This window comes from Pelagibacterium lacus, assembly GCF_003345525.1.
In the GTDB taxonomy this organism is placed as follows: domain Bacteria; phylum Pseudomonadota; class Alphaproteobacteria; order Rhizobiales; family Devosiaceae; genus Pelagibacterium; species Pelagibacterium lacus.
This window is the reverse complement of record NZ_QQNH01000002.1, coordinates 1-114,926: the sequence shown is the minus strand read 5'-3', so window position 1 is coordinate 114,926 and position 114,926 is coordinate 1. Positions and strand designations below refer to the sequence as shown.

The 114,926-nt window shown below is 65.6% G+C and carries 102 protein-coding genes, 1 tRNA gene, 2 other RNA genes and 1 pseudogene (1 of these 106 running past the window's edge); 33 read left to right on the top strand and 73 right to left on the bottom strand.

What is annotated here, in order from left to right; all coding sequences use genetic code 11:
- The 7 genes from hflK to DVH29_RS02035 form a co-directional block, all read right to left on the bottom strand.
- Positions 1-215, bottom strand: the 5' portion of a protein-coding gene (gene hflK, locus DVH29_RS02065) for an FtsH protease activity modulator HflK (protein WP_114644500.1). Its footprint begins 898 nt before the window's first position; only the first 215 of its 1,113 coding nucleotides appear in the window; its start codon is at positions 213-215; its stop codon lies off the left edge, out of view.
- 106 nt (positions 216-321) lie between these two features.
- On the bottom strand, positions 322-843 hold the full coding sequence (locus tag DVH29_RS02060) for a dihydrofolate reductase (RefSeq protein ID WP_114644499.1): 522 nt from the start codon (positions 841-843) through the stop codon (positions 322-324).
- On the bottom strand, positions 840-1,322 hold the full coding sequence (locus DVH29_RS02055) for a GNAT family N-acetyltransferase (protein ID WP_114644498.1): 483 nt from the start codon (positions 1,320-1,322) through the stop codon (positions 840-842). The genes DVH29_RS02060 and DVH29_RS02055 overlap by 4 nt, the downstream gene beginning before the upstream one ends.
- A 58-nt stretch (positions 1,323-1,380) precedes the next feature.
- Entirely contained in the window at positions 1,381-2,175 is a 795-nt protein-coding gene (locus DVH29_RS02050; protein WP_114644497.1) for a thymidylate synthase, read from the bottom strand.
- A 70-nt stretch (positions 2,176-2,245) separates the two neighbouring features.
- Positions 2,246-2,599, bottom strand: a complete 354-nt coding sequence (locus DVH29_RS02045) for a hypothetical protein (protein ID WP_114644496.1) — start codon at positions 2,597-2,599, stop codon at positions 2,246-2,248.
- 4 nt (positions 2,600-2,603) lie between these two features.
- The gene (locus tag DVH29_RS02040; RefSeq protein WP_114644495.1) at positions 2,604-3,050 is read right to left on the bottom strand and encodes a hypothetical protein; all 447 of its coding nucleotides are present in this window, start codon (positions 3,048-3,050) and stop codon (positions 2,604-2,606) included.
- 47 nt (positions 3,051-3,097) lie between these two features.
- On the bottom strand, positions 3,098-5,053 hold the full coding sequence (locus DVH29_RS02035; protein WP_114644494.1) for a thiamine pyrophosphate-binding protein: 1,956 nt from the start codon (positions 5,051-5,053) through the stop codon (positions 3,098-3,100).
- Positions 5,054-5,265: 212 nt separating this feature from the next.
- On the opposite strand from DVH29_RS02035, the gene ssrA reads away from it, so the two are divergent.
- The 3 genes from ssrA (at position 5,266) to DVH29_RS02020 (ending at position 6,435) form a co-directional block, all read left to right on the top strand.
- Positions 5,266-5,618: a transfer-messenger RNA gene (ssrA, locus tag DVH29_RS02030) on the top strand.
- An 84-nt stretch (positions 5,619-5,702) separates the two neighbouring features.
- Complete coding sequence (locus tag DVH29_RS02025; RefSeq protein WP_114644493.1) at positions 5,703-6,200, top strand: SspB family protein; 498 nt, start codon at positions 5,703-5,705, stop codon at positions 6,198-6,200.
- A 25-nt stretch (positions 6,201-6,225) separates the two neighbouring features.
- Positions 6,226-6,435: a ribbon-helix-helix domain-containing protein gene (locus DVH29_RS02020; RefSeq protein WP_114644492.1), complete on the top strand. Its 210-nt coding sequence runs from the start codon at positions 6,226-6,228 to the stop codon at positions 6,433-6,435.
- Here the strand turns inward: DVH29_RS02020 and DVH29_RS02015 are convergent.
- Complete coding sequence (locus DVH29_RS02015) at positions 6,430-10,050, bottom strand: AsmA family protein (RefSeq protein WP_114644491.1); 3,621 nt, start codon at positions 10,048-10,050, stop codon at positions 6,430-6,432. The genes DVH29_RS02020 and DVH29_RS02015 overlap by 6 nt on opposite strands.
- A 159-nt stretch (positions 10,051-10,209) precedes the next feature.
- Positions 10,210-12,402, bottom strand: coding sequence for an esterase-like activity of phytase family protein (locus tag DVH29_RS02010; RefSeq protein WP_114644490.1), 2,193 nt, complete (start codon positions 12,400-12,402; stop codon positions 10,210-10,212).
- A gap of 152 nt (positions 12,403-12,554) precedes the next feature.
- On the opposite strand from DVH29_RS02010, the gene DVH29_RS02005 reads away from it, so the two are divergent.
- The gene (locus tag DVH29_RS02005; protein ID WP_114644489.1) at positions 12,555-14,879 is read left to right on the top strand and encodes an ATP-dependent helicase; all 2,325 of its coding nucleotides are present in this window, start codon (positions 12,555-12,557) and stop codon (positions 14,877-14,879) included.
- Positions 14,880-14,883: 4 nt separating this feature from the next.
- On the opposite strand, the gene mraY is transcribed toward DVH29_RS02005, so the two are convergent.
- The 9 genes from mraY to DVH29_RS01960 form a co-directional block, all read right to left on the bottom strand.
- A complete protein-coding gene (mraY, locus tag DVH29_RS02000) occupies positions 14,884-15,969 on the bottom strand; it encodes a phospho-N-acetylmuramoyl-pentapeptide-transferase (protein ID WP_114644488.1) in 1,086 nt (361 codons plus the stop codon).
- An 18-nt stretch (positions 15,970-15,987) separates the two neighbouring features.
- A complete protein-coding gene (locus DVH29_RS01995) occupies positions 15,988-17,391 on the bottom strand; it encodes a UDP-N-acetylmuramoyl-tripeptide--D-alanyl-D-alanine ligase (RefSeq protein ID WP_114644659.1) in 1,404 nt (467 codons plus the stop codon).
- 8 nt (positions 17,392-17,399) lie between these two features.
- A complete protein-coding gene (locus tag DVH29_RS01990; RefSeq protein WP_245944856.1) occupies positions 17,400-18,842 on the bottom strand; it encodes a UDP-N-acetylmuramoyl-L-alanyl-D-glutamate--2,6-diaminopimelate ligase in 1,443 nt (480 codons plus the stop codon).
- A 22-nt stretch (positions 18,843-18,864) separates the two neighbouring features.
- Positions 18,865-20,598 (bottom strand): peptidoglycan D,D-transpeptidase FtsI family protein, encoded by a 1,734-nt coding sequence (locus tag DVH29_RS01985; protein WP_114644487.1) that lies wholly within the window; start codon positions 20,596-20,598, stop codon positions 18,865-18,867.
- A complete protein-coding gene (gene ftsL / locus DVH29_RS01980) occupies positions 20,595-20,984 on the bottom strand; it encodes a cell division protein FtsL (protein ID WP_114644486.1) in 390 nt (129 codons plus the stop codon). The genes DVH29_RS01985 and ftsL overlap by 4 nt, the downstream gene beginning before the upstream one ends.
- Positions 20,981-21,976, bottom strand: coding sequence for a 16S rRNA (cytosine(1402)-N(4))-methyltransferase RsmH (rsmH, locus tag DVH29_RS01975; RefSeq protein WP_245944855.1), 996 nt, complete (start codon positions 21,974-21,976; stop codon positions 20,981-20,983). The genes ftsL and rsmH overlap by 4 nt, the downstream gene beginning before the upstream one ends.
- 141 nt (positions 21,977-22,117) lie before the next feature.
- Positions 22,118-22,497, bottom strand: an RNA gene (gene rnpB, locus DVH29_RS01970) — RNase P RNA component class A.
- Between the two features lie 34 nt (positions 22,498-22,531).
- Positions 22,532-23,266: a molecular chaperone DjiA gene (locus DVH29_RS01965; protein WP_114644657.1), complete on the bottom strand. Its 735-nt coding sequence runs from the start codon at positions 23,264-23,266 to the stop codon at positions 22,532-22,534.
- Positions 23,267-23,421: 155 nt separating this feature from the next.
- The gene (locus tag DVH29_RS01960; RefSeq protein ID WP_147275981.1) at positions 23,422-24,114 is read right to left on the bottom strand and encodes a hypothetical protein; all 693 of its coding nucleotides are present in this window, start codon (positions 24,112-24,114) and stop codon (positions 23,422-23,424) included.
- Positions 24,115-24,305: 191 nt separating this feature from the next.
- Here DVH29_RS01960 and DVH29_RS01955 point away from each other — a divergent pair, with 191 nt between their 5' ends.
- A complete protein-coding gene (locus DVH29_RS01955; RefSeq protein WP_114644483.1) occupies positions 24,306-25,079 on the top strand; it encodes an L-iditol 2-dehydrogenase in 774 nt (257 codons plus the stop codon).
- Here the strand turns inward: DVH29_RS01955 and metF are convergent.
- The 4 genes from metF to katA form a co-directional block, all read right to left on the bottom strand.
- Positions 25,076-25,978, bottom strand: coding sequence for a methylenetetrahydrofolate reductase [NAD(P)H] (metF, locus tag DVH29_RS01950; protein ID WP_114644482.1), 903 nt, complete (start codon positions 25,976-25,978; stop codon positions 25,076-25,078). The two genes, DVH29_RS01955 and metF, sit on opposite strands and share 4 nt — an antisense overlap.
- A gap of 28 nt (positions 25,979-26,006) precedes the next feature.
- Positions 26,007-26,951 (bottom strand): ArsR/SmtB family transcription factor, encoded by a 945-nt coding sequence (locus tag DVH29_RS01945; protein ID WP_114644481.1) that lies wholly within the window; start codon positions 26,949-26,951, stop codon positions 26,007-26,009.
- A 95-nt stretch (positions 26,952-27,046) separates the two neighbouring features.
- On the bottom strand, positions 27,047-28,165 hold the full coding sequence (locus DVH29_RS01940) for a DUF2336 domain-containing protein (protein ID WP_114644480.1): 1,119 nt from the start codon (positions 28,163-28,165) through the stop codon (positions 27,047-27,049).
- A gap of 171 nt (positions 28,166-28,336) precedes the next feature.
- Positions 28,337-29,818: a catalase KatA gene (gene katA, locus DVH29_RS01935; protein WP_114644479.1), complete on the bottom strand. Its 1,482-nt coding sequence runs from the start codon at positions 29,816-29,818 to the stop codon at positions 28,337-28,339.
- A gap of 119 nt (positions 29,819-29,937) precedes the next feature.
- On the opposite strand from katA, the gene DVH29_RS01930 reads away from it, so the two are divergent.
- Entirely contained in the window at positions 29,938-30,855 is a 918-nt protein-coding gene (locus DVH29_RS01930; protein WP_114644478.1) for a hydrogen peroxide-inducible genes activator, read from the top strand.
- Here DVH29_RS01930 and rarD read toward each other — a convergent pair.
- From rarD to DVH29_RS01910, 4 genes are all read right to left on the bottom strand, one after another.
- Positions 30,852-31,802 (bottom strand): EamA family transporter RarD, encoded by a 951-nt coding sequence (rarD, locus tag DVH29_RS01925; protein ID WP_114644477.1) that lies wholly within the window; start codon positions 31,800-31,802, stop codon positions 30,852-30,854. The genes DVH29_RS01930 and rarD overlap by 4 nt on opposite strands.
- Positions 31,803-31,887: 85 nt before the next feature.
- On the bottom strand, positions 31,888-32,721 hold the full coding sequence (locus DVH29_RS01920) for an alpha/beta fold hydrolase (RefSeq protein WP_114644476.1): 834 nt from the start codon (positions 32,719-32,721) through the stop codon (positions 31,888-31,890).
- A gap of 62 nt (positions 32,722-32,783) precedes the next feature.
- Positions 32,784-34,439, bottom strand: a complete 1,656-nt coding sequence (gene ettA / locus DVH29_RS01915) for an energy-dependent translational throttle protein EttA (protein ID WP_114644475.1) — start codon at positions 34,437-34,439, stop codon at positions 32,784-32,786.
- A gap of 203 nt (positions 34,440-34,642) precedes the next feature.
- Positions 34,643-35,386 (bottom strand): YoaK family protein, encoded by a 744-nt coding sequence (locus DVH29_RS01910; RefSeq protein WP_245944854.1) that lies wholly within the window; start codon positions 35,384-35,386, stop codon positions 34,643-34,645.
- Between the two features lie 200 nt (positions 35,387-35,586).
- On the opposite strand from DVH29_RS01910, the gene DVH29_RS01905 reads away from it, so the two are divergent.
- Together DVH29_RS01905 and DVH29_RS01900 are read left to right on the top strand one after the other, a co-directional pair.
- The gene (locus DVH29_RS01905) at positions 35,587-36,060 is read left to right on the top strand and encodes a DMT family transporter (RefSeq protein ID WP_114644473.1); all 474 of its coding nucleotides are present in this window, start codon (positions 35,587-35,589) and stop codon (positions 36,058-36,060) included.
- A 4-nt stretch (positions 36,061-36,064) separates the two neighbouring features.
- Positions 36,065-36,490, top strand: a complete 426-nt coding sequence (locus DVH29_RS01900) for a DMT family transporter (RefSeq protein ID WP_114644472.1) — start codon at positions 36,065-36,067, stop codon at positions 36,488-36,490.
- 38 nt (positions 36,491-36,528) lie between these two features.
- On the opposite strand, the gene DVH29_RS01895 is transcribed toward DVH29_RS01900, so the two are convergent.
- From DVH29_RS01895 to DVH29_RS01855, 9 genes are all read right to left on the bottom strand, one after another.
- Positions 36,529-37,242: a hypothetical protein gene (locus DVH29_RS01895; RefSeq protein ID WP_114644471.1), complete on the bottom strand. Its 714-nt coding sequence runs from the start codon at positions 37,240-37,242 to the stop codon at positions 36,529-36,531.
- Positions 37,243-37,392: 150 nt separating this feature from the next.
- Positions 37,393-39,396: a glycogen debranching protein GlgX gene (gene glgX / locus DVH29_RS01890; protein ID WP_114644470.1), complete on the bottom strand. Its 2,004-nt coding sequence runs from the start codon at positions 39,394-39,396 to the stop codon at positions 37,393-37,395.
- Positions 39,397-39,413: 17 nt separating this feature from the next.
- Positions 39,414-41,045 carry an alpha-D-glucose phosphate-specific phosphoglucomutase gene (locus DVH29_RS01885; protein WP_114644469.1) on the bottom strand — a complete coding sequence of 544 codons (1,632 nt, stop codon included), beginning with the start codon at positions 41,043-41,045 and terminating at the stop codon, positions 39,414-39,416.
- Positions 41,045-42,484, bottom strand: a complete 1,440-nt coding sequence (glgA, locus tag DVH29_RS01880; RefSeq protein ID WP_199562509.1) for a glycogen synthase GlgA — start codon at positions 42,482-42,484, stop codon at positions 41,045-41,047. The genes DVH29_RS01885 and glgA overlap by 1 nt, the downstream gene beginning before the upstream one ends.
- Positions 42,484-43,755, bottom strand: a complete 1,272-nt coding sequence (gene glgC / locus DVH29_RS01875; protein ID WP_114644467.1) for a glucose-1-phosphate adenylyltransferase — start codon at positions 43,753-43,755, stop codon at positions 42,484-42,486. Before glgC ends, glgA begins: the two co-directional genes overlap by 1 nt.
- A gap of 63 nt (positions 43,756-43,818) precedes the next feature.
- Positions 43,819-46,023: a 1,4-alpha-glucan branching protein GlgB gene (gene glgB, locus DVH29_RS01870; protein ID WP_114644466.1), complete on the bottom strand. Its 2,205-nt coding sequence runs from the start codon at positions 46,021-46,023 to the stop codon at positions 43,819-43,821.
- An 89-nt stretch (positions 46,024-46,112) separates the two neighbouring features.
- Positions 46,113-48,581 carry a glycogen/starch/alpha-glucan phosphorylase gene (locus DVH29_RS01865; RefSeq protein ID WP_114644465.1) on the bottom strand — a complete coding sequence of 823 codons (2,469 nt, stop codon included), beginning with the start codon at positions 48,579-48,581 and terminating at the stop codon, positions 46,113-46,115.
- Between the two features lie 286 nt (positions 48,582-48,867).
- Positions 48,868-49,803 (bottom strand): sensor histidine kinase, encoded by a 936-nt coding sequence (locus tag DVH29_RS01860; protein WP_158541526.1) that lies wholly within the window; start codon positions 49,801-49,803, stop codon positions 48,868-48,870.
- 221 nt (positions 49,804-50,024) lie between these two features.
- A complete protein-coding gene (locus DVH29_RS01855) occupies positions 50,025-50,822 on the bottom strand; it encodes a response regulator (protein WP_114644463.1) in 798 nt (265 codons plus the stop codon).
- A 179-nt stretch (positions 50,823-51,001) separates the two neighbouring features.
- On the opposite strand from DVH29_RS01855, the gene DVH29_RS01850 reads away from it, so the two are divergent.
- The 4 genes from DVH29_RS01850 to DVH29_RS01835 all read left to right on the top strand — a co-directional run bounded on the left by DVH29_RS01850 (position 51,002) and on the right by DVH29_RS01835 (position 52,609).
- Entirely contained in the window at positions 51,002-51,190 is a 189-nt protein-coding gene (locus DVH29_RS01850) for a NepR family anti-sigma factor (protein ID WP_147275980.1), read from the top strand.
- An 11-nt stretch (positions 51,191-51,201) separates the two neighbouring features.
- Complete coding sequence (locus DVH29_RS01845) at positions 51,202-51,753, top strand: sigma-70 family RNA polymerase sigma factor (RefSeq protein ID WP_114644656.1); 552 nt, start codon at positions 51,202-51,204, stop codon at positions 51,751-51,753.
- 86 nt (positions 51,754-51,839) lie between these two features.
- Complete coding sequence (locus DVH29_RS01840) at positions 51,840-52,163, top strand: ElaB/YgaM/YqjD family protein (protein ID WP_158541525.1); 324 nt, start codon at positions 51,840-51,842, stop codon at positions 52,161-52,163.
- 11 nt (positions 52,164-52,174) lie between these two features.
- Complete coding sequence (locus DVH29_RS01835) at positions 52,175-52,609, top strand: hypothetical protein (RefSeq protein ID WP_114644460.1); 435 nt, start codon at positions 52,175-52,177, stop codon at positions 52,607-52,609.
- Between the two features lie 83 nt (positions 52,610-52,692).
- Here the strand turns inward: DVH29_RS01835 and DVH29_RS01830 are convergent, their stop codons facing one another.
- Both DVH29_RS01830 and DVH29_RS01825 read right to left on the bottom strand, forming a co-directional pair.
- On the bottom strand, positions 52,693-53,025 hold the full coding sequence (locus DVH29_RS01830) for a hypothetical protein (protein WP_114644459.1): 333 nt from the start codon (positions 53,023-53,025) through the stop codon (positions 52,693-52,695).
- 136 nt (positions 53,026-53,161) lie between these two features.
- Positions 53,162-54,385, bottom strand: coding sequence for a PRC-barrel domain-containing protein (locus tag DVH29_RS01825; protein ID WP_114644458.1), 1,224 nt, complete (start codon positions 54,383-54,385; stop codon positions 53,162-53,164).
- 313 nt (positions 54,386-54,698) lie between these two features.
- On the opposite strand from DVH29_RS01825, the gene DVH29_RS01820 reads away from it, so the two are divergent.
- The gene (locus tag DVH29_RS01820; RefSeq protein ID WP_147275978.1) at positions 54,699-54,941 is read left to right on the top strand and encodes a hypothetical protein; all 243 of its coding nucleotides are present in this window, start codon (positions 54,699-54,701) and stop codon (positions 54,939-54,941) included.
- On the opposite strand, the gene DVH29_RS01815 is transcribed toward DVH29_RS01820, so the two are convergent.
- From DVH29_RS01815 to DVH29_RS01735, 17 genes are all read right to left on the bottom strand, one after another.
- Positions 54,912-56,090 (bottom strand): BaiN/RdsA family NAD(P)/FAD-dependent oxidoreductase, encoded by a 1,179-nt coding sequence (locus tag DVH29_RS01815; protein ID WP_114644456.1) that lies wholly within the window; start codon positions 56,088-56,090, stop codon positions 54,912-54,914. The two genes, DVH29_RS01820 and DVH29_RS01815, sit on opposite strands and share 30 nt — an antisense overlap.
- Before the next feature lie 71 nt (positions 56,091-56,161).
- Positions 56,162-56,833, bottom strand: coding sequence for a L,D-transpeptidase (locus DVH29_RS01810; protein WP_114644455.1), 672 nt, complete (start codon positions 56,831-56,833; stop codon positions 56,162-56,164).
- 280 nt (positions 56,834-57,113) lie between these two features.
- Positions 57,114-58,925, bottom strand: coding sequence for an ABC-F family ATP-binding cassette domain-containing protein (locus DVH29_RS01805; RefSeq protein ID WP_114644454.1), 1,812 nt, complete (start codon positions 58,923-58,925; stop codon positions 57,114-57,116).
- Positions 58,926-58,997: 72 nt separating this feature from the next.
- Positions 58,998-59,723, bottom strand: coding sequence for an endonuclease/exonuclease/phosphatase family protein (locus tag DVH29_RS01800; protein WP_114644453.1), 726 nt, complete (start codon positions 59,721-59,723; stop codon positions 58,998-59,000).
- 124 nt (positions 59,724-59,847) lie between these two features.
- Positions 59,848-60,663 carry an SDR family NAD(P)-dependent oxidoreductase gene (locus tag DVH29_RS01795; protein WP_114644452.1) on the bottom strand — a complete coding sequence of 272 codons (816 nt, stop codon included), beginning with the start codon at positions 60,661-60,663 and terminating at the stop codon, positions 59,848-59,850.
- Positions 60,660-61,652 (bottom strand): C-terminal binding protein, encoded by a 993-nt coding sequence (locus DVH29_RS01790; RefSeq protein ID WP_114644451.1) that lies wholly within the window; start codon positions 61,650-61,652, stop codon positions 60,660-60,662. Before DVH29_RS01790 ends, DVH29_RS01795 begins: the two co-directional genes overlap by 4 nt.
- A 5-nt stretch (positions 61,653-61,657) precedes the next feature.
- Complete coding sequence (locus tag DVH29_RS01785; RefSeq protein WP_114644450.1) at positions 61,658-62,521, bottom strand: isocitrate lyase/PEP mutase family protein; 864 nt, start codon at positions 62,519-62,521, stop codon at positions 61,658-61,660.
- 47 nt (positions 62,522-62,568) lie between these two features.
- A complete protein-coding gene (locus DVH29_RS01780; RefSeq protein ID WP_114644449.1) occupies positions 62,569-63,249 on the bottom strand; it encodes a GntR family transcriptional regulator in 681 nt (226 codons plus the stop codon).
- Complete coding sequence (locus tag DVH29_RS01775) at positions 63,246-64,748, bottom strand: tripartite tricarboxylate transporter permease (protein WP_114644448.1); 1,503 nt, start codon at positions 64,746-64,748, stop codon at positions 63,246-63,248. Before DVH29_RS01775 ends, DVH29_RS01780 begins: the two co-directional genes overlap by 4 nt.
- Positions 64,749-64,758: 10 nt before the next feature.
- A complete protein-coding gene (locus tag DVH29_RS01770) occupies positions 64,759-65,217 on the bottom strand; it encodes a tripartite tricarboxylate transporter TctB family protein (RefSeq protein WP_114644447.1) in 459 nt (152 codons plus the stop codon).
- Positions 65,218-65,272: 55 nt separating this feature from the next.
- The gene (locus DVH29_RS01765) at positions 65,273-66,250 is read right to left on the bottom strand and encodes a Bug family tripartite tricarboxylate transporter substrate binding protein (RefSeq protein WP_114644446.1); all 978 of its coding nucleotides are present in this window, start codon (positions 66,248-66,250) and stop codon (positions 65,273-65,275) included.
- 312 nt (positions 66,251-66,562) lie between these two features.
- Positions 66,563-68,014, bottom strand: a complete 1,452-nt coding sequence (locus DVH29_RS01760; RefSeq protein WP_114644445.1) for an aldehyde dehydrogenase — start codon at positions 68,012-68,014, stop codon at positions 66,563-66,565.
- 23 nt (positions 68,015-68,037) lie between these two features.
- On the bottom strand, positions 68,038-68,754 hold the full coding sequence (locus tag DVH29_RS01755; protein ID WP_114644444.1) for an ABC transporter ATP-binding protein: 717 nt from the start codon (positions 68,752-68,754) through the stop codon (positions 68,038-68,040).
- Positions 68,747-69,475: an ABC transporter ATP-binding protein gene (locus DVH29_RS01750; RefSeq protein ID WP_114644443.1), complete on the bottom strand. Its 729-nt coding sequence runs from the start codon at positions 69,473-69,475 to the stop codon at positions 68,747-68,749. Before DVH29_RS01750 ends, DVH29_RS01755 begins: the two co-directional genes overlap by 8 nt.
- Positions 69,472-70,404 (bottom strand): branched-chain amino acid ABC transporter permease, encoded by a 933-nt coding sequence (locus DVH29_RS01745; RefSeq protein WP_114644442.1) that lies wholly within the window; start codon positions 70,402-70,404, stop codon positions 69,472-69,474. Before DVH29_RS01745 ends, DVH29_RS01750 begins: the two co-directional genes overlap by 4 nt.
- Entirely contained in the window at positions 70,401-71,276 is an 876-nt protein-coding gene (locus tag DVH29_RS01740) for a branched-chain amino acid ABC transporter permease (RefSeq protein ID WP_114644441.1), read from the bottom strand. Before DVH29_RS01740 ends, DVH29_RS01745 begins: the two co-directional genes overlap by 4 nt.
- Positions 71,277-71,346: 70 nt before the next feature.
- Positions 71,347-72,576 carry an amino acid ABC transporter substrate-binding protein gene (locus DVH29_RS01735; protein ID WP_114644440.1) on the bottom strand — a complete coding sequence of 410 codons (1,230 nt, stop codon included), beginning with the start codon at positions 72,574-72,576 and terminating at the stop codon, positions 71,347-71,349.
- A gap of 154 nt (positions 72,577-72,730) precedes the next feature.
- On the opposite strand from DVH29_RS01735, the gene DVH29_RS01730 reads away from it, so the two are divergent.
- The gene (locus tag DVH29_RS01730) at positions 72,731-73,624 is read left to right on the top strand and encodes a helix-turn-helix domain-containing protein (protein WP_114644439.1); all 894 of its coding nucleotides are present in this window, start codon (positions 72,731-72,733) and stop codon (positions 73,622-73,624) included.
- Positions 73,625-73,693: 69 nt separating this feature from the next.
- Positions 73,694-75,586, top strand: a complete 1,893-nt coding sequence (locus DVH29_RS01725; protein ID WP_114644438.1) for a bifunctional sugar phosphate isomerase/epimerase/4-hydroxyphenylpyruvate dioxygenase family protein — start codon at positions 73,694-73,696, stop codon at positions 75,584-75,586.
- A 24-nt stretch (positions 75,587-75,610) separates the two neighbouring features.
- On the opposite strand, the gene DVH29_RS01720 is transcribed toward DVH29_RS01725, so the two are convergent.
- The 4 genes from DVH29_RS01720 to DVH29_RS01705 all read right to left on the bottom strand — a co-directional run bounded on the left by DVH29_RS01720 (position 75,611) and on the right by DVH29_RS01705 (position 80,578).
- Positions 75,611-76,804, bottom strand: a complete 1,194-nt coding sequence (locus DVH29_RS01720) for a glycosyltransferase (RefSeq protein WP_158541524.1) — start codon at positions 76,802-76,804, stop codon at positions 75,611-75,613.
- A complete protein-coding gene (locus tag DVH29_RS01715; protein WP_158541523.1) occupies positions 76,801-77,838 on the bottom strand; it encodes a glycosyltransferase family 2 protein in 1,038 nt (345 codons plus the stop codon). The genes DVH29_RS01720 and DVH29_RS01715 overlap by 4 nt, the downstream gene beginning before the upstream one ends.
- Positions 77,828-79,141 (bottom strand): UDP-N-acetylglucosamine 1-carboxyvinyltransferase, encoded by a 1,314-nt coding sequence (locus tag DVH29_RS01710; protein ID WP_199562505.1) that lies wholly within the window; start codon positions 79,139-79,141, stop codon positions 77,828-77,830. Before DVH29_RS01710 ends, DVH29_RS01715 begins: the two co-directional genes overlap by 11 nt.
- A gap of 81 nt (positions 79,142-79,222) precedes the next feature.
- Positions 79,223-80,578, bottom strand: coding sequence for a lipopolysaccharide biosynthesis protein (locus tag DVH29_RS01705; protein ID WP_158541522.1), 1,356 nt, complete (start codon positions 80,576-80,578; stop codon positions 79,223-79,225).
- Between the two features lie 217 nt (positions 80,579-80,795).
- Between DVH29_RS01705 and DVH29_RS01700 the strand changes: the two genes are divergently transcribed.
- Positions 80,796-81,800 (top strand): type 2 periplasmic-binding domain-containing protein, encoded by a 1,005-nt coding sequence (locus DVH29_RS01700; RefSeq protein WP_147275977.1) that lies wholly within the window; start codon positions 80,796-80,798, stop codon positions 81,798-81,800.
- Between the two features lie 55 nt (positions 81,801-81,855).
- Entirely contained in the window at positions 81,856-83,823 is a 1,968-nt protein-coding gene (locus DVH29_RS01695; protein WP_114644432.1) for a tripartite tricarboxylate transporter permease, read from the top strand.
- Here DVH29_RS01695 and DVH29_RS01690 read toward each other — a convergent pair.
- Complete coding sequence (locus tag DVH29_RS01690) at positions 83,818-85,278, bottom strand: class I adenylate-forming enzyme family protein (RefSeq protein ID WP_114644431.1); 1,461 nt, start codon at positions 85,276-85,278, stop codon at positions 83,818-83,820. The two genes, DVH29_RS01695 and DVH29_RS01690, sit on opposite strands and share 6 nt — an antisense overlap.
- Positions 85,275-86,426 carry an alpha/beta fold hydrolase gene (locus DVH29_RS01685; protein ID WP_158541521.1) on the bottom strand — a complete coding sequence of 384 codons (1,152 nt, stop codon included), beginning with the start codon at positions 86,424-86,426 and terminating at the stop codon, positions 85,275-85,277. The genes DVH29_RS01690 and DVH29_RS01685 overlap by 4 nt, the downstream gene beginning before the upstream one ends.
- 235 nt (positions 86,427-86,661) lie before the next feature.
- On the opposite strand from DVH29_RS01685, the gene DVH29_RS01680 reads away from it, so the two are divergent.
- Together DVH29_RS01680 and DVH29_RS01675 are read left to right on the top strand one after the other, a co-directional pair.
- Positions 86,662-86,970, top strand: a complete 309-nt coding sequence (locus DVH29_RS01680; protein WP_114644429.1) for a DUF3817 domain-containing protein — start codon at positions 86,662-86,664, stop codon at positions 86,968-86,970.
- 91 nt (positions 86,971-87,061) lie between these two features.
- Positions 87,062-88,531: a glucosyltransferase domain-containing protein gene (locus DVH29_RS01675; RefSeq protein WP_147275976.1), complete on the top strand. Its 1,470-nt coding sequence runs from the start codon at positions 87,062-87,064 to the stop codon at positions 88,529-88,531.
- Between the two features lie 4 nt (positions 88,532-88,535).
- On the opposite strand, the gene DVH29_RS01670 is transcribed toward DVH29_RS01675, so the two are convergent.
- A complete protein-coding gene (locus DVH29_RS01670; RefSeq protein WP_114644427.1) occupies positions 88,536-89,105 on the bottom strand; it encodes a LuxR family transcriptional regulator in 570 nt (189 codons plus the stop codon).
- A gap of 78 nt (positions 89,106-89,183) precedes the next feature.
- Here DVH29_RS01670 and DVH29_RS01665 point away from each other — a divergent pair, with 78 nt between their 5' ends.
- Both DVH29_RS01665 and DVH29_RS01660 read left to right on the top strand, forming a co-directional pair.
- On the top strand, positions 89,184-90,359 hold the full coding sequence (locus DVH29_RS01665) for an acetyl-CoA C-acetyltransferase (protein ID WP_114644426.1): 1,176 nt from the start codon (positions 89,184-89,186) through the stop codon (positions 90,357-90,359).
- 4 nt (positions 90,360-90,363) lie between these two features.
- Positions 90,364-92,307: an acetoacetate--CoA ligase gene (locus DVH29_RS01660; protein ID WP_114644425.1), complete on the top strand. Its 1,944-nt coding sequence runs from the start codon at positions 90,364-90,366 to the stop codon at positions 92,305-92,307.
- An 81-nt stretch (positions 92,308-92,388) separates the two neighbouring features.
- Here DVH29_RS01660 and DVH29_RS01655 read toward each other — a convergent pair whose 3' ends face one another.
- The 7 genes from DVH29_RS01655 to DVH29_RS01625 form a co-directional block, all read right to left on the bottom strand.
- Positions 92,389-93,225 (bottom strand): alpha/beta fold hydrolase, encoded by an 837-nt coding sequence (locus DVH29_RS01655; RefSeq protein ID WP_114644424.1) that lies wholly within the window; start codon positions 93,223-93,225, stop codon positions 92,389-92,391.
- Positions 93,222-94,283: a branched-chain amino acid ABC transporter permease gene (locus DVH29_RS01650; RefSeq protein ID WP_114644423.1), complete on the bottom strand. Its 1,062-nt coding sequence runs from the start codon at positions 94,281-94,283 to the stop codon at positions 93,222-93,224. Before DVH29_RS01650 ends, DVH29_RS01655 begins: the two co-directional genes overlap by 4 nt.
- A gap of 5 nt (positions 94,284-94,288) precedes the next feature.
- Positions 94,289-95,323 carry a branched-chain amino acid ABC transporter permease gene (locus tag DVH29_RS01645; protein WP_114644422.1) on the bottom strand — a complete coding sequence of 345 codons (1,035 nt, stop codon included), beginning with the start codon at positions 95,321-95,323 and terminating at the stop codon, positions 94,289-94,291.
- Positions 95,320-96,057: an ABC transporter ATP-binding protein gene (locus DVH29_RS01640; RefSeq protein ID WP_114644421.1), complete on the bottom strand. Its 738-nt coding sequence runs from the start codon at positions 96,055-96,057 to the stop codon at positions 95,320-95,322. Before DVH29_RS01640 ends, DVH29_RS01645 begins: the two co-directional genes overlap by 4 nt.
- 9 nt (positions 96,058-96,066) lie before the next feature.
- Positions 96,067-96,834, bottom strand: a complete 768-nt coding sequence (locus tag DVH29_RS01635; RefSeq protein WP_114644420.1) for an ABC transporter ATP-binding protein — start codon at positions 96,832-96,834, stop codon at positions 96,067-96,069.
- 75 nt (positions 96,835-96,909) lie between these two features.
- The gene (locus DVH29_RS01630) at positions 96,910-98,100 is read right to left on the bottom strand and encodes a substrate-binding domain-containing protein (RefSeq protein WP_114644419.1); all 1,191 of its coding nucleotides are present in this window, start codon (positions 98,098-98,100) and stop codon (positions 96,910-96,912) included.
- Between the two features lie 208 nt (positions 98,101-98,308).
- Positions 98,309-99,721 (bottom strand): sigma-54 interaction domain-containing protein, encoded by a 1,413-nt coding sequence (locus tag DVH29_RS01625; protein WP_158541520.1) that lies wholly within the window; start codon positions 99,719-99,721, stop codon positions 98,309-98,311.
- Between the two features lie 255 nt (positions 99,722-99,976).
- Here DVH29_RS01625 and DVH29_RS01620 point away from each other — a divergent pair, with 255 nt between their 5' ends.
- From DVH29_RS01620 to DVH29_RS01565, 12 genes and pseudogenes are all read left to right on the top strand, one after another.
- Complete coding sequence (locus tag DVH29_RS01620; RefSeq protein ID WP_245944853.1) at positions 99,977-100,765, top strand: 3-hydroxybutyrate dehydrogenase; 789 nt, start codon at positions 99,977-99,979, stop codon at positions 100,763-100,765.
- Positions 100,762-101,520: an ABC transporter ATP-binding protein gene (locus tag DVH29_RS01615; RefSeq protein WP_114644655.1), complete on the top strand. Its 759-nt coding sequence runs from the start codon at positions 100,762-100,764 to the stop codon at positions 101,518-101,520. The genes DVH29_RS01620 and DVH29_RS01615 overlap by 4 nt, the downstream gene beginning before the upstream one ends.
- Complete coding sequence (locus tag DVH29_RS01610; protein WP_114644416.1) at positions 101,513-102,244, top strand: ABC transporter ATP-binding protein; 732 nt, start codon at positions 101,513-101,515, stop codon at positions 102,242-102,244. Before DVH29_RS01615 ends, DVH29_RS01610 begins: the two co-directional genes overlap by 8 nt.
- 38 nt (positions 102,245-102,282) lie before the next feature.
- On the top strand, positions 102,283-103,473 hold the full coding sequence (locus DVH29_RS01605; RefSeq protein WP_114644415.1) for an ABC transporter substrate-binding protein: 1,191 nt from the start codon (positions 102,283-102,285) through the stop codon (positions 103,471-103,473).
- A 76-nt stretch (positions 103,474-103,549) separates the two neighbouring features.
- Positions 103,550-104,437 carry a branched-chain amino acid ABC transporter permease gene (locus DVH29_RS01600; protein WP_114644414.1) on the top strand — a complete coding sequence of 296 codons (888 nt, stop codon included), beginning with the start codon at positions 103,550-103,552 and terminating at the stop codon, positions 104,435-104,437.
- A pseudogene (locus DVH29_RS01595) lies at positions 104,438-105,420 on the top strand (branched-chain amino acid ABC transporter permease).
- Between the two features lie 203 nt (positions 105,421-105,623).
- Positions 105,624-106,583, top strand: coding sequence for a Bug family tripartite tricarboxylate transporter substrate binding protein (locus DVH29_RS01590; protein WP_114644413.1), 960 nt, complete (start codon positions 105,624-105,626; stop codon positions 106,581-106,583).
- Positions 106,573-107,103, top strand: a complete 531-nt coding sequence (locus tag DVH29_RS01585; RefSeq protein WP_245944852.1) for a tripartite tricarboxylate transporter TctB family protein — start codon at positions 106,573-106,575, stop codon at positions 107,101-107,103. Before DVH29_RS01590 ends, DVH29_RS01585 begins: the two co-directional genes overlap by 11 nt.
- A 3-nt stretch (positions 107,104-107,106) precedes the next feature.
- Positions 107,107-108,591, top strand: a complete 1,485-nt coding sequence (locus DVH29_RS01580) for a tripartite tricarboxylate transporter permease (protein ID WP_114644411.1) — start codon at positions 107,107-107,109, stop codon at positions 108,589-108,591.
- A 63-nt stretch (positions 108,592-108,654) separates the two neighbouring features.
- Entirely contained in the window at positions 108,655-110,178 is a 1,524-nt protein-coding gene (locus DVH29_RS01575) for an MmgE/PrpD family protein (RefSeq protein WP_114644410.1), read from the top strand.
- A 5-nt stretch (positions 110,179-110,183) separates the two neighbouring features.
- Positions 110,184-111,056, top strand: coding sequence for an isocitrate lyase/PEP mutase family protein (locus DVH29_RS01570; RefSeq protein ID WP_114644409.1), 873 nt, complete (start codon positions 110,184-110,186; stop codon positions 111,054-111,056).
- Positions 111,057-111,058: 2 nt separating this feature from the next.
- Entirely contained in the window at positions 111,059-111,751 is a 693-nt protein-coding gene (locus DVH29_RS01565) for a GntR family transcriptional regulator (RefSeq protein ID WP_114644408.1), read from the top strand.
- Positions 111,752-111,784: 33 nt separating this feature from the next.
- On the opposite strand, the gene DVH29_RS16325 is transcribed toward DVH29_RS01565, so the two are convergent.
- From DVH29_RS16325 to DVH29_RS01540, 5 genes are all read right to left on the bottom strand, one after another.
- Positions 111,785-111,854: transfer RNA gene (locus tag DVH29_RS16325), tRNA-Met, on the bottom strand.
- A gap of 644 nt (positions 111,855-112,498) precedes the next feature.
- Positions 112,499-112,885: a hypothetical protein gene (locus DVH29_RS01555; RefSeq protein ID WP_114644406.1), complete on the bottom strand. Its 387-nt coding sequence runs from the start codon at positions 112,883-112,885 to the stop codon at positions 112,499-112,501.
- Between the two features lie 27 nt (positions 112,886-112,912).
- Positions 112,913-113,197 (bottom strand): hypothetical protein, encoded by a 285-nt coding sequence (locus DVH29_RS01550; RefSeq protein WP_114644405.1) that lies wholly within the window; start codon positions 113,195-113,197, stop codon positions 112,913-112,915.
- Positions 113,198-113,209: 12 nt separating this feature from the next.
- Complete coding sequence (locus DVH29_RS01545; protein WP_147275974.1) at positions 113,210-113,893, bottom strand: lysozyme family protein; 684 nt, start codon at positions 113,891-113,893, stop codon at positions 113,210-113,212.
- A 229-nt stretch (positions 113,894-114,122) separates the two neighbouring features.
- On the bottom strand, positions 114,123-114,926 hold an 804-nt coding region (locus DVH29_RS01540), incomplete at its 5' end, for an IS3 family transposase (protein WP_114644403.1).

Sequence of the window (114,926 nt, the reverse complement as noted above, 5' to 3'; positions counted from 1 at the left end):
GCGATCACCCCGACGATGATCCAGCGGCTGCCGCCGGGGATGTTGCCGCCCCCGCCGAATTGCTGGCGCCCGCGCGCCAGTATGTCTTCCAGACTGGGAGTATTGTTGCCACCGCCCGGCCGACGTGGCCCGCCGCCTCCGCCACCGCCCGGCGCCTGGCCCCAAGGGCCTCCGCTGCGGGTGCGGCGACCGCCCCTATTGTCTTCCCACGGCATTTGGTCCCTTTCGGTTTGTCGTGAAAGTGCTTTTGTCCATGCCGGTTTATAGGGAACCCCAGCGCCCCGATCAATCGAAACCCGGCGCTAGATTGCCGCGCTTACGCTATGGTGAACGCCTGCGCCGCTCATACACCCGCACCACGAACCCTGCGCTGTCCCGTTCCCCCGGCACCACATCGAGTACGTCCCGCCCCTCCCAGGCCGCCGGATCGATGGCGGGGAAGAAAACATCCGCCTCGGGCGCGGCGTCCACATGGGTGATATAGAGCCGGTCCGCCAGGGGCATGGCGCGGGCATAAATCTCGCCACCGCCATTGATGAACACCTCGTCCACCCCGTCGCGCGCCGCGATCTCCCGTCCCCGTGCGATGGCCGCATCGAGATCGGCATGGACCTCCACCCCATCCGGGGCATAGCCGCTTTGCCGCGTCACGACGATATTGGCGCGGCCCGGCAGCGGCCTGCCGATACTCTCGAAGGTCTTGCGGCCCATGATGAGCGGCCGGCCCATGGTGGTGCGCTTGTAGAAGGCAAAATCACTCGGCAACCGCCAGGGCAGATCTCCCGCGCTGCCGATGGCGCCATTGCGCCCCACCGCGGCGATCATCGCGATCCTGATGCTCATGCGGTCCCCGCCAGCCTTTCGAGCTCCGCCCCGCTCACCCGGCACACCGTCCACTCCTCCTGCATCACCGCCCCCTGCGCTTTATAGAAGGCGATCGACGGCGCGTTCCAGTCCAGGACCCACCATTCGAACCGCCCCAACCCCTCGGCGATGCAGCGCCGGGCGAGATTGGCAAGCAGCGCCTTGCCGATCCCCTTCCCCCGCTGCTCGGGCTCCACATAAAGGTCTTCGAGCCAGATGCCGTGCCGCCCCTGGAAGGTCGAAAACGTATAGAACCACAGGGCGAACCCTACCGGCGCGCCGTCCCATTCGGCGATGTCGCAGAACACCCTCGGCGTTTCCCCGAACAGATGCTCGGCGATTTGCCCGGCCGTCGCCTCCACCTCATGGCCCAGCTTTTCATACTCCGCCAGCTTGCGGATGAAGCCATGGATCAGAGCCTCATCCCCCGGCGCCGCGCTGCGGATGGCCGTGGTCACGAACCCGCCCTGCGCTCAAGGAACAGCCCTTCGAAGACGGGGCGCCCCGATACCCCCCTCATACCGAGACCTTCGCCTTGATGTGCGGATGGGGATCATAGCCCACGATCTCGAAATCCTCGAAGGCGAAATCGAAGATCGAATCCCGCCTGGTCTTTATCTCCAGCCGCGGTAGCGGCCGGGGCTGGCGCGCCAACTGGGTTTCGGTCTGCTCGAAATGGTTGTGGTAGATATGGGCGTCCCCGAAGCTGTGGACGAAATCGCCCACCTCCAGCCCCGTCACCTCGGCCATCATATGGGTCAGCAGCGCATAGGAGGCGATGTTGAACGGCACCCCGAGAAAGATGTCCGCCGAGCGCTGGTAGAGCTGGCAGGAGAGCTTGCCCTCGGCGACGTAGAACTGGAACAGGCAATGGCAGGGCGGCAACGCCATCGCGTCGACTTCCGCCGGGTTCCAGGCCGAAACGATGTGCCGCCGCGAATCCGGCCGCGTCCGGATCTGCGCGACCAGATTGGCGATCTGGTCGATATGCCGCCCGTCCGGCGCCGGCCAGCTGCGCCACTGGCTGCCATAGACCGGCCCGAGATCGCCGTTCTCGTCGGCCCATTCGTCCCAGATCTTGACCCCACGCTCCTGCAGCCAGCGCACATTGGTGTCCCCGCGCAGGAACCACAGCAGCTCATAGATGATCGACCGGATATGCAGCTTCTTGGTGGTCAGCAGCGGAAAGCCCGCGCCGAGATCGAAGCGCATCTGGTAGCCGAACACCGAACGCGTGCCCGTACCGGTCCTGTCGGCCCGGTCGACACCGTTCTCCATCACATGGCGCAAAAGGTCGAGATATTGCTGCATGCCCTAGATGTAGCCTGATTCCAGGCTGGTGGAAGCGCCAATCCGATCTTTGCAGACCTTTGTATCGCCCTCAGGGCGCCAGCGTGGTGGAGAGATATTCGATCACCGCCCTGGCCTCGTCGGTCTCGGTGTTGGAGGTCACCATGATCTGGTAGAAGCGCACGGCCTCGTCATAGGTATAGGTCCGCTGCAGCACCATATTGGCCATGTGGCATTCGGTGCACACCCGCTTGGTCAGCGCTGCGTGCCGGCCGGGCGGAAAGGGCGCCGCATTGGCGTCGGCAGGATCGAGTTCCTCCTCCTCCGCTGCCGGCAGATCGGCGGTTTCGGCCTCATTGGTCTGGGCCTGTCCCTGGAAGGCATAGACCGCCGGGCCGGTTGTGAAGGCGAGAAGGGCGAGGAGCGGCAGGATGCGGGGTCTCATGCGTCTACTCCAACGGTGAACCGAAGTTTTCATACATATATTCCGGCCAGCGATCATGATGGTAGATGAACAGCTCATGGACCAGCGCCGTCAGCCTGCGCACCGCAGCCCCCTGGCTGCCGCTCTTGAGCCTGAGGCCCACCGAAACCACCGATTTATGGTTCTCGCAGACGAGATCGAACAGGTCGGGATCGACCCGGCGATGCGCGGGCAGGTCCGGTGAGGTCCGCCCCTTGAGATAGGCCCTCACCTCGCGATAATGCCGCGAGCGGGCGGGAATGTTGTGGAGCACATCCTTGAACACGATGGCGTTGCGGCCGGCATTCCAGTGCACATGCATGCGCTTGCGGTTGAGCCAGACGAAATCGAATTTGCGCTGGTCCGGCTGGGCGTTGAAGCTCTTGAAGATCCCGCGCTGGACATAGGTCTGCAAGGCGTCGGGTATGGTCATCTGTTCCATTGAGCTGTGGCCGGGGCGCAGGCCCCGGCCCTCCCCTGTCAGTGATAATAGGACATGACGCCGGGCTCGACCTTGCCCAGGAAGCCGGGTTCGTATTCGTCCCGGATCCAGAACTCGCGCTTGGCCTGGCAGTTGATGACCGAGGGCAGCCCCTCGTTCTGGGCGATGTCGTAGGCCCGTTGCAGGGCCGGCAGGAACTGGTCGGGCGAGGTCACATATTCGCCATGGGCGCCCAGCCCTTCCGCCATGCGGTCATAGCGGACGCCTTCCTGGAAGAGGTGCAATTGCGCACCGCGCGGCAGGTCGCGATTGCTGTACCAGGTGCCCCAGGAATTGTTGTTGTAGACAATATTGATGACCGGCAGGCGGTATTTGGCCTGGGTTTCGATCTCCATGCCGGTAAAGCCGAAGCCGGCGTCCCCGGTGATGCAGACGATCGGGGCGCCCTGCGCCGCCGCCTGTGCGCCCGCGCCCAGCTGCACCCCTGCGGCCACGCCGACCGCATAGGCCACGTCCGGGCCGATCGAGGCGAACTGATACGCCCCGTTGACCACCTGCCCGGGACGATGCGCCTGCAGGAAACGGCGCGTATAGCGCGCGATGCCGAAGCCGCCGGACAGCACGGTCGTCTGCTCGGGCGCCAGATCGCCATTATAGAGGAAGTCGCTCAATTCCTTGGCGATGACGGCAGGATGCACCGCTTCGGAATAGCCGCGGCCCATCTCGTAATAGGACTGGTTCTGGTCGGCGAAGGCCCGGCGCGCGGCGTCGACCTCGTTGAGCCAGGAGGTCCTTTCCGCGCTCCTTGCCCGATCGGCCAGTTCCTCCAGCGCCAGCTTCTCGCACGAGAAGATGCCCACATCGACCGGCAGGTTGCGCCCCATATCGCCCGCCTCGGGCTGGATTCGCACATAGCGAGTGTCGGGCCCGAAGGCGAATTCGCCCACGGTCGGCATGCAATACTGACCAACCAGGAATACGAGATCCGCGCTGGCCAGCGCATCGGGAGCGGCATGGGCGGAAAGGGGATGATCATGGGGGAACTTGCCCATCATGGGCCCGGATTCGACGACCGGAATATTGGCCTTTTCCGCGAACGCCTTGAGCGCATCCCACGCTTTTGCATAAAAGACGCCGGTGCTCGCCACGATCATCGGCCGCTCGGCCTGATCAAGCAGTCGCAGGGCGGCCTCGATATCGCCGGCGGCGGGAGCCGGCCGCGAATCGGTCCGGTAGCGCGCCACGCTGCCGTAATGGCCGAGATCGGCTTCCCCTTCGAACTGGTGGTTCGACACTTCGCCGGTGAAGTCGATATGGACCGGGCCGGGAATGCCCGTCTTGAGCTGGCGGAACGTGTAGCCGATATATTCGGGCAGCCTGTGCGGGGTGATCAGGCGCTTGCCGTATTTCTTGATCCCCTCGGTCAAAGGCTGCTGGTACATCACCTGGATGCCCTGCTCGGTATCGTCCTGTTCCACTCGCATGTTGCTGGCGACCAGCAGCATGGGCGTGCGGCAGGAATTAGCCGCGGCGATTCCGCTGATCATGTTGGTGAAGCCCGGACCCTCGGTGCCCGATGCGATGGCGATTTCCCCCGTCGCCCGCACGAAGGCGTCGGCCGCATGGGTCATCGACCCCTCGTTACGGCCGGAATAGGACGGGATGTTATGGTCGGCGATGGCGTGGATGACGTTGTAATTGCCCGGGCAGCAGAACATCGCCTTGACGTCCTCGAGCGCGCAGGCCCGGCCGAACAGATTGGCCCCGGTCATGGGGAACTGGATATCGGGCAGCGGTGCCTGGTCGCGATTGGCGATTTCGTCGGGAACGACGAGCCGCGCCGCCTCGTCCCCGGCCTCCTGGGCACCGGCCGCGCCGGCCAGCATGGGCGAGCTGGCCGCGGCGCCCGCGCCCACTGCGGCAAATTTCAAGAAGCTGCGCCGGGACGGATTCGCAGCGGTATTTCCCTCCTCCGGGCGTGTATCGATCGACATGGGTTCCTCCTCCACAACAGACGATCTCCTCCTGGCCCCCGATCGGGTGCCGTGACCGATGAGAGAGGCCGACTCCCGGGCGGTCAACCGCGGCCCCGGACCGAAAGGAAAGAAAAATCGGCGTCTTGGCGGCGATGGGTGGGAAAGGGAACATTTGCGCCTCCACGATGTCCCCAACCGCACCCAGGCCGATCGGGGCCCTGTGCAGAACGGCCCTTTATTTCTCCGCCACGCCCTCCTATATTAGGCGTGCTGGCAACGGCTATGGCGATAAACTGTCATCGTAATAAACCCATCGGACCCGGGGGCAGTACCCGGCGCCTCCACCAAAACCCTCTTTTTCCAGAGGACCTTATGGGGGCGAAACAGGATCGACGAGGGCGTAAAGGGTGAGCTTTCGCTCGGCATTGTACCACCGTTATCGGGCTAACCTTATAGTTGCAAACGACAACTATGCTGAGGCACGTCTCGCTGCGTAAGCAGTGCGATACCTCGAACTAAAGCCCTGATTCTGTAGCAGGGATCAGGCGGGGTCCGCAGGCACCTGGCAACAGAAGCCTGCATCTCCTTTTGCTTGAAATCTCTCGCCAGTTCAGGCTGTTATGGGGGCCGAAGATTCTCACCCTCCAGCCCTAGGGAGCCGCCCTCGATGGCCCAAGACCATATCCGCTACGACATTCTGGCCCAGGAAGCCCTGCGCGGCGTCGTACGGAAGGTGCTGGGCGAAGTGGCCCGCACCGGCCTGCCCGGCGACCATCACTTCTTCATCTCCTTCATGACCCACGCCCCCGGCGTACGCCTGAGCCAGAAACTGCTCTCGCAATATGAAACCGAGATGACAATTGTCCTCCAGAACCAGTTCTGGGACCTCAAGGTTTCCGAAACCGGCTTCGAGGTCGGGCTCTCCTTCGACAACATTAACGAAGTGCTGTTCATTCCCTTTTCGGCCATCAAGGGCTTCTTCGACCCCTCCGTCCAGTTCGGCCTCCAGTTCGAGGTCGCCGAGCCCAAGCCGGGTCTCCGCCCGGTGAGCGATGCCGACGCCGAGCCCGAGGAAACCACCGAACCCGACGCCGAAGAAACCGCCGACGCCGATGCCGCCAAGGGCGAAAAGGTCGTCAGCCTCGATTCCTTCCGCAAGAAATAGCCCCGACCCCGCCGCGAGCCCTTCCATGCGCAAGCGTTCGCTGACCATTTCCGGCCACCGCACCTCCATCGCGCTCGAACCCGCCTTCTGGGATGCGCTCGAGCGCATGGCCGCGTCCCGGGGCCTCACCGTGCCGCAGCTTATCGCCAGGATCGACGAGGAGCGCGCCGAGCCCAATCTCTCCTCCTCCCTGCGTGTCGCCATCCTCGGCTGGGCGCTGTCCGAGCGCCTATAGTCCGTCCAGTTGCAGCGCCCCGGGCGGCAGGATGGTGAAGGACGGGCTCTGCGGCGTGGGTGCCGGAGCCGGATTGGTGGCGGGAGCGTCGAGCCCGCCATTGAGCAGGGCCTCGATATCGTCGAGCAATTGCCGCGTCTCGTCCGATTGCAGCGAATTCTGTTGCTGCTCGAGCAATAATTGCTCGGCGGCCCGCCGCGCCTGCTCTTCCATCAGCCGCGCCTGTTCCTCGGCCGCCGCCTGCTGCCGCGCCTCCTGCTCGGCCCGCAATGCCTCCAGCTCGTTGAGTTCGAGCTCATAGGCCTGCATCTGGATGGCGTCCACCATGGGCCCGATATCGAGGCTGCGAACCGGATCGAAGATCGAGCCGGATACCCCGACCCCGAGCCGGCCGGTGGTTTCGGTGATGAGCCCATTGCCCGCCAGCATGCGCGTGAGCCCGAGGGTCCATTGCGCATCCAGATCGCCGTCGCGCAGGTCGAGCGATCCCCCGCCGACCAGGCGCGCGCCGGTGCCGCCGATGGCGAGGTTGGAGACGCGCAGCCGTCCGCCGATCATGCTGGCCAGCCCGCCCGCCTCATCGGCCCGGAACGGCCCCGAGGCCAGCGCCATGGCCACCAGCGCCTCGAAATCGTCGGGGGCGATGGCCACCAGATCGTCCACATCCGCCGCCGCGTTGAACACCGATGGCGACAGCCCCTCGATGCGCAGGTCCGCGATGGAAAAACTGCCCTCGCCATTGAGGGTCGCCGCGAGACCGTCAAAGCTCTCCCCGCTCGCCTGGAACTGCGCCCCCAGGGTCAGCGTGCCGCCCAGCACGTCGCCCGCCACCTCGGGCAGCACCGCATCCAGCCGCACCCCGTTGAGGGTAAAGCGGCCCGAAAGGCTCTTCGAGGCGACGGTCGAGCTGCAGCACAGCGTCGCATCCAGTTGCACCGTCCCCCCGCCCATTTCGCCAAACAGCCCGCGCAGGCCATTGTCCTCATTGCCCCACACATAATCGAAGGCCAGGGCTTCGATCAGCCGCTGGTCGTCGGCATAAAGCGCCGGAGCGGTGATCGAGACACGCCCGCGCGTCTGGCGCGGCGACGCCCCGATATCGACGGGCCCGTCCGGCCACAATCCGTTTCCCCCGTCGATCAGCGCCGCCGGACCGGCCAGCATGGAGGCGAGGGTTTCGATATCCAGCGCCTCCGCGGCCAGCGCTCCGGTCACCAGCGCGCTGTCCCTTTGCGCGGCATAGGTGATCTGGCCGGACAGCGCCCGTTCTCCGCTCAAGGCCGAAATGGCGTCGAACTGCACACTCTCCCCGCCGATAAAGCTCACCCGGGCGCCGCCTTCGAGGGCCGGAAACCATACCCCCCGCGCGCCGCTCAGCAGCCCCAGCGCCGCCCCGTCCTGGAAGATGAAGGCGGTTTCCCCCTGCCCGCGCAGCGAGACCGGGTTGGAAAAATCCAGATTGCCGGAAAAATCGATCCGCTCGCCGCCGCCCTCGATCGAAAGATCGGCCTCCATCAGCCCGCGTGGATTGCCGAAGACCCGCGCATTGGTGATGATCCCGTCCTCGGCCAGCATGACCTCGGGCAAGCCCATCTGCTCGAAAAGCTCGCTCCCCCGATCCGCCGCCAAGTCCAGCGTCACCCCCAGCGCTTCCCGTCCCAGCCCGAGCACGCCCCCCGTCATATCGAGCGTGAGGGCAAGATCGAGCGCCCCCGCCATACCCTGCAGCACCGCCGACTGGATAGTGTCGCGCCCCGGCGCCTCGAGATCCACATCGAGCCGCGCCGGCAGGCTGCCCAGCACGGCGCGCCGCAGCGGCGTCCCTGCCGCCCCGATGCCCGGCACCAGGTCGAGCGCCCGCGCGCCCTGGGCGATGGTGAGCACCCCCTCGCCCGAAACGACCGGCGCGGCGAGGCTTCCGCTCGCCTGTGCCTGCCCGTCGAACCCGACCCCGCCAAAACTTTGAAGGGCGACCTGCTCGAACGCCATGCCCGCCTCCGACCACGCCGATACGAGGTCGAGTCCTTCCAGCGGCAGGCCGAGCGCGAAGGCGTGCTCCACGGCGAGCGACAAACGGCCCTGCGGAAAGCTCAGCCCGAACGCGCCGGCCGGATCGATTTGCGGCATCAACGCCGCCAGCGCCGCGCTCTGCCCCTCGGTCAGCGCCGAAAGCCCGACATCGAGATCGAGCGAGGGCGTCGCCCCGAACCGGACATCGCCGGATACCGCATGGGTGGTGCCGTCGAGCGTCGCCACGCCGTCGACCAGGCTCAGCCGGTCATTGACCAGTTGCACGCGCCCATTGAGCGACCCCGCCATGCCGAACAGCGGATTGCCATCCTGCGGACGCTTCCACAAAAGGCTCAGCGCATCCAGCCGCGGCGAGGCCAGGGCCAGCGTTCCCTCGAAGGCCGGCCATCCCGCCGCGCGGGCCAGCGTCCCGGTGAGCTTGAGCGTCGTGTCCCCCGACAATCGCCCGGAAAATTCCTCGATCTCCCACGCCACGCCATCCGACCGCGCATCCAGCCGCACATCGCGCATCGACACGCCGCGTACCCGCAATTCGTTGATGCTTATCGCCAGTTGTGCGCGCAGTGCGGGGATCAGCGGCTCGGGCATTTCACCAAGCAGCCGCAGCGCCGCATAGGGTTGGAGACTGTCGTCGGGAATGACTTCCCCCGGCAACAGCGTCACGACGCCGCCCGAAACCGTCGCCTCGAAGCCGGGATCGGCGCCCAGCGACAGCGCCGCGCTGCCGGTCAGCCGCGTGGTCGGCTGGTTCTCATCGGGCAAAAGGGTGAATTCGCTCAGCGTGACCGCATCGAGGTCCGCGGTCACCGGCCCCTGCAGCAGCAGGTCGCCAACCACCGTTTCGCCGCCATCCTCGGCAAACTGGCGATAGGTGAGGTTGCCGGAAAAGTGCGGCGCGTCGCCGGTGCGCAACAGGCCCTCTATGGCCGCCGAGAACGGCCCGCCCACCGGCCGCAATGTCGCCGAGAGCTGCATCGCGCCGGCCTCGTTCATGGCCGAAGTGGCAAAGGCAACGGCGTGGACGGTCTGTCCATGGGTCAGGGTGCCCTGCAGCACGAACGGCCCCCGCAAGGCTGTCATCTGCATGCGGCCGGTAAAGTCGCGGCTTTCCCAGCGCTCGCCGCTGCGCAGGTCGACAAGCGATACCGTGCCGCTCTCGAAGCGCGCATTGGCGATCGAGACATTGGAGACCGATGCCGTTTCCGCCAGCGTGATGGGAGTCCGCATGGCTCCTGTTTCATCAATGGTCAGGCTCAGTTGCGGCGCAAACAGCCGCAATTCGGTGACGGTGAACCGGTCGCGCAGAAAGTCGATCAGCGAAAGGTCCGCTTCGATGAGATCGGCGGCGCCGATCGGGGCCGCCTCCGGGCCGATCCGCACATGCTCGAAATGCATGCGCGGCTGGGGCAGAAGGACGAAATCCATATCCCCGTCGATCGCCACCTCGACGCCCAGCGCTGCTTCCGCCATCTGTTCCATGCGGGGCTTGTAGGCGTTCCAGTCGATGAACCACGGCACGACGAACGCCCCGCCCAGCACGAGGATCAGCAGCATTCCGATGGCGATGTAGATTCGATTGGCCAAGCCTTTGGACCCTGGAGCTAAATCACGCGGACCTTAGGCAAAACCATCCACCGCGTCACCCGGCATTAGCCATTGTGAAGACGAGATTTTCGCGTCCGCGTCAAGAAAAAGGGCCGGGCTTGCGCCCGACCCCGATCTGCCTTCTATTCGGCGTCCGGTTTATTGGACGGTGCCGATCGACCAGAAATTGGTTTCGCCCGAGGAGTCGTCCACCCCGTCATTGTCGGTGACGACCCAGCCTTCGCCCGCCGCGTCGATGGCAAAGCCTTCGACCTTGTCGAGCACATAACCGTTGAGGGCCAGAAGGTCGGGGATGAAGTCGCGGACTTCTTCCTTGGTAACCACCGGCAGGTCCGAACCCAGCTCGGCCGCGACCAGTTCGGCAACCGGCACGCGGTAGAGCTTCTTGAGCTGCGCCTTGGCCGCGATCTGGTTGTCGCGTTCCACGATATGGGCATAGTCGCCCGAAATCGTGATTTCCGACAACCCGACCCAGGCGCCTTCGGCCGGAGCTTCGAGCGGATAATGCACCGCGCCCCACTCGCCCGTCGAAGGCTTGTAGGAAACGAGCTTGACGAGGCCAGCGGCATCGTCACCCCATTCGCGCTGCATGGCGATCCAGAGCACCATGTCGTCGCCTTCGCCAACCGGGCTGATGCCTTCGGCGCCAAAGCGCTTCTGGCCGGCCAGGAGGGCTTCGGGGAACGCCACTTCCTCAACGATCGCGCCCTCCGCGTCGACCCGATAGAGGGCGTGCGGAATATCCTTGTCGGCATCGCCTTCCGAGGCCAGCCAGAAGCCACCCTGGCCGTCGAGCGCGATGCCTTCGAGGTCAAGCGCCTCGGCAGCAGCACCGTCACGAGTGACGAGAGTCGCCTTGGTGATCAGTGCAGGGCTCTGGGTCGCGTCGATCGTGTAGATCGAGGGCATCAGCGAAAAGAACGAGTCGCTGATCGCATAGAGCTTGCCGGCTTCGTCCGCATCGGCAACGAGGCCCGAAAGCGCGGCCCAGCCGATCGGCGTGCCGTCTTCATTGAGCGCCGACATGATCTGCGGATAGGCAGGGGCTTCCACGTCCTGACGCTCGAAGATCATGACGTGCGCGGGAGCGCCACCATCGGCCGAAACGTCGGTTTCGTTGGCGGTGACATAGAGGTTGCGCTCGGGGATCGCCAGCGCGCCTTCGGGGCCGATGCCCGAGGGGATCGACTGGATATATTCAGGCTCACCGCCCGTGTCGCGATAGATGGCGACCAGCGAGGCGCGTTCCTGGTTGACGAAGATCAGCGTCTCGTCGCCCCAGAAGCCCACTTCCATGCCTTCGGGCTCGATGCCCTTGGCGTCCGAACGCCCTTCCGGATAATGGCCGAGTTGCGCGGAAATATATTCCATCGACACGCCGCTCTCATAAAGCTCGGTGCCGTCCTTGTGGAAAATGGTGAAGCCGCGCGAACCGCCTTCGTAGTCGCCTTCGTTGGCGATCACAACGCGGTCGTTGTCCAGCCACTGGATGGCGTCGGGCTCGCGTACCACGCCCTCGACGCTGTCGGTGAACGACAGCTGGCCGTCTTCTTCGGTGTCGATGCCGGCAAGGTCGACCGACCCGGCCGAGAAGTGGTTGATCACTTCGCCCGTGTTGCCGTCGATGATGACGATGTGGTTGTTTTCCTGCAGCGTCACGGCGAGTTCGTTGGCGCTGTTGAAATCGGTATATTCCGGCTCGGCGTCTTCACCGGCCACGTCGGCAAGGCCGGCCAGTTCGGTCACGCGCAGGCTGCCGCAATCGGGCGTGCCATCGGTCACGTCGAGGAAGGTGACGTTGCCGCTGGGAAGCTGCGGGATGATACCGTCGTTGAAGTCCTCGTCGCGCTGGTTTTCCATCGAGATGGCGATCAGCGAACCGTCGGCGTTGCGGGCGATGGCATCGGGCTGGCCGCCCAGATCGCACTGGGCTTCGACTTCGAGCGTCGTGATGTCGACCACGGCCAGATAGCCGGTCGGGGCGGTGAAATCGTCGGTGGTGTCGACGCTGACCAGCGCCTTGTTACCGATGACCGAAACCGAGGTCGGCCCACCTTCGAGCTGGACGAACCCGCCTAGCTGCGGATTGGCCGGATCGGTGATGTCGATGAACCCGACCCCGCCCAGCAGCGCGTTGGAATAGACCAGCGTCATGCCGTCTTCGGTCGCGGTGATGATCTCGGCCGAATTCTCTTCGGCTTCGATATCGGGCGTGTTGAGCGCCACGGGAAAGCTGGCGATGCGGTTGAAATAGGTCTGGGCGTGGGCGGGCAGCGCCGCACCAGCCAAAAGCCCGGCCGCCAGAGCGGCAAGAACATATGATTTCTGCATGGAAATCCCCAAGCGTTCAAAAAAGACGCGCTTGCCTATAGGCGCCGCCCACAACACTTCTGTGACGGCGGATTTGCCGCCCCGCATATACTTTTGCCCGCATCGGACCTATATACTGCGCAGGAGAACAAAAAGAGATTCGTCAAGAGCTGATGTCGGCCGTACCCCCGCACCGCCCCCAAGGACCGATCACGTCCCAGTTCGCCACGCGCGCGCCGGACTATCTCGTCGGACTGAACGCCGAACAGCGCGAAGCGGTGGAAACCACCGAGGGCCCGCTGCTCGTTCTCGCCGGCGCGGGCACGGGCAAGACCCGCGTGCTCACCACCCGCATTGCCCATATCCTTGCCTCCCGCCTTGCTCGTGGCAGCCAGATTCTCGCCGTGACCTTCACCAACAAGGCCGCCCGCGAAATGAAGGACCGGATCGGCAAATTGGTCGGTGCTTCGGTCGAGGGCATGCCGTGGCTGGGCACCTTCCACTCCATTGGTGCCCGCATCCTGCGGCGCCATGCCGAACTGGTCGACCTGCGCCCTGATTTCACCATCCTCGACACCGACGACCAGATCCGCCTCATCAAGCAGCTTCTGCAGGCCGAAAACATCGACGAGAAGCGCTGGCCCGCCCGCCAGTTCTCTGGCATGATGGATGGCTGGAAGAACCGGGGCCTCTTGCCTAAAGACATCTCCCCCGCCGATGCCGGCTTTTTTGCCAATGGCAAGGGCCAGAAGCTCTATGCCGATTATCAGGCGCGCCTCAAAACCCTCAATGCCGCCGATTTCGGCGACCTGCTGCTCGAAGGCATAAGGCTGTTCAAGGAGAACCCCTCCGTCCTCGCCGAATATCACGACCGCTTCCGCTACATGCTGGTCGACGAATATCAGGACTCCAACACCGCCCAATATCTCTGGCTGCGGCTCCTGGCCCAATCCCGCGACGGGAAGACCAGCGCCAATATCTGCGTCGTCGGCGACGACGATCAGTCCATCTATGGCTGGCGCGGCGCCGAGGTCGACAACATCCTGCGCTTCGAAAAGGATTTTCCCGGCGCGAAGATCATCAAGCTCGAACGCAATTACCGCTCGACCTCCAATATCCTCTCCGCCGCCTCCCACCTCATCGCCAACAATGAATCGCGGCTGGGCAAGACGCTGCAGACCGATGTGGGCGAGGAAGGTGAAAAGCTCGCCGTCACTTCCGTTTGGGATTCGGAAGAGGAAGCCCGCCAGATCGGCGAACAGATCGAGCAATATCAGCGCCAGGGCGACCGCCTCGACGACATGGCGATCCTCGTCCGCGCCTCGTTCCAGATGCGCGAGTTCGAAGAACGCTTCATCACGCTGGGGCTCAACTACCGCGTCGTCGGCGGCCCGCGTTTCTATGAGCGCAAGGAAATCCGCGATGCCCTGGCCTATCTGCGCATCGTCGCCCAGCCCAATGACGATCTCGCCCTGGAGCGTATCGTCAACACCCCAAAGCGCGGCCTGGGCGACGCCACGCTGCAGGTCGTTCACGACACCGCCCGCGCCGCCAACATCCCGCTGCTCGCCGCCATTCGCGAACTGGTCGAGACCGAGGAGCTCAAGGCCCGGCAGCGCACCACCTTGCGCGAACTCGTGCGCCAGATCGACGATTGGGCCCTGCGCCTGCAATCGATCCCCCACCACGAGCTGGCCGAGCAGATTCTCGACGAATCCGGCTACACCACCATGTGGCAGAATGACAAATCCGCCGATGCCCCCGGGCGGCTGGAAAACCTCAAGGAACTGATCCGCTCCATGGAGGAATTCGACAATCTCGGCGGTTTCCTCGAACACATCGCCCTGGTCATGGACCGCGATTCCGGCGAGGCCGAGGACGCGGTCTCGATCATGACACTGCATTCGGCCAAGGGCCTCGAATTCGACACCGTTTTCCTCCCCGGCTGGGAGGAAGGGCTCTTTCCCCACCAGCGTTCGCTCGACGAAACCGGGCTGGCCGGCCTCGAGGAGGAGCGCCGCCTCGCCTATGTCGGCATCACCCGGGCCCGCAAGCGCTGCCGCATCTCGCTGGCCCAGAACCGCCGCATCCACGGCCTGTGGCAGTCCGCCATCCCTTCGCGCTTCCTCGACGAATTGCCCGCCCATGTGGTCGAGGTCACCGATACCGGCTCGTCTTATGGCGGCTATACCTATGGCGGCCGCGCCGCCACCCGCTTCGACCAGCGTGATCCCTTTGAAAGCGTCTATGAAACGCCCGGCTGGCAACGCGCCCAGCGCCAGCAGCAGACCCGCAAGGGCCCGGGTCCCCTGACCATCGAAGGCGAACTGGTCGCCCGCTCCTCGGGCCCTTCCGCCGCCTATGGCATCGGCGAGCGCGTCTTCCACCTCAAATTCGGCTACGGCACCGTCACCGCCACCGAGGGCAACAAGCTCTCCATCGACTTCGAAAAGGCCGGCCCCAAAAAGGTTCTCGACAGCTTCGTCAAACGCGGATGAGCCGTTACCGCAGCTTGAGCGAGGAGAGCCCGATCAGCGCCAGCACCATGGCGATGATCCAGAACCGGATCACGATCTGGCTTTCGGTCCAGCCCAGATGCTCGAAATGATGGTGGATCGGCGCCATCTTGAACACGCGCTTGCCGGTCAGCCTGTAGCTGGCCACCTGCACGATCACCGAAACCGCCTCGAGTACGAACAGCCCGCCCACGATCGCCATGACGATCTCGTGCTTGGTCGCCACGGCGATGGTTCCGAGGGCGCCGCCAAGCGCCAGCGAGCCTGTATCCCCCATGATGATCTGGGCCGGAGGCGCGTTGAACCACAAAAAGCCCAGCCCGGCCCCGATCAGCGCCCCGCAGATGATCGATAGCTCTCCCGTGCCGGGCACGAAGTTGAGGAACAGATATTCCGAATAGACCTGGTTGCCGACCAGATAGGCGATCAGCCCGAAGGCCGCGGCCGCGATCATCACCGGCACGATGGCCAGCCCATCCAACCCGTCGGTGAGGTTCACCGCATTACCCGCGCCCACGATGACGAAAGCGCCGAAGACGAAGAAGAACAACCCCAGATTGATAGCAAGGTCCTTGACGAAGGGCAGCAGCAGCGCATTGGCATAGCCCTCGGGCGCCTGGCTGGCGATGATCACGCAGGCCACCAGCGCGATCACGCTTTCGATGGCCAGCCGCGGCTTGCCGCCGAACCCCTTGTGGTTCTGGTGCTTGACCTTGAGATAGTCGTCATAGAACCCAACCAGCCCGAAGCCGGTGGTCACCAGCAGCACTGCCCACACATACATGTTGGACAGGTCCGCCCACAAAAGGATCGAGACCAGCGCGCCCGAAAGGATCATCAGCCCCCCCATGGTGGGCTTGCCCTTCTTGGTCAGCAGATGGCTCTGCGGCCCGTCCTCGCGGATGGGCTGGCCCTTGCCCTGGCGGATGCGCAGCGAACTGACCATGCCCGGTCCGAACAGGAACACGAAGAACAGAGCCGTGATGATCGCCCCGCCGGTTCGGAAGGAGAGGTAACGGAAGACGTTGAAGACCGGGAGTGTGTCTGCGAACTGTTGCAGGAAATAGAGCATGGAACCGGCTGACTGCCTCTAGCTTGGCGTGGGATATTGCGCGCGTATCCGGGCCACCAGCGTGCCCAGCTTTAATCCGTTCGATCCCTTGATCATAACTGAGTCGCCCGAGGCAAGCGTTTGCAAAACGTCTCCCGCGAGATCGTCCACATCCTGTGTCTGTGCGGCCACAAGCCGGGGTGGCAGCGCTTTGGCGAGATGGGTCATATGCGGGCCGACCAGGAACACCAGGTCTGGCCGCGCCGCCAGCACCGCGTCACGCAGTTCGGCATGATACCGGTCGGCAGCAGCACCCAGTTCGCGCATGTCGCCCAGCACCAGAATCCTGCGCCCACCCGTAGACGGCAATTGCGAGAAGACATCCAGTGCCGCCCGCATCGAGGCGGGATTGGCGTTGTAGCTCTCATCGATGAGGCGGATGGGACGGGCGGGATCGCCCAGCAGGAACGCCGCTCCCCGGCCTTCCGGCGCGCCCTGGATTTCGAGCGCGGCCTGCGCCGTCCCCGCATCGGCGCCCAATTGCCGCGCCACCAGCAGCGCCGCCACCGCATTGGCCAGCATATGCCGGCCGGGCGTTGAGACCGAGAACGCAAGCTCCAGCCCGCCGCCTGCCAGCCGCGCTCGCCCCCCACCATCCGTCGCCACGTAATCGGCGATCCGCATATCGGCATGCGGATCGAACCCATAGGTCAGCGTCTCGATGCCCGCCGCTGTCGCTGCCTGTTGCAGCCGGTCGATATGGGCATGGTCGCGCCCCAGAATGGCCATGCCGCCAGCCTCCAGTCCGGCGAAGATCTCCGCCTTGGCATCGGCGATCGCGTCTTCGGAGGCAAAGAATTCCAGATGCGCCGGGGCCACCGTGGTGATCACCGCCACATGCGGCCGCACCAATTGCGACAGCGGCGTGATCTCCCCGGCGCTGCTCATGCCGATCTCGAACACCGCGAATTCCGTGTCGCTGGGCATGCGCGCCAGCATCAGCGGCACGCCCCAGTGATTGTTGAAGCTGCGAATCGAGGCATGGGTCCGGCCCGAGGCCTCCAGCGCCGCCCGGATCGCCTCCTTGGTCGAGGTCTTCCCCACGCTCCCCGTCACCGCCGCGATCCGGGCCCGGCTGCGCGCCCGGTTGAACCGCGCCAGCCGCGTCAACCCTTCGAGCGGGTCGTCCTCGATGACGATCAGCGGCAATCCCGCCAGCCCCTCGGCGCGCTCCCGCGACACCAGCGCCGCTGCAGCTCCCGCTTCGATCGCCCGGGCGACGAAATCATGCCCGTCGAAATTGGCGCCCCGGATCGCCACGAACAGCGCCCCCCGCGCGATCTCGCGCGAATCGATGGAGATCGACGAGACCGCATCGGCGGTGACGCCCTCCGCCACGCCTCCCGTCGCTTCGATGATCTCGGCAATCGAATAGAGCGACATCACGATCCTCACGCCTCGAACGCGGCGCGCACGACTTCATGGTCGGAAAAATGGTGCTTGGTCTTGCCCACGATCTGATAATCCTCATGCCCCTTGCCCGCGACGAGCAGCACATCTTCCGCGCCCATTTCGGCAATGGCATGGCTGATCGCTTCGGCCCGGTCGCCAATTTCCGTCGCCTCGGGCACCGCGGCGAGAATTTCCGCCCGAATCTCCGCGGGGTTTTCGGTGCGCGGGTTGTCGTCGGTGACGATCACCCAATCGGCCAGCTTGCGCGCCACCGCGCCCATTTGCGGGCGCTTGCCCCTGTCCCGATCGCCGCCGCACCCGAACACCACGATCAGCCGCCCTCCGGCGAAAGGCCGCAGAGCCTCCAGCGCATTCTCCAGCGCATCGGGCGTATGGGCGTAGTCGACGAACACCGCCGCCTTGCCCCGCTCCGCCACCAGCTCCAATCGCCCCTTGGCGCCCTTAAGCGTTTCGAGCGCCCGGATGGCGGCCGCGTTCTCGACGCCGGTCGCCATGGCGAGCCCCGCCGCCACCACCGCATTGTCGACCTGGAACCGCCCCACCAGCGGCAGCAGGAATTCCATGGGTTCGCCCACCAGCTTTCCCCGTACCCGCTGCCCGAACCCCTCGCTCTCGACGCTCTCGATATCGATATGCGCGCCGCCAGCGCCCACGGTGAACACCGTTGCGCCGCGGTCGAGGGCCGCGAACATGAACGGCATGCCCTCCCCGTTCTCCGCGTCGATCACCGCCGTCGCTTTGGCGTCGATCAGTTCGCGAAACAGCCGCAGCTTGGCGTCGCGATAGGCCTCCAGCGTCTGGTGATAGTCGAGATGGTCGCGGCTGAGATTGGTGAAGGCCACCGCCGAAAAATCGATCCCGTCGAGCCGGTGCTGGTCGAGCCCGTGGCTCGACGCCTCGATGGCCACATGGTCCACGCCTTCCGCCTTGAGCTGCGCCAGCGTCCGGTGCAGGGAGAGCGCATCGGGCGTGGTCAGTTCCCCCGGCACATGCCGGTCTCCAACCATCAGCCCCAGCGTGCCCAGGCTCGCTCCTTGGATGCCCGCCTCGGCCCAGATCTGGCGCAGGAACGACACCACCGAGGTCTTGCCGTTGGTGCCCGTCACCGCAACGCATTGGGCCGGCTTTGCCCCCGTCATCCGCGCCGCAGCCAGGGCATAGGCCGCCCGCACATTGTCGACCACCACCACCGGCACGCCGGGATCGCTCGGGGGCGCCGCATCTGTCACCACCACGCTCGCCCCCCGCCCGATGGCTTCATGGGCATAGAGAATGCCGTGCCCCCGAGCGCCGGGCAGAGCAAAGAACGCCTCGTCCTTGCCGATCAGCCGGCTGTCGGCGTTGAGGCCTGTGATCTCGATGGCCGGGATAGCGGAATTGCCGGCGAAGCCTGACAGGACGGTGGTCAGCGAAAATGACAAGGTCCGTTTCTCCCTGAGCGGCTCAAAGCCCGATTGGCGCGAGCTGTTGCACCCGCAGGCCAGCCGGCACCAATCTCGCGTCGATCAGCGGATCGAGATTGGGCTGCACGCCGAGCATGGGGGCCACCCGCGCCACGATGCGTCCCGACATCTCTCCTGCGTTCCAGCCCGCCGTCCGCCCCGACTGGGCGTTTTCCGCCCGGGGCTCGTCCACCAGCACGATCATCGCATAGCGCGGATCGTCGAGCGGGAAGGCCGAGGCGAACAGCGCCAGGCTCTTTTCGCTCGAATAGCGGCCGTCGACAACCTTTTCCGCCGTGCCCGTCTTGCCGCCCCAGCGATAGCCCTGCGCGATGGCATTGGCCCGGCTGCCCGAGCCTTCCGTGGCGTTGAGCCGCATGAGATAGCGCATATAGTCGCTGGTCTGCGCCGACACCACCTGGGTGGCATCGGCCATGGCCTCGGCCTCGGTGCGCGGAAACAACGTGGCGCCAGTGAGGTAGCCGCCATTGACCAGCGCCGAAACCGCATCCAGCATATGCAGCGGCGTGACGCTGAGCCCGTGCCCGAACGAGGCCGTCGCCGCGCCCACTTCCGAGAAGGTGTCCGGAATGGCCGATCGGGTCACCTCCGGCAGTTCGATCTCCGGCGCGCCCTCGAACCCCATGCGGGTGAGAAAGGCGCGGAAATTGTCCTTCCCCATGGCCTGCATCATCTTGATGGTGCCGATATTGGAGGAATATTTATACACCTCCGGCACCGAAAGAATGCGGTACTTGCCGTGGAAATCGCTGATCGTATAGCGCCCGAACCGCACCCCGAACCGCGCGTCGATCTGGTCGGTGATCCGCACCGCCCCGCTGTCGAGCGCTCCGGCGAAGGTGATGGTCTTGAAGGTCGAGCCCAGCTCGAACTTGGCCGCCGTGATGCGGTTGAAATGCCCTTCCTGCAGCATGCTGGCGGGATTGTTCGGGTCGAAATCGGGCAGCGAGGCCATGGCGACGATCTCGCCCGTGCGCACATCCATGATCGCCCCGGCCGCCGCGATCGCCTGATAGCGCTCCATGGCGTCGGCCAGTTCGTCATGCAGCACGTGCTGCACCCGCAGGTCGATGGAGAGGTTGACCGGGGTGAGCGCGCTGTCCCGCGCCAGCCCGAGACTTTGCAACAGGGCGAGATTGTCGTCGTCGAGGTGCTTTTCGATTCCCGCGATCCCGACATTGTCGATATTGACCGCCCCCATGATGTGGGAGGCGACCGAGCCACCCGGATAGAACCGCCGGCTTTCCTCGACAAAATCGAGCCCCGGAATGCCCAGCCGCATGATCCGCTCCTGGATGGCCGGGGTCAGTTCGCGCGCCACCCATACGAAACCCTTGTCACCGGTGAGGCGCTGGCGCAGCCAGGCGGAGTTGAGATCGGGGAGGACGGAGAGGATCGCCTCGGCCGCTTCGTCCACGTCGAGAATGCGGCGCGGCTCAGCAAACAACGACGGCACGCGGATATCGACCGCCAGCTCGATCCCGTTGCGGTCGAGGATGGGGGGCCGCGACGCCATGATCGCCGCCCGCGTCTGTCCCTCGATCGTGGTGTCCACTTCGATATTGCCCAGCCAGATCAGCCGTCCGCCCATCACCGCGAACACCAGCGCCACGAACACCATGGCCCAGCGGATGCGCGCGCCGGTCAGGTTGCCGCGCGCCTTGCGCGCGCCCTCGAGCGCAATGGTTTCCTGGTGGGTCGTTATGGCGCTCACAATATGCCCTCCAGCAACGACCCGATCGGGTCTTCCCCCGCTTCCACCGTTTCAAACAGCGCATTGAGCGCGTCGGTATCGAGCCGCTGTATCGGCCGCATGGGTAGGTCCTCGAAATGGCCGAACTGCCTGGCCTTGGCCACTTGCAGGTTGAGCACGTCATTGTGCCGGTCGATGATCGGCTGAATCTGCGTCGGCTGGTTGAGATAGGCCCAGTCCGCCTTGAGAATGGAAAGCGCCGCCTGCTGCCGGGTGATGCTGCGCTCGATGCTCGTGATCTCCTCGGCGGTGAGCTCGGCAAAATGCTTTTGCGAATAGACGGCCACCACCGCCAGCACCGTGAGCACGGCGAGGATGAGATTGAGGCGATGGAGAAACCGGCTCATGCGGCGCCCCGCGTGAAGCCGGGCACGCCCAGCCCGCTCGACAGCACCGGCCGGGCCGCCATGGAGGTGCGAATGGCGCTGCGCAGGGTTGCCGAGCGCGCCCTGGGGTTGCGCGCCATTTCCGCCGCGCCGGCCCTTGCCGCCTTGCGCACCGGCGACCAGCGCGGTTGCGCCTGCGCAGCTTGCGGCAAATGCCGCGACTGCGGGCCTGCCGTCTTGGTTTCATCGAAGAAGCGCTTGACGATCCGGTCTTCGAGCGAATGGAAGGTCACCACCGCCAGCCGCCCGCCTTCGGGCAACAGGCGCTCGGCGGCGAACAGCGCCTCGACAAGTTGGTCGAATTCGCGGTTGACCGCGATGCGCAGCGCCTGGAAGGTCCGCGTCGCCGGATGCGGCCCGCCGGGCTTGCGCCCCACGGTCTTTTCGATGATGCGGGCAAGCTCCAGCGTATCGGAGATTTCGGTCTCGGAGCGCGCCGCCACGATCGTCTTGGCGATCCGGCGCGAGGCCCGCTCCTCGCCATAGGCGAAGATCAGATTGGCCAGTTCGGCCTCGCTCAACCCGTTGACGAGATCGGCGGCGCTTTCCCCCTCACCGCTCATCCGCATGTCGAGCGGCCCCGACCGCATGAAGGAAAAGCCCCGTTCTGCAAGGTCGAGCTGCATGGAGCTGACGCCGATATCGAGCACCACGCCATCGACCGCCGCCCCTTCGGCTGCGTCTTCGAGCGCGGAGAATTCTCCTGCAAAGAAGCGGAAGCGACCGGGAAACTGGGCGGCAAGTGCGTCGGCGAACGGAGCAACGCTGGGATCGCGGTCGATGCCGACGACGCTGGCCCCCGCGTCGAGCAGGGCGCGCGAATAGCCTCCGGCCCCAAACGTGCCATCGATCACCACCGCTCCGTCGAGCGGAGCGAGCGCACCGAGCACTTCGGCCAACAGCACCGATTCGTGTGGGGATTGCGGCTCGCCCATATACTCAGATACTCGCACCTGGCGCCCACGGACAGCGGAGGGATACGCCGGACTAGACGTGATAAAACTGCGGATTGCTCCAACTTGAGCCAGATTGCACCGCAGTCTTTAAGATTTTGTTTCCCAAACTGCGTCCTGTGCGAAGCGCGCAGGGAAAACGACACCAGTTGACCTGTAAGCCGGGTTCTGTAGGGCCGAAGGCTGGGCCTTCGACGTGGCGACCATTCATCTGGGAACCGCATCGCTGCGGTCCTCCTGCAACCAACCCGGACGACAAGCCGTGAAAACGCGGCCGAGGCGAGCCTCCATCGTCCCTATTCGGTCTTGCTCCCGGTGGGGTTTACCATGCGGCCTCCGTTGCCGGCTGCCCGGTGCGCTCTTGCCGCACCCTTTCACCCTTACCCGGACCTGCCGGGCGGTTTGCTTTCTGTGGCACTTTCCCTGGGGTCGCCCCCGCCGGGCGTTACCCGGCACCGTGTTCTCATGGAGCCCGGACTTTCCTCCACATCGCGAGATGCAGCGGCCGCCCGGTCAACTGGTGTCGCCCGATGTAGGGCGCGCACCCATGGGCGGTCAAGTGGCAGGACTGGCCAACAGCACGGGTCGGGTACCCCGCGCCTGCGTCACCTCGCGATAGGCGGTGTTGATCGAGGCCATCTTGGCTGAGGCCAGCCCCATCAATTCCTCGGGCACGCCCTTGGCAACCATGCGGTCCGGGTGATGCTCGGAAACCAGCCGCCGATAGGTGCGGCGGACCTCCTCGTCGGTGGCATCGGGCGCCAGCCCCAGCACCGCGTAGGGATCACGATGCCCACTGGGCAGCAGCACGTGCTGGGCGGCGATCTGCTCGAACCGTACGGTATCGAAGCCGAAAATATCGCTCACCGCCGCCAGATAGGCCAGTTCCTCCTCATGGACCAAACCATCCGCCGTCGATATCTCGAACAGCGCATCGAGCACGTGTTCCAGCGTCGCCGGGGAATCCGCAAACAACTTCCTGACCTTTCGCGCATAGGTATCGAAACCAGCCACATCCTGTTGCGCCAGCGCGAAAAACCGGTCGAGATGCTTATCGGCCCCTTCCGGTATATCCACCAGCCGGTGAAAGGTGATCACCTCCCGGCGGCTCACCACGCCATCGGCCACTGCCATCTTGGCGGACAGCGCGACGATCGACATGGTGAAGGCCGCGTCGCGCCCGCCGGGCAGCCAGTTGTCCGGATCGAAAATGCTGGCCAGCCCACCGGCGAGGCCAGTGCCGTCCGAAAAGGATCCGAGAAAATCGGCGATCTTCTGCCAAAGCGACATGGCAATTTCCCTGCTGTCGGGACTCCGCGCCCACCCGGGGGCGGCCAGAAAGCGCAATAAGACAATGATGGGGAGCATTAGCGCGATTCAAGGAAAACGGAAATGCCCCGACGGATACCCCAACCTGCTTCGGCTAGCGGCCCGGCCGGCGCCCTTCAGTCATAGACGAAGCCGAAGGGGTTGTCCGGCTGCGGACGCTGCACGGTGACGCGGCTGTCATTGGCCTGGAGCTGGTCGGCATAGACCCAGATCACCTGCCCGCTCGGGCCTACGATCTGCACTAGGCCATCGGCATTGGGCTGGTTGGACGTGTAGGTCTCCGACGTGGTCACCAGCGAGCGGCGCTGTTCGGGGCTCATGAATTCCGTCTCCGGCGCTGCACCGGCCACTGCCGCGATGGCGTCATAGTCCACCACGTCCGGCGCGCTCGTCGGCGCCACCAGCCCTTCCGGGCGCGGCATGGGACGCGGCGGCTCGCTCACGGCGACCTCGACCGCTTCGGCCGGCGCTTCCGGCTCCGGCACGGCGACAGGTTCGGGCTGCGGCGCAGTGCGGGCGATTTCGGGCACGGTGACCCCGCCCAGCGGACGGCCATCCACGGTCACGATCGGGCCCTTGGGCACTTCCGCTTCTGCGGACGCCTCGGGCACCACCGGGAATCCGGCACTGTCGACCACCCGGTTCGGAGCCGTCGCCGTCCGTTCCTCCACCTCGGTTTCCGCATCGGCGGTCTCGACCTGGGTGACGCCGGCGGCATCCGGCCCGTCCTGGGATTGCAGCGCAGCCGTGCTCACCGCGCCGATCAGCACGGCCAGCATCACGCCCGAAGCTATGGGTTTGGACAGCATGTCGTTCAAATCCTTGCGGCCGAAAACCGGTTTGCCCCCGCATTACCGCACTCATTACCACTGAAAATGGCGGTAGTTTGGTGAACGGGAGATGAAAATCCCCGGCAAGGCCTGAAAGTTCTTGCATTTTGCAACACCAGACTTAAGCAATTGCTCATATTAGGGGCAAAAGCTCAATCTGGAGGAGTATCATGGGCCAGTTGGACGGAAAGACAGCCATCATCACCGGGGCCGCGCGCGGCATCGGTCTCGCCTTCGCCCGCGCCTATGCAGCCGAGGGCGTCCGGGTCGCCATTGCCGACATCAACCTCGAAGCAGCGCGGGAAGCCGCGCGCTCGATCGGAGAGAGCGCCGTCGCCGTGGCACTCGACGTCACCGACCAGGCCTCGATCGATGCGGCGGTCGCCGACGTGGAAGCGCGCCTGGGCGGCATCGACATTCTCGTCAACAACGCCGCCCTGTTCGATCTCGCCCCCATCGTCGAGATCACCCGCCAGAGCTATGACCGCCTCTATGCCGTCAACGTCGCCGGCCTATTGTTCATGATGCAGGCCGTGGCCAAATCCATGATCGCCCGCGGCAAGGGCGGCAAGATCATCAACATGGCCAGCCAGGCTGGCCGGCGCGGCGAACCGCTCGTCGCGGTCTATTGCTCCACCAAGGCGGCGGTGATCAGCCTCACCCAGTCGGCGGGGCTCGACCTCATCGCCCATGGCATCAACGTCAACGCCATCGCCCCCGGCGTCGTCGAGGGCGAGCACTGGGACCACGTGGATTCCCTGTTCGCCCGCCATGAGGGCCTCGCGCCGGGCGAAAAGAAGCGCCGGGTCGGCGCCACCGTGCCCTATGGCCGCATGGGCACCGCCCAGGACCTCACCGGCATGGCCGTCTTCCTCGCCACCCCGGCCGCAGACTATATCGTCGCCCAGACCTACAATGTCGATGGCGGCAACTGGATGAGCTAGGCCGGGCGTATCCCCAGCAGCCGCGCCAGCGCCAGCACCAGGTTGGAGCGGTTGAGCGTATAGAAATGGAACTCGGTCACCCCGGAATCGAGCAGTTCGGTCACCTGCTCGGCCGCCACCGCCGCGGCCACCAGCGCATGGGTTTCCGGATCATTGTCCAGCCCCTCGAACCGGTCCGCCAGCCATTGCGGGATCAAGGCGCCGCAGCGTCCGGCAAACCCGCTGATCTGCTTGAACGAATGGATTGGCTGGATTCCCGGCACGATCGGCGCCGTGATGCCCGCCTTCTGCGCCCGCTCCACGAACCGCCAGTAATCGGCGTTTTCGAAGAACATCTGCGTGATGGCCCGCGCCGCGCCCGCGTCGAGCTTGCGCTTGAGATTGTCGATCTCGGCGTCCCAATCGAGGCTCTGGGGATGCTTTTCCGGATAGGCGGCGACCGAAATGTCGAAATCGCCCAGTTTGCGGATGCCCGCCACGAGATCGGCGGCGTTTTGATAGCCCTCGGGATGCGGCGCAAAAGGCTGGCCGACGCCCGCCGGCGGATCCCCCCGCAGCGCCACGATGCGGCTCACCCCGGCCTCGGCATAGCCGCGCACCACATCGTCGACTTCGGCCCGCGTCGCCCCCACGCAGGTGAGATGCGCCGCAGCCGGCACCCCGGAGTCCGTGGTGATCCGCGATACCATGCGCAATGTCCGCTCGCGGGTCGAGCCCCCTGCCCCATAGGTCACCGAAACGAAACGCGGCTTGAGCGGGGCCAGCCGCGCCAGGCTGTCCCAGAACCGCTCTTCCATCGCATCGGTCTTGGGCGGAAAGAACTCGAAGCTCACGGCGATTTCGGGCAGCCGGCTTTCCGGCTGACGGCTCAAACGGTTCTCGGCCCGTGTCGGTCCCACTGTGGTCTGTTCCTTCTTGCTTGATCGTTCAGGCCGCCTGCGCGAGCACCCAGAGGCACACGGTCAGCCCATCCTCCGCCCGCGGCGGAAACTGCCTTGCGTGGTGGATGTCGAGCCCGGCATTGCGCCCCCACACTTCCATCTGCTGGTCCGAAAGACCCAGGCGGCGATGCGCCTGCTCGCTGCGGAGGAATTCATGGTCGTGGGGCGCGAAATCGACGACGACGATGCGCCCGCCCGGCCGCAGGCACGCCCCGGCCCGGCCCAGCGGCACGCCGGGATCGTCGAAATAGTGCAGCACCTGATGCAGCATGACGAGGTCGGCCGAGCCCGCATGATCGGCGAGGTCGGTGATGTCGCCCAGCCGCACCTGCGCGTGGTCGATCTGTTCGGCATCGAGTTTGGCCCGCGCCAGCGCCAGCATCTCGCGGCTGGAATCTAGTCCCACCGCCCGGCGGTAATGCCCGGCCAGGAGTTCCAGCATACGCCCGGTCCCGGTGCCCAGGTCGAGGAAGCTCTCGACCTCCCCGCCCACCGCCGCCAGGATGGCCTCCTCCACCGCCGCCTCGGGCACATGCAGGCTGCGCAGCCGATCCCAGTCCCCGGCGATGGTGCTGAAGAAATCGGCGGCCCGCTGACGTTGCATGGCGCGCAGCGCCGCCAGCTTGTCGCGGTCGCCGCGCAAGGCCGTGGCATCGGCGTCGATATGGGAGACGATCCAGTCGTTGAGCGCCCCGCTCGCCGCCTCGCGATTGAGCCGGAAATAGGCCCAGGCGCCCTCGGCATGCCGCGTCACCATCTCCGCATCGGCGAGGAGCTTGAGGTGCCGAGAGACGCGCGGCTGGCTCTGGTCGAGGATTTCCGTCAGGTCCTTGACGCTGAGTTCGCCCTGCGCGAGCAACGCCAGAATGCGAAGCCGCGTGCTTTCGCCCGCCGCCTTCAATATCCCGACGATGTCCTGCGGTTTGCGCACTTGCGGCGTCCCCGGTCATGATCATTCCAGAGACATAAAGATATCTTTATATGACCTGTGTCAACCGCCAACTGCGTCCTTGTGGCGTTCGGCCCTCACGCCACGGCTTCTTCCGAAATTCGCCGCCGGAAGGAATGCGACCGCCACAGCTCGAAGATCTCCGAGGCCTCCTCCTCGCTCAGCGCCTCGAAGCGCCGGCGGACGTTCTCGATGTCGAGCCGGCTCGGCATGTCCCGCCAGGGCAGCACCGTCACCACCGCCTGAAACAGGTCGGCATCGAGCCCGATGGCGCGGGCCGCGACGGTGAACGCCACATAGTCCTGCATTGCCAGCCATTTGACGATGATTTCCGGACGCACCTCCAGCAGCATGGTCAGCCCGGCCGCCGTATGGTGGCCATAGCCGAACCGCGTGAACCGGTGCAGCGCCTTGAGATCGAACCGCCGCCGGTCGGCCAGGGCCTTCACCTGGTTCCAGGCCAGCTTCCATTCCTGGGCGGAAAACCCCGCCTGGTTCTTGATGCGGTTATAGACCACCGCTTGCACGCGGGACGCCGTCACCCGGCCATCCTCCCGCGCCATCAGGCCGAGACTTTCCAGCGCCCTGGCCCCTATGGCCGAGACTTCCGCCCGCAGATGCGGCCAGTCGATGTCGGAGCGGCTGCGCAGCATCTGGGCCAGCGCCTCGCTCTGCTGGGCGATCACCGCGATCTTTTCGATCGCCGACCGGCTCAACCGTGCCTGCTCGTTCTTGAGCAGCCGCGTCACCGAGGGCTCCTGCCCGAAGGCGACGATGGCCTCGCCGACCCGCGACGCCAGATCCCTGCGGCCCGCGATCGCCACCCGATGCGCCTCGCTCTGATGCTCGGCGATCTCAATCAGGTCGTCATCGGACAAGACGGTGGAGAATTCGAGCAGCGGCTCGGCCACCTCGATCACGTCATTGGCAAGACGCAGCACCACCGATCCCGGCGCGCGTTCCAGTGGCGCCAGCAGATTGGCCACATGCGAGCGCGCCTCCACCTCGACGATATCGGCCAGTTGGCACAAGACCTCGTCGTATTGAGCAACCTGCTCGTCGTCGCAGCGATCCGAAACATAGGAAAACAATTGCGCCAGATTGCGGATCAGATGGTCGCGTTCCGATGCATCGGAATCGCCGTTCAACACCCTGAAATTGGCAAATGCCTTCAAAGACTCGCGCGCTTCGCTCATGTCAGTCTCCCCGGCAACCGCCGTCTGATGGCCCACCGTGCCAGACCTCCCTTTTCGCCCCGCTGAATGGGACAGGGTGTATTTGATTAAAATGCGCTTCAATCGCACCAACGCGAAGCGGCCCGGCTTTGCCAAGCCGGGCCGCTCCTCATTCTTGGAAAAAGAGGCTCGCTATTCGGCGGCCGAAATGGCGGCCGGACGCTCCTGCTTGCCGGCCGCGATCGCGGCCCGCACGCCCGCCCCATATTCCGGATGGACCTGGTCGAACAGCTTGCACTGCCGCTCGATGATTTCGTCCGGCACGCCCCCCATCGCCGCGGCGATATTGGAGAACAACCGCTTCTTCTGGCCATCGTCGAACAGGTTGAACAGCGCCCGCGGCTGGCCGAAATCGTCATTGCCCTCGCGGTGATTGTACCGGTCGGCATCGCCCGAGATCTTGAGCGGCGGTTCCTGCACCGACTTGTCCTCGGCCGGGCCGCCAAAGCTGTTGGGTTCGTAATAGGCGTCCGGATTGCCGGTCTTGATGCCGCCGAAAACGTTCATCTGGCCATCGCGGTGATAGTGGTGCACGGGGCGGCGCGGCGCGTTGACCGGGATGGACTCGTAATGGGTGCCCAGGCGGTAGCGATGCGCGTCGGCATAGGAGAAGACCCGCGCCTGCAGCATCTTGTCGGGCGAATGCCCGATACCCGGCACGATATTGGACGGCGAGAAGGCCGCCTGTTCGATCTCGGCGAAATAATTGTCCGGATTGCGGTTGAGCTCCAGCACCCCGATCTCGATCGGCGGGTATTCCGCATGCGGCCAGACCTTGGTGAGATCGAACGGATTGTAGGACGTCTTTTCCGCATCCGCCTCGGGCATGATCTGGACCTGAACCGTCCAGCGCGGATATTCGCCACGCTCGATACCGCCGAACAGGGCCTCCTGATAGCTCTCGCGCGTCTTGGCGATGACCTGCTCGGCTTCCTCGTTGGAGTGGAACTTGTGGCCCTGCTGGGTCTTGAAGTGGAACTTCACCCAGAATCGCTCGCCATTGTTGTTCCAGAACGAATAGGTATGCGAGCCGTAACCGTTCATGAACATGGGCGCGATCGGCAGGCCGCGATCCGACATCAGGATGGTGACCTGGTGCAGGCTTTCGGGCGAAAGCGACCAGAAATCCCACATCGCCGTCGCCGAGCGCAGATTGGTGCGCGGGTGGCGCTTCTGGGTGTGGATGAAGTCGGGGAACTTCAGAGGATCGCGGACAAAGAACACCGGGGTGTTGTTGCCCACCAGGTCCCAATTGCCTTCTTCGGTATAGAACTTGAGCGAAAAGCCGCGCACGTCGCGCTCGGCATCGGCGGCGCCCATTTCGCCGGCCACGGTGGAAAACCGCAGCAGCAGCGGGGTTTCCGCACCCGGCTGCAAGGCCTTGGCGCGGGTATATTTGGAGATGTCGCCGGTGATCTTCATCGTGCCATAGGCGCCCCAGCCCTTGGCATGGACGGCGCGCTCGGGAATGCGCTCGCGGTTCTGGTGCGCCAGCTTCTCGATGAGCTGGTAATCCTGCATCAGCACCGGGCCGCGCGGACCCGCGGTGATCGAATTCTGGTTGTCCGAGACCGGCGCGCCGGCGCTGGTCGTCAGTGTTGGCCTGTCAGACATATGAGACCTCCTAGTTTGTATTGATTCTAAACTGATAAGCGTTTTTACCCCTCTTGCGCCGATTAATCAAATTGATAAAACTATGCTTGAGGATAAGACAATCTAATCAAGGCGCACTCATGTCGGCCATCACGCTCCGCCAGCTCCATTATGCCCGGATCATCGCCGAGGAGGGCCATTTCGGCCGGGCCGCCGCGCGGTGCCACGTAACCCAGCCCGCCCTCTCTCAGCAGGTCAAGCTGCTTGAGGAGCGCTGCAATTCGGCGATCTTCGACCGCAGCGGCAAGGCCGTAGCCCTCACCCCCTTCGGTCGGGAATTCCTCGACTACGCTACACGGGTGCTCAACGCCGCCGCCGAACTCGAAGGCTTCGCCGACGCCTCGGCGGGCCGTCCCGCCCGGCCCTTGCGGTTCGCGCTCATCCCCACGGTAGCTCCCTATCTCCTGCCCGAGATCCTGCCCGCTTTGGGCATCGCGCTGCCCGAGATCGGTTTCGCGGTCAGCGAAGGCAAGACCGATCGGTTGTTGTCGGGGCTTGCCAAGGGCGATTTCGACCTGGCGCTGATCGCCACCGAAACCACCCGGTCCAACCTCACCACCGTGCCGCTCTTTGCCGATCCCTTTGTGCTGGCCACTCCCCGGGGCGCCGACTTCGAGGACCCGGTCGCCCTGTCCGACCTGCCCCGCGATGAGGTGCTGCTGCTCGAGGAAGGTCATTGCCTGCGCGATCAGGCCGTCGATGCCTGCGCGCTGAAACCTGACCTGCAGGGCCGCACCTTCGCCGCCACCTCGCTCGCCACCATTCTCGAACTGGTCGCCAATGGCTATGGCGTCACGTTGCTGCCCGCCATCAGCCTCAAGCGTGAGGAGCAGAACCGGCGCATCGACATCCACACCCTGCGCGCGCCCGGCGCCGGCCGGCTGCTGCGGCTGGTCTGGCGCGCCGGCTCGCCCTATGAAGCGCTGTTCCGCCGCATCGCTGCCATCCTCACTGAAGTCGGCGAGGCAGCCCTGCGTACCGATCTCCGCCTCGCCTAGGCCGGTCGGGGGTCCCGTCCCCGCGAGCGGAACGAGCCGACCGAGAAGATTGCGAGCGACAGCCAGATGAGCGCAAAGCTCACCAGCCGCGCCGGGCTCAATTCTTCCCCGAACAGCACCACCGCTGAAAGGAACTGCATTGAGGGCGCGATGTACTGGAACATGCCAATGGTCGAAAGCCGCAATTGCCGCGCCGCGAAGGCGAACATCACCAGCGGCACCGCAGTCAGCGGCCCGGTCATGACCAGCAGCATGGTGGTGAAAGGATCGGCATAGAAATCCGGGGCCGGCCCGGCCAGCAGATAGCCGATGTAAACCACGCTCAGCGGCACCAGCACCGCGGTCTCGATCCCCAGCCCCGCCGCCGAACCCACATTCACCGTCTTGCGCACATAGCCGTAGAACCCGAAGCTGAACGCCAGCGCCAGCGCCACCCAGGGGATGGTGCCCAGCCCCACCGCCTGGATCAGGATGGCGACCACCGCCACGCCGATGGCGATCACCTGGGTCCGCGTCAGTTTCTCGCCCAGGAACACCATGCCGATGGCCACGCTCACCAGCGGATTGATGAAATAACCGAAGCTGACTTCGAGCACATGCCCATTGCCCACCGCCCAGATGAAGATCAGCCAGTTGCCGGCAATCAGAACCGCCGAGAGCGCCAGCGCCAGCACCGTCCGCCGGTCCTTCAGCGCCGCCCGCACCTCGCCGAACTGCCCGCGCATCCACAGGATCGCCACGACGAGCACCAGCGAGAACAGGATGCGATTGGCCACCACACCGGCCGGATCGACATGCTCGAGCAGCTTGAAGAACAGCGGCAGCACGCCCCACAGCGTATAGGTGAACAGCGCCGCGATCACCCCGAGACGCACATTGTCGTCCGGCCCGACAGGCCGGGAGGACCGCACGCCCTTGGCAGCGGGAGCGCCTTCGATCGATGTCATGGATCAGAACCTTGCTGGGCCAACTAGGGCTTAAACTCTACCGGCGGGTTTCCATCCTGGCCAGCCACAGTTTGTGATCGACCCATCACCCCCCGTTGCCTTCGCCCCCGGTCAATGTGGCGAGGAATTCGAGCAGCAGCGGGTTGAACAGGTCGGGCCGCTCCAGATTGGGCAGATGCGCCGTCCCCTCGATCACCACCGCGAAGGCGTTCTCCATCTCCTCGGAGAGGTCGTCGTGCCGGTTGACCACATGGGGAAAATCGAGATCGCCGGCGATGAGCAGGGTCGGCGTATCGATATCGCCCACCGCATCCCGCGCCGGTTGCACCGGCTCCTGCCGCGTCAGCCTGGGCTTGCGCAAGATGGTCCCGTTCATCGCCTTGAACAGCGCCCGCACCGGATCGCCTACCCGCCCGCTCTCCGAGAGCGGCCCGTCGAGCCAAGCATGGGCGTCGACGGCATTCATCGCGTCGACGTCCCCGCTCTCCTCCACCGCCTCCATGGCGTGGACGATGGTCATGATCTCCGGCGGCAGCGCCGGGGGCCTCGCACCGGAAATCGAGGTACCCATCAGCACCAGCCCGGCCACCCGCTCGGGATTGGCCAGGGTGAAATCGATGGCCAGCGCCCCGCCTATCGAGGCGCCGACGACCACCGCCGCATGGATTCCCAACCCGTCGAGCACCGCTTCGAGATCCTCGAGGGGGGAGAAGCCCTCATCCGGCGTCTCGGTCCCCCCGAACCCGCGTCGGTCATAGGCCACGCCCCAGAACCCGGCCTCGGCCACCGCCGCGATCTGGCTTTCCCACATACGGCTGTCGCACACCCCCGCATGCAGGAACACCACCGGAATCCCCTCCCCGGCCTCCAGCCCCGCAAAGCGTGCGTCTTCGATAGCGATGGAGAACGGTTCGATCATGGCCAGAGCCTATACCAAAATGACGGCGCCGGGGAAAAACCCCGGCGCCCCTGCAGATCGATCTAGCGGGTCAGCGGCTTGTAGGTCACCCGCCTGGGGTTGACCGCGTCGGGGCCCAGGCGCCGCACTTTGTCGGCCTCGTAGTCCTGGAAGTTGCCCTCGAACCACTCCACATGGCTGTCGCCCTCAAAGGCGAGGATATGGGTGGCCAGCCGGTCGAGGAACATGCGGTCGTGCGAGATGATCACCGCGCATCCGGCGAATTCCTCCAGCGCCTCTTCCAGCGCCGCGAGGGTTTCGGTGTCGAGGTCGTTGGTCGGTTCGTCGAGCAGCAGGACGTTGGCGCCCGATTTGAGCATCTTGGCCAGGTGCACGCGGTTGCGCTGGCCGCCCGACAGCGTGCCCACCGGCTGCTGCTGGTCGCCGCCCTTGAAGTTGAACGAGGACGTATAGGCCCGGGAATTCACCTCGCGCTTGCCCAGCATGATGATGTCGTTGCCGCCCGAGATTTCCTCCCAGACCGACTTCTTGGGATCGAGGCTGTCGCGGCTCTGGTCCACATAGCCCAGATGCACGCTCTCGCCCACGGTGATCGATCCGCTGTCGGGCTGTTCCTGCCCGGTCAGCATCTTGAAGAGCGTGGACTTGCCCGCCCCGTTCGGCCCGATCACCCCGACAATGCCGCCCGGCGGCAGCTTGAACGAAAGCCCGTCGATCAGCAGGCGATCGCCAAAGCCCTTGGAGATGTTGTCGACATCGATGACGTTCTGGCCCAGGCGTTCCCCGGGCGGAATGATGATCTGCGCCGTCGAGGACTGGGTGCGCGCCTCGTTGATCTTGACCAGTTCGTCATAGGCCCGGATACGCGCCTTGGACTTGGTCTGGCGCGCCTGCGGCGACTGTCCCAGCCACTCCTTTTCCCGCTCCAGCACCTTGGCCCGCGCCGCATCCTCGGACTTCTCCTGCCGCATGCGCTTGGCCTTGGCGTCGAGATAAGCGGTGTAGTTGCCCTCGTAAGGATGGCCCTTGCCGCGGTCGAGCTCGAGGATCCAGCCGGTGACGTTATCGAGGAAATAGCGGTCGTGGGTGATGATCAGCACGGCGCCCGGATAGTCGCGCAGGTGCTTTTCCAGCCACGCCGTGGTTTCGGCGTCCAGATGGTTGGTCGGCTCGTCGAGCAGCAGCAGGTCGGGCTGGCTCAGCAGCAGCTGGCACAGCGCCACGCGGCGCTTTTCACCGCCCGACAGATTGACGACGTTTTCGCCCGCTGGCGGGCAGCGCAGCGCATCCATGGCCATCTCGACCTTGGAATCGAGGTCCCACAGGTCCTCGGCATCGATCTGGTCCTGGAGCTTTGCCGCTTCGTCGGCCGTCTCGTCGGAATAGTTCATCATCAGTTCGTTGTAGCGGTCGAGGACGGCCTGCTTTTCCTTGACCCCGATCATGACGTTGCCCTTGACGTCGAGCTGTTCGTCGAGCTGAGGCTCCTGGGCCAGATAGCCCACCGTCGCGCCATCGGCCGCCCAGGCTTCGCCGGTGAATTCGGTATCGATCCCGGCCATGATCTTGAGCAGGGTCGACTTGCCGGCGCCGTTGGGCCCGAGAATGCCGATCTTGGCATCGGGATAAAAGGAGAGGTTCATGTTGTCGATGACCTTCTTCCCTCCCGAATAGGCCTTCGACATGCCGTGCATATGATAGATGAATTGACGCGCCATAACGCGATAGCCTCTTTGGACGTGTTCGGAAATGCTGGCGCCGTATGTAGGACAACCCGCCATACGGCGCAATGGCCTCCCGGGCCCTCCCCCTCAGCGCCGCCCCAAGGACTCCCTTCTCCCCTTGTGGGAGAAGGTGGATCGGACCGACAGGTCCGAGACGGATGAGGGGGGCTCTGAGCCTGCCCCATTCCTCACCCCCGTTATCGCCCCCGCCGCCCCCGCCGGTAGTGCGTCACGAAGCTCGGCGCTGCGCAGGCCGCGAGCATCAGGGCGATGGGCAAGGCAAAGCCGAAGCCAAAGGCCCCGAAGCCAACCGCACCCACCACTCCGCCCACGAAAAAGCAGCCGACGATGGCGCAGAAGATCGTCAGCTTGCGCCCATCGGCCCGCACGTCACGCTCCGGCGCGATACGCGGATCGCGATTGCGGTACAGCCCCTTGCCCAGCTCGATCCCGATATCGGTGACGAGGCCGGTCACATGCGTCGTGCGCATGCGCGCCCCGGAAATCTTGGTGATGGTGGCATTCTGCAATCCCATCAGAAAACACAACGCCGGCGCGGCGGCCAGCGCGAAGCCCCCGGCCCACGGCACCATGGCCAGCAGTCCCAGCGCCGCCAGAAGGCCCGCTTCCAGGGCCAGCGGCAGGGCATATTGGCTCCAGCGCGTATGCCGCCGGGCCCAGTTGATGAGGATGGCCGAAACCACGGCCCCGGCGATGAAGCATGCCACCGCCGCCAGCCCGCTCGCCACCAGCGCCGCATCGGCGAGCGCCACCGCATCGGCCAGCTCCGACATATACCCGGTCATATGCGAGGTATAGCGGCCGATGGCGATGAACCCGCCCGCATTGATCGCCCCGGCCACCCCCGCCAGGATCAGCGACAAGGCGAGATCGGCCGCCGCGACCCGTCTGTGGCCGGCCAGATGCGACAGCAATCGCAAGCGCGACCGCCGGCGTCTTCGGCGATAATCCATCAAGGCTCGGTCCATGCCGGAAACGACAACACACACGGGGGAATCTCTCGCCGCATTATGGCCCCGGCGCAGCGCCGGTGGCAATCGGCCCGATTCCCCGTATCGGCGCGATGGCACTTGGCGTAACAACGAACCGCCGGTTCGACCCTTCGAGTGCGATTCGATCCATGACAGTTTCCACCCGCCCCTCCCCGCTGCATCTGCTGCTCGCCTTCGCCAGCGGCGGGCTGCTCACCCTGATGGTCGATTTCAACGGCCTCGTGGCGCTCCATGGTAATGCGCTCTATTCCTCATGGGTCGCCCATGGCACCGGCACCGTCGCGGCCATCCTGTTTCTCGCCCTCATGCGCCAGCGGCCCTTTCCCGCCAAAGGCGGCGCTGCGCCGGGCACGCCGCTCTGGGCCTATCTCGGCGGGGTGTCCGGTGCCGTCACCGTGATGCTCACCTCGACCACGGTCAATTCGCCGCTGGCGCTGTCGGGCACTCTGGCCCTCGGTCTGGGCGGCCAGGTGGTATTTTCCCTCGCAGCCGATCGCTGGGGCCTGCTCGGCCTGCCCCGGCGCATGCCCAAGCCACGCGATTTCGCGGCGGTCGGCCTCATCTTCGCCGGGTCGATGATCATCATTTTCGGACGGAGCTGACACCATGACTATCGCGGTTCTCCTCGCGCTGTTCGCCGGGGTCCTCGTCGCCCTCTCCCGCCAGATCAATGCCAGGCTTGCCCTGTCCACCACGGCGCTGGCCGCCTCGTTCTGGAATCACATCGTCGGCTTCGTGGTCCTCACCATTCTCGGACTCGTGCTCGGCGGCCTGTGGCCGGAGGGCGCGCTGTCAGCGCCCTGGTACGCCTATCTCGGCGGCACGTTGGGTGTGATCTTCGTTGCGTCGGGCAGTTGGCTGATCGCCCGCATCGGCGCGATCAACACCGCCATGCTGGTGATCGGTGGCCAGATGATTTCCGGCGTGCTGCTCGATCTCCTGGGCGGCGCCGACGACAATTTTGTTTACAGCGCCCTCGGGGTTGCCCTGATCATCGCCGGCATGGCGCTGACCCAGCGCCGGGGCGAATAGCCCCGGTCGGACGCGATATCGCCCGGCCGGGACGAACTTCAGTTGACATACACCGCGAGTTGACCGCCCGACTGGGCGATGCCGATGATGTCATTGGCCGAGTAGGACGACCCCGCAAGGGCCGATTGCAGGACCGGAATGCCGCCGGCCGCCTGGGCCAGGAGCCCGGTGCCCAGTTGCGCATCGAGCCCCGGGCACAGGCTGACCGGGATGAACTGCACGCTGGTCGCCTGCGACCAGTTCGAGACCGCCTGGGTCGAATAACTTATGTTGGTGAGCCGGGCATAGGCCGACGAATTTTCGCCCTCGCAGGCCAGCGACGATCCGCCGGCCTGTGCGCCCGAACCCGAGGGCGGAACGACCGGGGGCGTACCACCGCCACCTCCACCGCCATTGCCGCCGGAGCCATTGCTGCCACCGCCGACGCCGATATCCACATCCGCGTCGAGAAGGCCGTCATCGCCGCCGACGCCCACATTGGCCGAGGCATCGATACCGCCGCTGCCCCCCACATTGACGTCCGCCGCCACATCGGCCGCGCGATCGCCGCCCAGCGCCACATTGGCGTCGGCATCGACGCCGCGATCGCCGAGCAGGTTGACATCGGCATCGACGTGCAGTCCCCTGTCGGTGTCGACATCGACCCGCGCATCGAGAATCCCCAGATCCACGTCCAGTTGCGCCAGTGCGGGACTGGCGCCCAATGCCGCGACGATCAGAACCGCGGCGGATACACTCGCATAGTTTCGCATATTGGCCTCCTTTGCCAAAGCCGGGCGTGTCGCCCGGGTTGGTACTGCTGAGGAGGCGGCCACCTTCCATAGGGCTAATGCCCAATGCTGCGGCCAGGTTTCGTCCGAAGCGCGCGAGGGTGAACAATCGGTTCACCCTTTTAATCGATTTTATCCTTTTGCGGGGGCCAGGATCACGACGCTGCGCGGCGGCAGGACCAAGGAGTGCGGCCCGGCGATCACCTCCGCATCGCGGCAGGAGACCAGCGCCACGTCGAAGGCGACCCCGGGCTCGGCCGACAGGCGGACCTCGACCCGCTCCCGCACCCGATTGAACCAGACCAGCAGCGTCTCCCCCGCCTCATGCAGCAGCATGCCGAGCACCGATGCATCCGGCGCCTGCCAATCGGCCTGCGTCATCTCGGTGCCGTCCGGGCGCAGCCAGGCGACGTCCTTCCAGCCCGCCCGCTCGACGCCGGAGAGGAAGCGGTCGCTGCGAAAGCCCGGATGCCCGCGCCGCAAGGCCGAGAGCGACGCGACGAACCCGGCCAGTTCACCATCCGCCCCAGCCCAGTCGAGCCAGGTGACGGCATTGTCCTGGGCATAGGCATTGTTGTTGCCCCCCTGGCTGCGCCCCAATTCGTCGCCCGCCGTCAGCATGGGCGTGCCGTGGGAGACGAACAGCGTGGCGAGCAGGGCGCGAACATCGTCCCCTCTGCGCCGCACAATCTCCGCGTCGTCGGTCCTGCCTTCGACCCCGCAATTCCACGAATGGTTGGCATCGTGCCCATCGTGGTTGTCTTCCCCGTTCGCCGCGTTGTGCTTGCGCTCATGGGCCACGAGGTCGGCGAGGGTAAATCCGTCATGGGCGGCGAGGAAATTGACGCTCGCCGAGGGCCGGCGCCCGTCATGGTTGAACAGGTCCGCCGACCCCGCCAGCCGGTCAGCCAGCGCGCCGATCATATGCGCATCGCCGCGCCAGAAGCGGCGCACATCGTCGCGATAGCGATCGTTCCATTCGATGAAGGGCTCGCCGAAGCGCCCCACATGATACCCCCCCGGCCCCGGGTCCCAGGGCTCGGCGACGAGCAGGCACCGGCCGAGCACGGCGTCCTCGCGGATGCGCGCAAGCAGTTCGGCCTGCGACGAAAACCCCTTCGTCGACCGCCCGAGGATCGGCGCCAGGTCGAAGCGGAAGCCGGCAATGCCGAAGGCGTCCACCCAATGGCGCAGGCTGTCGATCACCAGGTCCTGCACCGCCGGATGATCGCATTGCAGCGTATTGCCCGTCCCCGCATCGTTGACCAGTACCAGCCGCCCATCCACCTCGGAATGCCGGTAATAGGTCCGCGCATCCAGCCCCTTCATGGAAAGGATCGGTCCTTCTGCATCGCCCTCCCCGGTATGGTTGTAGACCACGTCGAGCACCACCCGGATGCCAACCTCCCCATAGGCGGCGACCAGTTGCCGCAACTCCTCGGGCCCGCCGGGGGCAAGGCGCGGATCGGGGGCAAAATAGGTGATCGGATTGTAGCCCCAGACATTGGTCAGCCCCAGGGCCGGCAGATGCGCGTCGTCGATCCACGCCGCGACCGGCAGCAACTCGATCACATCCACCCCCAGACGCTGGATATGCGCGATCACCTCCGGCGCCATCAGCCCGGCCAGCGTTCCGCGCAGCGGCGCCGCCACCCCCGGATGCAGCATGGTATAGGGCCGGACATTGAGCTCATAGACCAGCCTCGGCCGCCCCCCCTCCGGCGGCGCGTAAAGGGCCGGCGCAGGCCCCTCAACCAGCGCCTTGGGCACGAAAGCCGCCGTATCGACGCTCTCCCCGCGCGCCGCGCTCAATTCGGGCCGGCGCACGAAGCCCCGGTCGATCCGCCTGGCATAGGGATCGACCAGCAGCTTGTTGGGGTCGAAATGATAGGCCTGCGCCGGATCGTAGCGGCCATCGGCCCGCAATCCGTAGCGCGCCCCGGGCGCCAGCCCGTCCGCGTGCCCTTCCCACACCGCCCCCTCGCCACGGGCGAGCTCGATGCGCGAAACCTCCCGGTCGCCGCCGTCGAACAGGCAGACCCAAATCCGCTCCGCGGTTTCCGAATAGACGGCGAAATCCACGCCGGCCGCGGTGACCGTCGCCCCGAGCTTCGGCCTCTCCCCCTTGGCGGACATAAGGTTTTCCGCTCCGCTCAGGTGATGACCGTGGGGGCCGCGCGCCCGGTCTTTTGCCGTATGTCCGAGAGCGCGTCGGCGAGCCCGATCAGGTCGGCCAAAGCCTCCTGCGTGTCGCGGTCGTGCCGGCCATGTGGCGGCTCGAACCGTTCGAGATAGATCCGCAGCGTCGCCCCCACCGTCCCGGTGCCCGAAAGCCGGAACACGATGCGCGAGCCATCGGCAAACCCGATCCGGATCCCCTGCCCCGTCGCCACCGACCCATCCACCGGATCGGTATAGGCGAAGTCATCGGCGAGGGCGATCGCGCGCCCGCCAAATCCCTCGACCTCCAGCCGGGGCAATCGGGCCCGGAGGGCGTCCATCACGCCATTGGCCGCCGCGGCGTCCACCTCCTCGTAATCGTGCCGCGAATAATAATTGCGCCCATAGGTCGCCCAATGCTCGCGCACGATCGCGTCGACGCTCTGCCGGCGCACGGCGAGGATATTGAGCCACAGCAGCACCGCCCACAGCCCGTCCTTTTCCCGCACGTGGTCGGAGCCGGTTCCCGCGCTTTCCTCGCCGCAAATGGTCACCCGACCGGCATCGAGCAGATTGCCGAAATATTTCCAGCCGGTCGGCGTTTCATGCATTTCGATGCCGAGCTTTTCGGCCACGCGATCCGCCGCCGCGCTGGTCGGCATCGACCGCGCGATGCCCGCCAGCCCGCGTTTGTATCCCGGCGCCAGATGCGCATTGGCCGCCAGCAGCGCCAGCGAATCCGACGGCGTCACGAACCGGTTGCGCCCGATGATCAGGTTGCGGTCCCCGTCCCCGTCCGACGCCGCGCCGAAATCGGGCGCGTCCGGCCCCATCAGCAGGTCGTAGAGTTCCTTGGCATGGACGAGGTTGGGATCGGGATGCGCCCCGCCGAAATCGGGCAGGGGCACACCGTTGACCACGGTGCCGTGCGGCGCGCCCAGCCGTCCCTCGATGATCTCGCGGGCATAAGGCCCGGTCACCGCATGCATGGCATCGAACCGCATGGTGAAGCCCGAGGCAAAGAGGCTGCGGATCGCATCGAAATCGAACAGCGTTTCCATCAGCGCCGCATAGTCCGCGATACTGTCGATCACCTCGATCGCCATGCCGTCGAGCGCGAACGCCCCCGGACCGCTGAAATCAACCGTCCCGCCCTCGACGATGTGGTAGCGCTCGATCTCCCGGCTGCGGGCATAGACCGCATCGGTGATCCTTTCCGGCGCCGGCCCGCCATTGCCGATATTGTACTTGATGCCGAAATCGCCATCCGGCCCGCCGGGATTGTGGCTCGCCGAAAGGACGATGCCGCCGAACGCTCCATAATGGCGGATGATATGGGATGCCGCCGGGGTCGAGAGAATGCCGCCCCGCCCCACCAGCACCTTGCCGAACCCGTTGGCCGCCGCCATGCGGATCGCCGTCTCGATGACGCTGTCGTTGAAATACCGCCCGTCCCCGCCGATCACCAGTGTCTGTCCCTCCTTGCCGGGCAGGCAGTCGAACAGCGACTGGATGAAATTCTCCACATAATGGGGTTGCTGGAAATGCGTCACCCGCTTGCGCAGCCCCGATGTCCCCGGCTTCTGGTCGTCATAGGGAGTGGTGGACAGGGTTTTGATGCTCATCAGGCTTGCCCCAGCAATTTGCGATATAGCCCGGCATATTTGCCGGCGCTGTTGGTCCAGGAAACGTCGGTCTTCATGCCCTTGCGCTGCATGCGCGCCCAGAGTTCGGGACGCTGGAACAGCGAGACCGTACGCGAGAGCGCTTCCCCCAGCTCCGGCCCCTCGACGGGGGAAAACTGCACGCCGGTCGCCACCCCCGCCTCGACCGCCGCTTCATTGGCATCGATCACCGTATCGGCAAGCCCGCCCACCCGGGCCACCAGGGGGATGGCCCCATAGCGCAGGCCGTAGAGCTGGGTCAGCCCGCAAGGCTCGAAGCGCGAGGGGACAAGGATCACATCCGCCCCGGCTTGCATCAGATGCGATAGTGGCTCGTCATAGCCCGTGGCGAACCCCACCCGGCCCGGATGGCGCTGCGCCGCTTCGGCCAGCGCCGCCTCGAGATGCGCTTCGCCGCTGCCCAGAACGGCAAGGCTCCCGCCCAGTTCGACCAGCCAGTCGATATTCTCGGCAACGATATCGATCCCCTTCTGCCAGGTGAGCCGCGACACCAGCCCGAACAGCGGCCCTTCGGTCGGCTCGAGGCCGAACCGGTCCAGCAGCGCCTCGCGGTTGAGAAACCGCTTGCGGGTATTGGTCACCGCGTAATTGGCCGCGAGATTGGGGTCGGTCTGGGGATTCCAGGCCGTTGTGTCGATGCCGTTGAGAATGCCGTAGAGATCGTGCCCGCGCTCGTTGAGCAGCCCTTCGAGCCCCATGCCGAATTGCGGCGTGCGGATTTCCCGCGCATAGGTCGGGCTCACCGTGGTGATCGCATGCGCGCATCGCATGCCGCCCTTGAGAAAGCCCACCCCGCCATAATATTCCACTCCCGTCATGGCGAAGGCTTCGCCGGGCAGGCGCAGATGGGGGAAGATGTCGGCCCCGAACTGCCCCTGGAAGGCGATATTGTGGATGGTCAGCACCACCTTGGTGGAGATATCGCGCCCGAAGGCGACATAGGCGGCGCTCATGGCCGCCTGCCAGTCATGGGCATGGATGATCGGCGGCCGATAGCCTTCGACCAGCCCCTTGGCGAGTTCCGCCGCCACGAAGGAAAGCGCCGCGTAGCGCTTCCAGTTGTCCGGCCAATCCACCCCCGTCGGGTCCCCATAGATGCCCCCGGCCCGGTCGAACAGGTGCCCGGCGTCGAGCACGATCAGGTCGAGGTCCCCGGCCCGGGCGGCGATGAGGCTGGCGGGCCCGCCGAACAGATCGTCGAACTGCGCCACCACGCGCCCGCCCTTGAGCGCCCCGAGCACCACGGGATAGCCGGGGATCAGCGCCCTTACGGCGATGTCGTGGGCAGCGAGGGCGGACGGGAGGGCTCCGGCCACATCGGCGAGCCCTCCCGTCTTGACCAGGGGATACACTTCGGAAGTGACCGAGAGGACGTCTATCATTGCGAGGCGAGATACCGGTTGATCATGGGCTGGGTGATGAGGGTAACCCCGTTCTCGGTGCGCCGGAACCATTTGGCGTCGAACTCGGGGTCCTCTCCTATCACGAGCCCTTCGGGGATTTCGACACGGGCGTCCACCACCACCTTGTTGAGCCGCACCCCGCGCGAAATGGTGCAGCGGGGCAGCACCACCGCTTCATTGAGCTCGGAATAGGAATTGACCCTGGTCCCGGTCGAGAGCAGCGTGCGCCGCAGTTGGGCGCCCGAGACGATGCAGTCCCCCGACACCAACGACGAGAGCGCATGCCCCCTGCGGCCGTCGATATCGTGGACGAACTTTGCCGGCGGAGTGATTTCCGCATGGGTCCAGATCGGCCATTCGCGATCATAGAGGTCGAGCTGGGGCTCGATGTCGGTCAGGTCGACATTGGCCTCCCAATAGGCATCGATCGTCCCCACATCCTTCCAGTAGGACACCTGCTCGTGCTCGGAGCGTACGCAGGAATGCGGGAAGCGATGCGCCCAGGCATTTCCGTTCTGGACGATATAGGGAATGATGTCCTTGCCGAAATCGCGGCTCGATCCAGCCGTCGCCGCATCGCGGCGCAACTGGTCCATGAGGAATTTGGTCTCGAACACATAGATCCCCATCGAGGCCAGCGACATGCCCGGCTTATCGGGGATGGAAGGTGGATCGCTGGGCTTTTCCATGAATTCGACGATGCGGTCGCGATCGTCCACATGCATCACCCCGAAGGCCGAGGCTTCGTGGCACGGCACTTCCAGGCACCCCACCGTCACGTCGGCGCCGGTATCGGCATGCTGGCGCAGCATGATCTCATAGTCCATCTTGTAGACATGGTCGCCCGCCAGCACGACGATATATTTCGCGTTGTAATCGTCGATGATGTCGATGTTCTGGTAGACGGCGTCGGCTGTCCCGGCATACCAAAGGTCCTCGGCCACCCGCTGGCTGGCCGGGAGGATATCAAAGCTTTCGTTGCGTTCGGTGCGCAGGAAGTTCCAGCCGCGCTGCAAATGGCGGATCAGGCTGTGCGCCTGATATTGCGTCGCCACGGAAATACGGCGAATGCCGGAATTGATGGCATTGGACAGCGCGAAGTCGATGATGCGCGACTTGCCCCCGAAATAGACCGCCGGCTTGGCACGGCGGTCGGTCAGCTCCATCAGGCGCGTGCCGCGCCCCCCGGCGAGCACATAGGCCATGGCGTCACGTGCCAGGGGCGCTGGATTGTTCATACCCACCATCTTCCTCTCCTTTTGCGCGCGCACAATGGGCTTTTTCCAGCCTCGTTGGACGCATGTTGTCGTTCAGATGTCTGGTTCGTGCTGTAGAATGAGGGTGCTCAGCGGCGGCAGGACAATCTCCGCCGTCGCCGGATACCCGTACTCATTTCCCTCCGTGGCCATCACAACCCCTTGATTTCCCTTGTTGGATCCCGCGTACCAGCCCGCATCGGTGTTGATCCGTTCGGTCCAGCGCCCGCTCGCGGGCATTGGCAGGCGATACTTCTCCCGCAGCACCGGGGTCATGTTGGAAATGACCACCACCGGCTCCGCCCCCGGCGCTCGCCGCACCCATGCGAAGACGGAATTGGCCCGGTCGCTGGCGATGATCCATTCGAACCCCTCGGGCTCGCAGTCGCGCGCATGCAGCGCCGGCAATTCGCGGTAGACGGTGTTGAGATCCGAGACGAGCCGCCTCACCCCTTCATGGGCCGGCGCATCGAGCAGCCACCAGTCGAGCGCCTGGGCTTCGTTCCACTCGTCGCGCTGGGCGAATTCCTGGCCCATGAACAGCAGTTTCTTACCTGGGTGTCCCCACATGAAGGCGTAATAGGCGCGAAGATTCGCAAATTTCTGCCAGTCGTCGCCCGGCATTTTCGTCAGCAGGGAGCCTTTGCCGTGCACCACCTCGTCATGGCTGAGCGGCAGGGTGAAATTCTCCGAGAATGCATAGAGCAGCCCGAAGGTCATGTCGTTGTGGTGAAACCGACGATGGATGGGATCGCGCTGCATATAGCGCAGCGTGTCGTTCATGAAGCCCATGTTCCATTTGAAGCCGAACCCCAGCCCCTTGTCATAGGTCGGAGCCGTCACCCCGGCCCAGCTCGTCGACTCCTCGGCCACCGTGAAGGTGCCGGGCTGCTGGCCATAGGTTTCGGCATTGACCCGCTGCAGGAACGCCACCGCCTCAATGTTCTCATTGCCGCCGAACCGATTGGGCACCCACTGCCCCGGCTGGCGCGAATAGTCGAGATAGAGCATCGAGGCCACCGCATCGACCCGCAGCGCATCGATGTGGAATTTCTCCAGCCAATAGAGCGCATTGTTGGTGAGAAAGCTCGACACCTCCTTGCGCCCGAAATTGTAGATCGCCGTGTTCCAGTCCGGGTGGAAGCCTTGCCGTGGATCGGCGTGCTCATAGAGCGCCGTGCCGTCGAACCTGGCCAGCCCGTGCTCGTCGGTAGGAAAATGTGCCGGCACCCAATCCATGATCACGCCGAGCCCGGCATTGTGCGCCGTATCGATGAATCTGGCGAACCCGGCCGGGTCCCCGAACCGCGCCGTCGGCGCATAGAGTCCGGTGGGCTGGTAACCCCAGCTCGGGTCGTAGGGATGCTCGGAGACCGGCAGCAATTCGATATGGGTGAAGCCCAGATCGGCGACATAGGGCACCAATTGCTCGGCCAACTGCTCATAGGAGAGAAAGGACCCATCCGGCCGCCGCCGCCAGGAGCCCAGATGCACTTCGTAGATCGATATGGGCTCGCGGCGGTAGTCGCGGGACGAGCGCGCCGCCATATAGGCGTCATCCGTCCACTTGAATGGCGTCGGATCGGCGACCACCGAGGCGGTTTTCGGCCTGAGCTCGGATTGCTGCGCAAAGGGATCGGCTTTGAGCGGCAGTCGATTGCCGTCCTTGCCGATGATTTCATATTTGTACTGCGCCCCGGGGGCGACTTCGGGCAGGAAGATTTCCCAGACGCCGGTTTCGGCCCGGCGCCGCATCGGATGACGTCGGCCGTCCCATTCGTTGAACGAACCGATGACGCTCACCCGCCGCGCATTGGGCGCCCAGACCGCAAAATGCGTGCCTTCTACCCCCTCGAATGTCATGAAATGCGCGCCTAATTTGTCGAACAATCGCAGATGCGATCCCTCGCCAATATAGTAATCGTCCATCGGGCCCAGCACCGGCCCGAAGGAATAGGGATCGGCGACGTCCCACTCGCCCCCCGCATTGCCGCAGTGATGAACGATCGGCTGGACGCCGTCGATGTCGATCACGCCTTCGAAAAACCCACGGTCGTCGACCTTGTCCAGCCGCCCTACGACCTTGCCCTCCAGCGAACGCGCTTCGACCCGCTCCGCATGGGGGATGAAGGCCCGGCTGACCCACCGTCCACCGGAGTGATGCAAGCCGAGTATGGCAAAAGGATCATCGTGCTGCCCGGAAACGATGCGCGCAATGTCTTCGGGGTCGGCCCGCCAGGCGGGCTGTTTTTCTGCCACTTTTCAACTCCCCCTGACTTCGAACGTCAGTGCTGGTTTGAACCGGTTGCGAACAACGGGGTTCCATCATTCGCAGCCATCCCGCGTTTCTAGACGTGCGATGCCCTCCAGATCTCTTCCGCATATTCACGGATCGTGCGATCCGAGGAAAACCAGCCCATGCGCGCCGTGTTGCGAATGGCCATGGAATTCCAGGCCGACCGATCGCCCCAATAGGCATCCACCTTCCGTTGCGCGGCGCTATAAGCGTCGAAGTCACGCGCCACCATGAACCAGTCGTGCTCGTAAAGCCCGTCCATCAGCTGCCTGTAGCGGCTTCTGTCGTCGGGAGAAAACACCCCTGCGCCGATGGCTTCCACCACTTCGCGCAGCGGGTGGCTGGCCTCGATCACCTCGCGGGACGAGCGGTTCTGCCGCCGCACATCCTCGACCTCTCCAGCGGTGAGACCGAAGATCACGATGTTTTCCGGCCCCAGCCTCTCGCGCATTTCCACATTCGCCCCATCCAGCGTCCCGATGGTCAGGGCGCCATTGAGCGCGAACTTCATGTTGCCGGTGCCCGAAGCTTCCATGCCGGCCGTCGAAATCTGCTCCGACAGGTCGGCGGCAGGAATGATGGTTTCGGCCAGCGACACATTGTAATTGGGCAGGAACGCGATCTTGAGCAGCCCACGTACCGCCGGGTCGTTGTTGACCACCTTGGCCACGTCGTTGATGAGCTTGATCACCAGCTTGGCGTTCCAATAGCTCGAAGCGGCCTTGCCGGCGAACACCTTGACCCTCGGCACCCAGCGCTTTTCGGGGTGCGCACGGATCATGTTGTACTGGGCAACGGCCTCCATGATGTTGAGCAACTGGCGCTTGTATTCGTGGATGCGCTTGATCTGCACGTCGAACAAGGCATCGGGCGAGACCGCGATCCCCAGACGCTCCCTGATCACCGCGGCCAACCGCTCCTTGTTCTGGCGCTTCACGGCTGCGAACCGATCCTGGAAAGACTTGTCCTCCGCATGGGCGTCCAGCTTTATGACCTGCTCGATATCGTCGCGGAATTCGCTGCCTATGCGCTCCGAGATCAGTTGCGTCAGCCCCGGATTGCACTGCATCAGCCAGCGGCGCGGCGTCACGCCATTGGTCTTGTTGTTGATGCGTTGCGGATAGAGCTTGTGAAGATCGGCAAACACCGTGTGCTTCATCAATTCAGTATGCAGCGCCGAAACGCCATTGACCGAATGCGAACCGACAAAGGCCAATTGCCCCATGCGCAGCCGCCGTCCGCCATTCTCGTCGATCAGCGAAATGGCGGCGATCTGCTCGTCCTCCATACCCTTTTCCCGCGCCTCTTCGAGCACCATGGCATTGATCGCGTAGGCAATCTGCATCTGGCGCGGCAACAGCCTTTCCAGCAGGGCGACCGGCCAGGTTTCCAGCGCCTCGGGCAAAAGCGTGTGGTTGGTGTAGGCAAAAGTGGCCTTGGTCAGTTTCCAGGCTTGGTCCCAGCCCAGCCCGTGCACATCCATCAGGATGCGCATCAGTTCGGCGACGGAAATGGCCGGATGGGTATCGTTGAGTTGCACGGCCACCTTGTCGGGAAGAGAACCGAGTTCGCCATATTGCTGCAAATGGCGACGCACGATGTCCTGTAGCGATGCCGAGGAGAAGAAAAACTCCTGGCGCAGCCGCAGCTCCTGTCCCGCCGGATTGGAATCAGCGGGATAGAGAACGCGGGTTATGGTGGCCGCCCGGGCACTTTCCTCGAGCGCACCCACGTGATCGCCGGAATTGAAACGGTCGAGCAGGATGGGATCGACCGGCTGCGCGCTCCACAGCCGCAGGGTGTTCACCCGCGCTCCGCGCCACCCCACCACCGGCGTATCATAGGCCACGGCATTGATATGCTCGGCCGGGTGCCAGATTTGCCGAACGCTGCCATCGGGCTGTTGGACCGGCTCGACATAACCCCCGAAGCCGATCTCATAGGCACTCTCGCGCCGCTCGAACTCCCAGGGGTTGCCATGAGCCAGCCAGGTCTCCGGCAACTCCACCTGCCACCCGTCGCTCATTTCCTGCCGGAACATGCCGTTGACGTAGCGAATGCCGTAGCCATAGGCCGGCACCTTGATGGTCGACATCGATTCCAGGAAGCAGGCGGCCAGCCGCCCGAGCCCACCATTGCCCAGCGCCGCATCCGGCTCGCGCTCGATGAGGTCGTCCAATTCGACATTGAACGATGCCAGCGCCTCGCGGACGCTTTCCATCATGCCGAGATTGGAAATGGCATCCCGCATCAGCCGGCCGATGAGGAATTCGAGGCTTAGGTAGTAAACCCGCTTCTTGGAGGTCCGCCAGGTGTCGCGGGTCGACTCCATCCACTGGTCGATGATCCGGTCGCGGACGGTGAGAATGGTCGCGGTCAGCCAGTCGGTGTTGCGGGCAACGATCGGGTCCTTGCCCACCGCATATGTCAGCTTTTCCAGAATTTCGTTGCGAAGCGTCTCAGCGTCGCTGGCCCGGGGTTCGGGCGTGGGAGCATCGTAAACGATAGGCTGTGGCGGCATTTCGCGACCTGCTGTTCATGACAATGTTCTCCCCTCAGAGACCGGAAGTGTGGCACGACTTCAAAGCCGTGACCAGCCACTTCCATTCCGCAACTGGCCGAGCATCCGACAGCCTGACGAGAAATCAAACATTGGGCGGAACCAAGTCCGGCGCAGTTCGTTTTCACTACAGCCGATGGAGGCGCCCCTACCTTCATCGCGCCAAGCCCTGACCCTAAAGAGGATTGCTGCCCGGCAATCCTCTTTTTTTCGCGAAACGCGCTTCGCCTTCCGAAAGGAAGGCACCTCAGGTGATGTGGGTTCCGTCGATGTTGAGAAGATACTCGACATGGGACGAACTGACATTGAGCGTTCCCGAGCCTTCGACAGCGAGCGGAACGACGCTTTCCAGAAATTTTCGCGTCAGGGATTCGATTTCCTCCGCCGCCTCTCCCCCGACACGCTCGGACCAGCGGATGATCAGCGTCCGCTCCCCATCGGCGCGCGACTGCAGGTTGAAATCCACGTCGATCGTACCCGCGTCGGATTCGAGTTGGCCGTTGCGGATGGCATTGGCGGCCAGTTCATGGATGGCAAGACCCACATAGAGCGCCGCCGTGGGCGAGATCACCAGATCGTCACCCCGCACGGTCACGGGAAGGCTGCTGTCGCGGTGGAACAGGGCAATCTGCCGCGCAATCAGATCGCTGAGCAATGCGCCCTGCCAATCCCGGTCGGTGACCAGATCCTGCGCCCTGGCGATTGCCTGCAGCCGGCCGGAAAAGGCGCCGACGAACCCCGGCAGGGACCGGGCGCTGCGGGCCGTCTGGGAGGCAAGCGACAGCACGATGGCCAATAAGTTGCGCGAACGATGGCTCACTTCGCGCAGAAGATTCTTGAGTTGAACCTCCTTGCGCTTTTGCAAGGTCACATCGATGAGCGTGGAATAGACCCCCATGGCGACGCCGCTGGCATCGAGGTCGGGATCGATCCAGATATCGAACCACCGCACCTCGCCCTGGAGATTGACCGGCAGCTCGAACCGCATCGGCTCGCGCGTCTCCATGACACGCTGCTTGGAGCCCCGCATGCGCTCCGCAGCCAGCCGGGGCAGGAAATCATCGTCCACCGCGCCGAGAACATCGTCGGCCGAAAGCTGCGGCGGCAGGTTCTCGGCCCATTCGTAAACCAGATCGCTGTTCTGATAGGTGAGTGAGACCGGCGTGCGGCTGAGGGCGCGCATGGCGAATGCAAAGCGGCGGGAGCCACTCAGATTGCCCCCGCTCGACTCTTCACGCTCCCGACCTCTCATAGGTGACGCATTTTCGTTCGTGTTGTTCACGAGCCTCACTTGATAGGTTCTTCAGATCGCGATGCTGCCCTCCGGCCGAGAACACACCGCCCATTTCTGACAACGTCTTGGATGGACCAATATCATTGCGAACAGAAAAACAAAGAACGGAATCAGGCGGCCTCTTCCATCTGTTCGGAGAAGAACAGCACCTGGCTGACCAGGGCCTTGACCATGTCGGGCTGGAACGGCTTGGTGACCAGAAAGGCCGGTTCAGGGCGCTCCCCGGTGAGCAGGCGCTCCGGAAAGGCGGTGATGAAGATCACCGGCACGCTGGCCGTCCGCAACATGTCGTTCACCGCATCGATGCCCGAACTGCCATCGGCGAGCTGGATATCGGCCAGCACCAGTCCGGGCCGGCGCTTGTTGAAGAGGTCGATGGCTTCCTTGTGCGTACGGGCCACGCCGGTGACCGTGTGCCCCAGCGACTCCACCATCTGCTCGATATCCATCGCGATCAGCGGCTCGTCCTCGATGATCAGCACGGTCGTTGCGACCTGCTTGGCCATTTCGAGCGATGCCGTTTCGATGAGTTCGGCAAACCCCGCGTCGTCCACGCCGAGAATCTGCGCGCCTTCGCCATGGGTGAACCGTTCTACCGCGACCAGGAGAAAAGCCTGGCGCGGCAGGGGGGCGATCGCCTTGAGGCTTCGGCGCGCCTGCTCTTCCCAGGCATCGGCGGCCGGGGGGAGGTCGGAAAGATTGATGTCCACGGACTGCCAAAGCTGGGAGAAGACCTTGTACAGCGCCACCTTGGGATCGAGGTCGGTGGGGAAGATCGAACGATCCGCCACAAGGGCCTCTAATGTCGCCGAGACATAGGCGTCTCCGCTGGACTGGCTTCCGGTAAGGGACCGGGCAAATCGCCTCAAATAGGGAATATGCGGCGCAATCAACTCAGCAAGATTCATTTTTAAAATAGCTCCCTCGCATACCGCGCTCGCCGGGCAAACCGGCGCACGATGTGGCGTTAACGAAGCCCCCTCATGAAAGTTCCCGCGGGGGAGGAACTTTTTTTGACCTGTTACGTTGTTTCGCCCAGTGGAAAGACGCAATGGGGCACAAAGTGACGCAACTTAGCAGCAATAGAATGGCACAACAGGACGACGAGGTGGAAAACAGCACACCCAAGCCGGCGCTGAGCACGGATTCCCAGGCCTTTATCGGCCTGAAACTGCGCGAGCTCTACGACGACGTCGTCGCTGAGCCGGTTCCCGATCGTCTTCTTGAGTTGCTGGGCAAGCTCGGTGAGGATGACAGGAAGAATGGCGCGAAATAATGGGGGAAGACATGTCTGGTTACGATTTTCGCGCTGAATTGCTTGCGGTCATCCCGAACCTGCGCGCCTTTGCGATGTCGCTGGTCGGCGCCGCCGACAAGGCCGACGACCTGGTTCAGGAGACGCTGGTTCGCGCCTGGGACAAACGATCGTCCTTTACCCCCGGCACCAATCTCAAGGGCTGGCTCTTCACCATCCTGCGCAACGAGTTCTACAGCCAGATGCGCAAGCGCAAGCGGGAGGTCTCCGACCCCGAAGGCGCCATGGCCGAGCGGCTGTCGAGCCATCCCGAACAGGTCGGCAAGCTCGATATGGAAGATTTCAAGAAAGCCGTGAACCAGCTTCCGGAGGACCAGCGGGAAGCCCTGATCCTGGTTGGTGCGTCCGGCTTTTCTTACGAGGAAGCCGCCGAGATCTGCGATTGTGCCGTCGGCACGATCAAAAGCCGCGTCAGCCGCGCACGGACGCAACTGGCCAATATCCTCCGACTTGAAGGAGACGGGGAATACGGCCCCGACGCCGTGGCGGTGGGCGTGATGAACCTTACCTCCCCTGCCGCCTGAGCAAGGAAATCCATCGGCGTCGGCTAGTGCCGAAGCCGATGTCTAGACCCAGAAGTACTGCAACACCTGACCAAAGGAGCCCCTTCATGGCCCGCGCTGCGACCCCCACCAATACCGACCCCAAGGCCTCTGCCCAGGATCTGGAAGCAGAAATTGCTGCCCTGCGCGAGGACATCGCCTCCATCACCGCCACCTTGGGCGACATGGTGAAGCAGGGGGCCAATGAAGCCAAGACCGAAGCTCGCAAGCTCGGCCGCAAGGCACAACAGCAGGGGGAAGAAGCGCTGGAGCATATGCAGGACAGTTTCGAGAGCGCGGAGACCGAACTCAAGGACATGATCCGGCAAAAGCCGATCGCTTCCGTGCTGATCGCAGCAGGCATCGGCTACGTCCTGTCCAAAATCTTTTAGGATCGGTCGGCATGTCGCTGATCGCCCCTTTCTCGGCGCTCACCAACCGCGTGAACGCCTCGATACGTTCGGCAGGCCAATCGGCGCTGGTCTATCTGGTCGTCGCCGTCATGGGCCTTATCGGGGCGGGATTTCTCATCGCCGCGCTCTATATCTGGTTGGCCTCGGTCACCGATGGGCTCGCTGCCGCCATCCTGCTCGGCATCGGCTTCATCGCCGTGGCGGGCATCGTCCTGGCCATCGTGGTCTCCCAGGCCAACCGGCGCAAGCGTGAGCGCCGGCGGACGGCAGCCGACAGCGCTGTCCTCGCATCCACCCTGTCGCTGGCCACTACGGGCCTGCGACTTGCTTCCCGCGCTCGCGGCCCCTTCTTCTGGCCAGCCGTCGCCGTCATCGCTGCCGGCTGGTATCTTTCACGGGGCGGGAATGACGAGGACGAGGATTAGCCGTCACAGGCGATGCGAAAATAGCCTCTCAAAGGGCCGGCCCTCAGGGTCGGCCCTTTTTCTTTGCGCCTGCCGTACGGCAGTCACGAGACCAGTTGAATGAAATCGACCACGATCGCGGATATGACCCCGGCGCCGGTCGATGCGATGCCGGCGATGAACCACCAGGATGCGCGGTCGTAGATGCGCCGCTTGACGGAGTCGTGACGCAGAAGCAGCGCAAGGGAAATGCCCTGGCAGACGATTCCCACCGACAACAGGAGAAGCGTCGGGCGATCGGAAAACGCCCAAGGGATCGGATTATGCGCCCATTGGGTGACGAAGGAGAGAGAGAAGGACAAGACCACCGCGACGACGGTGAGCGTTCCGTTGCGGAACAGCATCTCGACCAATGGTTCGCTCTCATTGTCCTGCATGTGCGATTCTCCGAACGCCCTCCGTAAAGGGAACCATAGCCGGCATGGGCCGACAAGGGGCGTTGGCGAGAGCCATGAAGAAAGGGCCGCGCAAAGCGCGGCCCTTGGAGAGATCGATTTGGCCTTGTTTACTCGTTTACTCGACGATAAGCGAGTTGTCGGCCGGGGCGGTAAGATAGGCGTTCTCGTCATATTCGGGAGCAGCTTCGAGCTGTTCCGCCGTCAGCGAGGTCCGAAGCACCAGATCGCCATTCTCGTTGCGAACGAAGGTCAGGTTCTCGAAATCCACCGCCACGGGCTTGGTGCCGATGCCGAGGAAGCCGCCGAAATCGATAATCACGGCCTGAACGGCACCATCTTCCGAAAGGATGATATCGCCGATCGAGCCGATATCTTCATCGCCCGCACCGTAGACCGTGGTGCCTTCGAGCTCGTCGGCAGAAATATCGGTCGTGGCGACGCTTTCCAAGGTGTCCCAAGCGGGAACGGCAACCACGCCATCCGCAGCCGGCGCCGCGTCAACCGCAGCCGGATCGTCGGCCGGGGCATCCATATCGGGGGAAGCGGCAGCATCGTCGGCCGGAGCTTCCACATCGACGGCGGCATCAGCCGGCGTGTCAACCTCCGCAGCACCAGCATCATCGGCCGGCGCCATGGGATCGGCGGGAGCAACATCCTCCGCGGGAGCGTCCATATCATCGGCCGGGGCCACATCATCAGTCGGGGCCATATCTGCCGCAGCGGGATCGTCAGCCGGAGCATCGGGAGCCATCATGTCGTCAGCAGGAGCCTCGACATCGGGGGCCGGAGCGGGAGCCGGGGCCGGAACCGGTGCCATCGGGTCGCCCGCAGGCGCCATGGCGTCCATTTCGGCGGCAGCGCGCGCTTCGCTGGCAAGCCATTCCTCGCGATTGAATTCCGCAGCGTTTTCAAGCTGCTCGCGGGTCATATTCGCAACGAGCCGATTGTTGCCGTCCATGTCCTGGGCCAGTTCGAGCTCATCCCAATTGATGGCGACACTCTTCTGGCCGATGCCCAGGAAACCGCCGACACCCACGACAACGGCCCCGATTTCACCGTTCTGGTCGAGCACGAAATCGTTGACGTCGCCAATGGCTTCGGCATCGTCACCGGTGGAATTATAAATCGTTTCTCCAATGATTTCGGTCGCGAGCCAGCCATCGGCGTTAATGCCAGCGTCTTCGGCTCTCACGAGGGGCTCCTGGGGCACCTCGGCCGGAGCCTCCATGGCGGGATCGACAGGCGCCATGGCAGGGTCGCCCGGCGCCATTTCCTGAGCATAAGCACCGCCGGCCACGATGAGCGACAGAGCGGTAGTGGCAAGAAGCTTGCGATACATAAGGTTTCTCCTGAAATCGCTTGTTTCAAGTTGTCAGGCAGGTGCCCCGAAGCCAAAATTCCCTCCGGTCGGCGATCCGGCCATCATGGCAATCAACGTCGCGTGAAGGGCTTGGTTCCCCAATTCGGAGGGATTTCTGAGCCGTTGCGGCAGCGGGGAACCGCTTCGGCAGTAGACCCGTTTTCTAGAATCCGGCGGCTCCGCCGCGAAAAGAAAATGGCGAAAATGCCTTCTTTGACACAGGTTTACGTCACAGTGACCGCACATTGCGCATAGAGGATGCGGCCCGGTCGAAACTGTCATGGACCCGACAATGGCCTTTACGCGCCGCCCTATCGCATGTTCATCCCCGGCGCCGATCCGGGGCTATAATCGCCGTGGATTTCTGATCGGATGGATCGCCATCGTCCTCGTGGTCGGGACGAGCTTTTATTTCGCGGCAGGTCGGCTGGACTATCGGCAAAGCCATCTGCGCCTCGCCCATTCCACTGCGGTGCATGCCAGCGAATTGGCAGCCGAAATGGCTTCAGGCGACCTGCCCGGCAGCCCAGGCTGAAGCCCAGGCCCACTGGAAATTGTAGCCGCCGAGCCAACCCGTGACGTCGACCGCCTCGCCGATGAAATAGAGGCCCGGGCATGCCTTGACCTGCATGTCGCTGGAATCGAGGGCCGCCGTATCGATGCCGCCCAGGGTCACCTCGGCGGTTCGATATCCTTCCGAGCCGACCGGTTTGACACGCCATCGCACAATATGGTCGATAAGACGCTGCTGATCCCCCTTGTTGAGATCGGCCAGCCGGCCCGAGACCTTCGCCATCTGCCCGATGGTTTCCGCCAGCCGGCGCGGCAGCAATCCGCTCAACGCGGCGACGACGCTCTGGCCGCCATGGCGTACCCGCATTTCGGCGAGCCATGCCGGAACATCGGTATCGGGCGCCATGTTGATCGACAGTGCCTCGCCTTCCCGCCAGTAGGATGAAATCTGCAATACGGCCGGCCCGCTCAACCCGCGATGGGTGAACAGCAGCGCCTCGCGGAATTTCACCTTCCCGCAGGCGATCTCACTGTCGACGCCGATGCCGGCCAGCGGACGGATGGTCTCCAGCATCCCGGTTTCGAAGGTCAGCGGGACCAGGGCGGGGCGTGTTTCGGTCACCGGCACATCGAATTGCGCCGCCAAGGCATAGGCGAGCCCAGTCGCCCCCATCTTCGGAATGGATTTGCCGCCCGTGGCGACCACGAGGGACCGGGCCTCGATCCGCTCGCCACCGATCCGCACTGCAAATCCTGTTTCGATGCGGTCCACCGCGTCGACGGATACCCCAAGGCGCAGTTCGGCACCCGCTGCCTTCATCTCCGCGAGCAGCATGTCGATGATCTGTTGCGCCGAACCATCGCAGAACAACTGGCCAAGAGTTTTCTCATGATAGGCAATCCCGTAGCGCTCGACCAACGCGATGAAGCGGGAGGGCGGATAGCGGCGCAGGGCGGAAATGGCGAATTTGGGATTGCCCGAAAGAAATGCGCCGGGGGCGGTGTTGAGATTGGTGAAGTTGCACCGGCCGCCCCCAGATATCCGGATCTTCTTTCCCGGCGCGTCGGCATGGTCGAGGACCAGCACCGAGCGTCCGCGCTGCCCCGCGATGGCAGCGCACATCATCCCGGCCGCCCCTGCCCCCAGCACCAGTACATCGACGACCTTCATCGGCCTCATCCCCAACAGCAAAGCCCGCCCGGTTGTCCGGACGGGCCTTTAAGCACAATCGACCGCCGCAGTCAGGCGACAATCAGCGTCGAACCGGTCGCCACACGATCATAGAGATCGATGATGTCCTGATTGATCAGCCGCACACAGCCCGAGGAAACATTCTTGCCGATGGTCCACGGCTCGGGCGTGCCATGGATACGATACAGCGTGTCGCGTCCGTTCTGGAAAATATAGAGCGCCCGCGCGCCGAGCGGATTGTCGATCCCTCCCGGCTGGCCATTGCGCCATTGCTCCAGCTCGGGTTCGCGCGTGATCATCGCGGCCGGCGGCGTCCAGGTCGGCCATTCGCGCTTGAACTGGATGTTGCCACGGCCCGACCAGCCGAAGCCTTCGCGCCCCAGCCCGACGCCATAGCGGATCGCCTGCCGGTTCTCGCGCACCAGATAGAGGTAGTGGGCCCTTGTATCGATATAGATCGTGCCGGGCCGCTCCCCGGTGGGGTCGGGGACGACGCTGCGGTAGAAGGCCGGATCGACATAGCGCAGGTCGACGGCCGGCACGAAGTGCTTCTCATTGGGCCGGGCGCCATACATGCTGACGTAGAAGGGGTCGAAAACGGGCTGTGCCGGTTGCTGGGGCGCGGTGGCCGTGGAGGAGCATCCAGCAAGAGCGAGAGCCGAGAGGCTGACCGCGCCAGCAAGGAAATGTCGGCGGTCGAGGAGGCGGAGTTGCGATGTCATGGGGTCCGTCTTTGTATCCGTAAGAAACGCACCGGTGAGGCGCAAGGGACTAATTATGGCAAGGACGACAAGGTTCCGCCGGCCTGTGGCAGTCGGGCGATCATGTTGCCCAATTGCACCACGCCGATCTCTCGCGGGCCCGCCCCCGTGCCCCCAAGCCAACCCTTTTGCAGCCCACGTAAAGCTCACAATGCCCCGGCTCCTGGCCGGCATCGCCAGAGTGCCATGCAAAGGTTTACAACCGCGAAAGGATAGTGGCCTCTCGGAAATGTGAGCGCGCTCAGCCGCCTTCGAGCTCTTCGCGCAGCATCTCCAGTTCCAGCCAGCGATCCTCCATCCCGGCCAGCTTCGTCTCGCCGTCGACATAGGCCTGAGTGGTCTTTTCGAAGCGCTGAGGATCGCGCGCATAGAGCTGAGGATCATCGAGCACGGTCTGCAATTCCGCCAGCCTGCCGCGCAACGCGTCCATTTCCCTGGGGAGCGTTTCGAGGGCGTGCTTGTCCTTGAACGAGAGCTTGCCGCGTTTTTGCACCGGCGCCGGATCGGCCTGCGTCTTGCTCCGGGGCTGGGCGGGCTGGCGCTCGCTCTTGCGCGCCGAAACTCCCGCCCCGCGCTGAGCGACCATGTCGGAATAGCCGCCGGCATATTCCGTCCACACCCCATCGTCTTCCGACTGGATGATCGAGGTGGCGACATTGTCGAGGAAATCGCGGTCGTGGCTCACCACGATGACCGTGCCGGCATAGTCGGCGATCATTTCCTGCAACAGGTCGAGGGTCTCGAGATCGAGGTCGTTGGTCGGCTCGTCCAGCACCAGAACGTTGGAGGGCAAGGCCAGCGCCCGGGCCAGGGTGACGCGGTTACGCTCTCCTCCCGACAGCTTGCCCACCGCCGTGCGCGCCTGTTCGGGGGTGAAAAGAAACTCCTTCATATAACCGATGACGTGCTTGGGCTGACCATTGATGGTGAGCGTGTCGCTGCCGCCGCCGGTCAGCACGTCCTTGAGTGTCGCGTCGGGATCGAGCGAAGCTCGGCGTTGGTCGAGAACGGCCAGTTCCAGCCGTGTGCCGAGCGTGACCTTGCCGCTGTCCGGCTCGAGATCGCCCGTCAGCATCCGGATCAGCGTCGTCTTGCCGGCCCCGTTGGGCCCGACGATACCGACCCGCGCCCCGCGCATGATGCGGGTCGAGAAATCCCCGACCACCACGCGATCGCCGAAGGATTTGGAAATGGCATCCGCCTCGACGATCAGCGCCCCGGACGTCCGGCCCTCGGCCACGCTGAGCTTGACATTGCCCTGCGGCCCACGGTGATCGCGCACCTGCTGGCGCAATCCGGCCAGCAGGTCCATGCGCCGAACATTGCGCTTGCGGCGTGCCGTGACGCCATAGCGAACCCAATGTTCTTCCGCGACGATCTTGCGTGCTAGCTTGTGCTGTTCCTTTTCCTCCTGCTCGAGGAAATCGTCGCGCCAGGCCTCGAAGCCGGAAAAGCCCTGATCGATGCGTCGCGTCGCGCCGCGATCGATCCACACCGTCGCCCGCGTCAAATCCGCGAGGAACCGCCTGTCATGGCTGATGAGCACAAGGGCCGAGCGGAGCGATTTGAGTTCGCCCTCCAGCCATTCGATGGCCGGGAGATCGAGGTGGTTGGTGGGCTCGTCGAGCAGCAGGATATCGGGCTCGGGCGCCAGGACGCGGGCCAGCGCCGCGCGCCTTGCCTCGCCTCCCGACAGCGACCTGGGATCTTCGCCGCCGTTCAGCCCGAGCATTTCCAGCAGGTATCGCGCCCGATAGGGGTCGTCGGCGCCTTCGAGACCGGCCTCCACATAGTCGAGCGTCGAGGCGAAACCGGAGAGATCAGGCTCCTGCGGCAGATAGCGGATGGTGACGCCGGGTTGCACGAAGCGCTCGCCGGCATCCGGCTCGATGGCGCCGGCCGCGATCTTGAGCAATGTGGATTTGCCCGAACCGTTGCGCCCCACAAGCGCGATCTTGTCCCCCGGAGAAACGGACAATTCGGCCCCCTCCAGCAGGGGATTGGTTCCGATCTTGAGGCCGATCGATTGCAGGGCGAGGATGGGGGCTGCCATGGGAGTCCTTGAAATGGGCGCTGCGGCGCATGCGGGCGACACATGGCCAAAATCCGTGCGCGTTGCAAGGGCTCAGGCAGTCTTCGCCATGCTGGCGGCATTGACGCCGATTTCGAGCCGTGCCCAGACCGGCAGGTGGTCCGAGCCCTTGCGGGCCAGTTCGGACCGATGCACCCCCGATTCCCGGACGGTGATGTCGGTGGTGGTGATGATCCGGTCGAAGCTCAGGACCGGCCGCGAGGAATGAAAGCTCGGGCCCGGCGCAATCACCTGATGGTTCTCGGAAAAATGCGCCAGGCAGCCGCCTTCCGTCGTCCATTGGTTGAGATCGCCCATGATCACCGTGGGCAGGGCCTCGTCGAGCACGTCGAGCTGATGCAGCACCGATTGCGCCTGACGACGGCGCCACAGGTCGACCAGACCCAGATGCAGGCCGATGATCCTGATCCTTTCGCTGCCTGTGTCGAAATCGGCCAGCACTGCGCCGCGCGGTTCGAGCGCCGGCAAGGTGAGCGTCATGGTGTTGATGACCCGCACTCCCTTGCGATGCAGGATGGTATTGCCGTGCCAGCCCAGGCTGCGCTCGCGCATGCCGAAGCTGATGGCTTCATATTCCGAGTGCTCGGAGATCAGTTCGGGGGAGAGGGAGGCGGTGCGGCTGCCGAAGCGCCGATCCACCTCCTGGAGTGCTATGATGTCGGCATCGACCTCCTTGAGGATGTCGATGATGCGCAAGGGATCGCGCTTCCAATCCGTGCCGACGCTCTTGCGAATATTGTACGATGCTACGCTGATCATGCCCACTAATGTGCCGTGAAGCTGTGACAGGTCAATGATCGAGGCGGTAGAATTGTTGCGATTTACCGCGTTGTGCGGCGTCTTGCGCGCTGTTCATCGCCCGTTATGCGCTGCCATGTTCGCCCTAGACCAGCGGACCGAGGGAATTTTCGGGGTCGCCGTTGATGGAGTAGCCGCCATCGACCAGCCAGTCGACGCCGGTGATGAAGCCAGAACCCGGTTCGGCGAGGAAGCGGATGACGCGGGCGATTTCCCCCGGCTCGGCCCAGCGCCCCACAGCAGCGCGCTCGGCGAAGGGGGCATAGGCCAGAGTGCCCGCCTCCATCTTGGCCCGCAGCACGTCGGTGAGCACATAGCCGGGCGAGACGGCGTTGACGGTGATGCCGTGCCGGGCGTTCTCCAGCGCCAGCCCGCGCGTCAGCCCGCCGATGGCCGCCTTGGCGGTGGAATAGGCGGTGCGCCGAGGCAGGCCCACATGGCCGATGACCGAGCCGAGATTGATGACGCGGCCGAACCCCTTCTCGCGCATGCCGGCGATGAAGGCCGCCGCGACGATGGCGGCACCCGAGACATGCACCTTGAGCATCCGCGCCAGGTCGTCGGCCGGCAAGGTGTGGTGATCGCTGCTCTCGCGCTGCATGATGCCGGCATTGTTGACGACGATGTCGACAATGCCGAGACGGGCGCGGGCGGCGTCCCGCGCCGCCGCGACGCTGGCCTCGTCGGCCACGTCCATGGCGACGCCGATGGCCCGCACCCCGTGCTCGCCCGCCATGGCGGCGGCAAGCGCGTCAGGCGCGGCGAGATCGGCGAGCACCAGATCGCAGCCCGCGCCGGCGAACTCGCCGGCGATCGCCTTGCCGATGCCGCCGGCGGCGCCCGTCACCAGAGCGACATGGCCCGCCAGCAGCTCCGAAGCGATGGGAGCGGCAGCGTTCACTGCCCTGCCCTCGCCCGGGCATGCCCGGCGACATCGGGATTGGCGAGATAGGTCGGCTCCCGCCCCTGCAGCACGTCGACGACGTTCTGGGCCGTCTTGCTGCGGATCTCATATTCGGAATCTTCCGAATACCAGGCCGCGTGCGAGGAGAGCACCACATTGTCCATGGCGAGCAGCGGATTGTCGCCCCGGACGGGCTCGGTCTCGAACACGTCGAGCCCCGCCCCGGCCAGCCGCTTTTCGGAAAGCGCCGCTATGAGGGCAGCCTCGTCGATGACCGGACCCCGGGCGGTGTTGACCACGATGGCGGTGGGCTTCATCACCGCGAACTGGTCGCGCGAGAGGATATGCCGGGTCTGCTCGACCAGCGGCACGTGGACCGAGAGATAGTCGGACTCGCGGCACAGGGTTTCGAGATCGACCAGCTCGACCCCCATGGCCTTGGCCTCGGCAGCGTCGGCATAGGGATCATGGGCGATGATGCGCACGCCGAAGCCGGCCATCTTCACCGCGACCTTGCGGGCGATATTGCCGAAGCTCAACAAGCCCAGCGTCTTGCCGCGCACCCGGTAGAGGGGCTTGACCACGGTATAGTCCCACTTGCCGGCCTTGACGGCGGTGTCGAACTTGACGAGGCCGCGCACCACGGCGAGCAGCAGCGCGATGGCGTGGTCCGAAACCTCCTCGAGCGAACCGTCCGGGACGTTGCCGATATAGATGCCCAGCTCGGTGGCGGTCGGAACGTCGATGGTGTTGAGCCCGATGCCGTAGCGCGAAATGATGCGGCACTTGTCCAGCGAGCGGATGACCCGCGGGGTCAACTGGGCGTACTGGTTGAGGACCGCATCGGCGCCGGCACAGGCGGCGATCAGCTCATCCTCGGTCCGTGCCTGATTGGGCGTGAGGGTCAGCCCGGCGCGCGCGAAAACCTCGGTTTCCGGGCCCAGATCGGGGAATTCATAGTCGGTGAGAACGATCTTGTAGCTCATGGTACTCAATGGGCTCCGAAGCGATCGTCGAGGGACTGGTGGAAGGGCAGACCGACGATCTCGGTGAATTCGGCATAGGTGTGCTGCGGACCGGCATTGGCCGGGGTGCCGTTGGCCTTGAGGGCGGCAAAGGCGTCGGCCATGGCGCGGGTGGCGGTAAAGAGCGCCGTGACGGCATAGAAGACCACCGAGAAGCCGAGCTCCTCGAGGTCCTTTGCGGTCAGCGCCGTGGTCTCGTTGCCATCGACGATGGAGACCACCTTGGGCCCCTCGACGGCGCGGGCGACCGCTTCGACTTCGGCAATCTTCTTGATGCCGTCGACAAAGACCAGATCGACGCCGGCGTCCTGATAGAGTTTGGCACGGCGGATGGCCTCCTCCACGCCCGCGGCCGGCAGGGCGTCGGTGCGGCCGATGACCAGGAGGTCGTCGCCTTCCCGCGATTCGAGGGCCGCCTTGAGGCGGAGCACGTTCTCATCGGCCTCCATGAGCCGGATGCCGGCCATCTGGCCGCAGCGCTTGGGCGCGACCTGATCCTCAAGATGGATGGCGGCGACGCCGGCCTGGATATATTCGCGCACGGTGCGGTGGATGTTGGACGGGCCGCCATAACCGGTATCGGCATCGGCGATGACGGGGATCGAGGTCGCCCGGACCATGTTGCGAGCGTGTTCGGCCATCTCCGTCTGGGTCAGGAGGCCGATATCGGGCATGCCGAGCCGGGTGGCGGTGGCGCCGAAGCCGGTCATGTAGATGGCGTCGAAGCCGGCGCGCTCGACCAGCCGCGCCGAGACGGAATCCGGAGCGCCGGGCGCCATCACGATGCCGGGTTGCGACAGGCGGTGCTTCAAATTCTTTGCGTGATTCATTTGCTCGCTAGAGTCCATTGAGGGTGGGGGTTGGCATGCCCCGGCGGTCAGGCCGAGGATTTTTCGGTCTCGGTGAGCACCGAGATGTAGATTTCGGCGGTGCGGTCCACATGGTGGTCCATAAGGGTGCGGATGCTGTCCAGATCACCATCCCGCGCGTGTTCGAGGAACAGCTTGTGCTCGCGCAGCGACTGCTCGCGCAATTGCTCGATGGGGCGGGTGAGATGGGTGCGCAGGGCCGCGATGGGCCCCGAGACGAGCTGATAGGCATCGATCACATAGGGGTTTCCCGAGAAATCGACAAAGGCCTGGTGGAAGGCGGTGTCGAGATGGCCATAGGCCACCGCATCGCCCCGGTCCCGAGCCTCGTCCATGTCGGCGACCACCTTCTCCAGCCGGGCGATCAGCCCCTTGCGGTCGCGCTCCAGCGCCATGGCGAGGGCGTTCATCTCGATCATCTTGCGGTAGTCGCAGATGCGGGCGACATCCTCTACGCTGGGGGAGAACACCGAGCTGCCGCGCTTGGACTGGATGCGCACCAGCCCCTGCTGCTCGAGCTGGATCAGCGCGTCGCGTACCGGGGTGCGGCTGACCCCGAAGGTCTCGGCCAGCATCTCCTCGCGGATGGCTTCCCCGAGCCCGAAATCGCCATCGATGATTGCCTTGCGCAAGCGGTCGGCGACGATATCGGCCAGCGACCGGGGCTGCTCGATCCTGAGGTTCTTCATGCAGCCACCCGCGGTCGGCGATAGCGGCGATAGAGCGCCACGAGAAGCGGCGTGAACCACAGGGCGAGGGTGACCACCCCCAGCCCCCCGGCGATGGGACGCTCGAAGAAGGCCAGCGGGTTGTTGTCGGCCTTGATCAGCGAGGTGATGAGGTTGCGCTCGACCAGCGTGCCCATCACCAGCCCCAGCACGGCCGGGGCCACCGGGATGCCGTTCTCCTCCATGAGATAGGCGAAGACGCCCACCACCATCATCACGGTGATCGCCGTGGTGGAGAGTTCGATCGAGAACGACCCCACGATGGCAAAGCACAGGATGAGCGGCGCCAGCGCGGTCTTGGACACCCGCAGCACGGGGGCGGCCATCAGGATGGCCAGAATGCCCAGCGGCACCATCAGGAGGTTGGCCAGCATGAAGACGAGGAAGATGGCGTTGACCTCGACGGCGTTGTTGATGAACACCATGGGGCCGGGATTGAGGCCCTTGACGTAGAGCACGCCGATGACGATGGCGGTGATCGAGTCGCCGGGAATGCCGAACACCATGGCCGGGACATAGGCCCCGCTCAGGGCCGAATTGTTGGCCGCGCCGGAATCGACCAGCCCTTCCTCATAGCCCTTGCCATAACGCTCGGGATGCTTGGAGAAGCGCTTGGAGATCGCATAGCTGATCCAGGACGCGATGTCGGAGCCCGCGCCGGGCAGGATGCCCACCAGCGTGCCGACCACCGAGCCGCGCGCCACGTTGAAGCGGAACTTCCACAGGATCTTGCCCATGCCCTCGAAGAGCTCGGAGACCTTGGAGATGGATCGGGCCGAGACGGTATTGTCGCGGTGCACGATGGCGCGGATCACCTCGGGCACGGCGAAAAAGCCGATCAGGGCCGGAATGAACGGCACGCCGGACAGGAAATCCTGCTGGCCATAGGTGAAGCGCGGATAGCCCGAGCTGGTATCGAGCCCCACAGAAGCCACCAGCAGCCCCAGGCACAGGGCCATGACGCTCTTGACCAGCGTGCCCGACCCCAGCATCACCGCCGCGCTGAGCCCCAACAGGGCCAGCCAGAAATATTCGAACGAGGTGAAATTGAGCGAGACTTCGGCCAGTTGCGGCGCCGCGATCATCAGCACGGCGGTGCCGAACACCCCTCCGATGGCCGAGGTGACGACGCACAGCCCGAGCGCGATGCCCGGCTTGCCCTTGAGGGTGAGCTGGTGCAGGTCGTCCACATAGGCGGCCGAGGCGGCGGTGCCGGGAATGCGCACCAGCGCTGCCGGGATGTCGGAGGCAAAGATCGCCATGGCCGACATGGTGACGATGGCGCCCACGGCCGGAACCGGGTCCATGTAGAAGGTGATGGGCACCAGCATGGCGGTGGCCATGGTGGCCGACAGGCCCGGCACCGCGCCGATGAACAGGCCGAACAGCGCGCAGGCCAGGATCACCATCAGCGTATAGGGCTCGAGGACGAGCTGAGCGGCGGCAATGAGCGTTTCCATGGCCGATCTCCTAGAACAGCGGTCCGGCGGGCAGCGGGACCAGCAGCAGGCGCGACATCAGGAAGTAGATCCCGAACACGAAGCCCACCGCGACGGCCACCCAGAGCAGCGAGCGATGCCCGAGCAGCATGAAAAGCGTGACGAGGAGCAGGACGCCCCCGATGAGAAAGCCGATCTGGCTGAAAAAGGCGGCGAGGAGGATGGTGCCGAACACCGAGACCACCACGGCGATGGCGCGCGAGGGCACAAGCCAGCCTTCATTGAGCACCACCAGCTTGCCAAAACCTTCCGCGATGCCCTGGCGGGCGATGATCAGGCCCCCGATGACAAACAGGGCGCCGAACAGCATGGGAAAGCTGCCTGGGCCGATCGCCTGGCCCGGCATGCCGGGAAAGCGGGATGCCTCGAACAGCACGTAAGCGCCGAGCACGACGAAGAACAGGCCGATCAGGCTGTCATGGATGCGCATGAGAGCAACTCCTCAAAGAGCAGGAGGCCGCCCGGGGCGGCCTCCTGTATTGCGCTTAGCGGGCGAGGCCCACGGCCCGCAGGGTGGTCCCCATCTGGGCGTCGGAATCGGCCATGAACTGCTCGAATTCCTCATTGGGCGTCCACTGCATGGCATAGCCGCTGGCTTCCATGAACTGGGTGTATTCGGGGTCCTCGACCACCTTGCCGATGGCGTCGGCCAGCGTGCGGGCGATCTCGGGATCGAGGCCGGCCGGGGCGGCGATGCCGCGCCAGGAGCCGAGCGCGAAGGCAACGCCGGTCGCTTCCTCGAAGGTCACCAGATCCGGGGCCGCATCGGCGCGCTCGGTGGCGAAGATGGCCAGCGGCTTGATGCGCCCGGCATCCATCAGCGCCCGGGCTTCGGGCAGCGAGGCGGCCACGAAATCGACGCCGCCGGCGGCGAGGTCCTGCAGGCCCGGCGCGGCACCCTCGGAGGGCACCCAGGCGACGCGCTGAACGGGGATTTCAAGGGCGTTCAGCATGCCGGCCACGGCCAGATGGTTGACGCCGCCCTGGGCCGAGCCCGAGGCCTTGAATTCGCGATCCGCGCTGGCTTCGACCGCCTCGATGAGGGCGTTGACGTCCTCATAGGCGGAATCGGAACGCACGAAGATGGCGGCCGGATCGGAATTGTAGAGCCCGATCGGGGTGAAGGCCGTGTAGTCGAGCTCGGTCAGCCCCTGATAGTGCATGCCGCCGATTTCCAGCGTGGCGATGCCGATGGTGTAGCCGTCCGGAGCGGCGTTGGCGATGGCCGAATGGCCCACCACGCCCGAACCGCCGGTGCGGTTCTCGACCGGCACCGGAACGCCCAACTCGCCTTCGAGCAGCGTGGCGATGATGCGGGCCGTGGCATCGGTGCCCCCGCCCGCGCCCCAGGGCACGATCATGGTGATCGGCTTGGACGGATAGTCCTGAGCCGTGGCGGCGCCTGCCGCAAAAACCATTGCACCGGCGACGAAGCCAGCGCCCAAGATTTTGGATATCTGCATTAATCTCTCCCGTTCGGGCAGCCGGCTTACCGGGTGCCTTGAATACCGGATACTGTATACAACAGGGAGAGTCAAACGGGATTTAGGGCAATAAAGGCAGCGGAAAAGCGCTTGAGGTTTTCCGCAAAACCCAATGATTTGGTGGGTTAATTTTCCGTTACCGCGCCGGGAGCGCTCACAGCCGGTGAAAATTCGATGACGATTTTTTGGCGGCGCGAAACGGCGTGGTGGAGATAAAAAGCGGGCCGGGCGCCCCTGCCCCATCCTCGAAACAGGAGGGGGCAGAGCGGCCCGGCCCGATGCAAGGCGGGGTCAGATCGGGTAGTGGACAGCGCCGTCCTGGACGGTGACCCAGCGCAGTTCGGTGAATTCGGCGATGCCCCAATTGCCGCCGAAGCGGCCATAGCCGGACGCCTTGACGCCGCCAAAGGGCATCTGCGCCTCGTCATGGACCGTGGGCCCGTTGACGTGGCAGATGCCGCTCTCGATGCGGCGGGCCACGGCGAGGGCGCGGTTGACGTCCTTGCCGAACACCGCCGAGGAGAGGCCGTATTCGGTATCGTTGGCGACGCGCACGGCCTCATCCACCGAGCCGACGCGGACCACGGTGACCACCGGGCCGAAGGATTCCTCGCCATAGATGCGCATGGACGGGGCGACCTTGTCGAGCAGGGTGGCGTCCATGATGGTGCCGTCGATGCGGCCGCCGGCGGCAAGGACCGCACCCTTGCCGGTCGCGTCCTTGATCAGCTGTTCCAGCCGCTGGGCGGCGCCCACATCGACCACGGAACCGAGCGGGGTGTCGCCCTTGGTCGGGTCGCCCGCCACCAGCGTCCGCGCCTTGGCCGAGAGCTTTTCGACAAAGGCGTCGGCGACCGAGTCCAGAACGACGATGCGCTCGGTGGACATGCAGATCTGGCCCTGGTTCATATAGGCCCCGAAGGCGGCGGCGGCGACCGCCTCGTCGAGATCGGCGTCATCGAGGACCACGAAGGGCGCCTTGCCGCCCAGTTCGAGCAGGGCCGGCTTGAGGTGCCGCCCGGCCTTTTCGGCGATGATGCGGCCAACCCGCGTCGAGCCGGTGAAATTGACCCGGCGCACGGCCGGATGGGCGATCAGCGCCTCGACGATCTCGCCCGCATCCTCGGGCGCGTTGGAGACGGCGTTGAGCGCGCCCTTGGGCAAGCCGGCTTCGAGCAGGGTCTCGACGATCAGCCGATGGGTGCGCGGGCAGAGCTCGGAAGTCTTCATCACCACGGTATTGCCGCAGGCGAGCGGGGTGGCCAGCGAGCGGACCCCGAGGATCACCGGGGCGTTCCACGGCGCCATGGCCAGCACCACGCCGGCCGGCTGGCGCACGGCCATGGCGAGGCTGCCGGGCCGGTTGGAGGGGACGATCTCGCCCTTGATCTGGGTGACGAGGCTGGCCGCCTCGCGCAGCATGTCGGCGGCGAGCGTCACGTTGAACATGGCCCAGCCGGCGGTGGCGCCGATCTCAGCCCCCATGGCCTCGACGAATTGCGGGCCCCTGGCTTCGAGGATGTCGGCGGCCTTGAGCAAAATCTTGCGCCGCTCCTTGGGGAGGGATCTGGACCATTCCGGGAAGGCGGCGGCGGCGGCATCGGCGGCGCGCTGGGCGTCCTCGACGGTCGCGGCGGCGGCGCGGGTCGCCACGGTGCCCGAGATGGGATTGCGGCGTTCGAAGACCGCGCCTCCCGACGCGTTCTGGTCTTCATTGGCGATAAGCAGGCCAAGCTGTTCCATCGCTGGTGTCTCCTTGGTGTGTGTCAGGCGGCCGAGCCGCCGAGAAATGCCTGTTGCACCGCTGCGTCGGTCTTGAGCGCTTCGGCGGTATCGGCCCCCACGATGCGGCCCGCTTCCATGAGGTAGCCGCGATCGGAGATCGAAAGGGAAATCGAGACGTTCTGCTCGACCAGAAGCAGCGCCACGCCGGTCTTCTTGACCCGGTCGAGGGCGGCGAACAATTCGGTGACCACGATGGGCGCCAGCCCGAGGCTGGGCTCGTCGAGCATGAGATATTGCGGATTGCTCATCAGGGCCCGCCCGATGGCCACCATCTGCTGCTCGCCGCCCGACATGGTGCGCACACTCTGGCGCCGGCGTTCGGCGAGGCGGGGAAAGAGGTCGTAGACAAGGGCGCTGCGCTCGGCCTCGCCGGCCCGGGCGCGGCGGGGATTGGCGCCGAGCAGCAGGTTTTCCTCGACGGTGAGATCGCCGAACATCCCCCTGCCCTCAGGCACCAGCGCGATCCCCGTCTCGGGTATCCGATGCGGCGCGACGCCGATGAGCGAACGGCCGTCAATGGTGATTTCCGAACCCTTTTCCGGGCGCGCCAGACCGGCGATGGCCTTGAGCAGCGAGGATTTACCCGCCCCGTTGGCGCCCAGAATCACTACGGTCTCGCCTTCGCCCACGCTGACCGAAACGTCCTCGAGGGCCCGGTGACGGCCATAGCGCAAAGAGAGATTTCTGACTTCAAGCATGGCCCTCTCCCAGATAGGCCGAGATGACGACGGGATCGGCCAGCACCTCGGCGGTGGGGCCTTCGGCGATCTTGTTGCCGACATTCATGACCACGGCCCGGCTGCACAGGGCCCGCACCGCTTCCATGATATGTTCCACCAGCAATATGGTCATTCCCCGGTCGCGCAGCGAGACGATGAGGTCGATGCCGACGCGCAATTCGGTGGGATTGAGCCCCGACAGCCATTCGTCGAGCAAGAGGAGGCGCGGCTCGGCGGCCAGCGCCCGGGCCAGTTCCATGCGCTTCTGGTCGATATAGGTGAGGTCGTCGGCGTGCTCGCCGCCGCGTCCGGCCAGGCCCACTTCGGCCAGCAATTCGTGGGCGCGCTCGGTCGCCCTGCTGCCCCAGAGCGGATCGCGCCGGAAGGCCAGGGCGGCGACGACATTCTCGGCCACGGTGAGCGAGGGCAGGATCTTGACCAATTGGAAGGTGCGCGAAACGCCCTTGTGGGCGATGCGGTGCGGGGCAAGGTGGGAAATCCGCTCCCCGGCCAGCGCGATGGTGCCGGCGGTGGGCGACAGCGCCCCCGAGATCATGTTGAGCACCGTGGTCTTGCCCGAGCCATTGGGGCCGAGCAGCGCCGCGATCTCGCCCTCGCCGACCGAAAAGCTGACATCGTTGACGGCGGTGAGGCCCCCGAACTGCTTCTTGAGGCCGGTGATTTCGAGCAATTGCGTCATTGCGCCGCCTCCTTGCGCCGGGCGCGTTTGAAGAGGTCCTCGGCCAGCGCGACAACCCCGCGCGGCACGATGAAGACGATGGCGATGAACATCAGGCCCAGAATGATCGAATAGTGATTGGGGAAATTGGCGCTCAGCCATTCGAACAGCAAAAAGAGCGGGATGGCGCCGAGCATCGGCCCCCAGAGCCGGTTCGCGCCGCCCAGGAGCGCCATGATGACGGTGAGGAACGAAACGGTCGGATTGAACACGATGGCCGGCTCGATATAGGTCCAGCGCGGGGCCTGGATGGCGCCGACCAGGGTGATGATGGTGGCGCTGATGGCAAAGAGCGCCAGCTTGACGCGCGAGATGTCGATGCCCGTATGGGCGGCCACGGTCTCGTCGTCGCCGATCACCTTGAGGGCCAGCCCGATGCGCGAGCGCGAAATCCACCAGCCGATGAGGAGCGTAATGGCGGCAAGGCCGAGCAACTGCCAATAGATCTCGGTGGCGCTGATCGGCAGGAAGATATAGCGCCCCAGGGTGCCGGTGACGTTGACCTCGTACCAGGTGACCAGCTGGCGCACCAGTTCGGCCAGCCCGAAGCTGAAGATCACGAAATAGACCCCGGCCAGCCGCAGCGTCGCCAGCCCGACGACGAGCGCGACGCCGAGCCCGATCAGCCCCGCCGTGACGAGCACCAGCGGATAGGGCATGGCTTCCGAGAGCACGGCGACCGTATAGGCGCCGATGCCGAAAAAGGCGACGGTGGCCAGCGAGATATAGCGGGTCGGCCCCGAAAACAGCGCCCAGGCGCTGGCCAGGGTCACATAGCCGGTCATGCCGAGCAGCAGGCCGACGCCATAGGCCCCCAATTGGGTGGGCATGAAAGCGAGGGCGAGGAGGGCCAGTCCGACGAGGACGAAGCCGATTATCGTGCGGGTCATCGGCCGGCGGCCTTTCCGAACAGCCCGGCGGGCTTCCACAGAAGCACCACGAGGAAGATGAGATAGGTGGAGGCGAGCGTGAGGCCGGGATCGACATAGGTGGCGACGAACGTCTCCACCAGCCCGAGCAGCAGCCCCGCGACCAGCGCCCCCATGAGATTGCCCAGCCCGCCCATGATGACGATGACCAGCGCCTTCATGGTGAACACCACGCCCATGGAGGCGTTGAAGGTCTGGTACATGGAGACCATCACCCCGCCCGAGGCGGCCAGCATGGTGCCGAGCGCAAAGGCGAAGCGGGCCGTGCGGTTGACGTTGATGCCGACCAGGGGCGCCGAGGCCGGCGCCACGGCGATGGCGCGGATGGTAGTGCCCCAGCGGGTGCGAGTGAGCACCAGGAACAGCACCCCGCCGATGACGATGGCCAGCGCGAAGGCCAGCAGCCGGTTGGCGGCGATGTTGGCGCCGAGGACGTTCACGCCGAAATTGAGGTAGTTGTAGCTGGTGTAGTTCGAGCCGAAGGTGATCAGCATCACCCCCTGGATGACGAACAGCAGCCCGAAGGTGGCGAGGATCGAATCCACCTCCAGCGAACCGGTCCGGGACGAGCGGCTGACCAGCGGCTGCATCATGACGCCGTAGATGAGATAGCCGAAGACGAAGGCCCCGGGCAGAACGATCGCCATGCCCAGCAGCGGATTGATGCCGAAGGTCGAAAACAGGATGAAGGCGGAAAAGGCGGCGAAGATGGTGATCTCGCCATAGGCGAGGTTCATGATGCGCGAGATGCCGTATTGGAGCGTGAGGCCCATGGCGACCAGCGCATAGGTGCCGCCCAGCACCAGACCGGAGATGAGCGCTGTCAGAAGCATGGGAAAGCCTGTCCTCGTCTGTTCTGCGATGCGCGGCCCTGCCCCTTTGGGAAGGCAGGGCCGCGCGCTGTCACTGGCCCTGCCAGGGCTGCTTGGGGAGACGGATCTCGCTGGCCCCGTCGCGGTCGGACGGCTCGAGCGCCACGAAGACGCCATCCTGCCACTGGCCGGTCCACCACAGGTCGCGGAGCTGGTTGTCCTCCAGCGTGGTCTCGCCCAGGATGGTGGTGAAGGTGCCGGTGGAGAGCTCATTGGCCACCGCCTCGCGGTCGAGGCCGACGCGGCGGATGGCTTCCTCGAGCATTTCGAGCCCGGCATAGGTCATCTGCGAGGCCCAGAAATCGGGGGCCTGGCCGATGAACTCCTCATGCCGCTGGCGGTAATCCATCAGCGCCGCGTTGGAGGTGTCGATGCCGCCAAGGCTCAGCACGCCCTCGGCATTGTCGCCATTGGCCCCGATATAGGTCGGGAACGGCGTGCCGACCCCGAGATAGAACACATCCGGGTTGAAGGCGGCGACCTGGGCCTGCTGGGTAAGCGCGAAAGTATCGGGCGGATAGGAGAAGGCGACGAAGCTGTCGGCGCCCGAAGCCTGCGCCTCGTTGATCATGGGCGAGAAATCGGTGGTTCCCGGCGGATAGGTGCGGTCCATGACGATGTTGAGCCCGGCCTCGGCAAAGGTTTCGCGGGCCGCATTGACCAGGTCGATGCCGAACCCGTCGGCCACCGAGATGATCGCCACATCGGCGTTGATATCGCCCGCCGCATGGGCCTCGCCCAGAACCCCGGCCAGCGCGCCGGCATAGTCGGCGCCCCCGCCCAGCAGCCAGAAGCTGCCCGGCCAGCGCTCGGCGAATTCGGCGGCGCGGTCGGTGACGGCGGCAGAGGCGATCAGCGGATAGCCGAAGCGGTCGAGCAGCGGCGCGACGGCGAGGTTGAAGCCGGTGCCCCACGGGGAAAGGACGAAATCGACCTCGTCCTGGGTGACGAGGCGCTCGACGGCGCGCACCACTTCCTCGGCCGAGGAGCGGTCGTCATATTCGACGACCTCGATGGGCAGGCGCGATCCGTCCGGCAGTTCCAGCCCGCCGGCTTCGTTCACCTCATGCACCCAGAGGCGGTAATTGGGAATGGTGGTGATGCCCGCGCCGCCGGCATTGCCGCCGGTGATCGAGACGGCATAGCCGATCTTGACCGAGCTGCGGTCCTGGGCCGAGACGGCGGCGGCGCTGACGCCCGCCAGAAGGGTTACGGCGGTGCCGAGAACGCGCAGGGCATTCCGGCGGGAAATGAGAGTCATGCAAAATCCTCCTCTGGCCCCATGTGGGGCATGGACGCGCTCCGGCTCTGGTCTTTTCGAGCGCCTCGGGGCACGCTAGCCTAAAACCGGCAGCGATCAGAATAGACTTTTTGCTCAGAAACTTGTACTTTTGCACGATCCAGACGGAGGCGGAATGCGGGCAAACGGCGCATCACGGGATTGGCGGCAGAAACTGGACCTCGCCCAGGAGGTGGAGAGCCAGTCGATCAATTCCCCGCTCGACCAGACCCAATGGACCCTGCACGGCCGCCGCAACCGGATTTTCGTGCTGGTCTCCGGCAATGGGGAAATCGCCACCGGCACCGATACCCAGCCCATCCATGCCCCCATTCTGGTATGGGTGCCCTCCGGCCAGCCGGCGCGGCTGACGCTATTCGCGGGATCGCGCGGGGCGTGGCTGGCCATCTCGGACGCGGCGCTGGGCCAGATCGCCCTGCCCGGCAACATCGCCGAGGACGTGCGCCACCTCGCCCTGCGGCCGCAACTGGCCAGCCCCATCTCCCGCGAGGTCGGAACGCGGCTGAGCACGCTGATCGCCACCATGGAAGGGGAATTGCGCGACAACCTGCCGGGCGCGCAGGAAATGGTGCGCCACCAGCTGGCCATCGTGTGCATCCTCGTCTGGCGAAGCTCCGACATGGTGAGCGCCGCCCCCCAGCCCACGCCGCGCAATGTGGTAAACAATTTCCTGCATCTGGTCGACCAGCAGATGCGCCAGCACTGGTCGGTGGCCGATTATGCCCGCTATCTGGGGGTGAGCGCCGGCCGGCTGACCAGCGCGGTGCAACGGGCCACCGGGCAGACCCCGCAGCGGCTGATCCATTCGCGCCTCATGGCCGAGGCGCGGCAGATGCTGGAGAATTCCGGCATGCAGATCGCGGAGGTCTCGCTCTCGCTCGGCTTCGAGGACACCGCCTATTTCTCCCGCTTCTTCAAGCGGCTGAACGGCAAGTCGCCGCGCGAATACCGCAAGGACTTCGCCCGCAACCAGATCCGGCAATCGGGCTCGTTCGCCGCCTGGCCCTGATCGACCCGATTGCGACAATGGCGGCAGATGGCTAAAGGGAACACACACAGTGACGGAGTCGGATGCCCCATGAAGACCGCGATTGCGACCGTATCGATCAGTGGCGATCTGCGCGAAAAGCTCACGGCCATCGCCGCGGCGGGATTCGACGGGATCGAGATCTTCGAGAACGACTTCCTCGCCTTTGACGGCGGCCCGCGCGAGGTGGGGCGCCTGGCCCGCGAGCACGGCCTCGACATCTCGCTGTTCCAGCCGTTCCGCGATTTCGAGGGCCTGCCCGAGCCCGAACGCTCGCGCGCCTTCGCCCGCGCCGAGCGCAAATTCGACGTCATGGAGGAATTGGGCACCGATCTGGTGCTGATCTGCTCCAACGTCTCCCCCGCCGCGCTGGGCGGCATCGACCGCGCGGCGGCGGACCTCCATGAACTGGGCGAACGCGCCGCAAAGCGCGGCCTGCGCATCGGCTATGAGGCGCTGGCCTGGGGCCGGCATGTCCACGACCACCGCGACGCCTGGGAAATCGTGCGGCGCGCCGACCATCCCAATGTCGGGCTGATCCTCGACAGCTTCCATTCCTATGCCCGCAAGATCGATCCCGAGACCATCCGCTCCATCCCCGGCGACAAGATCTTCTTCGTGCAATTGGCCGATGCGCCGCTGATCGACATGGACCTGCTCTATTGGAGCCGGCATTTCCGCAACATGCCGGGACAGGGCGATCTCGACGTGACCCGCTTCGCGCGCGCCATCGCCGCCACGGGCTATAATGGCGTGTGGTCGCTGGAAATCTTCAACGACCAGTTCCGCGGCGGCTCGCCCGGCGCCATCGCCGTGGACGGCCACCGTTCGCTGGTGGCGCTGATGGACGCGGTGCGGCGCGCCGAGCCCTCCATTTCGGTCGACCTGCCGCCCATGCCGGCCCCGATCGCCGTCGAGGGGGTGGAATTCATCGAATTCGCCGCCAATGAAAGCGAGGCGCAGAACCTCGCCGGCCTGCTGGGCTCCATGGGCTTCGTCCATGCCGGCCACCACATCGCCAAGGAAGTGGACCTCTACCGCGCCGGGGACATCAATATCGTCATCAACACCGAGCGCGAGGGTTTCGCCCATTCGGCCTATCTGATGCACGGCACGACCGTGTGCGATATCGGGCTGAGGGTCGAGGACGCCGGAGCGCCCGTCGCCCGCGCCCGCGCCCTGGGGGCCGAACCCTTCGAGCAGCCGCTCGGCCCGGGGGAATTGCAAATCCCGGCCATTCGCGGCGTCGGCGGCGGGCTGATGCATTTCATCGACGGCAAGACCGAGCTGGCCCGGGTGTGGGAGACCGAATTCCACATCGCCCCGGGCACAGCAGGGCCCGATACGGGACTGTCCCATATCGACCATGTGGGCCAGACGATGAATTACGAGGAATTGCTGAGCTGGCTGCTGTTCTACACCACCCTGTTCGAGACGCGGAAGACGCCGATGCTCGACATCGTCGATCCGGCCGGGCTGGTGCGCTCACAGGTCATCGAGAACGACGCCGGAACCATCCGCTTCACCCTCAACGCCGCCGACCAGCGCTCCACCCTCGCCGGACGGTTCGTGGCCGAAAGTTTCGGCTCCTCGGTGCAGCACGTGGCCTTTGCCACCACCGACATCTTCAAGACCGCCGAGGCGTTTGGCGGCACCGGTTTCGGCTTCCTCGAAATCTCGGCCAATTATTTCGCGGATTTGCAGGCCCGGTTCGGGCTGGACGACGCCTTCCTCGACCGCCTCAAGCGCAACAACATCCTCTATGACCGCGACGAGAAGGGCGGGGAATATTTCCAGCTCTATTCGGCGCTCTATGGCGACGGCTTCTTTTTCGAGGTGGTGGAACGGCGCAACGGCTATGCGGGCTATGGCGCCCCCAATGCCCAGTTCCGCATCGCCGCGCAAAAGCGCGAGCTGCGCCACAAGGCGGTCCCGGCCCGCTGAGTCTTTATTTGGTCGCGTTTCCAGCTAGGGGGCGAGCCAGACCTCGAGATAGCCCGAGACGGTGCGGCGCACGTCGAAGCCGGCCCGGATGCGGGCGGCGGCGCGCAATTGCATGGGATCGGTCTCGGCTTTTCCCAGATGGGCGAGCATCCTGGCGGCCACCGCCGAACTGTCGGCCGGATCGGCGACCAGATAGCCGTCCGAGCCGTCGCAGATGATCTCCTCCATGCCCGGGGTATGGGAGGAAATGCACACGCACCCCGCCGCCATGGCTTCCTTGATCACATTGGGGATGCGCTCCCATTGCGAGAGCAGCAGGAACATCCGGGCGTCCAGCAGCATGTCGCGCAGCGCGCCCGGCGCAAGCCAGCCATGGAAGCGGACGCTGTCGGCGATGCCGAGCCGATAGGCCTGACGCTGCAGCGCGTCACGCTCGGGCCCGTCGCCAACCAGGTCGAGCCGCGCCTCGGGGCGTGAGGCGAGAACCAGCGCGAAGGCGTCGAGCACCAGATCGAAGCGCTTGAACCCCAGCAGCCGCCCTGCCGTCACGATACGCAGCGGGTCCTTGGCTGGCAGGGCGTCGGCGGGAGGATAGGCGGCAAGGTCGATGCCGTGATGGACCACCCGCACCGGGCTGCCCGCCGCCAGCTCGGCAACCGCGCCGATATTGGCGCGGGCCAGGGTGAAGACCGCGGCAGAAGTGCGCGCCGCCTCCCGCGTTATGCTTCCGGCCCGCGCCAGATCATAGGCGCTGAGCCCCAGCGTGTGCCGGGTGGCGGGGGAGCGGCCGGCGAGCAGGCAGAGCACCAGGCTGGGATAATGGCCCCAATAGGCGTGGACGATATCGGGCCGCTGCTCGGCGATCCGCAGGGCGCAGAGCAGCGCGCTGGGCAGGGCGGCGAGATAACGCAGCCGCACCGAAGGCGGCAGGGCGCGGTCGGTGACGGCGAGGCGGGCCAGAGCCATGATGCGCCGCATGCCGAAGGTCCGCACCGCCTGCCACAGCCGCCTTTTGTCCGCAAAGGGCGGATAGGTCACAACGCCATCGACGCCCTGCTCGGCCGCGATCCGCTCCCGCCGGGGGTGCAGGCCCTTGAGGGTATGGACCGCGATCTCGACGCTTGGCCCCAGAGCCAGGATCTCGCGGCTGAGAAAGGTCTCCGAAGGCACCGGGAACTGCATGGTGACGATGGCCAGACGCGGCCGGGTGGCGCTCATTTGGCGACCGGCCGGACCAACTGCCAGAGCCGCGCATTGCCATGCCCGAGCAGGAGCCGGCGCGCTAGGCGGGCCAGAGGCGGCAGCGCCGCGCAGACGGCAAGGAACGCCCCGGCCAGCACCACCAGCGGAGTCTTGCGCTCGTCGGCCGCCATGCGAATCAGGAGGGCGGCGCCGTCGCCATCCTCGGCGGCGAAGGCCTGCACGGCCTGACGGGCACAGAAATCGGCCAGTTCCGGCGACCGCGTGCGGAAAAAGGCGGCATTGGGCCCGAACCGATCGACGAAATCGCGCCCATTGGCCAGCCGGTCGAAATGGCATTGCCGGGCGAAAAGGGCCAGGCCCTTTTGCAGCACCAGCTTGAGGCGATCGGCGGCCACCCCATCCTCCTGGAACAGGCGGCGCTCGTAGAGATTGTCGTCGAGGATCGCGATGCCGCAATGGGGCGCCATGCGAATCCACAAATCACGGTCCTGGGCCAACTGGAAGAAGGGCCGGTAGCCGCCGACCGCATCGTAGACGGCGCGGCGCATCATCACCGTGCCATGCCCGAGCGGATTGGGGCCATAGAGGAGGTGATCGAGCTCCGGCCGCAGTGCGGTGAACCGCGCATCGGTGCGCAGGCCATGGGACGGGCCGCCGAACACCACATTGTCGTATCGGGTGCCCACCACCCCGATCGCGGGATCGGTATCGAGCAGCGCGGCCTGCGCCGCCAGCCGGCCGGGCAGCGAGATGTCGCCGGCCCCCTGGATGGCGATGTAGGCGCCGCGGGACTCGGCGATGGCGCGGACGATGGCCCGGTTGAAGCCGGTATTGTCCTGATGGATGACCCGCAGGCGCGGATCGTCAAAGCCCGAAAGGATGTCCCGCACGCGCGGATCGGGGCTGCCGTCATCGATAAGGACGATCTCGAAATCGGCTTCGTGCTGGGAGAGGAGGCTGGCCAGCGTCTCCTCGATATGGCCGGCGCGGTTGTACCAGGCGCAGACGACGGAAATCCGCGGCGCGCCCGGCCGGCTTTCAGCCCTCATGGCGAATCCGGGCGCCCAGCGCCTCGAGCTTGCCGCCGAAATCCTCATAGCCGCGGGCGATCTGCCACGCATCCGAAATCACGGTTTCCCCCTCCGCCGCCAAGCCGCACAGGGCCAGTGCCGCGCCGGCCCTCAAATCGACGGCGCGCACCTCGGCGCCGTGCAGCCCCCCGCCCCTGCCCTCGATGACCAGCATGTCCCCCCGCACCTCGTGGCGCAAGCCCATGCGGGCCATTTCCCGCACATAGCCGTAGCGGCCGGGAAAGCGCAGATCGACGATGCGCGATTCCCCGCGCGCCTGCGCCGCCCAGGCGGCGAGGATGGGCTGCACGTCGGAATTGATGCCCGGATGCGGCCCGGTGCTGATTTCCAGCGGATAGCAGAATTTTCCGCGCACGATGACTGAGCGCTCGCCCTGGTAGAGGCTGGCGCCGGCGGCGCGCAGATGGGCGAGGACCACTTCGAGATCGCCTGAGGGGAAATCGAAGATCTCCACGTCGCCGCCGGTGATGGCCGCGGCGACCAGCCAGGTGATGGCCTCCATGTTGTCAGCGATGACCCGATGGGTGGCGCCGTGCAGGCCCTCCACGCCCTCGATGGCGATATGCTCCTGCCCGAACACCGCGATGCGGGCCCCCATGCGGCGCAACAGCGCCACCAGATCGAGGATTTCGGGCCGGATATGGGGGTTCCAGATGCGCGTGGTGCCCCGCGCCAGCACCCCGGCCAGGATGGCGTTCTCGGTGGCGCCGGTCGAGCGCAGGGGCAGGTGGATATCGGCGCCGGAGAGTCCCCGCGGCGCCTCGGCGCAGAGGAGGCCGCCCTCCTGCCAGACCCTGGCACCCAGCCGTTCGAGGACGAGGATGTGCAGGTCGAACTTGCGGTCGCTCAGATTGCAGCCCCCCGGCAGCGGCACGGCGGCGACCCCCATGCGCGCCGTGAGCGCCCCGAGCACCAGCAGCGTGTTGCGGATCGAGCGGCCCGGCCAGTCCAGCGTGGTCAGAAGCGGCGGGCCGTCCTCGGTAATCACCACCCGGTCGGGCGCAGCGAGGGTGACGGTCTTGCCGAGCTGGCGCAGCATGCCCGCCTGCACCTCGGCATCGAGCAATTGCGCCGGGTAATTGGCCAGCTCCAGCGTTTCCGAGGTCAGGAGGCTGGCGGCGAGGAGGCGCAGGGCGCTGTTCTTGGCCCCGGACAGGGTGACATTGCCCTCGAGCCGGCTCCGGGCCACCACCAGAAGCTGCGCCTCGCCCTCCATAGCGGGCGAAAGGCGGGCGGGGTCGACTGGCTGCGGGCTTGGCATGGATCGGGCTCCGGCACGAAAAGCAAGAGTTCCAGATATTGCGCCCCCAGGCAATAGTCGCCCCGGCGAATAGTTGCGGGCCTAAAGACTTTCCCCGGCCGATCTTGCGCGATTGCGCACGGCATTGAGCACGGCCCAGCCCTGGACAATCGTTTGCCCCGTGGCGGCAAGTGAAAAGACCAGCACCAAGTCGGCGACGGGGAGCGCGAAATAAAATGGCAGCACGAACACCAGCGTCACCACAATAGAGCGCGTGATGCTGAAGACGAGGAACTGCTGGTTCCGGCCGATGATCGACAGGGTCTGGGTGAAGGGCGCCGTCGCGAACTGGGCGAACATCAGGATGGCGAGGAGCGAACTGAGCGTTCCGGCCAGGCCCCATTCGGGCCCGAGGACGAGGCCGAACAGCTCCCTTCCGAACAGCAGCAGGACGGCGGCGGGCACGACCCCCAGCGCCGCCATGCGCAAGAGGACGGCGCGGGTGAGGAGATAAAGGCTTCGGCCATCCGCGGGATCGATGCGTGCGGCCTCGGCGTAATAGGCCTTGCTCATATTGCGCCCCAGCAAGTCGACCGGCAGCGCTATGGCCAAAAGGGCCATGCCGAATTGGCCGGTGACCGCCGGCCCGTAATGCAAAGCGACAAAGAGCAGCGGCGCCTGCCGCCCATAGGCGAGGAACAGATGGCCGGGAAAGCGATAGGCGGGAAAGGTGCGATAGCGGCGGGCCACCGCCCGGAGGCGCCTCGGGCGGACAAAGCGCATCCCAGCACGCAGATCGGCGGCAAAGCGCAGGAACAGCGAAAGGATGCCGCCGCTCTGGGTCACCACCTGCCCGATCAGCAGGCCCGCCGGCTTCACCCCGACGAGGCCCAGCGCGATCTTGGTGCCCGCGCCGATCACCGCCTGCCAGACAAGGGTGCGCGCCACCGGGCCATAGGCGCGCTTGCGCGTGGCCCAAAGGGTAAGGATCTCATAGCTGCCGGCCCCCAATAGGCCGAGGACGATCAGCCACCACCACGGCGCCCGCGCCTGCATGGAGACGAGCCCGAGCAGGGTGGGCGCGAAGGCCCAGAGCAGCACGCCGCTGCCGAGCGCCATCACCGCCATCAGGAGGGCAGAGAGAACCACGAGGTTGATGGCGGCGGCATCGCCGCGCGGCAGCGGGATGGCCAGCACGTAGCGCAGGCTCAGCCCCGGCAGCAGCAGGGTGATCAGCGCCGAGAACACCGAGAGGACGCCGTAATCCTCCGGGCCGTAGATGCGCGCCAGCACCGGCAGGGCGGCGATGCCCAGGAGGCGGGCAAGGAGGCTGCCGGCGGCCAGCTTGAACATGCCGCGCAAGGCGGCCTGCGCCGTCCCGCCCGCAAAGCGCGACAGCAGCCGCGCGGGCGCCGCCAGGACGCCCCGGCGCGGTGCCCGGGCCTCATCGCGCTTCATGACCCTGCCCCTTGAGGCGGCGGCGGAGACCAGTCCATAAATGCATCGGCGCCAAGGTGAACGAGGGCAGGTAACCAAGCTCCGATCTTGCGCCAGCAGCAGCAACTTGTCCATGGGCGGCAAAGTGCATCCGCCCCATCGGGAACCGCTTGACTGTTGATGCGGCCCCTGCTCTGAGTAATAGAAGACTACTCCGTTCGGCCTGTTGGGGGGCACCATGAAGAACCGGGTTGCGCGTTGGGGCCGGGCCATGCTGGTCGGGCTGGCATTGTTTCTTCCAACCTCGGTTTCTGCCTTCGATACGAAGCTGGTGACCCTCAAGGTGGGCTACGCGCCCGGGGGCGAATATGATCTGGTGGCGCGCATCGTGGCGCGGCATCTGGGGCAATACCTGCCCGGCCATCCCGAAGTCATCGTCCAGAACGTTCCCGGCGGGGGAAGCCTGCGGCTGGCCCAACTGATGCTGGGGAGCGAGCCGAGCGACGGCAGTTCCATCGGCCTCATCGGATCGGCGGTGTGGGTGGCGCCGACCCTCGACCCGGCGGTCGGGGATTTCGACCCCCTCGGCCTGCGCTGGATCGGTTCGCTCGCCGCCGCGCCGGATTCCCTGTGCATCGTTGCCAAGTCCCTCGGCATCGAGACCGTCGAGGCGTTCCGGGAGGGCGATTTCATCCTGGGGGCCACGGGGCGCACCAGCACCGGCTATTATTTCGCCTCGGCGGCGCGCAAGGCGCTGGATGCCAAGTTCCGCATCGTCACCGCCTTCGAGGGCATCGCCGAGCTCGAACTCGCCCTGCTGCGGGGCGAGATCGCCGGACACTGCTTTGCGGCGGCGGAGGATTTGCGGCGCGCCGAGCTGGGCGAGCACGTCAATGTGGTGCTGCGGGCCGCCGGCCCCGAGGAGTCGCCTTACGCCGATGTGCCCCGGCTGCGCGATTTCATCGAGGACGCGCATATGCGCGCCGCGGTGATGCTGCTCGAAGGCACCCGCGAGTTCAACTTCCAGTTCATCGCGCCCAAGGGGACCAGCGAGGAAACCATGGCGGTGCTGCGCGATGCCATGGCGGCCATGGCCGCCGATCCCGCCTATGCCGCCGACATGGCGATCATCGACGGTGTGGTGCTGCGCCTCGTGCCGGGCGGGGAGCTCGAAACGGCCCTGCGCGCGCGGCTCGACGCCGATCCCGACATCTTCGCCCTCGCCCGCCAGCTCATCGAATGAGGCTCGGCCCGCACCCCCTCCGGCATGCGGGCCGGTTTGCCATAGGATAGCGGTCTTGGACATCATCCTTCTCGCGCTGGCAGAGATGACCGAGCCCTTCCGCCTGCTCATGCTGGTGACGGGAACGATCACCGGGCTCATCGTGGGGGTGGTGCCGGGGATCGGGGGGATTTTCGGGCTGGCGCTGTTCGTGCCGCTCACCTATCAGCTCGACCCCTATGCCGCCTTCGCCCTTCTCTTGGGCATGTCGTCGGTGACCACCACGTCGGACACCATCCCCGCCGTGCTGCTGGGGGTTCCGGGCACGGTGGGCGCGGTGGCCACGGTGGTCGACGGCCACCCCATGGCGCGCCGGGGCGAGGCGGCCCGGGCCTTCGGCGCCGCCTATTCCGCCTCGCTGATCGGCGGGGTGGCCGGGGCGCTGCTGCTGGCGATCTCCATCCCCTTCATGCGCCCGCTGATGCTGCATATGCAGACCCCGGACTTTTTCGCGGTGAGCGCCTTCGGGCTCTCGGTGGTCGGCATGCTGGCCGGCAGCCAGCCGCTCAAGGGTCTCGCGGCGGCCATGCTGGGCCTGCTGCTGGCCTTCGTGGGCATAGACGCCAATGCCGGCATCCATCGCTGGACCTTCGGGCAGATCTATCTCTGGGAGGGCATTCCGCTGGTCGTCCTGTTCCTCGGGCTGTTCGGCCTGCCCGAGCTGGCCGGCCTGCTGGCCCGGGGCTCCATCCAGGAAAAGGCCGAGCTGCCCACCTATGCCGGCATGTGGCGGGGCATCAGGGACACGCTGGGCTCGTTCTGGCTGGTGATCCGCTGTAGCTGGATCGGCACCATATTGGGGGCCATTCCCGGGGTGGGGATCGCCGCCATCGACTGGATATCCTATGGTCATGCGGCGCAGAACCCCGGCGAGGGCCCGCCCTTCGGACAGGGCAATGTGCGCGGCGTCATCGCCCCGGAAAGCGCCAACAACGCCAAGGAGGGCGGCGCGCTGATCCCCACCCTCGCCTTCGGCGTGCCCGGTTCGGCGCCCATGGCGCTGCTGCTGGGCGCCTTCATGATCCACGGGCTGGTGCCCGGCCCCGACATGCTGAGCGTGCACGCCCCGCTCACCGTATCGATGGTCTTCACCATCGCGGCGGCCAACATATTGGGGGCGGTGATCTGCCTGTTCTTCACCCGGCCGCTGGCCCGGCTGGCCAATGTGCCGGCCGGGCTGATCGTGCCGCTGGTGGTGGTGTTCATGATCATCGGCGCCTTCCAGAACAATATGGACGTGCTCGACCTCCTGATGCTCGGGGGCGTGGGCGCGCTGGGCATGGCCATGAAGGAGCTCAACTGGCCGCGCTCGGCCTTCGCGCTGGGCTTCGTGCTGGCGCCCATGCTGGAGCGCAATTTCTTCCTCACCTACCAGATCCATGGCTGGGGCTGGCTGACCCGGCCGCTGGTGCTCGCCCTCTTCGCCATGGCGGCCATCGGCTTCGGCCGGAGGGCCGTCACCTGGTATCGGACGCGCGGACGGCAGCGCCAACTGCCCGCCCCCCTGCCCGACCTGGTATTTTCCGGCCTGCTGCTGGCGCTCGCGGTGGCGGCCTTCGTGTCGGCGGGAGCCTTCCCCTTCGACGCGCGCATGTTCCCCATGATCAGCGCCGGCATTCTCGCCGCGCTGGCGCTGGCCATCTTCCTCCAGGCCGCGGCACGATGGCGGGACCGGGGCACCAGCACGACCGCTGCCGCCCTCACCGGCGAGGGCGAATGGGCCCCGGTGGGCGAATTCGCCCTCAAGGCCTCGGTCCGGCTGGCGCTGCTGGCCGGGGCGGCTTCGGCCCTGCTGCTGCTAGTGGGGCACATCGCGGCGGCGTTCGTCTTCGTCCTGGGCAGCACGCTTATGCTGGGAGCCGCGTCGTGGCGCACCGCGCTGGCCAGCGCCATGGGGGCGGCGCTGTTCGTCTATGCGGTGTTCGACCTGATGGTCTCGCGGGCCTGGCCGGCCCCTTTGCTCAAGCAGGCGCTCGGCCTATGAGGGCACCATCTCCACCAGCTTGCGCCGCAGAATCTTGCCATTGTCGCTATAGGGCAGCGACGGCACGAAGCGGATCTCGCGCGGACGCTTTTCCGGGGCGATATTGGCGGTGATATAGGCCCGCATCTCGGCGGGGGCGAGATCGCCCTCGGCGACGATGAAGGCGGCGATCTCCTGGCCCAGCACGTCATGGGGGAAGCCGACCACCGCCACCTCGGCGACGCCGGGATGGCCGCGCAGGATCTTTTCCAGCTCCTGCGGCGCGACGCTCACCCCGCCGCGCACGATCATGTCCTCCAGCCGGTCGACGATGGTGAGGAATCCCTCGCCGTCCATGAAACCCACATCGCCGGCAATGCCCCAGCCCGGGCCCATGGTCTGGGGATCGACCCCCAGCCGGTTGCCCGGCAGCAGCGCCAGGGGGGCGACGGTGCCCGACCAGACCTTGATGGTGCCCGGCTGCCCCAGCGGCAGCAGGTTCCCCTCGGCGTCGAGGATGTCGACCCGCACCCCCTCGATCAGCCGCCCGGCGGTTTCCGGACGCGCCAGCACGTCCTTGCCGGCCAGCATGGTCACCCGTCCGGTGAGGGTCGAGGCATAGCTGAAGCGATAGCCCGGGGAGAGGTTGCGATAGGCGGCGAGCTTGGTCTCGGGCTGGGCCGGGCCGCCCGTCGAGCGCAGGTCGGTGATGGCGGGCAGCAGCGCCGTGGGGCGCTCGCCGACCAGCCGCACCATCTGGGCGATGGTGGCCGGCGGCAGCGAGGTGGCGGTGGCGCCGAAGGCCAGGAGGTCCTCGATGAGCTCGGAGGGCGTGAACACCGGCGGGGCGAACTGCACCAGCCCGCCCTCGAGCAGCACCGAAAGCGCATAGCTGCGCACCGAGATGAACGACAGCGACAGGGGCGTCATATAGCGCGGCGCGACGCGGTCGGCGGGTCGGGCCAGGTCGCGATGCCGGCTGATGAGAACCGAATGCGGCTGGGTATAGGCCTTGGGATCGCCGGTGGTGCCCGAGGTGAAGGCGATGAAGGCCGGATGCGCACAGGTGGCCGGCCCCTCGGGACCGCCACCCGTCGAGGCGAAGCGCCAGTCGCGCTGGAACAGCACCGAGGGATAATCGGGATCGGCGACCAGCGCCCGGCTTTCCAGCATGGCGGCGAAGACGAAATCGCGCGCCAGCCGCGCCCGCTGGGGCGGGGGCACGCGGAAATCGATGATGGCGGCCGTCGCATCGAGCCGCCAGCAGGCGAGGATGGCGAGGATGGTCTCGATGGGGTTCTGTACCGCAATGCCGACCCGGTCCCCCGCCCCTATGCCCAGGCTCCGCAAATGGGCGGCCACGTGATCGGCCTGGGCGATCATGCCGGCATAGCTCACGGTCTCCTCGCCCGAGATCATGGCGGGACGCTCGCCATAGCGCGCCACGGTCTCGACGAAATCGCGCCCCATGCTCATGACGCCTCGCTCCCCTGATGCGCCGGGACGGCAGCGGCGGAGCGCTGGCCGATCAACCCGGCGGCGATGGATACCGCATCCCCATGCCCGATGTCCGAGGACAGGATTTCCGCATTGGGCAAGAGATGCTCGAACACCGGCACGAGCCGCCGCCGCCCCGGCGACATGACCACGGTCACCGCCCCCTCATAGGGGCGCGGCCGATGCCAGCGATAGGCGGCCAGGAGCCGCGCCTGGGCGGGGGTGGAGAGCTTGACATGGCGCTGGCCGATGCGGCGGTCGCCCAGCGCCGTCCGCATCTTCCCCAACCCCAGCGACAGCCGGAAGAACCTCTCATAGAGCCGGCGCAGCTTCTCGTCGGCGAAGTCGCGGTCCCCGGCCCCATCGGTCCAGCGGCCGAGCGCGGCGCTCAGCCCCAGCGCCCGCAACCGCCATTGCAGCCGCGGCCAGAGGCCCGAGGATGGCGACCAGAAGGCGCCTTCGGGGGTGAGGCCCATATTCTTGATCGTCGTGCCCGGCACGAAGGGATCGCCGAGCAGGAAATTTTCGACCGCGCGCCCCCTCTCGCGCAGGCGGACCGCCATTTCGAGCGCGATGATGCTGCCGGCGCAAAAGCCGGCCAGATGCACCGGACCCTCGGGATAGAGCGCGGTCAATTCGTCGAGATAGTGCTCGGCGATAGCCTCGACGGTCGGGGGCGCGTCGTCCCCGCCGCGCAGGCCGGGCAATTCGAACATGTGGAGCTGCTGCCCGGGCGCGAGCCGATCAAGCGTTTCGGCCTGGGGCAGCATGAAGCCCATTCGCCCATGGACGGCAAAGACCGGAGCCGGCGTGCCCGGTGCCTCATCCAGCACGGGCGCGGCTTCCGACAGCTTGCGGGCGATCCCGGCCGGGGTGCCGAAATTGGCCAGCCACGACACCCGGATGTCGTGCCCGGTCCTGGAGGATACCGCCATGGCCACGCCCTCGGCGCTGAGCGAATCGCCGCCCAGGTCGAAGAACTCGTCGTCCACCCCCACCCCCTCGATTTCGAGGGCGAAGGCAAAGGCCTCGCAAACCCGGGCTTGCAGCTCGTTTTCGGGGGCGCGGAACGGATAGGGCAGATGCAAATCCTGCCGCCGGACGCTACGGGAAGGCGCAAGTTCCATTACCCGCAACTCCATAGTGCAGGAGATCGATCCGCCCGATTTTATTCAATCGCGACAAAGGTGCAATATGGCGCGCAACAAAAGCGTCGCAGGCGCGTTACCCGGTGCGGATGGTCAGACTTCCGACCACCGAAGAGCCGTCTGTGCGTCCCCCACAAGCAGACGGCTCGCCTTTTTTCCGGCGCGTCAACAGGTCACGCTGACAGCGGGCGCCGATCCGGCCAAAGCTCCGGTCATGCTCAAGCTCTTTCGCACCATCGCCTTGTTCGAAGGCATCACCACCCTGGCGCTGTTCCTCGTCGCCATGCCGCTCAAATACTGGTTCGGCTATCCGGACCTCGTTCCGCCGGTCGGCGCGATCCATGGGGGCGCCTTCATCGTCTATATCGTGGCGATGATCTTCGCCCTCTGGGGCAAGGGGTTCACGCCGCTCGAATGGGTGCGGACCACGATCGCCTCCTTCTTCCCCTTCGGCACCTTCCTCAACGACCCGTTCCTCAAGTGCAAGCAGGCCGAGCTGGCATCAGCGCCCCAGGCCTCCTGACGGCGAAAAGCACCGGGCCGCAGCAGCGCAAGCGCATTTGGCCTTGATCCCCCGCCCGGAACCGGCTACCGGCCAGGGCCGTGGGGGGCCGATGCAGACCAGCGACGGGATTGAAGCGCCGACGATTGCGGCCCGGGTGAGCCCGGCGCAACTGGTCATCGCGCTCTATCTCGCCGCGCTGCTGATCCCGCTCCTCGCGCTGCCCCTCTATCACGACGACAATGGCCGGTTTTACCGCGGCGTGGTGGCGTTGTGGGACAAGGGGCGCTTCCTCACCGAAATCTATTATGCGCTGTTCGACGGCTTCGGGAAGGGCGAGCGCACCAATCCGGTCGACATCTACCCCTTCAACCTCATGGTGGTCGGCCTCGCGCTGTTCGCCGTCCTCAGCCGCTTCGCCGAGCGGGCTTTCGGCGCGGGCGGATGGCTGGCCGGGCTGGGCGCCATCGCCGTCCTCTCCTCGCCGCTGCTGCTGGAGAATTTCTCCTATCACGTGGACGTGGTGGGCATGCTGGGGGCGTTCGTTTTGGCAATGTGGGCGGCGCTGTACCGGCACGAGCGGCCCTGGCGCGAATTCGCAGTGGGCTCGGCCATCGCCATCGCCGGCTGCATGTTCTACCAGACCGCCGCCAATATCGTGTGCGCCACCCTCGTCGTCCTGTTCCTCGCGCGGGCCGGCCGGGCGGAAGACGACGAAACGCTCACCGGGTGGATGGGGATCAAGGCGGCAACGGCCGTGGTCGCGCTGGCCTGGACCTTCCTCACCAACCGACTGGTCAATTTGCACGACTATGTGGCCAGCCAATCCCAGTTCATCGGGCTCGACGCGGCGGGGATGGAGCACCTGGCCGCCAATATCGAGCGCACCAACCACGTGATCTTCCGCTCGCTGAACGGACCGCAGACGCTGCTGCTCTATGCCGCCATCGCGCTGGCCGTGGTCGGCACGGTGCGGATCGCCGTCGCGGCCATGGTGCGCGGCCGGATCGTGATCGGCATCGCGGCCCTGCTCGGCGTGCCGGCGCTGGTGCTGCTGATCTACCTGCCGGCGGCGCTCTTTACCCAGCCGATCATCTTCGAGCGCATCCTGATGACGCTGGGCTTTGTTTTCTGCGCCGCGCTGGCCGCCAATGCCGGCACCGCCCTTGCCCGGGCGGCGGGCGTGGCCATCGCCCTTTCCGCGCTCCTCGTGGCGGCCACCTCCTCGGCCTATGTGGCCTCCTCGCTGGCCAATCGCGAGCACAGCGCCACCATATACACAACGCTGTTCAACGATATCCGCCATGAAGTGAAGGAGGGCGGGACCGTTACCCTGTCGGTCGCCGGACGGCCGGCGCGGGCCCCGGCCTGGGACATCAACAGCCGCACCTTCCCGGTGCTGAATGGTATCATCCAGTCCTATTACGGTTCCTACCAGGCCGAGGGGTTCGTGCGGCATCTGGGCCTGCCGATGACCTATAAGCGCTATTTCGACGAGGACGGATACGAACTGGTGCTGCAACGGCCGACCTATGCCATCCTGCGCAACCAGGCCGGCGAATATCTCGCCGATTTCCGGTAAACGCTCAGGGGGCGGTACGGCCCGCAAAGGCGAACCAGGTGACCAGTTCGGCGGTGTTCCTGAGGCCCAGCTTGCGGATCAGGCGATAGCGGTGGGTTTCGGCGCTGCGCGGCGAGAGGCCCAGCTCGGCCCCGATCTCGGCATTGGTCTTGCCCTGGGCGATCAGCGTCACGATCTGGCGCTGGCGCGGGGTCAGTTCGGCCGGCTGGCCGCCCACGGCGCGCGGCAGGGCGTCGAAGCAATAGACGGCGCGCGAAAAGGGATCGTCCTCCTCCATGGATTGCCCGCGCACCCGGCACCAGAAACGGGTGCCGTCGCGGCGGCGCATGATGCGCTCGTCGGTATAGCTGCGGCCGCCGGAGAAATTGCTGCGCCACAACTCCCCCACCATCACGAAATCGGCGAGGTCGGGATAGAGGATGTTGAAACTCTGGTTGCGCAGATCGGTGACCGCATAGCCGAACAGATCGGCAAAGGCGGCGTTGACCTCGCGGATGATGCGGTGGGTGGCATAGACCAGGGGGACCGGCAGGTCCTGCAAGGTGAAGGCGCGGGGCTGGGGTGTCGGTGTCATGACGTATAAATACGTCTAACACGGCGCTGCCATCAAGCGATATTGATAGCGCCAGAGGAGCATGGAGGAGATCCACACATGGCCAGAGACGTCTTCATCGCCGCCGCGCGGCGCACCGCCATCGGGTCGCTGAACGGCGCATTGTCGGGGCTTGCGGCCCATGAGCTCGGCGCCATCGCGGCCAGGGCCGCCCTGGCCGATGCCGGGGTGGCGCCCGAGCGGGTCGACGAGATGATCATGGGCCAGGTGCTGACCGCGGCGGCCGGGATGAACCCGGCCCGGCAGGCGGCGCGGCTGGCCGGGCTGGCCGACGGGGCGACGGCGTTCGGGGTCAACCAGGTGTGCGGATCGGGCCTGCGCGCCGTGGCGCTGGGCGCCCAGCAGATCGCGCTGGGGGACGCGGAGATCGTCCTGGCCGGCGGGCAGGAATCCATGAGCCGGGCCCCGCATGCGGCGCGCCTGCGCAGCGGCACCAAGCTCGGCGATGTGAGCTTCATCGACACGGTGATGCATGACGGGCTGACCGATGCCTTCGGGCGCATGGCCATGGGCGTGACGGCGGAAAACGTGGCGCGGCAATGCGGCATCGCGCGCGAAGGCCAGGACCAGTTCGCGCTGCGCTCGCAGCAGCGCGCCGCCGAGGCGCAGAAGGCGGGCCGGTTCGCCGCCGAGATCGTGCCGGTGACCATTGCCGGCCGCAAGGGCGATATCGTGGTCGCCGAGGACGAATTCATCCGCCACGACGCCAGCCTCGACACCATGGGCAAGCTGCGCCCGGCCTTCGAGAAGGACGGCACGGTGACGGCGGGAAATTCCTCGGGCATCAATGACGGCGCGGCGGCGCTGGTGCTGATGCCGGAAGCCCTGTTGCAGGAGCATGGCGCGGCGCCCATGGGCCGCATCGCCGGCTGGGCGACGGCGGGGCTCGATCCCGACATCATGGGGCTGGGCCCCGTCCCCGCCTCGCGGCGGGCGCTGGAAAAGGCCGGCTGGGACGCCGATACGGTCGATCTGTGGGAGATCAACGAAGCCTTCGCGGCCCAGAGCATCGCCGTGGTCGACCAGTTGGGCATCGATCCCGAGCGGGTCAACGTCAATGGCGGGGCCATCGCGCTCGGCCATCCGATCGGCGCTTCGGGCGCCCGGGTGCTGGTGACGCTGCTGCACGAAATGGCGCGGCGCGACGCCCGGCGCGGGTTGGCGACCCTGTGCATCGGCGGCGGCATGGGCATCGCCCTTTGCGTGGAGCGCTGAGGCGATGACCGGTGATATTCTCTGGGAGGCCGATGCGGCCCGCAAGCACGGTTCGGCCATGTGGCGCTTCGCCGAGGCGACAAGGCCGCTGCACGGGGCGGCGCCCGACGACTACGAGGCGCTGCACGCCTGGTCGGTGCGCGAGCCGGAAGCCTTCCACGACGCGCTGTGGGATTTCCTCGACATCGTGGGGGAAAAGGGCGCGCGGGCCTATGTGGCGGGCGAGACAATGCGCGCGGCGCGGTTCTTCCCCGATGCGCGGCTCAATTACGCGGAAAACCTGCTGCGCCGCCGCGACGATGCCCCCGCCATCATCGCCCATCGCGACGACGGCACGCGGCGCGTCCTGAGCTGGCAGGCGCTGTACGACAAGGTTTCCCGCCTCGCCCAGGCGCTGGCGGCGGAAGGGGTGGGCGAAGGCGACCGGGTGGCGGCCATCGTCACCAACGACCTCGAAGCCATCACCGCCTATCTGGCCACCGCCGCGCTGGGGGCCATCTGGTCGTCCTGCTCGCCCGATTTCGGGCCGGATGGGGCCAGCGACCGGCTGTGCCAGATCGATCCCAAGGTGCTGGTCGCCGTGCCCAGCTATTCCTATGCCGGCAAGGCGGTCGACGTGGCTCCGTCCATCCGGGCGGTGGCCGAAGGGGCCCGGCTCAGCCGCATCGTTCTTTTCGCCGACGCCGTGCCCGAGGCGCTGGCGGACCTGCCCGCCACGACCGAGGCCGAATGGCTGGCCCCGTTCGCGCCGGGCGAGATCGCCTTCAACCGCATCGGGTTCGAGGCGCCGCTGGCCATCCTCTTTTCCTCGGGCACCACGGGCAAGCCCAAATGCATCACCCATTCGGCGGCCGGGCTGCTGCTGCAGCACAAGAAGGAGCTGACGCTCCACTGCGACATCCGCGCGGACGAGAAGTTCTTCTATTTCACCACCTGCGGCTGGATGATGTGGAACTGGCAGGTTTCCGGGCTGGCGCTGGGGGCGACGCTGGTCACCTATGACGGCAATCCCGCCTATCCCGGCCAGGAAAGGCTGCTCGACCTGGTCGACGCGGAAGACATCGCCATATTCGGCACCAGCGCCAAATATATCGACGCCTGCCTCAAGGCGGGACTGAAGCCGCGGGAAACCCACCGGCTCGAAAAGCTCAAGCTGATCCTTTCGACCGGATCGCCGCTGATTCCGCCGAGCTTCGACTATATCTATCGCGACTGGAAGCCCGATCTGCACCTCGCCTCGATCTCCGGCGGCACCGATATCTGCGCCTGCTTCCTCGGCGGCAATCCGCTGCTGCCGGTGCGGCGCGGCGAATTGCAATGCGCCCTGCTGGGCCTCGATATCGACACGCTGGACGAGGCCGGCACCCCGATCAGCGGCGAGGCGGGCGAACTGGTCTGCCGCAACGCCCATCTCTCCATGCCGGTCAAGTTCTGGGGCGATGCGGACGGCTCGCGCTATACGGAGGCCTATTTTTCCCGCTTCCCGGGCCTATGGGCGCATGGGGACTTCGTCGAGAAGCGCCCCTCGGGCGGCTTCATCATCCATGGGCGCTCCGACACCACGCTCAATCCGGGCGGAGTGCGGATCGGAACGGCGGAAATCTACCGGCAGGTGGAGACCATCGACGCCATCGAGGAGGCCGTGGCGGTGGGGCAGGATTTCGAGGGCGACCAGCGGGTGATCCTGTTCGTAAAACTCCGCCCCGGCCATGGGCTCGATGCGGAGCTGGAAAAATCCATCCGCAGCCGCATCCGCTCGGGCGCCAGCCCGCGCCACGTGCCGGCCCGGATCATCGCGGTGGACGCCATCCCGCGCACCCGCTCGGGCAAGATTTCCGAGATCGCGGTGCGCGACACCATTCACGGCCGGGCGGTAAGGAACACCACGGCGCTGGCCAACCCCGAAGCGCTGGCGCTCTATGCCGACCTGCCCGAGCTGCGGGGTTAGCGCTCCTGATAGGAGCTCTAACCACCTGTTTGTCGCGCTTCCGAACCGCAAAAGTGGAATCCACTTTTGCTGGAAGCACTCCTAGAGCAAAAAATCTCGGATGGAATCGATCTGCTCGGCGCTGTTGAGCGCCGGGGCATGGCCGACCCCGGTGATGTCGAGCCGGGCCGGGCGCGGGCCGCGCGCCTGCATGCGACCGGCCAGATCGTCGCTCAGCAGATCGCTCTGCGCGCCGCGCAACAGCAGCGTGCGGGCGGTGATGGCGTCATAGCTCGCCCATTGATCCCCGACATCGTTTTTCGCCGCGAACTGGGCGACGATGCGCGGATCGTAATGGACGGTGACCTGGCCGGCATCGGTGCGCCGGGCCGAGGAATCGGCCATGACGCGCCATTCGCTATCGGTGAGCAGGCCGAAGGGGGCATAAACGGTGCGCAGCCAGGCTTCGAGCTCGGAAACGGTCGCAAACACCGGCGGATTGCCGGCATAAGTCCGGATGCGCTCGACGGCGGCGGCGGGCAGCTCGGGACCGATATCGTTAATCACCAGATGCGAGATGCGCCCGCGCAACGGCCCGCCGGCCAGATGCATGCCGATGGCGCCGCCCATGGAGGTGCCGATCCAGCGGCAGGTCCCGATGCCGAGCTGGTCGAGCAACTCGCCCGCCATGGCGCCGAAATTGTCCAGCCGGTATTCGTGCTCGGGTTCGGTCGCCCACTGGCTCAGCCCGCGTCCCAGCGTATCGGGGGCGAGGATGAAATAGTCCCGGCAGAGCACCCCCGCGATGGTGTCGAAATCGCGTCCGGTGCGGGCCAGTCCATGCCACATGACCAGGGCCGGCCGGTCGGGCTCGCCCCATTGGCTGACATGGATCTCGCGGCCACGAAGGGTGAAATAGCGCGAGGTCCGACCGCTCATTGGGTGCTCCGGCGAAACTTGCCGACAATGCCGGTCGGAAAGAAATAGACGCTGAGGATGAACAAGAGCCCCAGCCAGAACAGCCAGCGGTCCGGGTGCAGGATATCGGTGACCAGCGGCAGGTCGGAGGTCAGCGCGCTGGCGGCGCCCATGACCTCGCGCAGATAGTTCTTGGCCATGACGAAGATGGTGGCGCCGAGGACCGAACCCCACATGGTGCCCATGCCGCCGATCACCACCATGACCAGGATGTCGATCATCAGGTCGAGGGAAAGCGTCGTGTCGGGCCCGGTATAGCGCAGCCAGATGGCCAGCAGCACCCCGGCCAGCGCCGCGACCACGGCGGAGACGACCGAGGCCACGATGCGGTAATGCACCGTCTTGTAGCCCAGGGCCTCGGCGCGGAAATCATTCTCGCGGATAGCCTGCAACACCCGCCCGAAAGGCGAGTTGACCAAACGCAACAGGACAAGGAACAGCGCCACCGCGCTGAAGAAGATGAGGTAGTAGGACAGCAGCCGGCCATCGAGCCGCACGCCGAACAGGCGGAAATCAGCAAATTCGAAGGCGGGCGTCAGCATTTGCGGCAGGCGGTAGGTAAGCCCGTCCTCGCCTCCGGTGATGGTGTAGAGCTGGGAGACCAGGACGCCGAAGGCGCTGGCCACCGCGAGGGTGATCATGGCGAAGAAGATGGCCCGCACCCGCAGCGAGGCCAGCGCGATGACGAAGGCCAGCGCCGCGGCGACCAGCACGCCGCCGGCCCCGCCCAGCGCCAGAGCGTCCCAGCCCGGCCCCATGCTGGACGAGGCGATCGCCACCCCATAGGCGCCGATGCCGAAGAACATGGTGTGGGCGAACGAGACGATGCCGGTATAGCCCAGCAGCAGGTCGTAGCTGGCGACCAGCACGATGATGATGCAGATCCGCGCCGCCGTATCGACCGAGCGCGTGCCGGGAAACAGGAACGGCGCCAGCGCCAGGCAGATGACTACGGCGCAGACGATCAGGGCCAGGAGAGGCTTGCCGGGCGCATCGCCCGAAAGAAGGGATTTGATCATGGCCCTCACCGCGATCCGCTCGGTTGCAACAGGCCCTGCGGGCGCCACATGAGGACCACGACCATGAGGATGATCGCCGAGCCCAGCGACAGCTTGGGGGCGAGATAGGCGACGTAATTATTGGTCAGCCCGATGAGCAGCGCGGCGATGAAGCAGCCTTCGATCGAGCCCAGCCCGCCGATGATGATGGTGATGAACACCAGCACCATGACGCTCATGCCCAGATGGGCGGTGATCACCTCGTCATAGAGCCCCCACATGATGCCGCCCAGCCCGCCCAGCGCCGAGGCCACGGCGAAGACGCCGATAAAGAGGATGGAGATGCGGTAGCCCAGCGATTCCACCATTTCGCGGTTTTCCACCCCGGCCCGCACCAGCAGCCCGATGCGGGTGCGCGTGAGGACGAGGCGCAGGACGACGAAGAGCACGAGCCCCAGCGCCACGGCGAGCAGGCGGTATTTTTCCAGCACCACGCCCCCGACGATGAAGGCGCCCTTGAGGTTCTGCGGACGCGGGATGGGGATCTCGTTGGGACCCCAGAGGACGATGATCAACTGCTCGACGACGATCAGCCCGCCCATTGTGATGAGGATTTGCTTGAGGTGGTGGCCATAGACGGGGCGCACGATCAGCCGCTCGAAGACGAGACCGAGCACGCCAGCGGCCAGCATCGCCGCCAGCGCGGCGATCAGCAGAGCCAGCAGGTTCATCTCGATGCCGGAGGAGAGATAGAGCGGCCCCAGCGCGACCAGCGTCGAGACGCCGACAAAGGCCCCGAAGGAGATCATGGCGCCATGGCCGAAATTGAGCACGTCCATGAGCCCGAACACGAGCGTGAGGCCGGACGCCATGATGAAGATCATCAGCCCCATGGCCAGCCCGGCCAGGGTCAGCGTGCCCCAGGTGGGGAGCGAACCGATGGGCAGGAAGGCCAGAAGGGCGAGGACGGGAACCGTGAAATAGGCGGCCCGGTCGCGCACGAAACCCAGCCAGTTGCGGGGCTCCGCCGCGATGGCGCCCTCTTGCCGCGTGGTGCTCATGCTGTGCCTCCGCCGATATCGAGCCCCAATAGCCGCCCCTGCAACGCGGTGTCCGCGCCCAGCTCGGCCATCGTGCCGGTGTGAATGATCTTGCCGTCGTCCATGACCGCCACCGTGTCGCCCACCCGCCGGGCGAGGGCGAAATTCTGTTCGACCATCAGGATGGTCACTCCGGTCTGCTTGAGCGCCATGATGGCCTCGGCCAGCGCGTCGATGATGGTGGGGGCCAGCCCCTTGGTCGGCTCGTCGACCAGCAGCAGTTCGGCCGGCTCGATGATGGCGCGCGAAATGGCCAGCATCTGCTTCTGCCCGCCGGACAATTGGCCGGCCGGCCAGCGCCAGAATTTGCGCATGGCCGGGAAGAGCGAATAGATCCAGTCGAGCCGTTCCGCATTGAGGCCCGAGCGCCGCGCGGCGAGGACCATGTTCTCCTCGACGGTGAGCGTGCCGAATATGCCCATGTTCTCGGGCACATAGGCAATGCCGCGCCGGGCTATGTCGGGGGTGGCGAGCCGTGCGATGTCCTCGCCGGCGAAGCGCACCGCGCCCTGCCGCGCCTGCCACAGGCCCATTATGGTGCGCATGGTGGTGGTCTTGCCGGCGCCGTTGCGGCCCAGCAGCATGGTGAGCTGCCCGCGCGGCACCTCCAGATCGACCCCGTGCAGGATGTGATACTGGCCGATATGGGTGTGGACCCCCGACAGCGACAAAAGCGTTTCGCCCGTCTCCCCCATCCTCGCCTCCTAATGCAGCCCGGTGCCGAGATAGGCCTCGCGCACCACCTGCGAGCCCATGACCGCCCCCGGCTCGCCGGACGCGACCAACTGGCCATTGTGGAGCACCATGATCTCGTCGGCCAGCGAGCGGATGACGTCCATCTTGTGCTCGACCAGGATGATAGTCTTGCCGGTATCGGCCTTGATCGACTTGATGAGGTCGAGAATGACCGGCGCCTCGTCGGCGCTCATGCCGGCGGTGGGCTCGTCGAACATCACGATCTCGCTTTCCAGCGCCAGCAGCAGCGCCACTTCGAGCTTGCGCTGATCCCCATGGGAGAGATTGGCCGCCCGCTCGTCCAGACGATCGGCCAGCCCGCAGCGGGCGATATGGCCCATGGCGATCTCCAGGGTCCCGGCATCGGCGTCGGCCAGCGCGAAAAGGCCCATCGCCCCCGGCCGCAGGGCCTGCACGGCGAGCCGGACGTTTTCGAGCACCGAAAGGCGGGGAAAGAGATTGGTGAGCTGGAAGGCGCGGCCGATGCCCCGGCGCGTGCGATCGGGAACCGAGAGCGTGGTGATGTCCTCGCCCTTGTGCAGCACAGCCCCGCCCGAGGCGCGCAACTGGCCGGAGATGAGGTTGAAATAGGTGGTCTTGCCGGCCCCGTTCGGCCCCACTATGGCCACGAGATTGCCCGGGCGGAAGCTGTAGGACACCGCATCGACGGCCACATGGCCCCCGAACCTTATGGTCAGGTCGCGAGTTTCAAGGACCGGGACGGACGGGCTGGCCATGGGGGGACCTCGACGCATGCGGGGAAAGGCCGTGGCGGGCGCGACAAGCGCACCCGCCACGGCCCCGGAGGAACCTCAATTGCGGATCGGCACGTCCATCTGATCGGCCGGGATTACCTCGACCAGGGCCGGAACGCCCCATTCGACGCCCTCCTGCACCTCGATCCGGAAGTGATACATGTCCTGCAGCGCCTGATGGTCTTCGGGGCGGAAGGTCATGGCGCCCTTGGGCGTATCCCAGCTCATGCCCTCCATGGCCGCAATCAGCGTCTCGGTGTCGGTATCCCCGCCCGTCGCCTCCAGCGCGGCGACGATGGCGCCGGCCGCAGCGAACCCGCCGGCGGTGAAGAAATCGGGCGGCGTGCCGAAGCGCTCCATATGCTGCTCGACCAGCCAGTCATTGATCGGGTTCTCGGGGCTTTCGTAATAATAGTAGGTCGCCCCTTCCATGCCGGGGAAATCGCGATAGGCGACCAGCGCGGGCAGGATGTTGCCGCCGGTGGCCATCTCGATGCCGAGCCGCTCGGGCTCCATATCGCGGATCTTGCCCAGCGGATCGCCGCCCCCGGCCCAGATGACGAAAATCACCTTGCGGCCCTCTTCGGTGGCCAGCGCGTCGAAGATGCGCTGCGCATGGGCGGTGAAATCGGTGGTGTCCTGGGGCGCGTATTCCTCGAACACCAGCTCGGCCCCGGTCCCCTCCAGCGCGTCGCGGAACGCCGCCACGCCGTCGCGGCCGAAGGCATAGTCCTGGGCGAGGGTGGCGATCTTTACCCCCTCCTTGCCCAGCGCCACGGCATTGGCGATGGCGTCCTGGGACGAGTTGCGCCCGGTGCGGAAGATGTAGCGGTTGAAATTCTCCCCGGTGATCGAATCGGCGACGGCCGGCTCGACGATGAAGATCTTGCCGTATTCCTCGGCTACCGGCAGCATGGCCAGCGCCACGCCCGAGCTCACCCCGCCCACCGCCAAGTCGACATCGTCGTCGCCATAGGCCTCGGCGAGCAGCGCCCGGCCAATATCGGGCTGCAACTGGGTGTCCTTCTCGATCACCTCGAGGGGCCGGCCGGCCACCTCCATGCTGCCACCGGTGTAATATTCGAACCCGAGCATCAGCCCGTTATGGGACTGGGTGGCATAGGCCTCCAGCGCGCCGGTCTTGCCATAGACATGGGCGATGGTGATGGGGTCCTGCTGCGCGAACGCCGCCCCGGCGGCGCCGGCCAGCCAAAGGACTGCCAGACTTAGCGGCCTTGTCAGTTTCATCTCGTTCCTCCCATGGGACCCTCACCGTCCCGTTGCTCTTGTGTCGCGGCCCGGCATTCCTCCCGCCGGCCCCTGACGAAACCGCCTTCAAGATGCGTGCCAATCGGCGGCGGGGCCGGAGCGGCCGGGGATTTTCGCCGCAGGGCGCGCGACAGACGCGTCCGGACTGTCCGGACAATCGGACAATTCGATCCGGCGCTCTGGACACTCACGAGAGAGCGTAGCGCTTGAGCTTTTCGTAGAACTGGCTGCGCGATACCCCCAGCAACCGCGCCGCCTCGGTCCGCTTGCCCCCGGCGCGGTTGAGGGCGTCGATCATTGCCTCGCGCTCGGCTCGGGCGCGCGTATCGGCCAGTTCGGGCGCGTCTGGGGTGACCGGGCGCGGCCGGGCCGCGACCCGGGGCATGGCGCGCGAAATGGTCTCGGCATCGAGCATTTCGGTGGGCGCGATGGCGGCGGCGCGCTCAAGGGCATTGCGCAATTCGCGCACATTGCCCGGCCAGTCATAGCCGGCCAGCAGCGCCACCGCATCCTCCTCGATGGCCCAGTCGGCCATGTCCTCGGCGCGCGGAATGGTCTCCAGCAGCCGCTCGCAGATCACCCCGATATCGCTCAGCCGCTCGCGCAGGGGCGGCACGTTCACGGTGAGCACGGCAATGCGGTAATAGAGGTCGGAGCGGAACTTGCGCTCCTCCATCAGCGCCTCCAGATCCTGCGAGGTGGCGGCGATGATCCGCACATCGACCTTCTTGACCGCGTTCGAGCCCAGGGCCTCGATCTCGCCCTCCTGAAGCACGCGCAGGAACTTGGCCTGGATCGAGAGCGGCATGTCGCCTATCTCATCGAGGAACAGCGTGCCCCCATGGGCGAGCTCGAACTTGCCCTTGCGGGGCTTCTTCTCGGCCCCCGTATAGGCGCCGGGCGCCACGCCGAAAAACTCAGATTCCAGAAGGGTTTCCGGGATCGCCGCCATGTTGACGGCGACAAACGGCCCTTCGGCCCGGTCCGACGCCTGATGGATGGCGTGGGCGAGCAGTTCCTTGCCCGTGCCGGTCTCCCCCATGAGCAGCACCGGCCCGTCGCGCAGGGCGAAACGGCGGATCTGCGACTTGAGGTCCTGCACGATCTCGCTCGTCCCGACGAAACTGGCCAGCGAATATTTGGTCTGCCGCTCCCGGGTCAGCGCCGCCTGGGCGCGGGAGAGCTGGCGCTGCATCTGTTCGAGCTTTTTGAGGATCGGCGCGAGATAATCGACATTGTCGTAGAAGACGAAGCCGATGGCGCCCTTGACCACGCCCTCTTCGTCCTTGAGCGGAATGCGGCAGACCACGAACTGGCGATCGTCGAACTGCATGATGTCGAGCAGGATGGGCCGGCCGGTCTTGACCACCTTGCGCAATTGCGAATGGGGCAGAACCTCCTCGACCGGACGGCCGACCGGATCGAAATCCTCGGTCAGCTTGAGCAGCCGCCGATAGCGCCCGTCGAGCCAGATGATGCGGGCCTCCGCATCGACCATGATGGCGCCCTCGAAATATTCGCGCAGCATGTCGAATGCGCCCATGGCCGCCGACACCAGGGCCGGCGGCGTGCTCGCCAAGGCAGGGGATTGGATGTGCATGGCATGTCTCCTCGCCCGCGAGCGTAGAGATATCCGGACAAACCGGCAAGGTCCGGCAAAAAACATCCTGAAATCCGGACAAATGTCTGGACAGCCGGACGCGCGTGCCGCCGCCTGGGCCACGCGCCCGGAGCCGGTTTTCCCCGCCCGGCCTGCCCTTTCCGGCCTCGGACGGCAACTGGCACGATCCTTGTAAGGATGTTCGGCACAACCGGCCGACAAGGCCCAAGAACGAAAACAAGGGGTGGAGGAGCCGTGTCCGAACGAGCGGAACATCGTGTTGTGCTGATCACGGGCGCAACCAGCGGCATCGGCCTGGCGATCGCCAAGCGCTTTGCGGCAGCCGGCTGCGCCGTGGCGGTGCATGGGGTCGAAAGCGAGGACGACGCCACCCCCGCCATGGCGAAAATCGCCGGCGTCGGCGGCAAGGCGCATTATTTCCACGCCGACCTCGCCGACCCCGCCCAGAGCCGCGATCTCGTGGCCCGCGTCGCCGACACGTTCGGCACCATCGACGTCCTGGTCAACAATGCCGGCATCCAGAAGGTGGCAGCGGTCGACGAACTCGATCCCTCCGACTGGCACCGCATCATCGCCGTCAGCCTCGACAGCGCCTATTACACCATCCGCGCCGCGCTGCCGGAGATGAAGCGCAAGGACTGGGGGCGGATCATCAACATCTCCTCGGCGCACGGATTGCGGGCCTCGCCCTATAAATCGGCCTATGTGGCCACCAAGCACGGGGTGGTGGGACTGACCAAGACCGTGGCGCTGGAAGTGGCCGAGACCGGCATCACCGTCAACGCCATCTGCCCGGGCTATGTCCACACCCCGCTGGTGGCCACCCAGGTCGCCGACCAGGCGCGGCTGCGCAAGATGGACGAGGACGCCGTCATCCGCGACATCATGCTGGCGCCCCAGCCTAGCAAACGCTTCGTGCGCGCCGAGGAGATCGCCGAGATGGCGCACTACTTGACGGGCGACCTGGCCCGGTCGATCACCGGAGCCGCGATCTCGATCGACGGAGGATGGACGGCGAAATGACCGGCAGCGACCTGATCCTCTCGGCCAAGGGCATGACCAAGCAGTTCGCGGGGTTCATGGCGGTCAACAATGTCGATCTCGACGTGCGGCGCGGCTCGATCCACGCGCTGATCGGCCCCAACGGGGCGGGCAAGACCACGTGCTTCAACCTGCTCACCAAGTTCCTGCAACCCACATCGGGCACCATCAGCTTCAACGGCCGCGATATCACCACGCTGGGGGCGTCCGAGATTGCCCGGCTGGGCATGGTACGCTCGTTCCAGATCTCGGCGGTGTTCCCCAAGCTCACGGTGATCGAGAATGTGCGCGTCGCCCTGCAACGCCGCCGCGGCACCAATTTCGATTTCTGGCGCGCCCAGACGGTTCTGGGGGAATTCGACGCCGAGGCCATGCGCCGGGTCGAGGAGGTGGGGTTGGAGGATTTCGCTCACCACACCGCACAGGAATTGTCCTATGGCCGCAAGCGAGCGCTGGAGATCGCCACCACCCTGGCGCTGGAGCCGGAAATGCTGCTGCTCGACGAGCCCATGGCCGGCATGGCGCAGGCCGATGTGGAGCGCATCTCGGCGCTGATCAAATCCATCTCGGCCGGCCGCACCATATTGATGGTCGAGCACAATCTCTCGGTGGTCGCCGACCTGTCGGACACCATCACCGTCCTGGCGCGCGGCCAGGTGCTGGCCGAGGGCGGATATGAAACCGTTTCGAAGGACCCGCGGGTCATCGAAGCCTATATCGGGGTCGGACATGGCTAGCGCGCAACCTCAGATCTCCCCAGCGGCCCCCCTGCTCTCGGTCGCCGACCTCGCCGCCTGGTATGGCGAAAGCCATGTGCTGCACGGCATCGCCTTCGACGTGGCGCCGGGCGAGGTGGTGACGCTGCTGGGCCGCAACGGCGCCGGCAAGACGACGACCCTCAAGGCCATCATGGGCATGCTGCCGCGGCGCACCGGATCGGTTAAATTCGACGGGTGCGAACTGATCAAGGCGCCGCCGCGCGCCATCGCCCGGGCCGGCGTGGCGCTCTGCCCCGAGGAGCGGGCCATCTTCTCCTCGCTCTCGGTCGAGGAGAACCTGATGCTGCCGCCCCGGGTCAAGCCCGGCGGGCTCAGCCTCGAGCAGATCTTCGAGATGTTCCCCAACCTCAAGGAACGGCTTTCGAGCCAGGGCACCAAGCTCTCGGGCGGCGAGCAGCAGATGCTGGCCATCGCCCGCATCCTGCGCACCGGCGCCAAGATGCTGCTGCTCGACGAGCCGACCGAGGGGCTGGCGCCGGTGATCGTGCAGCAGATCGGGCGCACCATCGCCCACCTCAAATCCGAAGGCTTCACCATCGTTCTGGTGGAGCAGAACTTCCACTTCGCCGCCTCGGTGGCGGACCGTCATTATATCGTCGAACAGGGCCGGGTAATCGACATGATCCCCAATGCCGCGCTCGACGCCAATATCGGGAAATTGCACGCCTATCTGGGCGTGTGAGCACAACGGGTTCATTCAAGGGAGGAAGAACCGTGAAGATGACCACCTCAATCCTGGCCGCCGCAATGGTCGCCGCAATGGCCGGCTCGGCCTATGCCATCGACGTCAAGATCGGCATACTCAACGACCGCTCGGGCATTTATGCCGACCTTTCGGGCGAGGGCTCGGTGCTGGCCGCCCAGATGGCGGTCGAGGATTTCGGCGCCGCCGACAAGGACATCAACGTCGAGATCATCGCGGCCGATCACCAGAACAAGCCCGACGTGGCCTCGACCATCGCCCGCCAGTGGTATGACGAAGAGGGCGTGCATGCGATCTTCGACGTGCCCACCTCCTCGGCCGCCCTGGCGGTCAACGAGGTGACGCGCGAAAAGGACCGGATCTTCATCAATTCCGGGGCCGGATCGGCCGATCTCACCGGGTCCCAGTGCTCGCCCAACACCATCCACTGGACCTATGACACCTGGGCGCTGGCCAACGGCACCGGCACCGCCATGGTGGAAACCGGCGCCGACACCTGGTTCTTCCTCACCGCCGACTATGCCTTCGGCCACGCGCTGGAAACCGACACCGCCGCCGTGGTCGAAGCGGCGGGCGGCCAGGTGCTGGGCACCGTGCGCCACCCCTTCCCGGGACAGGACTTCTCGTCCTACCTGCTGCAAGCGCAGTCCTCGGGCGCCAAGGTGATCGGGCTTGCCAATGCCGGCGGCGACACGGTCAACGCCATCAAGCAGGCCTCCGAATTCGGCATCACCCAGGCCGGCCAGTCGCTGGCCGCGCTGCTGATGTTCATCACCGACGTGCACGCCCTGGGGCTCGAAACCGCCCAGGGGCTGGTGCTGACCGAAAGTTTCTATTGGGACCTCAACGAGGGGACGCGCGAATGGTCCGAGCGCTTCGCCGAGCGCAATGGCGGCGACATGCCCTCCATGGTGCATGCGGGCGTCTACGCCTCGGTGCTGCACTACCTCAAGGCCATCGAATCCACTCAGAGCGTCGAGGCCGGTCCGGTGATGGAGGCCATGAAGTCCACCCCGACCTCCGATCCGCTGTTCGGCGAGGGCGAGGTGCGGGCCGACGGCCGCAAGATCCACGACATGTACCTGTTCCGGGTGAAGGCGCCCGACCAGTCGCAGGGCCCGTGGGATTATTACGAGCTCGGCTACACCATCCCCGCCGCCAACGCCTTCCGTCCGCTCGACCAGGGCGGGTGCGACCTGGTCCAGTAGGCCCGGCCTGACCATGGATGCGCCGGCGAGACCCGGCGCATCCCCTGCCCTTTCCGCCGTCTGAAAGCACACGCCCATGTTCGAGATTTTCGGCATTCCGGCTGCCGCCCTGTTCGGGCAATTGCTGCTCGGGCTGATCAACGGGTCGTTCTACGCCCTGCTCAGCCTCGGGCTCGCCGTCATTTTCGGCCTGCTCAACATCATCAATTTCGCCCATGGCGCCCAGTACATGATGGGGGCCTTCGTCGCCTGGATGCTGCTGTCCTATCTGGGCATAAACTATTGGTGGGCGCTGATCCTCGTGCCGCTGATCGTCGGCGCCTTCGGGATCGTCATCGAGCGGCGGATGATTTCGCGCCTCTACCAGCTCGACCATCTCTACGGCCTGCTGCTCACCTTCGGGCTGGCGCTGATCATCCAGGGCCTGTTCCGCAACCAGTACGGGGTCTCGGGCCTGCCCTATTCCATTCCGCCCCAATTGCAGGGCGGCACCAATCTGGGCTTCATGTTCCTGCCCAATTACCGCGGCTGGGTGGTGTTCGCCTCGCTGGTCGTATGTTTTGGAACCTGGTTCCTCATCGAAAAGACCCGGCTCGGCGCCTATCTGCGCGCGGCGACGGAAAACCCAGCCATGGTGGGGGCCTTCGGCATCAACGTGCCGCGGCTGATCACGCTCACCTATGGCTTCGGCGTCGGCCTTGCGGCGCTGGCCGGGGTGCTCGCCGCCCCGATCTATTCGGTCAATCCCAATATGGGCGCCGACCTCATCATCGTGGTCTTCGCCGTGGTGGTGATCGGCGGCATGGGCTCGATCATGGGCGCCATCCTCACCGGGTTCGGTCTCGGCATCATCGAGGGCCTGACCCGCGTCTTCTATCCGGAGGCCTCCGCCGTGGTCATCTTCGTCATCATGGCCATCGTCCTCATGGTCAAGCCCACCGGCCTGTTCGGGAGGGCCACATAAATGAGCGATCACACCATGACCGGCCGACCCGCCGCGCAACGCGCCACCCGCCCCCTCGCCATCCCCCCGCTGCACCTGGCGATCTTTGCCGGCCTGCTCGCCTTCTTCGCCGTGGCACCGTTCTTTCTCTATCCGGTGTTCCTGATGAAGGTGATGTGCTTCGTGCTGTTCGCCTGCGCCTTCAACCTGCTGCTCGGATATGGCGGGCTGCTCAGCTTCGGTCACGCCGCGTTTTTCGGCTCGGCCAGCTATGTCTCGGCCCACGCCGCCAAGGTCTGGGGTCTGTCGCCCGAACTGTGCGTGCTCATGGGCTCCGGCACCGCGGCGCTGCTGGGCCTCGTCATCGGCAGCCTCGCCATCAGGCGCCAGGGCATCTATTTCGCCATGGTGACGCTGGCCTTCGCGCAGATGGTGTATTTCATCTCGCTGCAGGCCCCCTTCACCGGGGGCGAGGACGGCATCCAGGCCGTGCCGCGCAACCGGCTGTTCGGGATCATCAACCTTTCGAGCGACATGGCGCTCTACGGATTCGTCTTCGTCATCGTCTTTGCCGGCCTGTTCCTCATCTACCGGGTGATCCATTCCCCCTTCGGGCAGGTGCTGAAGGCGATACGCGAGAACGAGGCCCGCTCGGTCTCGCTCGGCTATCAGGTCAACCGCTACAAGCTCGCGGTGTTCGTCATCTCGGCCACCCTCGCGGGCACCGCCGGCGCCACCAAGGCCCTGGTCTTCCAGCTCGCCTCGCTCACCGACGTGCACTGGGCCATGTCGGGGGAAGTGGTGCTGATGGCGCTGCTCGGCGGCATGCACACGGTGTTCGGCCCCATCGTGGGCGCGGCCATCATCGTCACCATGCAGACTATTTCGCCAGCTTCGGCGCCTGGGTTACAGTGCTGCAGGGCGTGATCTTCGTCATCGCCGTGCTACTGTTCCGCGAGGGAATCATCGGGGTGATCGCCCGCTGGCTCAAAAAGCCGCTATAGTCGGCTCCGGAAACCATGGACGGCACCGCCCGCGTGGCGGAATGCTGTCCAATTTTGTCGACAAAAGTTTCCGGTTGACACCCAAATCGATTTCAATTCCTATTCTCCCTGCAGATATGTCGACAAAATTTCGATCTGCCATCCTCCGGCCGGCATGTTCCCGGCCCGGCGGATGAAGGAAAAATCTCCTTGGGAGGAATTCAATGAATTTCGCAAAAATCATAGCGCCCGTCCTGTTCGGTGCGGCTCTCGCCGTCTCGGGCGCGGCTCAGGCCCAGGTCAACGTCATGCTGCCGGCCGGACCCGGCGGCGGCTGGGACAGCACCGGCCGTCAGGCCTTCCAGGCCATGAACGACGCGGGAATCTACACCGGCGGCGTCAACTTCACCAATACCGGCGGAGCCGGCGGCACCATCGGGCTTGCCGAATTCCTCGGCACGTCCACGGGCCAGCCCGATGCGCTGGCCGTCTTCGGCGCCATCACCGTGGGCTCGATCGAGCTCAACGATTCGCCGATCAACCTCGCCGATTTCCGCCCGGTGGCCCGCCTGACGGCGGAATATCTGGTGGTCGCCGTAGCCGCGGATTCGCCCTACAACACCCTTGAGGACCTGGTCACCGCGCTGGCCGACAATCCCGGCGCCAACCCGCTGGGCGGCGGTTCGGCCGGCGGCGTCGACCACATCGCCTTCGCGCTGCTGGCACAGGAAGCCGGCATCGACGTTCCCGAACTCAACTACATCCCGCAGACCTCGGGCGCCGAAACGGTGACCGCCATCGTCAACGGCACGCTGACTGCCGGCATCTCGGGCACCTCCGAGTTCAACCAGTTCGCCGAACAGGGCCGCATCAAGATCCTCGGCGTCACCTCGGCCGACCGCCGTCCGGACCTTCCGGACGTGCCGACCTTCGCCGAAGCCGGCTATGACGTGGAACTGGCCAACTGGCGCGGCATCCTCGCCGCCCCCGATGCGCCGGAAGACAATTACCGCATGTGGATCGACCGCTTCGTTGAGCTGAGCGAAAGCGATGCCTGGGCCAATGTCCTCGAACAGCAGGGCTGGGATGACTTCTTCCTCGCCGGCGACGATTTCGGCACCTTCATCGCCGAGGAAGTCGAAGTCCAGGGTCAGATCCTGCGGGATGCGGGCCTTGTCGACTGAGTCCGCGAAAACGGATCTTCCGCTGGAAGAAGGGAGCGGCCAAACGGCCGCTCCCCGTCCTTTCTGGATCGGCGGCGGACTGATCGCCATCGGCGCCATATGGATGCATGGCGGGCTGAGCCTGCCGCAGGGCGCCCGCTACGCGGCGGTAGGCCCGGGGCTGACCCCGACGCTCATCGGCGCGGTGCTGGTGCTGCTCGGCGTGATCCTCATCGTCCAGATCCTGCGCGGCGAAAGGTTCGAGCCCCAGGACAGCGAGGACGCGGCCGCCACTTCGCCCATGGACAAGCGCGCCTTCTTCACCGCGCTGGTGGCGGTGTTCCTGCCGGTCGGCGCCCTGCCCACGCTGGGCCTGCCGCTGACGGCGGCGCTGGCCTTTACCCTCGTGACCCGCGCGCTGGGCTCCACGCGCCTCATCGCCAATTTCGTCATCGGCGGGGTGATCGGCAGCGTCTCATGGCTGCTGTTCACGCAACTCGGCCTGCAACTGGGGCGCTTCTTCCCGCCGCTCGGATTTTGATGCATGGAAACCTTTGAGCTTTTGCTGCACGGCTTTAGCGTCGCGCTTCAGCCCCATAACCTGTTCTGGGCCTTTATCGGCTCGGTGCTGGGCACGGCGATCGGGGTTCTGCCGGGCATCGGCCCGGCGCTCACCATCGCGCTGCTTTTGCCCGTAACCATCACCCTCGCCCCCACCTCGGCGTTCATCATGTTCGCCGGCGTGCTCTATGGCGCCATGTATGGCGGGTCGACCACCTCGATCCTCATCAACACTCCGGGCGAGGCCGGGTCGATGATGACGGCGCTGGAGGGCAACAAGATGGCCCGGGCCGGGCGCGGCGCTGCTGCGCTGGCCACCGCCGCCATCGGCTCGTTCGTCGCCGGCACCATCGCAACCCTGTGCCTGACCTTTGCGGCGCCCACCATCGCCGAACTGGCCTTCTACCTCAAGCCGGCCGATTATTTCGCCATGACGGCGCTGGCCTTCTGTTCGATAGCGGTGGTGATGGGCCGCTCGCGCACGCGCGGCTTCGTCTCGCTGTTCCTCGGCCTGGCGCTGGGCGTCGTCGGCATCGACGCGATGACCGGCCAGCCGCGCCTCACCTTCGGCACGCTGCAATTGCTGCGCGGGGTCGAGTTGACCGTGGTGCTGGTCTCGCTGTTCGCCGTGGGCGAACTGCTCTATGTCGCCTCGCGCTACAACAAGATCCCCGGCGTCATGCAGCCCATCAAGGGGCAGAAATGGTTCACCCGCGAGGACCTTTCCCGCTCGTGGAAGCCCTGGCTGCGCGGCACCGCCATCGGCTTCCCCATGGGCGCCCTGCCCGGCAGCGGCTCGGAAATCCCCACCATGCTGTCCTATACGCTGGAGCGCAAACTCTCCAAGCGCGACGATTTCGGCAAGGGGGCCATCGAAGGCGTCGCGGGTCCGGAAGCGGCCAACAACGCGGCGGCGGCGGGCATTCTCGTGCCCATGCTGACGCTGGGCCTGCCCACATCGGCAACGGCGGCGGTGCTCCTGGCCGCCTTCCAGAACTATGGCTTGCAGCCCGGCCCCTTCCTCTTCACCTCCAACCCGTCGCTGATCTGGGGCCTCATCGCCTCGCTCTATGTCGGCAACCTCATGCTGCTGGTGCTCAACCTGCCGCTGGTGGGCCTGTGGGTCAAACTGCTCTCGATCCCGCGCCCGCAGCTTTACGCCGGCATCCTCGTCTTCGCCATGGTGGGCGTGTGGGGCGTGTCTGGGGCGTGGAGCGACCTGCTGATCATGGCCTCGGTCGGCGTGCTCGGCTACGTGATGCGGGTCTACGACTTCCCCATCGCCCCGGCCCTGATCGGCCTCATCCTCGGCCCCATGGCCGAGAACTACCTGCGCACCGCACTGGCCGCCGGACAGGGCAACCCGATGGTCCTCGTCGGCACGCCAGTCTCGGCGACGCTCATCGTGCTGTGCGTATTGATCTTCGCCCTGCCGCCGCTGATCCAGCGCCTGCGGGCCAATGCCTGAACCCCGCGCCTCCGGCGGATTTCCGCCGAAGGCGCATCGCTTGCAAACGGATACCCAAGACCCATGAAGACCCATACAGTTCGCGTCCACCCCTCCGCCGACAACCTGGCGCGGGAAGACCAGTTGGCCTGGAAGATCGCCAGCTTCGCCGCCGATTGCGGCCCGCTCGACCCGGACGTCCTCGACATGATCGCCTGCCGCAGCGTCGACAATGCCAGCGTGGCGCTGGCGGCGATCAACCGCGCCCCGGTGGCGGCGGCGCGCGCCATGGCCCTGGCCCATCCGCGCAAGGGCGGCGGCACGCTGTTCGGCCTCCCGGCCACCACGCGGGTCGACGCCGAATGGGCCGCCTGGGCCAATGCCACGGCGGTGCGCGAGCTCGATTTCCACGACACCTTCCTCGCCGCCGACTATTCGCATCCCGGCGATTCGATCTCCCCGCTGGTCGCGGCCGCCCAGCAGGTCGGCGCCGATGGCGCGGCGCTGGCGCGGGCCATAGCGGTGGCCTATGAAGTGCACGTGGCGCTGGTCAAGGCCATCTCGCTGCACAAATACAAGAAGGACCACGTGGCCCATCTGGCCCCGGCCACCACGGCCGGCCTCGGCACGCTGCTGGGCCTTTCAGCCGAAACCATCTTCCAGGCCGTCAACCAGGCGGTGCACCTGTCCTTTTCCACCCGCCAGTCGCGCAAGGGCGAGATTTCCTCGTGGAAGGCCTATGTGCCGGGCTTTTCCGGCAAGCTGGCCATCGAATGCATCGACCGCGCCATGCGCGGCGAGAAATCCCCCTCGCCGATCTATGAGGGCGAGGATTCGGTGATCTCCTGGATGCTGGGCGGACCCGACACGGTCTACAGCGTCACCCTGCCCGAGCCCGGCGAATCCCCGCGCGGCATCCTCGAGACCTATACCAAGGCCCATTCGGCCGAATACCAGGCGCAGGCGCTGATCGACCTCGCCATCGAGCTGGGCGGGCAGATCGGCGATCTTTCGCAGGTCGAGGACATCCTGCTCGAAACCAGCCATCACACCCATTACGTGATCGGCACCGGCGCCAACGACCCGCAGAAATCCGACCCCGAGGCCAGCCGCGAGACGCTGGATCACTCGATCATGTATATCCTCGCCGTGGCGCTGGAAGACCGCAAGTGGCACCACGTCGACTCCTACACCGTGGAGCGGGCGCGCAAGGCGGACACGCTGGGGGTCTGGCACAAGATCCGCACCCTCGAAACGCCGGAATGGACCACGCGCTACCACGATCCCGATCCCGACAAGCGCGCCTTTGGCGGCAAGATCACCATCACCCTCAAGGATGGCACCACGATCGTCGGCGAGCGCGGCGTCGCCGATGCGCACCCCAATGGCGCCCATCCCTGGACCTGGCCCGACTATGTCGGCAAGTTCCGCACGCTGACGGAAGACGCCCTGCCCCAGGCCCAGCAGGACGCCTTCCTCGACGCCGCCAAGGGGTTCGCGAACCTCAAGGCCGGGGCGCTCGACAGCCTGGTGCCCGCCCTGCCCGCCGGCGCGGTGACCCCCGATGCCCCCACCGGTCAGGGCATCTTCGATCGCGGCTTGGAGTAACCATCATGCTCAGCCATGAAATCAATGCCAAGTTCCGCTCCCGCCTCGCGGGGGGCGGCGCCGTGCTGATGCCGGGCGCCGCCAACGCACTGGCCGCCAAGATCATCGCGGACCTGGGGTTCGAGGCGGTCTATCTGTCCGGCGCCGGCCTCACCAACACCTATCTGGGCATGCCCGATCTGGGGTTCGTCGGTCTCGCCGAACTGGTGCAGCACACTTCGACCATCCGCGACGCCACCGACCTGCCCATCGTGGTCGATGCCGATACCGGCTTCGGCAACGCGCTCAATGTGCGCCACACCATCCGCTCCCTCGAACGGGCCGGAGCCAGCGCCATCCAGATCGAGGACCAGGTGAGCCCCAAGCGCTGCGGGCATTTCTCCGGCAAGGACGTGGTGGCGCTCGACGAGGCGCGCAGCCGCATCAAGGCGGCGGCCGATGCCCGACAGGACCCCAACCTGCTGATCGTGGCGCGCACCGACGCGCGCACCGTGGCGGGGATCGACGCGGCGATCGAACGGGCCCAGGCCTTCATCGAGGACGGCGCCGACATCACCTTCGTCGAGGCCCCCGAAAACCTCGAGGAGATCCGCGCGATTCCCGCCCGGCTCTCCGGCACGCCGCAGCTGATCAACCTTGTGGTGGGTGGCAAGACCCCCATCGTCGATCTGGGCGAGCTCGACGCCATGGGCTTTTCGCTGGTGCTCTACGCCAATGTCGCCCTGCAGGGCGCCATCTGCGGCATGCAGGCGGCGCTGGGGCAATTGAAGGCCGATGGCCGCATGGGCGAGGACGGCCCGGTGGCGAGCTTCCGCGAACGCCAGCGTCTGGTCGGCAAGCCCGAATTCGACGCGCTCGAAAAGCGTTACGCCCTTTGAGCATGGAGGCGGCAATCGAGACGCCCGAAAGCGCGGCCCCTATCGATGAGCGATTGCTGACCGACCAGTTGTTCGAAAAGCTGAGTGAGGCGATCGTCGCGGGCGATTTCGCGCCGGGCACCAAGCTCAGCGAACCGCGTCTGGCGCGGCAATATGGCGTCAGCCGCGGCCCGCTGCGTGAGGCCATCCGGCTGCTCGAGGAGCGCAAGCTCGTGACCCGCACCCCGCGCCAGGGCGTGCGGGTCATCATCCCCTCGCTGCAGCACGCCCTCGAGCTGTTCACCATCCGCGAAGTGCTCGAAGGCCTGGCGGCGCATCAGGCGGCGCTGCACGCGACAAGGGCCGAGGTGGCCGAGCTCCGGGCCCTGCTCATGGCCCACCGGGCCGAGATCGACGACCCCCAGACCACCTTCTACCGGCAGGAAACCGCCAATTCGGACCTGCATTTCTTCATCGCCCGCATCGCCCGCAACCAGCTTCTGTTCGACCTCTCCTGCGGGGAATATTACACGCTGTTCCGACTCTATCGCCGCCGGCACCAATTGGTGCCGGGCCGGGCGCAGCGCGCCTTCATCGAGCATGAACGCATCGTCGACGCCATAGCCGACGGCGACGCCGAACTGGCCGAACTGCTCATGCGCCGCCACATCGCCTCGGCGCGAAAAAGCCTGCTCTCCGCCCGGGGACAGGCATAGGGCTTCAGATGCCGCAGTTCTGTTCGATGTGCATGGTGGGCCCGTCCGGACTCGAACCGGAAACCAGACCGTTATGAGCAAACATCCCTATGCCGCAAGGCCCGCGTTCTGGCGAAAAGAGCAATGTTTGCTTGAACCTCTAGCGCAACAGTTTTCGTTACGTTCACGCAACGCAGGTTCAGCGAACCTAAGAGAAGACCGTTAGTTGCCGGAATTCGCCTTTCGTTCACGAGCCCTCTGGCTCTCCACCCTCTCGGGGCGCTATCATACGCCATGCCCCAGTTCACACACCGCCCCGCCTTCCCCGACCAACCCGACAGCCACGCAGAGCATCGCGTCGTGGTCTATGACGGAGTGCGGGTAGGTTCAGCCACGTACCATCTGACGGCCCATCGGGGCCATGTATGGTCATGGGGCGCGATGGCCGCTGATGGGCATTCGGTAGGAGGGGAGTGTCAGTCGCTGGAAGAAGCGCTTGAACTGATCAAGGAGGGCGTGCTGGCATCCATGGAGCGCTGGCCTGATCTGCTTGAGGAAAAGCGGGCGCTCCAGAAGCTGGCTCGGGACTCCTTCAACCACTGGGCGAGGGCGCATGGGAAGCGGGAGCGGGACATTTAGTCATCCGGCTGCGACCAAAGGACCATTGAGAAGTGCCCCGAATAGGCCATGGTGATCGAGGCCAGCCTGCGTCCACTCCTGGCTTGGCCGGCGAGGCTTGGACTATCCCCATGGCTCCGAGCCTCGCCTTTATGGCCCCCTACCCCCGCTATTGATCCAGGCCCAGAACCCGCTGACCAGTATCACCCCAACGATGATGATGGCGCCTCCGAGGATGGCGCCGCCGACCTTCTTTGAGGCCCCATCCCACGATAGCCTAAATCTGCGCAGGAATCGGAAATCCTCCCTCGCTTCGAACTGTTGTTCAGTTCCATCGAGGCGGAGCCCGGCGTCTGCCAGGGCTTCCCGGAAGACTTTGCTGATCTGAGAAAGCTGTTCATCGGAGAACCCTTTCCCGACGCTCTCGACCATCTCGGTGATGATCCTCGATTGCTGCTCGCGATCTCGCTCCAATAGCTCAACGCGCTTGGTCAGGGTGAGAGACGCGCGGCCAAGCGCGCTGTCAGGTGGTGTCATGTCGGCCCCCGAAGGCGAGAGGAAGGGTCAGTGCTGCGACCGATCGACAATGGGCCCGTCATAGCCCGTCGCGGCTCGAACCCCCGCCTCAGTGTAGGACGGGATTTCGTTCTTCGGCTTGGCGTTGGGCACCAGCCACACCAGCGCAGCCCCGATGCCGGTGATGATGGCCGTGGCCGTCTCCTGATCGAGCCCGAGGTCGAGACCCATGTAGATGTTGGCGAACTGGACCAGCGCCATCACGAGCGCCACCCAGAATTTGGCGGCCCGGAGTGGCCCGAACATTGCGAGAAGATTGAGCAGCTTGCCCATGGTGTTTTCCTTTCAGCGCAGGAATATGAAAAAGGCCGCTACGAGGGCGGCCAGAACGATTGCGATTGCGAGGGCAGCGGGAGTCGCTGGCGGGCGTTTGGTGTCAGGCGGGGCCGAAGGTGCCGGAACAGGCACATCCGGCGGAAGTGGGGCGCCGTTGGCGTGCTTGGCCCGGTCGAGGATCGTTTCGACGCGCGAGGGCTCAACCAGCGATTTATTGAGCCCGTCGCCTGCGTAATAGGATTGTCCTCTTTGCACGGTGCGGTGCGCGCCCTTGACGCTGGCCAGAACAGGCAGTGAAGCCCATTCCATCGCCAGTCGCCGCCCGAACTCGGTCCGGCTGATATGGCCTGCCATGAATGCTTCATAGCCACGCCGCTTGAGCAGGTGATAACCGAGCCGGTCTTGCAGGTTCGGATCAAAAACCTGCCCGTCCAGCAGCTTCAATTCGCGGCGAAGGTCGGCCAGCGTGGCCCTCATGAATTGGTATGCACCTGATGCGGTAGACTTGGCGGGCCAGCCGCTGGACTGATGCCGCTGCAATTCGGCAATGGTCATCTGCGTGATCGGCTTTGGCAGCTTGCCTTGAGCATGACCGTAGATCACGTCATATGCCTCACGGCCCTTGCGCCCGGTTTCAATCTCGCGAATGAAGTCGAGCAAAAGCGCCGCACTCGGTGGCACGGTGGGGTCCATTACCGGCCCTCCTGTCTCTATGTGGTGGTTTGTTCGCGCTACAGACGCACAAAGCCCTCGTGGTGGCGGATGAACTCCGCCCCCTTGGCGCTGATGTCCATGGTGGGGTCCTGTGGATGTGCCCCGGAGGCGGCTAGTGTTGGGAAAAAGAAAAGCCCCGCTCGGTGGCGGGGCGAATTAGCGCGCATGTCTAGTTATTGTCGTTTGCTTCTGACGTTGCCCCCAACTTTTATCCAGCGTGACGTAGACTCCTGGAGTTGTTTTGGCCCTGCTGAGCCTGGTGGAAGACGGGGGCTGGCGAGGAGCTGACCATTGAGCGCAGCGCCAGGTCCCGTCGTGGGGTGAAGGTGGTGGCGTATTCGGTTGGGGTGAGCCAGCCCAGCCGCGAGTGTGGGCGATTTCCATTGTAGTCAGCCCGCCATTCTCTCAGGGCGATACGGGCATAGGATAAGCTCGGGAACAGGGTTTCGTTGAGCATCTCGTCCCTGAGCCTTCCATTGAACGATTCAATGAACGCGTTCTGCATCGGCTTTCCCGGGGCGATATAGTGCCAGTCGATCTTGTGCCGGTCGGCGAAGCCCAGGATGGCATTGGAGGTGAACTCGGTGCCGTTGTCGCTGACAATCATCTTCGGTTTGCCACGTGCCGCCATGATCGTTTCGAGCTCTCGGGCAACCCGCAGACCTGAGAGGGATGTATCAGCGACGAGCGCCAGGCACTCGCGCGTGCAGTCATCCACGACGGCCAGAACCCTGAACCGGCGCCCGTCGGTCAGTTGGTCGGAGACAAAGTCCAACGACCAGCGCTCGTTGGGTGCCATGGGAATGACCATCGGGGCCCGCGTTCCCAGGGCCCGCTTCCGGCAGCCCCTGCGCCGCACCGAGAGCTTCTCTTCCCGATACATCCGGAACAGGCGCTTGTGGTTGACCACATAGCCTTCCCGGCGCAGCAACACATGCAGGCGCCGATACCCAAAGCGCCGGCGCTCATGGGCAATCGCCTTCATCCGGTCACGCAGATCGAAGTCATCCAC

Coding starts and splice junctions, on each gene's coding strand:
- DVH29_RS01830 (WP_114644459.1), bottom strand. CDS start 53,025: ATGCAGGACAATGAGAGCGAACCATTGGTCGAGATGCTGTTCCGCAAC.
- DVH29_RS01545 (WP_147275974.1), bottom strand. CDS start 113,893: ATGGACCCCACCGTGCCACCGAGTGCGGCGCTTTTGCTCGACTTCATT.
- DVH29_RS01835 (WP_114644460.1), top strand. CDS start 52,175: ATGTCGCTGATCGCCCCTTTCTCGGCGCTCACCAACCGCGTGAACGCC.
- DVH29_RS01800 (WP_114644453.1), bottom strand. CDS start 59,723: ATGATCAGCGTAGCATCGTACAATATTCGCAAGAGCGTCGGCACGGAT.
- DVH29_RS01760 (WP_114644445.1), bottom strand. CDS start 68,014: ATGGAACAGCTTGGCCTGCTTATCGCCAATGAAGACCAGAACGCGTCG.
- DVH29_RS02060 (WP_114644499.1), bottom strand. CDS start 843: ATGAGCATCAGGATCGCGATGATCGCCGCGGTGGGGCGCAATGGCGCC.
- DVH29_RS01570 (WP_114644409.1), top strand. CDS start 110,184: ATGCTCAGCCATGAAATCAATGCCAAGTTCCGCTCCCGCCTCGCGGGG.
- DVH29_RS01555 (WP_114644406.1), bottom strand. CDS start 112,885: ATGACACCACCTGACAGCGCGCTTGGCCGCGCGTCTCTCACCCTGACC.
- DVH29_RS01825 (WP_114644458.1), bottom strand. CDS start 54,385: ATGTATCGCAAGCTTCTTGCCACTACCGCTCTGTCGCTCATCGTGGCC.
- katA (WP_114644479.1), bottom strand. CDS start 29,818: ATGTCTGACAGGCCAACACTGACGACCAGCGCCGGCGCGCCGGTCTCG.
- glgC (WP_114644467.1), bottom strand. CDS start 43,755: ATGGTGGGTATGAACAATCCAGCGCCCCTGGCACGTGACGCCATGGCC.
- DVH29_RS01660 (WP_114644425.1), top strand. CDS start 90,364: ATGACCGGTGATATTCTCTGGGAGGCCGATGCGGCCCGCAAGCACGGT.
- DVH29_RS01575 (WP_114644410.1), top strand. CDS start 108,655: ATGAAGACCCATACAGTTCGCGTCCACCCCTCCGCCGACAACCTGGCG.
- DVH29_RS01865 (WP_114644465.1), bottom strand. CDS start 48,581: ATGCCGCCACAGCCTATCGTTTACGATGCTCCCACGCCCGAACCCCGG.
- mraY (WP_114644488.1), bottom strand. CDS start 15,969: ATGCTCTATTTCCTGCAACAGTTCGCAGACACACTCCCGGTCTTCAAC.
- DVH29_RS01590 (WP_114644413.1), top strand. CDS start 105,624: ATGAATTTCGCAAAAATCATAGCGCCCGTCCTGTTCGGTGCGGCTCTC.
- DVH29_RS01860 (WP_158541526.1), bottom strand. CDS start 49,803: ATGCGCGCCCTCAGCCGCACGCCGGTCTCACTCACCTATCAGAACAGC.
- DVH29_RS02050 (WP_114644497.1), bottom strand. CDS start 2,175: ATGCAGCAATATCTCGACCTTTTGCGCCATGTGATGGAGAACGGTGTC.
- DVH29_RS01780 (WP_114644449.1), bottom strand. CDS start 63,249: ATGAAGAACCTCAGGATCGAGCAGCCCCGGTCGCTGGCCGATATCGTC.
- DVH29_RS02005 (WP_114644489.1), top strand. CDS start 12,555: ATGTCGGCCGTACCCCCGCACCGCCCCCAAGGACCGATCACGTCCCAG.
- DVH29_RS01805 (WP_114644454.1), bottom strand. CDS start 58,925: ATGGCAGCCCCCATCCTCGCCCTGCAATCGATCGGCCTCAAGATCGGA.
- DVH29_RS02045 (WP_114644496.1), bottom strand. CDS start 2,599: ATGAGACCCCGCATCCTGCCGCTCCTCGCCCTTCTCGCCTTCACAACC.
- DVH29_RS01605 (WP_114644415.1), top strand. CDS start 102,283: ATGACCACCTCAATCCTGGCCGCCGCAATGGTCGCCGCAATGGCCGGC.
- DVH29_RS01905 (WP_114644473.1), top strand. CDS start 35,587: ATGACAGTTTCCACCCGCCCCTCCCCGCTGCATCTGCTGCTCGCCTTC.
- DVH29_RS01995 (WP_114644659.1), bottom strand. CDS start 17,391: ATGTCGCTCTATTCGATTGCCGAGATCATCGAAGCGACGGGAGGCGTG.
- DVH29_RS01550 (WP_114644405.1), bottom strand. CDS start 113,197: ATGGGCAAGCTGCTCAATCTTCTCGCAATGTTCGGGCCACTCCGGGCC.
- DVH29_RS01685 (WP_158541521.1), bottom strand. CDS start 86,426: ATGGAACTTGCGCCTTCCCGTAGCGTCCGGCGGCAGGATTTGCATCTG.
- DVH29_RS01720 (WP_158541524.1), bottom strand. CDS start 76,804: ATGAGCGCCACCCGGCCGCGTCTGGCCATCGTCACCATGCAGTTCCCG.
- DVH29_RS01815 (WP_114644456.1), bottom strand. CDS start 56,090: ATGAAGGTCGTCGATGTACTGGTGCTGGGGGCAGGGGCGGCCGGGATG.
- DVH29_RS01680 (WP_114644429.1), top strand. CDS start 86,662: ATGCTCAAGCTCTTTCGCACCATCGCCTTGTTCGAAGGCATCACCACC.
- DVH29_RS01730 (WP_114644439.1), top strand. CDS start 72,731: ATGCGGGCAAACGGCGCATCACGGGATTGGCGGCAGAAACTGGACCTC.
- DVH29_RS01705 (WP_158541522.1), bottom strand. CDS start 80,578: ATGAAGCGCGATGAGGCCCGGGCACCGCGCCGGGGCGTCCTGGCGGCG.
- DVH29_RS01810 (WP_114644455.1), bottom strand. CDS start 56,833: ATGACATCGCAACTCCGCCTCCTCGACCGCCGACATTTCCTTGCTGGC.
- DVH29_RS01855 (WP_114644463.1), bottom strand. CDS start 50,822: ATGAATCTTGCTGAGTTGATTGCGCCGCATATTCCCTATTTGAGGCGA.
- DVH29_RS01665 (WP_114644426.1), top strand. CDS start 89,184: ATGGCCAGAGACGTCTTCATCGCCGCCGCGCGGCGCACCGCCATCGGG.
- DVH29_RS01895 (WP_114644471.1), bottom strand. CDS start 37,242: ATGCGAAACTATGCGAGTGTATCCGCCGCGGTTCTGATCGTCGCGGCA.
- DVH29_RS01765 (WP_114644446.1), bottom strand. CDS start 66,250: ATGCAGATATCCAAAATCTTGGGCGCTGGCTTCGTCGCCGGTGCAATG.
- DVH29_RS01920 (WP_114644476.1), bottom strand. CDS start 32,721: ATGATCGAACCGTTCTCCATCGCTATCGAAGACGCACGCTTTGCGGGG.
- DVH29_RS01755 (WP_114644444.1), bottom strand. CDS start 68,754: ATGCTTGAAGTCAGAAATCTCTCTTTGCGCTATGGCCGTCACCGGGCC.
- glgX (WP_114644470.1), bottom strand. CDS start 39,396: ATGTCCGCCAAGGGGGAGAGGCCGAAGCTCGGGGCGACGGTCACCGCG.
- DVH29_RS01850 (WP_147275980.1), top strand. CDS start 51,002: ATGGCACAACAGGACGACGAGGTGGAAAACAGCACACCCAAGCCGGCG.
- DVH29_RS01790 (WP_114644451.1), bottom strand. CDS start 61,652: ATGAGCTACAAGATCGTTCTCACCGACTATGAATTCCCCGATCTGGGC.
- DVH29_RS01930 (WP_114644478.1), top strand. CDS start 29,938: ATGTCGGCCATCACGCTCCGCCAGCTCCATTATGCCCGGATCATCGCC.
- DVH29_RS01775 (WP_114644448.1), bottom strand. CDS start 64,748: ATGGAAACGCTCATTGCCGCCGCTCAGCTCGTCCTCGAGCCCTATACG.
- DVH29_RS01715 (WP_158541523.1), bottom strand. CDS start 77,838: ATGAGGGCTGAAAGCCGGCCGGGCGCGCCGCGGATTTCCGTCGTCTGC.
- DVH29_RS01785 (WP_114644450.1), bottom strand. CDS start 62,521: ATGAATCACGCAAAGAATTTGAAGCACCGCCTGTCGCAACCCGGCATC.
- DVH29_RS01700 (WP_147275977.1), top strand. CDS start 80,796: ATGAAGAACCGGGTTGCGCGTTGGGGCCGGGCCATGCTGGTCGGGCTG.
- DVH29_RS01655 (WP_114644424.1), bottom strand. CDS start 93,225: ATGAGCGGTCGGACCTCGCGCTATTTCACCCTTCGTGGCCGCGAGATC.
- DVH29_RS01710 (WP_199562505.1), bottom strand. CDS start 79,141: ATGCCAAGCCCGCAGCCAGTCGACCCCGCCCGCCTTTCGCCCGCTATG.
- DVH29_RS01600 (WP_114644414.1), top strand. CDS start 103,550: ATGTTCGAGATTTTCGGCATTCCGGCTGCCGCCCTGTTCGGGCAATTG.
- DVH29_RS02035 (WP_114644494.1), bottom strand. CDS start 5,053: ATGTCGATCGATACACGCCCGGAGGAGGGAAATACCGCTGCGAATCCG.
- DVH29_RS01770 (WP_114644447.1), bottom strand. CDS start 65,217: ATGCGCATCCATGACAGCCTGATCGGCCTGTTCTTCGTCGTGCTCGGC.
- DVH29_RS02010 (WP_114644490.1), bottom strand. CDS start 12,402: ATGCAGAAATCATATGTTCTTGCCGCTCTGGCGGCCGGGCTTTTGGCT.
- DVH29_RS01735 (WP_114644440.1), bottom strand. CDS start 72,576: ATGACTCTCATTTCCCGCCGGAATGCCCTGCGCGTTCTCGGCACCGCC.
- DVH29_RS01820 (WP_147275978.1), top strand. CDS start 54,699: ATGGCCTTTACGCGCCGCCCTATCGCATGTTCATCCCCGGCGCCGATC.
- DVH29_RS01745 (WP_114644442.1), bottom strand. CDS start 70,404: ATGACCCGCACGATAATCGGCTTCGTCCTCGTCGGACTGGCCCTCCTC.
- DVH29_RS01845 (WP_114644656.1), top strand. CDS start 51,202: ATGTCTGGTTACGATTTTCGCGCTGAATTGCTTGCGGTCATCCCGAAC.
- DVH29_RS01675 (WP_147275976.1), top strand. CDS start 87,062: ATGCAGACCAGCGACGGGATTGAAGCGCCGACGATTGCGGCCCGGGTG.
- DVH29_RS01670 (WP_114644427.1), bottom strand. CDS start 89,105: ATGACACCGACACCCCAGCCCCGCGCCTTCACCTTGCAGGACCTGCCG.
- DVH29_RS01640 (WP_114644421.1), bottom strand. CDS start 96,057: ATGGGGGAGACGGGCGAAACGCTTTTGTCGCTGTCGGGGGTCCACACC.
- DVH29_RS01740 (WP_114644441.1), bottom strand. CDS start 71,276: ATGCTTCTGACAGCGCTCATCTCCGGTCTGGTGCTGGGCGGCACCTAT.
- ettA (WP_114644475.1), bottom strand. CDS start 34,439: ATGGCGCGTCAATTCATCTATCATATGCACGGCATGTCGAAGGCCTAT.
- DVH29_RS01615 (WP_114644655.1), top strand. CDS start 100,762: ATGACCGGCAGCGACCTGATCCTCTCGGCCAAGGGCATGACCAAGCAG.
- DVH29_RS01750 (WP_114644443.1), bottom strand. CDS start 69,475: ATGACGCAATTGCTCGAAATCACCGGCCTCAAGAAGCAGTTCGGGGGC.
- DVH29_RS01565 (WP_114644408.1), top strand. CDS start 111,059: ATGGAGGCGGCAATCGAGACGCCCGAAAGCGCGGCCCCTATCGATGAG.
- DVH29_RS01960 (WP_147275981.1), bottom strand. CDS start 24,114: ATGCTGTCCAAACCCATAGCTTCGGGCGTGATGCTGGCCGTGCTGATC.
- DVH29_RS01965 (WP_114644657.1), bottom strand. CDS start 23,266: ATGTCGCTTTGGCAGAAGATCGCCGATTTTCTCGGATCCTTTTCGGAC.
- DVH29_RS01625 (WP_158541520.1), bottom strand. CDS start 99,721: ATGCACATCCAATCCCCTGCCTTGGCGAGCACGCCGCCGGCCCTGGTG.
- DVH29_RS01580 (WP_114644411.1), top strand. CDS start 107,107: ATGGAAACCTTTGAGCTTTTGCTGCACGGCTTTAGCGTCGCGCTTCAG.
- DVH29_RS02040 (WP_114644495.1), bottom strand. CDS start 3,050: ATGACCATACCCGACGCCTTGCAGACCTATGTCCAGCGCGGGATCTTC.
- DVH29_RS01900 (WP_114644472.1), top strand. CDS start 36,065: ATGACTATCGCGGTTCTCCTCGCGCTGTTCGCCGGGGTCCTCGTCGCC.
- DVH29_RS01840 (WP_158541525.1), top strand. CDS start 51,840: ATGGCCCGCGCTGCGACCCCCACCAATACCGACCCCAAGGCCTCTGCC.
- DVH29_RS01940 (WP_114644480.1), bottom strand. CDS start 28,165: ATGAGCGAAGCGCGCGAGTCTTTGAAGGCATTTGCCAATTTCAGGGTG.
- DVH29_RS02025 (WP_114644493.1), top strand. CDS start 5,703: ATGGCCCAAGACCATATCCGCTACGACATTCTGGCCCAGGAAGCCCTG.
- rarD (WP_114644477.1), bottom strand. CDS start 31,802: ATGACATCGATCGAAGGCGCTCCCGCTGCCAAGGGCGTGCGGTCCTCC.
- DVH29_RS01635 (WP_114644420.1), bottom strand. CDS start 96,834: ATGGCCAGCCCGTCCGTCCCGGTCCTTGAAACTCGCGACCTGACCATA.
- DVH29_RS01645 (WP_114644422.1), bottom strand. CDS start 95,323: ATGAGCACCACGCGGCAAGAGGGCGCCATCGCGGCGGAGCCCCGCAAC.
- DVH29_RS01650 (WP_114644423.1), bottom strand. CDS start 94,283: ATGATCAAATCCCTTCTTTCGGGCGATGCGCCCGGCAAGCCTCTCCTG.
- ftsL (WP_114644486.1), bottom strand. CDS start 20,984: ATGAGCCGGTTTCTCCATCGCCTCAATCTCATCCTCGCCGTGCTCACG.
- DVH29_RS01725 (WP_114644438.1), top strand. CDS start 73,694: ATGAAGACCGCGATTGCGACCGTATCGATCAGTGGCGATCTGCGCGAA.
- DVH29_RS02020 (WP_114644492.1), top strand. CDS start 6,226: ATGCGCAAGCGTTCGCTGACCATTTCCGGCCACCGCACCTCCATCGCG.
- DVH29_RS01885 (WP_114644469.1), bottom strand. CDS start 41,045: ATGAGCATCAAAACCCTGTCCACCACTCCCTATGACGACCAGAAGCCG.
- DVH29_RS01690 (WP_114644431.1), bottom strand. CDS start 85,278: ATGAGCATGGGGCGCGATTTCGTCGAGACCGTGGCGCGCTATGGCGAG.
- DVH29_RS01630 (WP_114644419.1), bottom strand. CDS start 98,100: ATGAAACTGACAAGGCCGCTAAGTCTGGCAGTCCTTTGGCTGGCCGGC.
- DVH29_RS01955 (WP_114644483.1), top strand. CDS start 24,306: ATGGGCCAGTTGGACGGAAAGACAGCCATCATCACCGGGGCCGCGCGC.
- DVH29_RS01610 (WP_114644416.1), top strand. CDS start 101,513: ATGGCTAGCGCGCAACCTCAGATCTCCCCAGCGGCCCCCCTGCTCTCG.